Source organism: Streptomyces sp. MS19 (genome assembly GCF_047200595.1).
Taxonomy (GTDB): Bacteria; Actinomycetota; Actinomycetes; order Streptomycetales; family Streptomycetaceae; genus Streptomyces.
In genome coordinates this window covers 57,672-171,371 of sequence record NZ_JBJZOH010000002.1, presented here as the reverse complement: position 1 = coordinate 171,371, position 113,700 = coordinate 57,672, and the positions used below count along the sequence as shown (strand labels likewise).

Here is a 113,700-nt window from a genome sequence, read left to right as displayed (position 1 = left end):
TCCTCCGGCGGGTGCGGGGCCGAGTCGGGGAAGACGTTGACGGCCACGACGAAGGGGATGCCGTCCTCCTCCAGCCGGTCCATCGACGGGAAGCAGTCGGCCAGCCGACGGCTGTCCACGAGCACGACGGCGCCGAGCGCGCCCTCCAGGATGCCGTTCCACAGGAACCAGAACCGCTGCTGGCCCGGCGTCCCGAACAGGTAGAGCACCAGCCGCGCGTCGATCGTGATGCGGCCGAAGTCCATCGCGACGGTCGTCTCCGTCTTGTCCGCGACCCCGGCCAGGTCGTCCACGCCGACGCTGTCGCGGGTCATGGTCTCCTCGGTCGTCAGCGGCCTGATCTCGCTGACCGAGCCGACGAGCGTCGTCTTCCCCGCGCCGAAGCCGCCGACGACCGCGATCTTCACCGACCGCTCCGCCGACGCCGGGAGCAGGTCCTGGTCGCGGGGGCCCGGCTCCGCGCGGGGGCCGGGCGGCGCGGCGTGCTCAGAGCCGTTGGAGACCATCGATCAGCGCCTTCAGGGTGTCGGTGTCGGTGTCGGCGGTGTCCTGGCGGCCGTCGCGCGTCTGCCGCAGCTCGACGTGCCCGTCGGCCTCCAGCGCGGTGAGCAGGACCGTCAGCACGCCGAACGGCAGGCCCAGGTACGCGGAGATCTCGGCGGCGGACAGCGGGTACCGGCAGGCCCGCAGCAGCGCGCCGGCCTCCGGTGCCATGCCGGACGGGACGGGCGACGTCCTGGTGACGACGAGCGTCACCAGGTCGAGGGCGAGCGGGTCGCGCCCCCGGGGCGCCGTGCCGCATCCGCCGGTGACGACGTACAGGGGAACGGGCCGCCCGCCGCCCGGCCCGTCCTGCTGTGTCACCGGCCGGTCCGCTCGGGGGTCCTGGGACCGCTGGACAGGTGCTCGCCGATGCGCAGGACCAGGTCGCGCATGCCCCGGCTGACCATCCCCGGATCGACGGTGCGTTCGGCGGTGACGGCGAGGTAGGACCGCTCGCCCGCCGACATGAGGTAGAAGTAGCCGCCCGCGAGTTCGAGCAGGACCAGGCGCAGTTCCTCGTCGGCACCGGGCAGTTCGCGGGCGATGGAGCGGGCCAGGCTCTTGATGCCGGACGCGGCGGCGGCCAGCCGTTCGCCGCTGTCCCGTTCGTCGCCGTGCTGGGCCATGCAGAGCCCGTCCGCCGACAGGACCACGATGTGCTGGATGCCGGGGACCGTGGCGGCCAGGTCCCTGAGCATCCAGTCCATGTCCTTGAACCGTCGCTGTGTCACGTGCGTCTCACCCTCACCGATCCGACCTGCCTGGCTGCGCTGCGCTGCTTGCTGTCCTGGTCACGCCCCCGGCCCCGGGGCGCCCGGGTGCGCCTCGTCCTCCGGGGCGCGCAGTCCGGCGAAGAAGGCGTCCACCCACAGACCGGGGCCGCGGTCCGCCGCCGCGCGGGTGTCGTTGCCGCCGGGGGCCTGGGCGGGCCGGGACGGCGGCCTGCCGGGCGCCGTCCCGCCGGGGCGGTCCCGCTGCGGCGCGCCGCCCGCGTCCGCGGCGGGCCGGGACCAGCGGGACGGCACGATCTCGGTCTGCCGCTTGCGCTTCCCGCGCTGCGGCAGCCCGTTCGCGCCCAGCTCGTACTCCGGCGCGTCCTCGTCCGCCCCGGTGGCCGCGACGGTGACGACGGGAGGGAGGCGCGGTCCCGGCCAGGCGGGGGACGACTGCGGGGGACCGGGCGGCGAGTCGTACGGCGACGGCGGGACGGGGACGATCAGCTCGTCCGGCAGGAACACGACCGAGCGCACCCCGCCGCAGGTGGAGGGGCGCAGCGAGATCCGCACACCGTAGTGCCCGGCGAGGATGCCCGCGACGCGCAGGCCGATCCGGGCGGTCTCGCCGAGGTCGGTGAGGTCCACGCCGTCCACGCCCTGGTGGAGCAGGAACTCCGCGCGCCTGCGCGACTCGGCGGTGAGCCCGGTGCCCTTGTCCTCGATGGAGATCTCGATGCCGAGGGCGACCTCCTCGCTGTTCATGACGACGCTGCTGCCGGGCGGCGAGTAGCGCGTCGCGTTGTCCAGCAGTTCGGCGATGAGCATGATCAGCGACTCGGCGGCGTGCCCGGGGACGGCGACCTCGATGACGCGGTGCTGCTCCACGCGGCGGTACTCGACGATGGGGCCGCTGCCCGCGCGCATGATGTCGAACAGGGTGATCGGCTCCTCCCACCGCCTGATCGGGCGCCCGCCGCCGAGCACGGACAGGGAGGTGGCGAAGCGGCCCGCCACGTTGATGCCGTGTTCGAGGCGCATCAGGTCGCCGAGCATCTCCGGGGTGTCGTGGCGGAACTCCATGGTGCGGATCTCGCCCTGGAGGCGGTGGATCTCCGTCTGGATGCGGTGCGCGATGTTGACGATGGCGCGTTTGCCGGAGTCCCGCTGGTACTCCTTCTCGCGCAGCACGTCGAGCATGGCGCGGAACATCGCGCGGTGAGCGGCGGTCAGGCGCGGGTCGGAGACGCTGCCGGGGTCGGGCGGCGGCATCAGGTCGTCCTCCAGGCGCCCGGCCGTGAGCTTGCGCAGGGCGACGGGGAGGTCCTGGTACGCGAGCACGTCGGTGTCCGCGATCTGCCGCTCGACGCGCTCCTCCAGCAGCGCGACGCGCAGGCCGCGGCGGATCGTCTCGCCCGAGGTCAGGGCGGCCGCGAGCGTGGCGGCGGCGCCGCACCACAGCAGGGACGCGCGGGTGCCGTCCGGCACGAGGAACGCCGCCACGGCCACCCCGAGCGCGAGCACCGCGGGCGGCAGCAGCCACCGTCCCGTGGCGGGCGCGCGGCGACGGACGCGCTGTGACGAACCGGCGTGCAGCATGGACATCCCTCATACCTCGCGACTGACCGTAGTGAGGGCAACTCGCTACGTGGCAGGGACAGTAGAGGTATCGCGGCCCGTGCCGCAGGCAGTTGCGGAAAGGTCCCCCGAATGGGCCCATCGGCGTGTGCGAGGGGGACGCCGCGGCGACCGGCCGCGGCCGGTCATTCGATGGCCAAAGATTAATAATGGGAGCGGGTGCGAGGTCCGGCGGTCGCGCATGTGCAACGCCGCGGAAATCCTGTGATGGGATGCTCAGGAGCCCCGAGTGCCCCGCGACGGGGGGACAGAGCCGTCTTGACCAGCGAGGATGGGTGTGGAAATGGAGAAGCAGCAGGAGTTCGTGCTCCGAACGCTTGAGGAGCGGGACATCCGTTTCGTGCGCCTGTGGTTCACCGATGTGCTGGGCTTCCTGAAAAGCGTCGCGGTCGCCCCCGCCGAGCTGGAGCAGGCCTTCGACGAGGGGATCGGCTTCGACGGCTCGGCCATCGAGGGCTTCGCGCGCGTGCACGAGTCCGACATGATCGCCAAGCCCGCGCCCAGCACGTTCCAGATCCTGCCCTGGCGCGCCGAATCGCCGGGCACCGCGCGCATGTTCTGCGACATCCTGATGCCGGACGGCTCGCCCTCCTACGCCGACCCGCGCTACGTGCTCAAGCGCGCGCTGGCCAAGAGCTCCGACCTCGGCTTCACGTTCTACACCCACCCCGAGATCGAGTTCTTCCTGCTGAACGACCGGCCCGTGGACGGCACGCGCCCCACCCCCGCCGACACGTCCGGCTACTTCGACCACACCCCGCAGAACATCGGCATGGACTTCCGCCGCCAGGCGATCACCATGCTCGAATCCATGGGCATCTCGGTCGAGTTCTCCCACCACGAGGGCGCGCCAGGACAGCAGGAGATCGACCTGCGCTACGCCGACGCGCTCTCGACGGCGGACAACATCATGACGTTCCGCCTGGTCATGAAGCAGGTCGCGCTCGAACAGGGCGTGCAGGCCACGTTCATGCCGAAGCCGTTCTCCGAGTACCCGGGCTCCGGCATGCACACCCACCTGTCGCTCTTCGAGGGCGACCGGAACGCGTTCCACGAGACCGGCGCCGAGTACCAGCTGTCCAAGGTCGGCCGCTCGTTCATCGCCGGGCTGCTGCGGCACGCGGGCGAGATCTCCGCCGTCACCAACCAGTGGGTCAACTCCTACAAGCGCATCTGGGGCGGCACACAGCGCACGGCGGGCGCGGGCGGCGAGGCGCCGTCGTACATCTGCTGGGGGCACAACAACCGCTCGGCCCTGATCCGCGTCCCGATGTACAAGCCGGGCAAGACCGGCTCCACCCGCATCGAGGTCCGCTCGCTCGACTCGGGCGCCAACCCGTACCTGGCCTACGCCGTGCTGCTCGCCGCCGGGCTCAAGGGCGTCGAGGAGGGGTACGAGCTGCCGCCCGGCGCGGAGGACGACGTCTGGGCGCTCACCGACCACGAGCGGCGGGCGCTGGGCATCGAGCCCCTCCCGCAGAACCTCGGCGAGGCCATCAACCTCATGCAGCACAGCGAACTGGTCGCCGAGACGCTCGGCGAGCACGTCTTCGACTTCTTTCTGCGCAACAAGCGCCAGGAGTGGGAGGAGTACCGCTCCGAGGTGACCGCGTTCGAACTGCGCAAGAGCCTCCCGGTCCTGTAGCCGCGCGGCCGGGGGGCGTCCCGTCGCCCCCGGCCCGCCGGGGGCGACGGCGTACCCTCTAGGGCGGGCGCGGCGACGACGGGACCCGCGCAGGTCGGACCGGCCGTGACGGCCGTCGCCGTGGAAGGAGATGGTCCATCCGTGCCGGTCGAGGGACGGCGGGACAGCAGGTCGGGCCAGCTGCTGCGCCGGGGATTCACCGACGTGCGGACGGCCGCGCGGCTCCTGGACGACCCCGCCCTCGGGCCCGTCGGCGGGCAGGGCGTCCTCCTCGACGCCCTCGGCGCCACGGCCGACCCGGATCTCGCGCTGCGCGCCCTGCTCCGGCTCGTGGAGGCGCAGCCGGACGGCGACCGGGCCAGGCTCCTCGACACCCTCCTCGCCGCCAAACCGCTGCGCGACCGGCTGCTCGCCGTCCTCGGCGCGTCCGAGGGCCTGGGCGACCACCTCGCGCGCCATCCCGACCACTGGCAGGCCCTCGTCGCGTTCGAACGGGCCGACCTGCACCCCGGCACCGCCGAGTTCGAGGCCGCCCTCGCCCCGGCCGCCGACCCCGACGCGCTGCGCGTGCGCTACCACCGCGCCCTCCTCACCATCGCCGCCCGCGACCTCACCGGCACGAGCGGCTTCGCCGAGACCGCCGCCGAACTGGCCGACCTCGCCACCGCCACCCTGCGCACCGCCCTGCGCCTCGCCGCCGACGAGTCCCCGGAGGACGCCGCCGCCTGCCGCCTCGCCGTCATCGGCATGGGCAAGTGCGGCGGCCGCGAGCTGAACTACGTCTCGGACGTGGACGTCGTCTTCGTCGCGGAACCGCCCCGGCCCCTCGGCGGCGGCGAGCCCCCCGAGGGCACGGACGGCCCCGCCCTCCAGGCCGCGACCCGCCTCGCCGCCCGCATGATGCGGATCTGCTCCGACACCACCGCCGAGGGCACCATCTGGCCGGTGGACGCCAACCTCCGCCCCGAAGGGCGCAACGGCCCCCTCGTCCGCACCCTCTCCAGCCACCTCGCGTACTACCGCCGCTGGGCGAAGACCTGGGAGTTCCAGGCGCTCCTCAAAGCACGCCCGGTCGCGGGCGACACGGACCTCGGCGCCGACTACCTCGCCGCCGTCGCCCCCCTCGTCTGGCAGGCCGCCGAGCGCGAGAACTTCGTCCCCGACGTCCAGCGCATGCGTCGCCGCGTCGAGGACTCCCTGCCCAAGGCCCAGGCGGAACGCGAGCTGAAGCTCGGCCCCGGCGGCCTGCGCGACGTCGAGTTCGCCGTCCAGCTCCTCCAGCTCGTCCACGGCCGCACCGACCCCGAACTGCGCAGCCCCACCACGCTCGACGCCCTGGCCGCCCTCGACGCGGGCGGCTACGTCGGCCGCCAGGACGCCACGTCCCTCGAAGCCTCCTACCGCTTCCTGCGCACCGTCGAGCACCACATCCAGCTCCACCGCCTGCGCCGCACCCACCTGATGCCCACCGACGAGGCCGACCTGCGGCGCCTCGGCCGCTCCCTCGGCTTCCTCGGCGAGCCCGTGCAGGAGCTGACCACCGCCTGGCGCCGCCACACCTCCGCCGTCCGCCGGCTGCACGAGAAGCTGTTCTACCGGCCGCTGCTCGACGCCGTCGCCCGCCTCGACGCGGGCCAGGCGGTGCGCTTCGGCCAGTCCGCCGCCCGCGAGCGCCTCGAAGCGCTCGGGTACGCCGACCCCGCCGCCGCCATGCGGCACCTCGCGGCCCTCGCCTCCGGGGTCACCCGCAAGGCCGCGATCCAGCGCACCCTGCTGCCCGTACTCCTCGACCGCTTCGCCGACTCGGCCGACCCGGACGCCGGGCTCCTCGGCTTCCGCAAGGTCTCCGACGCCCTCGGCAGCAGCCCCTGGTACCTGCGCCTCCTGCGCGACGAGGGCGCCGCCGCCGAGAACCTCGCGCGCGTCCTGTCCGCCGGGCGCTTCGCCTCCGACCTGCTGCTGCGCGCCCCCGAGGCCGTCGCCCTGCTCGGCGACCCCGAGGGCCTGGCGCCGCGCGGGCGCGCCGCCCTCACGCAGGAGGTCCTGGCCGCCGTCCGCCGCGCGGGCGACGCCGGGCAGGCCGTCACCGCCGTGCGCGGCGTGCGGCGGCGCGAGCTGTTCCGTACGGCGGCGGGCGACCTCGTGGCCGACCGGGGCCCCGACGAGGTCGGCGCCGCCCTCACCGACATCAACGCCGCCACGATCACCGCCGCCCTCGAAGCCGCCACCAGCGCGGTCTGCCCCGAGGGGCCCGCCTGCCGCCTCGCCGTCATCGCCATGGGCCGCTTCGGCGGCCACGAGCTGGGCTACGGCTCGGACGCCGACGTGGTCTTCGTCCACGAGCCGCTGGGCACGGACGGCGACGGCGACGGCGACCAGCGCGCCGGGCGGGACGCGTTCGCCGTCGTCACCGAGATGACGCGCCTCCTGCGGCTGCCGAGCAGCGACCCACCCCTGCTCATCGACACCGACCTGCGGCCCGAGGGCAGGAGCGGCCCGCTCGTCCGCTCCCTCGCCAGCTACGCCGCGTACTACCGCCGCTGGTCGCTCGTCTGGGAGAGCCAGGCCCTGCTGCGCGCCGAGCCCGTCGCGGGCGACCCGGACCTGGGCGCGCGGTTCACCGCCCTCGTGGACCCGCTGCGCTACCCCGAGGACGGGGTGGGCGAGGACGCGGTGCGCGAGATCCGCCGCCTCAAGGCCCGCATGGAGGCCGAACGGCTCCCGCGCGGCGCCGACCCGACGCTGCACACCAAGCTGGGGCGCGGCGGCCTGTCCGACATCGAGTGGACCGTGCAGCTCCTCCAGATGCGGCACGGCGCCGCGTTGCCCGCCCTGCGCACCACTCGTACGCGCCCCGCGCTGGCCGCCGCCACGGAGGCGGGCCTGCTCGGCGCGGAGGACGCGGCGGTGCTGGACGAGGCGTGGCTGCTGGCCACGCGGGTGCGGAACGCGGTGATGCTGGTCAGGGGCCGCCCGCTCGACTCGTTCCCCAGCGACGGCAGGGAGACGGCGGCGGTGGCCCGTTACCTGGGGTACGAGCCGGGGGCCGCCGGGCGCATGCTGGACGACTACCGCCGCATCACCCGCAGGGCGCGGGGTGTGGTGGAGCGGCTGTTCTACGAGTACGAGGAGTAGGGACGGAGAGGGGCGTGCGGGGCGCGGCTCACGGGTCGGGTGTGCCGGGGCCGCCGCGCCGGGCGGACCGCCCGGCGTCGCCCGTCAGGCCCGTCCGGCGCGCCAGGCGCAGCAGCGCGGGCGGGTCGTCCGCCACGTCGCGCGGCAGGCGGTAGCACCAGCGCCCGAACCACAGGTACGACACCAGGTAGCCGAACGCCAGGCAGGCGAGGCCGCCCACGGCGTCCATCCAGAAGTGGTTGGCCGTGGCGACGATCACCAGCAGCGTGAGGACCGGGTAGAGCGCCCCCAGCACCTTCACCCACAGCGGCCTGGCCAGCACGGCGATGGTGATGCCGCACCAGGTGGACCAGCCGATGTGCATGGACGGCATGGCGGCGAACTGGTTGGACACCTCCGACATGGCGCTGCCCTCGGTGGAGAGCGAGCCCCATGTGTGGTGGACGCTGGAGGTGTCGATGAAGTCCATGCCGGACATCAGCCGGGGCGGGGCGAGCGGGTAGAAGTAGTAGCCGACGAGAGCCACGGCGGTGGTGGCGAACAGGACGAGCCGTGTCGCGCCGTACCGCCCGGGGTGGCGGCGGAAGAGCCACACCAGGACGCCGATGGTCACGACGAAGTGCAGCGTGGCGTAGTAGTAGTTCATCGGCACGATGAGCCATGTGACGCCGGCTATGGCGTGGTTCACGGCCAGCTCGAAGTCGAGGCCGATGCTGCCCTGGAAGTCCCAGATCCAGTGCGCGTGGTGCTGCGCCTGCTCGACGCGGGCGGGGGCGGCGTTGCGGACGGCCGAGTACACGGCGTAGCTGACGGCGATCAGCAGCAGTTCGAACCACAGTTTCGGCCGCCGGGGTACGCGCAGTCCCGCCAGCCGCCGGGGGCGTTCCCGGGGACGTGAGGTCCCCTCCTCCCGCCGTGGGGGCAGTTTCGGTGCGTTCACCCGGTCATCTTTCGGCCTGACACTGATCTCCCCCATGGGCACACAGTCTGCCAGAGGGGTTCATCGACCCGATCATCCTCCCGTCCGGTCTTCACCCCCACGCGGATGGGGGCCGAACGGGGGAGGGGCGCGGCGCGCCGGTCAGGCGCGCGCGGCGGGGGGCGCGGCGGCCGTGGAGCCGCGTACGACCAGCTCCGGCAGGAAGACGAACTCGCTCGGCGGCGCCGGGGTCCCGCCGATCTCCTCCAGGAGCGCGCGGACGGCGGCCTGGCCCATCGCGGGGACGGGCTGCCTGATGGTGGTGAGCGGCGGGTCGGTGAACGCGATCAGCGGCGAGTCGTCGAAGCCGATGACCGAGCACTCCTCGGGCACCGCGAGGCCGCGCTGCCGCGCCGCCCGGATGGCACCGAGTGCCATCATGTCGCTGGCGCAGACGACGGCCGTGCAGCCGCGCGCGAGCAGCTCCGCCGCCGCGGCCTGGCCGCCCTCCAGCGTGTACAGGGAGTGCGCGATCAGCCCGCGCGCCTCCTCCTCGCCGACGCCCAGTTCCGCCGCCATCCCGGCGAGGAAGCCCTCGATCTTGCGGAGCACCGGCACGAACCGCGCCGGGCCGAGCGCGAGGCCGATCCTGCGGTGGCCGAGCGAGACGAGATGGGTCAGCGCGAGCCGCACCGCCGCGCGGTCGTCGGGCGAGACGAACGGGGCGCGGACGTGCGGCGACCAGCCGTTGATCAGCACGAACGGCACTCCGTGCCCGCGGAGTCGCTCGTACCGCTCCATGTCGGCGCTGGTGTCGGCGTGCAGCCCGGAGATGAAGAGGATGCCGGAGACGCCCCGTTCGACCAGCATCTCGGTCAGCTCGTCCTCGGTCGAGCCGCCCGGGGTCTGGGTGGCGAGGACGGGGGTGTAACCCTGACGGGTGAGTGCCTGGCAGATGACCTGCGCGAAGGCCGGGAAGATCGGGTTCTCCAGCTCCGGGGTGATCAGCCCGACGAGGCCCGCGCTGCGCTCCCGCAGCCGGGCGGGCCGCTCGTAGCCGAGCAGGTCGAGGGCGGTCAGGACGGAGTCACGGGTGGCCGCGGCGACGCCGGGCCTGCCGTTGAGGACACGGCTGACGGTCGCTTCGCTGACCCCCGCCTGTGCTGCGATGTCAGCTAGCCGCGCGGTCACAGACCGGGACTGTACCGGGCAGGACCGGCGCTGCCCACCGTGGCCGGAGAAGTGTGCCGGAATGTGGGCGTTCACCCCTTGCAGCCGGTGTGCAAGTTCTTCCATGCCCTGTCCGGCTCTTCCGGTCTGTCCCCGCGCCGCCGGAACCCGTGCGGTGACCGGTTCCCGGGCCGGTTTCCGCACGTGGGGAGGTCACGGCGTGAGCGTGAACGGGACCTCGGGCGGGCGCCTTGCAGAAAGTTGCCGCAAGCTCTTTCCAAAAGATTGCCCCGCTGTTACGTTCCTCCTCGGCCCGGCGCCGCACCGGCGCGGCGCATAGGGTGGAAATGCCCCCGAAACGGGCGGAATGCTTGAGGGAGTTCACATGCGACGCAGCATAGGGACGACGGCCGTGGTGGCGGCCCTGGCGCTTGCCGCAACGGCTTGCGGCAGTGACGACGGGGACGGCGGCGGGGACGGCGGCGGCTCGGCCGGCGGCGAGCTGTCCGGCACGGTCACCTTCTGGGACACGTCCAACGAGACCGAGGCCGAAGTCTTCCAGGCCGTCGCGGAGGCCTTCGAGGACGAGCACCCGGGCGTCACCGTCGACTACGTGAACGTCGGCTTCGACGACGCGCAGAACCGCTTCAAGAACGCCGCCGCCGCCAACGAGGCGCCGGACGTCATGCGCACCGAGGTCGCCTGGGTCGCGGACTTCGCCAGCCTCGGCTACCTCTACCCGCTGGACGGCACCGCGGCCGTCGAGAACGAGGACGACTTCCTCCCCACCGCCTGGGCCAGCACCCAGTTCGACGGCCAGACGTACGCCGTCCCGCAGGTCACCGACACCCTCGCGCTCTTCTACAACCGGGCGCTGCTGGACGAGGCCGGCGTCGAGGTCCCCGAGTCCCTCGACGACGTCGAGGCCTCCACCGACGCCTTCGACGCGGTCGGCGCCACCCCGCTGTACGTGCGCGGCGACGACCCGTACTGGTTCCTGCCCTTCCTCTACGGCGAGGGCGGCGACATGGTGGACGCCGAGGCCCAGCGCGTCACCATCGACGACGAGGCCGGTGTCGCGGCCTTCGCGCGCATGCAGTCCCTGATCGACTCCGGCGCCGCCATCACCGACGTCAGCGACGGCTGGGAGAACATGATGTCCACCTTCGCCGACGGCGAGGTGGCCATGATGGTCAACGGCCCCTGGGCCATCGCGGACGCCACCGCCGCCCTCGGCGACGACCTCGGCGTCGCCCCCGTCCCGGCCGGCGGCCGGACCCAGGCCTCCCCGCTCGGCGGCTGGAACTACGGCGTGTACGCGGGCACCCCCGAGGCCGACGCGTCCTTCGAGTTCGTCCGCTACATGAGCTCGGCCGCCACGCAGCAGCGCGTCACCGAGGAGCTGAGCCTCCTGCCGACCCGCGCGTCCGTCTACGACGCGGAGTCCGTCCAGGCCAACGAGATGGTCCAGTTCTTCAAGCCCGCCGTGGACGTGGCGCACGAGCGCCCCTGGATTCCGCAGGCCCAGTCGCTGTTCGAGCCGCTGCGGATCTCCGTCCAGGCCATGCTGACCGGCTCCGCGTCCCCCGCCGAGGCCGCCGCCGACACCGGCGAGGCCTACCGCGACCTCCTCGAAGACTGGCAGTGAGGCGGAGCGGACCATGGCTGACGCCGTCACCCCGCCCAGCACGGTCCCGGCCCGAGCCGCGGAAGCGCACAGCGCCCGCGGCCCGCGCCGCCGTGCGGACGCGCCCCCCGGCCGCCTGCGCCGCAGGCTGAACACCTACTGGTACGCGTGGGCCATGGTCGCCCCGGTCGTCGCCGTCATCGGCGCGATCATCGGCTGGCCCCTCGTACGCGGCATCTGGCTGTCCCTCACCGACGCCGACGAGGCGAACGTCGAGCGGCAGATCGGGGTCAACCACATCGAGGCGACGTACGAGTTCGTCGGCCTCGACAACTACCGCGACATCCTCCAGGACGGCGCCTTCTGGGACCGCCTCGGCTGGACCGTGGTGTGGACGGTGTCCTGCGTCGGCATCACATTCACCCTCGGCCTGACGCTGGCCACCATGCTGAACCGCGCCTTCAAGGGCCGCACCTTCTACCGCATGGCGCTGATCCTGCCCTGGGCCATCCCCGCCTTCGTGTCGGTCTTCGCCTGGCGCATGCTCTTCAACGAGCGCAACGGCATCCTCAACGGCGTCCTGGACAACGCGGGCATCGACGGCGTCCCGTGGCTGTCCGACCCGACCTGGGCGAAGGTCGCCGTCATCGGCGTCAACGTCTGGCTCGGCGTCCCGTTCATGCTCGTCGCGATGCTCGGCGCCCTCCAGTCCATCCCCGCCGAGCAGTACGAGGCGGCCGAGATGGACGGCGCGAACGCCTGGCAGCGCTTCACCCACATCACGCTGCCCGGCGTCCGCCCGGTCGCCATGACGGTGGTCCTGCTCAGCACCGTCTGGACCTTCAACATGTTCCCGGTGATCTTCCTGCTGACCCGGGGCGGTCCGGCGGGCTCCACCGACATCCTGGTGACCGAGGCGTTCCGGCTCGCCTTCGTCTCCAGCCCCCGCGACTTCGCGAACTCCGCCGCCTGGGGCGTCCTCATCCTGCTGCTCCTGGTGCTGTTCGCGATCGCCTACCGCAAGGCGCTCCGCAAGCAGGGAGAGGTGTGGTGACGATGGCCACCGACACGGCACAGGCACGCCCCGCCGGGCCCCCGCCCACCGGGCCGGCCGTCACCGGCGGGCAGCGGGGCCGCCCGCCCCGCAGGCGCGGCGAACGCGGCCGCGCCGCCTCGATCGGCCTGCACGCCGGACTGCTGGCCGCCGCGTTCATCGCGGTGTTCCCGCCGTTCTGGCTGCTGGTCACCTCGTTCAAGCCGAAGAGCGAGACGTTCTCGCTGAGCATCGTCTCGGACTTCACGCTCGGCAACTACGACCACGTCATCAACGACACCGAGTTCCTCACCTGGTTCGGCAACTCCCTGCTGATCGTGGTCGTCACGACCGTCATCGGCGTGCTGATCTCCTCCACCACCGGCTACGCGCTCAGCCGCTTCCGCTTCCCCGGCATGCGCCCGCTGATGTGGACCCTGCTGATCACGCAGATGTTCCCGTTCGCCGTGCTGATCGTCCCCCTCTACAACCTGATGTCGCGCTACGGCCTGCTCAACCAGCCGGTCGCGCTCGTCGTCACCTACCTGACGATCGCCGTGCCCTTCTGCGCCTGGATGATGAAGGGCTTCTTCGACACCGTCCCCGTCTCCATCGACGAGTCGGGGCGCGTCGACGGCCTCGGCCCGTTCGGCACGTTCTGGCGGCTCATCATGCCGCTGGCCCGTCCTGGCCTCGCCGTCACCGGCTTCTACACCTTCGTGACCGCGTGGGCCGAGGTGGCCTACGCGACCGCCTTCATGACCGGCGAGGAGAACCTCACCCTCGCCGGCGGCCTCCAGACGTTCGTGAACCAGCACACCCAGGACTGGCACCTCATGACAGCCGCCGCCGTCCTCATCGCCGTACCCGCCACCCTCGTGTTCGGCTACGCGCAGCGCCACCTGCAAGCGGGACTGACCGCCGGCTCGACCAAGGCATGAGGCACCGCCGGGCCCGGAGCACCACCCGCGCTCCGGGCCCGGGACCGCCCCGCACCGACCGACGAACGACCAGCTAGCACCCACAGGGACGACATGACCCAGCACCTCGCCGACCGCACCCAGCCGACCAGCGGCTCCGGCCAGCCCCAGGCCCACGACTGGTGGCGCGACGCCGTCATCTACCAGGTCTACCCGCGCTCCTTCGCCGACGGCAACGGCGACGGCATGGGCGACCTCGCCGGAGTCCGCGCCCGCCTGCCCCACCTGGCGGACCTCGGCGTGGACGCCGTCTGGCTGAGCCCCTTCTACGCGTCCCCGCAGGCCGACGCCGGGTACGACGTCGCCGACTACCGCGCCATCGACCCCATGTTCGGCGACCTGCACGACGCCGACGCCCTCATCAGGGACGCCCACCACCTCGGCCTGCGCGTCATCGTGGACCTGGTGCCCAACCACTCGTCCGACCAGCACGAGTGGTTCCAGCGCGCCCTGCGCGAAGGCCCCGGCTCGCCCCTGCGCGACCGCTACCACTTCCGGCCGGGCACCGGCGAGAGGGGCGACGCCCCGCCCAACGACTGGGAGTCCATCTTCGGCGGCCCCGCCTGGACCCGCGTCGCCGACCCGGACGGCACCCCGGGCGAGTGGTACCTCCACCTCTTCGCGCCCGAGCAGCCCGACTTCAACTGGGACAACCAGGCGGTGCGCGACGAGTTCCGCTCCCTGCTGCGCTTCTGGCTCGACATGGGCGTGGACGGCTTCCGCATCGACGTCGCCCACGGCCTCGTCAAGGCCGCCGGGCTCCCCGACATGGGCCACCCAGGACAGCTCAAGCTGCTCGGCACCCAGGTCCTCCCGTTCTTCGACCAGGACGGCGTGCACGAGATCTACCGCTCCTGGCGCCAGATCCTCGACGAGTACCCCGGCCGGCGCATCGGCGTCGCCGAGGCGTGGACGCCCAACGCGGGCCGCACCGCCCTGTACGTCCGCCCCGACGAGCTGCACCAGGCGTTCAACTTCCACTACCTCAACACCCCGTGGGACGCCCTCGCCCTGCGCGAGGTCATCGACTCCTCCCTCGACTCCATGCGCCCGGTCGGCGCCCCCACCACCTGGGTGCTGTCCAACCACGACGTCGTACGCCACCGCACGCGCCTCGGCGGCAGCCTCGCCCGCGCCCGCGCCGCGACCCTGCTGATGCTCGCCCTGCCGGGCTCCGCGTACGTCTACCAGGGCGAGGAACTGGGCCTGCCCGAGGTCACCGACCTGCCCGACGACGCCAGGCAGGACCCCGCGTTCCTGCGGCGCGGCGCGCACGAGGACGGCTCGGGCGACGGGCAGGAAGGCCTGCGCGACGGCTGCCGCGTCCCCATCCCGTGGACGCCGGACGGCTCCTCGTACGGCTTCGGCGACGGCGGCAGCTGGCTGCCGCAGCCGGCCGGGTGGGGCGGCCTGTCCGTCGCGGAGCAGACCGGCGACCCGGCGTCCACGCTGGAGCTGTACCGCGCGGCCCTCGCCGTGCGGCACGCGCACCCGGCGCTGGGCGCGGGCGCCGACGTGGAGTGGCTGGAGGCGCCCGAGGGCGTGCTCGCGTTCCGCCGCCGGGCCGCCGACGGCACGGCGTTCGTCTGCGCCGTGAACACGGGCGGGGCCCCGGCCGACGTCTCCGCCCTGCTCGCCACCGGCAAGGCCCTCCTCGCCAGCGGCACCGGCCACGACACCGCGACCGACACCGTCACCGGCACGGACGCGCTCTCCGCCGGACTCCTGCCCGGGGACACCACCGTCTGGTGGCAGGAGTGAGCCAGGGCGGCGGGCCCGACGCCGCGCGCGTCCCCCACCAGCGGCACGCCGGGCCCGCCCGCCTCGCCGACATCGCCCAGCAGGCGGAGGTCAGCGAGGCGACGGTCAGCCGTGTCCTCAACGGCAGGACGGGCGTCGCCGCCGCCACCAGGCAGCGGGTCCTCGCCGCCCTCGACGTGCTGGGGTACGAACGGCCGGTCCGGCTGCGGCAGCGCAGCGCGGGCCTGGTCGGGCTCGTCATCCCCGAGCTGACCAACCCGATCTTCCCCGCGTTCGCGCAGGTCATCGAGCAGGTGCTCGCCGGGCACGGCTACACGCCCGTGCTGTGCACCCAGTCGCCCGGCGGCGCGACCGAGGACGAACTCGTGGACCAGCTGGTCGAACGCGGCGTCACCGGCATCCTCTTCCTCTCCGGGCTGCACGCGGACACCACCGCCGACCCGGCACGCTACGCGCGGCTGAGCGGCAGGGGCGTCCCGTTCGTCCTGATCAACGGCTTCAACCCGCGCGTCAGCGCGCCCTTCGTCTCGCCGGACGACGCGGCGGCCACCCGCATCGCCGTCCGGCACCTCCGCGCCCTCGGGCACGAGCGGATCGGGCTCGCCGTGGGCCCGCGCCGCTTCGTGCCCGTGCAGCGCAAGGTCGCGGGCTTCCTCGCCGAGACGGGCGACGCGGGCCTCGTGCGGCACACTCTGTTCAGCGTCGAGGGCGGCCAGGCGGCCACCGTGGCGCTGCTCGACGCGGGCTGTACCGGCGTCGTCTGCGGCAGCGACATGATGGCGCTCGGCGCGATCCGCGCGGTGCGGCAGCGCGGCCTCGACGTGCCGGCCGACGTGTCGGTGATCGGGTACGACGACTCGGACCTGTTCGCGTTCACCGACCCGCCGCTCACCACCCTGCGCCAGCCGGTGCGCGCCATGGCGAGCGCGGCCGTCAGCTCCCTGCTGGAGGAGGTCGGCGGCCTGGTGCAGCACACCGAATTCGTGTTCCAGCCGGAGCTGGTGGTGCGCGGTTCCACGGCCAAGGCGGCACGCCGAGCGTGACCCCCGGGCGGCCGTCGCGTCACCGCGCGCGCAGAACCTTCCGCAAGGCATTGCAGACCCTCTGACGCACCGCTTTCCCCGCCCCGCACGCGCCCTTGACCGCTCCGCCGGGCGGTCCTACGGTCCCCGATGCAAGCTCTTGCAGCAAGAACCGGTTCCCCCCTCTCCAGCCGAGCCGCCCCGGAGGAGCCCCCATGCGCGGAAGACCGCGATCCCCCCACCACCGCGGCGTCCTCGCACGGTTCAGCAGGACCGTCCTCGCCGGACTGCTGGCCGCCGCAGGGTCCGTCGTCTCCCTCACCGCCACCGCACCGGCGGCGCGGGCCGCGCCGCCGGGCGAACGGGATGTCACCGCCGTCCTGTGGAACTGGGACTTCCCCTCCATCGCCCGCGAGTGCGCCGACCGCCTCGGCCCGGCGGGCTACGGCTACGTGCAGGTCTCCCCGCCCCAGGAGCAGATCCAGGGCGACCAGTGGTGGACCGCGTACCAGCCCGTCAGCTACCGGATCGACAGCAGGCTCGGCGACCGCGACCAGTTCCGCGCCATGGTGGACACCTGCCGAGACGCGGGCGTCGGCGTCGTCGTGGACACGGTGGTCAACCACATGACGAACACCACCGGCGCGGGCACCGGCACCGGCGGCTCGCCGTACGACACGTACTCCTACCCGGGCGTTCCGTACGGCGACGGCGACTTCCACACCTGCCGCCGCGACATCGCCGACTACCAGGACCGCTACGACGTGCAGGTCTGCGAACTCAACGGCCTCGCCGACCTCGACACCGGCAAGCAGTACGTGCGCCAGCGCATCGCCGACTACATGAACGACCTGCTCAGCCTCGGCGTCGCCGGCTTCCGCGTGGACGCGGCCAAACACATCGCCGCCGACGACCTCGCCGCCATCCGCGCGCTGGTGGACGGCCCCGACCCGTACTGGAAGCAGGAGGCCATCTTCGGCGCGGGCGAGGCCGTCCAGCCCACCGAGTACACCGGCACCGGGGACGTGCAGGAGTTCCGCTACGGGCGCGACCTGAAGCGCGTCTTCGAGAACGAGAACCTCGCCTACCTGCGCAACTTCGGCGAGGGCTGGGGCTACCTCCCCGGCGATGGCGCCGCCGTCTTCGTCGACAACCACGACACCGAACGCAACGGCTCCACCCTCACCTACCGCAGCGGCGCGAACTACACCCTGGCCAGCGTCTTCATGCTCGCCTGGCCCTACGGCGCGCCCGACGTGCACTCCGGCTACGAGTTCAGCGACCACGACGCGGGCCCGCCCTCGGACGGGCAGGTGAACGCCTGCTGGCAGGACGGCTGGACGTGCCAGCACGCCTGGCCCGAGATCGAGAGCATGGTCGCCTTCCGCAACGCCACGGCGGGCCAGGCCGTCACCGACTGGTGGGACAACGGGAACGACGCCATCGCCTTCGGCCGCGGCGACCAGGGCTATGTGGCGATCAACCACGAGGGCTCGTCCCTCACCCGCACCTTCGACTCGTCCCTCGCGGCCGGCACGTACTGCGACGTCCAGAGCGACCGCACCGTGACGGTGGACGGCTCCGGGCGCTTCACCGCGACCCTCGGGCAGAACACGGCGCTCGCCCTCCACACCGCCGCCCGCGCCTGCGACGCCGAACCCACCGCGTCCGGCGCCTCCTTCGGCGTCACCGCCCAGACCTGATGCCACGTCAGCCGGGGCCACCCCGTCGCGACGCCCGGCACGGAACCTCGCTGCGTTGCCGCATCACCCGAGTGCGCCCAGCACGAGGGCGATCCGGCGCCTTGCGATGCACCGCACCGGACGCCGCTCCTTGACGGGCGAACCCTGGCTGACGTGGCATCGGTGGGGCGAGAACGTCTACGTCGTCGGCGGCGTCCCGCAGCTCGGCTCCTGGGACCCGGCCCGCGCCGTACGCCTCGGCTCCGGCAGCTACCCGGTGTGGCGCGCGGACATCGACCTCCCGGCCGGGACGGTCTTCCAGTACAAGTACATCCGCCGCCGGGACGGCGCGGCGGGCGTCACGTGGGAGACAGGCGCCAACCGTACGGCGACCGTCCCGGCGAGCGGCCGCGTGACGCTCACCGGCACCTGGCGCGGCTGACCCGCCGCCGTACGCACGCGGGGACCCGCTCCCCGCGTGCGTACGCGCTCCGCCGTCAGCCGCCCAGCATGGCGAGCGTCCCGTCCTCGCCGAGCGTGCCCGTCAGGTCCGCCTGCGCGCCCTCCTCGGCGGGCACGGTCAGCGTCCGGCCGTCCGCCTCGCCGGTCACCCCGCCCCCGGCCCTGAGGGACGTCACCTCGTCGCTCCCGGCCGCGACCAGGTACCACGCGTCGGCGGGCGAACGCCACAGCACGCCGCTGAGCACCGCAGGGCGCCGCTGCCCGCACGACGACGCGTCCTCCGCGCTCGCCGTCATCACCCCGGGCTCGCCAGGCCGCGCCGGGGGCGCCAGGAACTCCGTCAGCGTCTTCGCGCCGACCCCGCGCCACGTCTCGGCGCGCACGCACACCCACCGCGCCTCGCCGCCGCCGTCGGGCAGCGTCTGCCCGGCGAAGTCCCACAGGTTCACCGACCGCACGCCCGCGCCGCCGACCTGCGGCAGGTGGCACGCCGTACGGGCCCACCGGTCGCGCGCCTCGTCCGACGCGCCCGCCTGCGCGGGACCGCCCGGCTCGCCGTACGTCAGCTGCGCGGGGACCAGCTCGCCCAGGTCGGCGAAAAGGTACGGGTCCGGGCTGCCCTGGAGCGTCACCGACAGCGCCGGGTACTCGGCGCACAGCCCGTCCCGCGGCGCCGCGTCCGCCTCCTGCCCCTGCCCCGCCGTGGTGCGCACCGCGCCGGACACGCCCGCCTCGTCCACGTCGAGCGGCGCCGCGTCAGCCGACGGGTCCACCAGGTCGGCCGTCGCCGCGCCGGTGACCCAAGGAGCCATCAGGTAACGGGTGTTGCCGTCGCCCCTGGCGATGACGACGGCGGCAGAACCCGCCGGACCCGCCGCGTCCACCCGCGCGAAGTCCAGCAGCGCCGCGCCGCTCGACGCGCCCGCGGCCTCCGCGTACCTGACGAGCCGCAGCCCGTCGTACAGCAGCACGACGGACGTGCCCGATGTCTCGCCCGCGTACAGCAGTTGCGCCGGCCCCGGGGGCGGCCCCGTCTGCGTGCCCGGCGTCGCCGAGACGACCACCTCGTCGCCTGGGCGCGCCCAGACCGCGAGCGCGCGGCGCAGCAGACCGGTGTCGCCCGCCTTGTCGCCGCGCGTCGGCCACACGGAGAAGTCGGTGCGCGCCGACTGGCGCCACACCGTGTCGGGGATGCGGCGCAGACCCTGGGGGTCGAGGGCGGCCTCGGCGGCGGCGTTGCGCGCGTAGGGCGGGGCGGCGGCGCCGTCGTCGCCCCAGCCGCCGGGGAGGAACGCCAGGGTGGCCGCGACCACGGCCAGCGCCGCAGCGCCGATCAGCGCGTTCCGGGTGACGCGGCGGCGGCGCAGCAGGTCGGTCGGCCGCGCCTGGAGGGTGCAGGGGTCGGCCGGTTCGACGAGGCTGCCGTTCGGGGTGGCGGCCAGCGCGGCGGCGGCGGTGAGCGCCGGGCCGATGTCCCCCGGCTCCACGCCCGCCGCGCGCAGCAGCCCCCGTACCGCCGCCTCGTCCAGGCCGTCGAGCCGCCGCAGCGCGTACGCCGCGCGGGCCGCCGGGGCGAGACCGGCGAGCGCCTGGTCGAGCGCGACCTCGCGCTCGGGGTCCGCGCCGTCCTGGCGCGGGAAGAGCCGCAGCCCGGCGACCAGCGGCAGCGGGCGCGGCCTCGGCAGGCGTACGTCGCGGCCGGCGAGGCGGGTCGTGCGGCCCTCGGCGAGCGCGGCGCGCACGACGCGCAGCCGCAGCCACGCGTAGCCCGCGTCACGCCCGGCGGGCCCCGCCACCCGCTGCGCGGGCACCGGCGCGGGGTCGTCGGCGGCCGCCTTGCCGCGCGGCAGCGCGCGCTGCGCGAGCGCGTGCGCCGTCAGCACGCGCCGGTGCCGGGAGAGGGTGCGCGGCAGGATCAGGTGGGCGAGCCGCACGAGGCGCGGGTAGTGCTCGACGAGCGCGGCCTCGGCCTGGTCGAGGGCCAGGGCGTCGGGGGTGGCGTCGGGGGCGGCTTCGGGGGTGGTGACTTCGCTGGCAGACACAATGCCAGAACGACGGACCGCCGGTCAGGTTACGAGCGCGGCCCGGACTGCCGTACGGGTCACCGCTGTTCGAGGTACGCGAGGACCGCGAGGACGCGCCGGTTGTCGTCGTCGGACGGCGGCAGCCCGAGCTTGCTGAAGATGTTGGACGTGTGCTTGGCGACGGCGCGCTCGGTCACCACGAGCCGCTCGGCGATCGCCGCGTTCGAACGGCCCTGCGCCATCAGCTCGATGACCTCGATCTCGCGCGGCGTCAGCTTCTCCAGCGGCGAGTCCTGTGTGCGCTGCGCGAGCAGCTGCTGGATCACCTGCGGGTCCATCGCCGTGCCGCCGGACGCGACGCGGCGCACCGCGTCCACGAACTGGTCGGCGTCGAACACGCGGTCCTTCAGCAGGTAGCCCACGCCGCCGCGCCCGTCGGCGAGCAACTCCCGCGCGTACAGCTGCTCCACGTGCTGCGAGAGCACGAGCACCGGCAGGCCGTGCTGCTCGCGGCGCGCCTGGAGCGCGCACTGGAGTCCCTCGTCGGTGAACGACGGCGGGAGCCGGACGTCGACGACGGCGACGTCCGGCCTCAGCTCGGCCAGGGCACGGGTGAGCGCCGGGCCGTTGTCCACGGCGGCGGCGATCTGGAAGTCGTGGGCTTCGAGCAGCCGCACCAGCCCGTCCCGCAGCAGGAACAGGTCTTCGGCGAGGACGACGCGCATGGCGGTCAGCTTAGCCGTCCCGGGGGACCCCGCGGTCAGCCGTGCGACACGACGGCGGACAGCACGCCGGGCAGCGCGTGCCAGTCGGAACTGGCCACGGCCGCGCCGCCGTCCGCGAGCAGCCGTACGCGGGCGAGCGCCTCGGCCTCGGTCGGGGCGGTGGCCGGGATGACGGGCGGGACGTTGTGCGCGTCCGTCATGACGAGGAGGTGGTGGCGGTCGGTGTACCAGGCGGTGTCGATGCCGCCGCCGAAGTACGCGGACGCGTCGCCGTCGAAGACGACGAACCAGGGCCGCGGCGTCGCGTCCCCGTACCGCCCGGCTCCGCGCCGTGCACGGCGGGGAACGCGGTGGCCGACGCCGCCGCCCGTCAGCCGGCGGCGGGCGGCTCAGCGGCGGCCCGCGCCCGGTTCGACGCGGGCGGCCGGGATCTCGATGGTGACCAGGGTCGGCCCGCCCTCCGGGCTGCTCACCGCCAGCACGCCGTCGAACGCGCCGAGCCGCCGCTCCAGGCCGCGCAGCCCCGAGCCCGTGTCGAGGCTCGCCCCGCCGCGCCCGTTGTCGGTGATCGCGATGCGCAGCGCGCTCTCGGGCCCGCTGTAGTAGATGTCCAGCCACACCTGGGTCGCGCCCGAGTGCTTCGCCGCGTTGGTCAGCACCTCGCTGATCGCGAAGTACGCGGCCGACTCGACCGGCTCCTCCAGGCGCCCCGGCAGGTCCACGTCCACCTCCACCGGCATCTGCATGCGCAGCGCGAGGGCCCGCGCGGCGTCGCCGAGGCCGCGTTCCGCCAGCACCGGCGGGTGGATGCCGCGCACGAGGTCGCGCAGCTCCGACAGGGCCTCGGCCGAGTTCTCCCGCGCCTGGGCGAGCAGCTGCTTGGCCTTCGCCGGGTCCTTCTCGATCAGCGCCTCGACCGTGCCGAGGCTCATGCCCATGGCGACCAGCCGCGCCTGCGCGCCGTCGTGCAGGTCCCGTTCGATGCGGCGCAGTTCGGCGGCCGAGCTGTCCAGCGCGTCGTGCCGCGTCTCCTGGAGCCGCGCCACGCGCCGGGCGAGCTGCTGCTTCTCGGAGGCGCCGTTGAGCGCGCCCGTCATGAGGAAGTGGCCGCGCACCAGCAGCGGGTTGACCGCCAGGGCCACGCCGAGGAGGCAGACGCCGAGCAGCGCCGCGAGCACCGCCGTGAACCAGCTGCTGATCGGCACGAAGGCGTACCAGTACGTGCCGCCCGCGTTGTGGATGGGCACCCACACGCCGCACAGCAGCACGACGCCCCACAGGAAGTAGCCGATCAGCGCCCACGGCAGCAGCGCGACCACGAATCCGGCGACGGCGTCGACGAACAGCCAGCCCGCGTCCCGCCAGGTCGCCGGGTCCTTGAGCATCTCCACGCAGCGCGCCACCTGGTGCGCGACCCCGCCGGTGCGGGAGACGGGCTCGGGGCGGTACGCGGTGGGGATCGTCAGACCGCTCCAGCGCTGCGCCAGCTCGCGCCGCACGTTGGCGTGGGCGCGGACGGCGTCCACGACCATCGGCGTCGTGAACAGGCCGATGCCCGTCAGGATCAGCGCCACCGACACGACGAAGAAGACGAACAGCGCCAGTGAGACGACGATCGACAGCAGCGACAGGACGAATCCCCGCCAGGCCGCCTCCAGGGCATCGCGTACCCGGTGTCCGTTCATGTCCATCGTCCGTCCGTCTCCGTCGTGCCGTCGTTCGCCGTGTACCGGTATCCGACCACAAGTCTGCGGCGTGGCCGTGCCGTGGTCACGGGGGGCGACAGCCCGGCGGGGGTGTAGCCAGATACACCACAGGCGCCCGCCGGGTGGGGCGGGCGCCTGTGGTGTCCCCCCGGAACCGTGCCCGAGCTGCGGCCACGGGCCGGGGAGACGTGCGGGGATGTGCGTGCAGAGGGGTGCGGGCCGCGGGCTCAGACGAGGCCCGCGCCCTCCAGGTCGGCGCACACGGTGTCGGTGATCAGCCGCGTCACGACGTACGGGTCGCAGTTGGCGTTCGGCCGCCGGTCCTCGATGTAGCCCTTCTTGTCCCGCTCGACCTGCCACGGGATGCGCACCGAGGCGCCGCGGTTCGAGACGCCGTAGCTGTACTGGTCCCACGGCGCGGTCTCGTGCGCGCCGGTGAGACGGTCCTCGACGTCCGCGCCGTAGTTCTTGACGTGCTCCAGCGGCTTGCCGTCCTTGCCCATGGACTCGCAGGCGGCGACGATCGCGTCGTACCCCTCGCGCATGGCCTTGGTGGAGAAGTTGGTGTGGGCGCCCGCGCCGTTCCAGTCGCCCTTGACCGGCTTGGGGTCGAGGGTGGCGGAGACGCCGAAGTCCTCGGCGGTGCGGTAGAGCAGCCAGCGCGCGATCCACAGCTGGTCGGAGACCTCAAGCGGCGACAGCGGGCCGACCTGGAACTCCCACTGGCCCGGCATGACCTCGGCGTTGATGCCGGAGATGCCGAGACCGGCCTTGAGACAGTTCTCCAGGTGCGCCTCGACGACGTCGCGGCCGTAGATCTCGTCCGCGCCGACGCCGCAGTAGTAGCCGCCCTGCGGCGCGGGGAAGCCGCCGCTCTCCGGGAAGCCGAGGGGGCGCGTGCCCTTGAAGAACGTGTACTCCTGCTCGATGCCGAAGACCGGCTCCTGGGACGCGAACCGCTCGGCGACCGGACGCAGGGCGGCGCGGGTGTTCGACACGTGCGGGGTGTCGTCCACGTTCCAGACCTCGCACAGGACCAGCACGTCGTCGCCGCCGCGGATCGGGTCCGGGTAGGAGGCGACCGGCTTCAGCACGCAGTCCGACGCGTGGCCCTCGGCCTGGTTGGTGCTCGAACCGTCGAAGCCCCAGGTCGGGGGCTCGGCGCCGTCGGCGAGGATCTTGGTCTTGGACCGCAGCTTCGCGGTGGGCGACGTGCCGTCGATCCAGATGTACTCGGCCTTGTAGCTCACGGTTCGTGCTCCTCCATGAGGTCTTCGCGGGTGCTCCACAGCGCTGCGTCCACGCCGCGTCCACCCTCCCGACCAGCGGTTTCCCGGCAGTTGCCCGGTTGTTAAAGCGGCGTGAACGGCGTTTGCCCCCGGTACCGCTCCCGCGCGCCCGGCGTCTTAGGGTGTCAGCGACCGGCCCTCCGGCCGGTCGCCCCCGCGCGTTCCGTCCGCGTACGTCTGGAGAAGGGTCACCCATGAGATTCGGTCTGCTCGGCACCGGCCCCTGGGCGCGCAACACCCACGGCCCCGGCCTCGCGGAGCACCCCGGGGCCGAGCTGGCCGGCGTCTGGGGCCGCCGCCCCGAGGCCGCCGCCGAGCTGGCGGAGGAACTGGGCACCCGGCCGTACGAGGACGCCGACGCGCTGTTCGCCGACTGCGACGCCGTCGCCGTCGCGCTGCCGCCCGACGTGCAGGCGCCCCTCGCCGTACGGGCCGCCCGCGCCGGCTGTCACCTGCTGCTCGACAAGCCGACCGCCACCACCGTCGCGGGCGCCCGCGAGCTGGCCGACGCGGCGGGGGCCGCGGGCGTCGCCTCGGTCGTCTTCTTCACCCTGCGCTTCACGCCGGAGACGGCCGCCTGGCTGGCCGCGCAGAAGGGCACCGAGGGCTGGCTCACCGGCCGCGCCGACTGGTACTCGCCCATCTTCGGCGGCTCGGACTCGCCGTACGCGTTCTCCGAGTGGCGCAAGGAGCACGGCGCGCTGTGGGACGTCGGGCCGCACGCGCTGTCCGTCCTGCTGCCCACGCTCGGCGACGTCACGGGCGAGGATGCCCCCGAGGGCGTCGTGGCCGCGCACGGCCCGGGGGACACGACGCACGTGCTGCTGCGGCACGTCTCGGGCGCGTCCAGCTCGCTCACGCTCTCGCACACCGTCCCGCCGCAGGCGGCGGGTGTCGCGGTGGAGCTGCGCGGGGCCGCCGGGGTCTCGACGCTGCCGGAGCGGCCGCCGGGCGGGGTGAAGCGCGCGTTCTCCCGGGCGGTGGACGCGCTGCTGGAGTCGGCGGCCACCGGGGAACCGCACGCGTGCGACGTCCGGTTCGGCCTGCGGGTGACGGAGATCCTGGCGGCGGTGGAGTCGGCGCTCGGGATGCCGCCGCGCTGAGGTGCGGTGCGGTGCGGTGCGGCGCGTGGGCCGGGGCCCCCGGCGGCCCCGTATACGGTCCGGGCCCGCTGCTCCGAACGGGCGGGATGGCCCGGCCGAGCGGTGTGGACGCCCCGCGCGGCGCCAACCGCCGTGAGAACTGTGGGCTCATGGCGTATGACTCGTCCGACGATCCATCAGGCCCGCGCCCGCCACGGCGTCCCCCGCGCCGCCTGGTGGCGGGCGTCGCCGCCGGGCTCGGCCTGATCGCCCTGAACCGGCACCTCGTCGCGTCCGCCAGTGCCGGGGCCGACGACCCCGCCGCGGCGCCGGACGGCGCGGGGACCGGCACCGGCGCCCACGGCGTACCCGAGACGCTGCCCGGCACCGGCCGCCGCCTCGCCCTCACCTTCGACGACGGCCCCCACCCCGCGTACACCCGCGAGATCCTGGCCGTCCTGCGCGCCCACGGCGTCCGCGCCACGTTCTTCGTCGCGGGCGAGAACGCCGAATGGCAGCCCGCCCTGCTGCGCGCCATCGCCGACGAGGGGCACCTCATCGGCAACCACACCTGGAGCCACCCCCGCCTCGACCGGCTCCCGCCCGCCGACGCCCGCGACGAGCTGGCCCGCACCAGCGACGCCGTCGCCCGCGCCGTCGGCGCCGCCCCCGTACTCGCCCGCGCCCCCTACGGCGCCTGGAGCGCCGACACCCTCCGCGCCGCCCGCGAGCTGGGCATGGCGCCCCTCGGCTGGTCGCTCGACACGGACGACTGGGCCCGCCCCGGCACCACCGCGATCTCCCGGACCCTGCTGGACGGGGCGCGGCCGGGAGCGATCGTCCTCGCGCACGACGGGGGCGGCGACCGTACGCAGACGGTCGCCGCCCTCGGGTACTGCGTCCCCCGTCTCCTGGACAGCGGTTACGCGCTGGTGCTGCCGCCCACCGGCTGACGCGCCGCTCAGGCGGCGGGCCTGCGGCCCAGCGCCGCCGCGATCTCCTGGACGTTGGCGAACCGCCGGCCGTCCGGCAGCCGCCGCACGCTGTCCACCAGGTCGTCGGGGGCGCTCACCTCGTCCAGCGTGGCCAGCAGCGTGCCCCGCTCGGCGGGGAACTCGGACCGCCGCAGGTGCCGGGCCAGGTCGGAGCGGAACGCCTCGTCGGCCGCCTCCTCCTCCGCCGCCGAGCCGGGCGGCAGCACCGGGCCCGCGGTGAGGTCCAGGTCCTCCTCGGGCACGGGCTCCGGCTCGCGCCACTCCTCGGAGCGCGTCGGGCCGTCCCCGCGCAGCATGCCCTGGAGCTCGTGCTTCATCTCGTCGTCACGGCGCGGGCCGAGCCGGTCGTTGCCCCGCTGCTGCATGGCTTCCCTCCTCGCCTCTGGACCCTCCCCGGCGGACGCGGGGGAGGGACGGTGGCCCGCCGGGTACCCAGCGGCCGCGGGGCCCAACACGCGCGGGTGTTTCAGCTCGTGAGGCGGGGGCATCCGTAGGTCTCGGCTGGTGAGCGGTCAGCCGGGGAACACAGGGTTGCTGCCCTGGCCTCCTCCTGTTTTCAGGGAACGGGAGGGGGCCGGGGCGGCATGGGGCCTGGCGGCGTCCGGCTCAGCCCGGCAGCAGCGACTCGATGACCGACTCCAGGTAGCGCCGTTCCTCTTCCCCCCGCGGCACGACTTCCGGCACGGCGTACGCGAGCTGCACGCGCCCGAGGAAGCCGCAGTATGTGCGCAGCGCCCGGTGCCGCGCCTCCTCGGCGGGGACGCCCATCTCCACGAACAGCCCGGTCAGGTAGTCGAGCCGGTGTGTGGACACCCGGCGCAGCACGGGCGCGACCATCGGGTGCCCGGCGTGGGCGAGGAGCGCCGGCTCCGTGGGGTCGTCGCTCTCGACGAGCCGCATGAACAGCGCGCGTAGACGTTCCTCCGGGTCCGCCCCCGTCTCGTCCGCGCCGGACACCTCGGCGACGCGCTGCTCCTCCCAGCGGCGCAGCGCCGCCTCGATCAGCGCGTCGCGGTTGGCGAAATGCCAGTAGAAGCTGCCCTTGGTAGCCCGCAGGCGTGTCGCGAGGGGTTCGATGGCGATCGACGCCAGGCCCCCGCCGTCACGCATGGCGGCGAGTGCCGCCTCGGCCCAGTCCGCGGCGGTGAGACGGCTGCGCGGGCCCCGCTGTTGTGGCATGCCGTTACGGTAACGTACGGTTAAACCATACGGTAGCGTATGTGTGGTTCCACGGCCCGGACGGCCCGGATGTCGTACGCGAACTCCCCCGGATCACCTCTTCCTTCACAGCCGACGACGTAGCGCGCGTCCCTCAAAGGTCGCCCGCCTGCTCCTGCGGACGGATCATCACCATGGTGCTGCGGTCGGGATCGGGACCCTCCTCGCGCACTTTCTCCACATGTGCGAGGGACCCGCGCAGATCGCCGAGCCAGCCGTCCGCGTTCTGCTCCACGAGCCGGACGCACCACGAGAGCGCGTCGCTGCGGCTGCGCGCCACCCCGGCCGCGATGAGGGTGTCGAGCACCACGCGCTCCGACTGCCGCAGCCGTGTCATCACCGGCGCCGAGACATGGGTGAACAGCTCGCGCTCGTCGCCGCAGACCGCCCCCCAGGACACCTGCCGCCCGAAGCGCAGGCCCGCCTCCCTGGCCACCTCGACCCGCGCGCCCCTGGTGCGTTCGCGGAACTCGGTGATCCGCCCCTCGCAGGCCGCCCGCCGCTCGGCCTCGGACGCGTCGTGGCCGAGGTCCGGCTCGGCGACACGGCCGATGACCGTGATCTCCTCACGGTCGGTGGTCACCTCGACCAGCTCGGTGAACCACGACGCGGGCACGCGCCCCACGATCCAGCCGCGCACTTCCTCGCGGCTCCGCTTCGTAATCATGTAATCAAGATTACAGCTCGCTGACCAGGCACGCGGCCATCCTTTACCGCTGATTTAAGGACTGAGGTCCCGCCGGATTACCCAAATGGGGCATTCCGCGCATACTGGAAGAGTCCGTAGACAGATCGAAGGAGGCTTAGTCGCATGACCGACGTCTCACACCGCCAGCGGGGCGACCTTTCCGGACACCCCGACGAGAGGGAAATGCGGGAGCGCTACTCCCGCGTCATGGGCGGGCGCGATGTTGTGTTCGTCGATGGGCCGGTGTTCCTGGCCGGTCTGTACGCCGCGATCTCGCCGTGGATACTCCACTTCCACAACGCGCACCCGGACCTGACGGTCAACAACCTGGTCCTCGGCATCGCCGTCGCCGTACTGGCTCTCGGCCTCAGCCGCGCCCCGGACCGGATGTACGGGCTCAGCCACGCCCTCATCCTGATCGGCGCCTGGCTGATCGTGGCCCCCTGGGTCATGGGCAGCGATCTCGACGCCGGGATCATCGTCAGCAACATCATCGTGGGCGGTCTGATCGCCCTCCTCGGTCTGGCCAGTGCCGCCGCGGCCCTCAAGGCACGTGCCTCCGCCCACCGGGCGGCCAGGCACGACGGCGACCGGCACGACACCAGGCATGACACCCGGAACGACGCCCGGAACGACCTCAGGCGCTGACCCGGCGTGCCCACACAGCAGGGGCGGCCCCCCACCGGTTCCCACCGGCGGGGGGCCGCTTCCTTCCGTCCCCGGGGCGCGCCGGGGACGGGCGCTACACCTGCTCGCGCAGCGCCTGGCCGACCGTCAGCAGCAGCGACCGCACCGCGCGGTCACGCACTCCGGCCGCCCTGTCCTCGAACCGGTCGAGGGCGCGCAGCGCCTTCGCCTCCTTGCCGCGGTGGCTGTACATCTGCGCCTCCGCCAGCTCCTTGACGAGCTGCCGCTCGTTCGCCGCCGTGATCCGCTCCTCGGCCGCGAAGCGCTCCACGAGCGCGATCGCCGACTCGAAGTCCGCCACGACGCGGAACGTCCTGACGGCCTGCGCGCTGTTCCCGGCGACGTCCGTCACCGTCAGCGTCAGGCGGTGCAGGCCGAGGCCGAGGGCGGCCGGGTCCAGCTCGGCCGGCACGTCCACCTCCCGGCCGTCCACCAGCAGCCTGACCGCGCCGACGCCCGACGTCACGTCCTCCGTGACCGCCCTGACCTCGGGCGCGTCCACGAGGCCGATCTCCGTGCCGGCCGCGACGCCCCGCAGACGGGCCGTCGGCGCCGTCGCGTCGATCCGCACCGTGCGGGACACCGTCTCGGAGACGTTGCCCGCCGTGTCGGAGGCGCGCACCTCGACGGTGTGCTCGCCGTCGTCCGCCAGCTCGACGGGCGCGGTGTACTCCGCCCAGTCGCCGCCGCCCACGCGGTACTCCGTGTACACCTGGCCGTCCCCGGCGTCCTCCGCCGTCGCGGTCAGCGTCACGGGGCCGGTGAACCAGCCCTCCTCGCCGGACGGTTCGCCCGGCTCGGTGGCCAGCTCGACGGTCGGCGCCGCCGTGTCGGACAGCACGCGGAACCAGTCGAACAGCGCGGGCTCGGACTCCTGCTGGTCCGCGCCGTAGGCGTAGATCCCGAAGCGGGGCGACGTCCCGGCGAGCGCCTCGTTCGTCACCTCGCCGAGCTCGGTCCACTCCTCGCCGTCCGCGCTGTACGAGCCGGTGTACGTGTCGCCCGACCTGGCCAGCCGCAGGTGCCAGACGCCCTGGTCCGGCGGCGGGGACGCGTTCGGCTGCGGGCTGAGCACCGTGTCGTCGGCCTCCGCGCGCAGTTCGATGCCGCGCGTGACCGCCGAGCCGGGCGCGTTGGTCACCAGGTAGTCGAGCTTGACGTAGTGGGCGTCGTCGCCGTACACCATCAGGCCCGCCTGCTGGTACCGCTCGTCGAAGGCGGACGCGTCCACCTTCGTCTCGATGGTCCAGTCGCCCTCCGGCGCGGGCTGGAGGATCAGGTTGGCCGGGTCGGTCGCGGTGCCCTGGTAGATGTCGCCCGCGCTGGTGTCGATCCGCAGCTGCCCGTCCGCGACGGCGCGCGCCGACGTGTCGGGCCGCACGACCGCGGTCCAGCGGCAGGCGTCCAGCTCCGTGCCCTCGAACTCGTCCGACGCCTCGGGGGCCTCGGCCGTGTCGTCGGGCGTCAGCGTGAACCAGTCCACCTCGGCGGACACCGGCAGGGCCTCGGCCCGGTTGGTGAGGCCGAACAGCCCGATCCGCGGGTTGTCGATCCCCGCCAGGCTCTTCGTCTGCGGCATGTCGGTGAACGTGCCGCCGTCCGCGCTCCACGACGCGCGCAGGTCCTCGCCGTCACTGGTGAACCGCACCCAGTACGTGTCGGGGAAGTCCGCGCCGAGGTCGGACGTGTTGCTGTCGGCGACCTCGTTCGGGACGCCGTCCTCCTCCCTGATGAACTGGAAGATGCGCGCCGCCGCCGAGGGGCTGCCCGTCGAGCGGCCCTGGAGCACCATCTTCGCGTAGTTGTCGTCGTCGCCGTAGACGATCAGCCCGGCCTGCTGGTACGCCAGTCGCGCGGGCAGGGTGATCTTGGCGGTCGCCTCCCAGGCGCCGTCCGGCAGCGGCTGGAGCACGATGTTGGGCGTGTCCGAGTTGCCGGTGCCGTAGATGTCGGTGGCGGTCAGCGGCAGGACGAGGTTCCCGTCGCGCACGGCCAGGTCCTGGTTCAGCCGGACCGACTCCGACCAGCGGTCCGTGTCCAGCTCCGACCCGTCGAAGCCGTCCGAGCGGCCCGACAGGCAGGGGTTGGACTCGTCGGGGCCGTCCACCTGGATGGCCACGCTCTCCGAGGAACGCGCCCCGCGCTCGTCGGTCACCGTGACCTGCGCGCGGTGCTCGCCGGGGGTGGTGTAGGTGTGCTCGGCCGTGGCGCCGGTGGCGGTGCCGCCGTCGCCGAACGTCCAGGCGTACTCCAGCGCGTCGCCCTCGGGGTCGGTCGCCTCGGCCGTGAAGTCCACGTCCAGCGGAGCGGTGCCGCTGGTCGGGTCGGCCGTCACGGTGACCACGGGACGCTGGTTCTCGGTGACGCCGCGGCCCCCGAACTCGACCCAGTTGACGTTGAGTTCACCGGTCGTCTTGACGAAGTACAGCGGACCGCTGTCCGTCGCCGTGTCCCCCTCGACATCCGCCGAGAAGTCGCCGTACGTCTGCCAGGCGCCCGTCGCGTCCACGTCGATCGTCGCGACCGTCTCCCCGGTGTCCGGGTCGCCGGTGCGCACCTCGACGGTCGCCCCGAGGGCCGGGGAGGCCGCGCGCAGGCCGATCGTGTCGATGTTCGTCAGGTTGGCCGGGTCCCAGGACCACCAGTCGCCGTCCTCGATGTGGCCGATGTTCTGGCCGCCGCCCGCAGTGTCGCCGGTGGCCTCGGTCTGCACCCCGGCGCTGCCGCCCGCCGTGGAGCCCTCCAGACGCCCGGTGCCGTCGAAGTACTCCGCCTCGCGCAGCTTCGGCTGGAGGACGATGACCTCCTGCGTCGTCAGCGGCGGAGCGTCACCGTTGCCCCGGTCGGTGTAGGTGACGGTCACGGTGCCGAAGATGTTGGCGCCCGTGTGCCCCTCGTCGCCCGGCAGCGGGAAGACGCCGCTGCACCCGTGGTACTGCTCGTACCCGTGGGCGTGCTCGTCGTGGCCGAGCGCGGGCTGCACGACGACGTCGTCGCAGTCCACCTGGCCGTCCTCCGCGTCGGTCACCGACACGTCGTAGGCGATCGTGTCGCCGAACTCGAAGAACCCGCCGTCCACCGGCGCGGCCACCTCGATCTCCGGCGCCGTGTTGCCCGCCGTGATGTCGAGGTTCGACACCGCCGCGCGGCCGTCCGCGTCCGTCACGGTGAGCCGCGCCGTGTACCGGCCCGCCTCCGTGTAGGTGTGCGTCACGACAGGCTCGGTGCTGTCCTCGGTCCCGTCGCCGTCGAAGTCCCAGGAGACCGTGACGGGCGTGCCGTCCGGGTCGAAGGAATCCGTCGCGTCGAAGGCGACCTCAAGGGGCAGCGGGCCCGAGGTGCGGTCCGCCGTGAAGCGGGCGATCGGGCTGCGGTTGCCCTCCACGTAGTCCACGCGGTAGACGCCGGAGTCGGCGTTGTTGCCGCCGAAGCCGCTGCCCCAGTCGATGAGGTACAGCGCGCCGTCGGGGCCGAACTCCATGGCGTGCGGCCGGGTGAAGTCCATGCCCTCCAGGAAGCGCGACACGTCCGAGACACCGGTGCGGTCCTCGTCCGGCTGGACGGTGAACAGGCGCCCGTCGTTCCAGTCGCCGAAGATCGCCATCCCGTCGAAGTAGGCGGGCCACTTGCGCTCGGACACCAGCTCCGGGTCGTACACGTACGCGCCGCTGGTCATCGGCGCGCCGCTGCCGCCGATCTCGGGCACGCCCGAGGCCGACTTGCCCATCCACAGCTCCGCGGGGACCGCGGCGGGCAGCTCGGCGACGCCGGTGTTGTTCGGCGAGTCGTTCACCGGGGCCGCGCAGTCGAACGGCTGGCCCGAGGTGTTGGTCGCGAAGTCGAAGTCGAAGTACGGGGTGTTGGCGCCGACGCAGTACGGCCAGCCGTAGAAGCCTGGCTCCGACAGGATGTTCCACTCGACGCGTCCGTCAGGCCCCCGGCCGGGGTTGGCCGCGCCCGCGTCGGGGCCGTAGTCCGCGACGTACAGCCGGTTCGTCAGCGGGTCGAGGCCGATGCGGAACGGGTTGCGGAAGCCCATCGCGTAGATCTCGGGCCGCGTGTCCTCCGTCCCCGGCGCGAAGAGGTTGCCCTCGGGGACGGTGTAGGTTCCGTCCGGCTGGGGGGTGATGCGCAGGACCTTGCCGTTCAGCACGTTGCTGTTCGCCGAGGTGCGCTGCGCGTCGAACGGTGCGCGGCCCTGGCGCTCGTCGATCGGCGTGTAGCCGCCCGAGTCGAACGGGTTGGAGTTGTCGCCGGTGGCGATGTACAGGTTGCCCTCGGTGTCGAACTCCAGCGCGCCGCCCGCGTGGCAGCACTCCTGCCGCTGGGTCGCGATCTCCAGCACCACTTCCTCGCTGCCGGGCACGATCGCGTCACCCTCGACCGTGAACCGCGACACGCGGTCGATCGCGGCGGAGCCGGTCGGCGAGTAGTAGAGGTACAGCCAGCCGTTCTCCGCGAAGCCGGGGTCCAGCGCGATGCCGAGCAGGCCGAACTCCTGGCCCGTGTACACCGGCACCGTCCCGGCCGTCACCACCGACCCGTCGGTGCGGACGAGGCGGACGGACCCGTTGCGGTCGATGTAGAAGACACGGCCGTCGTCGGCGATGTCCAGCTCCATCGGGTTGCTCGTGTTGTCGTCGAGCGTGACCTTCTCGAAGCTGTCGGTCAGCGACGCCGAGCAGTCGGCCGGCAGCACACCGGCCGCCGTCCGTATGCCGTTCAGCAGGTGTGCGAGGAACTCGGGCTCCTGGAACGACTCCTGGGTGTGGCCCATGCCGGTGTACCAGGACCGGCCGCCCCCGATGTCCTGGCACCAGGCGATCGGGTGCTCGGCGCCCATGGTGCCGCCGTCGTAGGACGTCTCGTCCAGCGAGGCGAGGACGTGGACGTCGCCGCGCGGGTTGTCGCCGTAGCTGTACCACTCGTCGTACCGCTCCCAGCGCGTGGGCAGGTGCGCGGTGGAGGGGTGGGCGTGGTCCTCGACCTTGACCGAGGCGTCCTGCGGCTGCGGGTGGTTGTCGAAGTACGCGCCGACGAGTTCGCCGTACCAGGGCCAGTCGTACTCGGTGTCGGACGCGGCGTGGACGCCCGCGTAGCCGCCGCCGCCCTCGATGTACCGCTCGAACGCGGCCTGCTGGTCGTCGTTCAGGACGTCGCCGGTGGTGGACAGCCAGATGACGACCTCGTACTGCGCGAGGTCGGCGTCGTTGAAGACGGAGGCGTCCTCGGTGGCGGTGACCTCGAAACCGTTCTCCTCACCGAGGGATTCGATCGCGCTGATCCCCGCGGGGATCGAATCATGCCGGAAACCGGCGGTCTTGCTGAACACCAGCGCGTTGAACGTCTCCTCACCGTGGCCGGGATGGGCGGCCGCCGTGGTCGCGCCGGTCAGGACCGCGAGTGCCGTGGCCACGACACAGGCCGCGGTTCTTCGCAGGCGTCTTGGTGCTGCTCTCAACACGTGCTCCTCACTGGACGGATGGGCTGAGTGCGTTACCGCCCTCCCGGCGACGACGGGTCACCGGGAGGGCGGGATCGGGGCCGTGGGGCCGTGGACGGGTGACGACGGCACCGAGCGGGGCGGTGGCTGTCCGCCCGGTGCCGGACCGGGGTCATGGGCCGGATCTTCACGTGTCGAACAGGTGTGGATTCCCGATCGGGCGCCCAGAGCGTACGAGCGCCGACAGGAGCCGTCCATACTGACGGCAAGGAAATGACAGTGCGTCGGAAAAATAGCCGCGACAATGGAAAGAAAGTGACTTCCACACCGCAATTCCCCGCCCACCGCAAACGGTCCCCACCCGCCACGCCGGCCTCACACCATGACTCGAACTCCCGGTTCTCGCACAGGACATGCCTGGTCGCTCCCGCATCGGGGGCGACGGGACCTCAGCATGCCATCGATGTCCATGGAATCACCCTCCCGTGAACACACAATTTCTCCGCCTCGCCCACCCCTTCGGCACTGCAAATACCGGTGATCATTTGCAGGGGGTCTGCACTGGCCGACGACGAGCGGCGATCCCTTTCCGCCGATATGGACAAAGTGTTCGCGAAGAGTCGGCGCGCGCGGCTCTTTCCAGAGGGCCCGCCGGATCGCGCGCCCCGGTCCGCCCCCTTCCCGCCGGGGCCGCAACCGGAAGGCACGCCCGGCACGTCGTAACGGGTGAGGCGGAAGGCACGGAGGAAGGGACGTCAGTGGCGCGCGCATCCGATTGGACCCCGGTGGGGATGGATTCGGACCCCACGCCCGGGGACCCGGAGGAAGTCCGGGAGCTCGCGGATGAGTTGCAGATGTTCTCCGACGACGTGGCGGAAGGGCTGGGAAAGGTCCGCGGGCTGGCGTCGGATCGGGCGGTGCTCGACTGGGCGGGCCTGTCGGCGGAGGCGTTCCGGAACGAGTTCGACGGTGTGCCGGGGAACTTGGAGAAGTTGCGGGATTCCTACGATCTGTGCGCCCAGGCACTCCAGACGTACTGGCCGAAGCTTCAGACGGCGCAGGGCCAGGCGGATCGCGCGTTGGATCGTGCGATCGCGGCGCAGGCTGATCTGACGTCCGCGCAGGGTGCGTTGGGGGATGCGCAGGGGTGGGTGTCGCGTGCGGGTGAGGAGGCGGAGCGGCTTCAGCGGGAGGGCGAACGCGACAACGCCCCACCGCCGGACGAGGCGGAGGTCCGCGCCGCCACCCGCGATCGCCAAGCAGCGGACGAGGCCCGTGAGTCCGCGCAGGCCCGTGTCGATTCGGCGCAGGACTCCCTCGACGCGGCGCGTGAACTCGCCCGCCAGGCCAAAGAGATGCGTGAGGAAGCCGCACGGCAGGCCGCGCGTGACATCGACGAGGCGTCGGACGCCGGTATCCAGAACCGCAAGTGGTGGCAGAAGGCGGTTCACTGGGTCACGGAGAACTGGGACACGATCGTAGACATCTGCAAGATCGTCGTCGCGGTCCTCGGCATCGTGGTGATGATCATCGGCGGCCCCCTCGCCTGGGTCGTCCTGGCCGCGGCACTGGTCGTCCTCGCCGACACCCTGGTCAAATACGCCAACGGCGAGGCGTCCCTGTGGGACGTCGCGTTCGCCGCACTCGACTGCATCCCGGGGTTGAAGGGCCTCACCACCCTCGGCGGCCTCGCCCGCGGCCTCCGCGGCGGACTCGCCGCCGCCCGCACCGGACTGCGCGGCATCCGCCAGGGCGTCCGCGGCCTCGGCCAGGCACTCCGGCGCCTCGGGCGCGGCGGCGACGACCTCGTCTGCCGCACCGACCCCATCGACATGGCCACCGGCGAGATGGTCATGTACGCCACCGACGTCAGCCTCCCCGGCGTCCTCCCCCTCGTCCTGGAACGCCACCACCGCACGACCCTGCGGGAGGGCACCTGGTTCGGCCGCTCCTGGGCCTCCACACTCGACCAGCGCCTCGTCTTCTCGGACGGAGGCGTCCGGTTCGTCACGGCCGACGGCATGGTCCTCGACTACCCCAGGCCGCAGCCGGGCCACCCCGTCCTGCCCGTCGAGGGACCCCGTTGGGAACTGGACTGGGACGGCAGTCCCGGCACGCCCCTGACGGTCCGCCAGCCGGACAGACGCCTCGTCCTCAGCTTCCGGCCCGTCCAGGGGCGCACGGGCGGCGAACTGCCCCTCACCGCCCTCACCGACACCAACGGCAACCGGATGGAGATCGCGTACGACGCGTCCGGAGCCCCTGGCGACGTGACCCACACAGGCGGCCACCACATCGGCGTCACCTCGCGGGACGGCCGCATCACCGAGCTGCGCCTGCTCAGCCACCCCGACCGGCCCGTCCTGCGGAGCTTCGCCTACGACGAGCGCGGCAACCTCGCCGAGGTCCGCGACTCCTCCGGCGTACCCCAGCGCCTCGCCTACGACCGCCGCCGCCGGATCACCGGCTGGGATGACCGCAACGGCAGGTGGTACCGGTACACGTACGACGACAAGGGCCGCTGCGTCGCCACCGACGGCACCGACGGCTTCCTCAGCAGCACCATCGCCTACGACCCCGCGCACCACCGCACCACGTTCACCGACGCCCTGGGCCACACGACCGTCTACCAGTTCGACGACAGCTACCGCCTCGTCGCCGAGACCGACCCCCTCGGCCACACCACCCGCCGCGAACACGACCGCTACGACCGCCTCGTGTCCGTCACGGACCCGCTCGGCCGCACCACCCGCTACGCGCACGACGAGCACGGCCGCGTCGCCCGCGTCACCCGGCCCGACGGCCGTGAAGTCCACATGGAGAACAACGCGCTCGGCCTCCCCGAGCGCATCACCGAGGCCGACGGCGCCGTGTGGCAGCAGGAGTTCGACACCGCGGGCAACCGACTCTCCGTCACCGACCCGGCAGGCGCCGTCACCCGCTACACATGGGACCCCCAGGGCGGCCCGCGCACCGTCACCGACCCGCTGGGCAACGTCACCGCCTTCACCTGCGACGACGCGGGCCGCCCCGTCTCCGTCACCGACCCCACCGGCCGTGTGACGCGCTACCGCCGCGACCCGTTCGGCCGCCCCGTCCAGGTCACCGAGCCGGGCGGCGGCGTCCGCCTGCTGGAGTGGTCCGTCGAGGGCAGGCCACTGCGGCACACCGACCCGCTCGGCGGCACCCAGACCTGGCGCTGGGACGGCGAGGGCAACTGCCTCGCCCACACCGACGAGAACGGCGGCGAGACGACGTTCGCCTACGGGCCGTTCGACCAGCCCACCGTCCAGGTCCGCCCGGACGGCGCCAGGTACGTGTTCCACCGCGACGCCGAACTGCGCCTGCTGCGCGTCACCGACCCGCTCGCCCGCACCTGGGAGTACACCTACGACGCCGCGGGACGCCTCGCCGCCGAAACCGACTTCGACGGCCGCACGACCCACTGGACCCGCGACGCCGCCGGGCAGCCCACCTCCCGCACCGACCCCCTCGGCCGCACCATCGCGTTCACCCGCGACGCCATGGGCCGCGTCACCGCCAAGGACGCCGACGGCCGGGTCACGCGCTACGAGCACGACGCCGCCGACCGCCTCGTCCGCGCCGTCGGGCCCGACGCCGAGCTGCTCATCGAGCGCGACCCGGTCGGCCGCGTCGTGGCCGAGACGTGCGACGGACACACGGTCACCTACGCGTTCGACGCCCTGGCCCGGCCCGTCCGGCGCACCACGCCCGCCGGGGTGACGAGCCGCTGGACGTACGACCCGGCCGGCCGTCCGGTGTCCCTCGCCACGGCGGGCGGCGGCCTCGACTTCGCGTACGACGACCGCGGGCGCGAGTCGCGCCGCGCCCTCGGCGGCGACACCGCCCTGCACCGCGCCTGGGACCCGGCCGGGCATCTCGTCGGCCAGACCCTCGTCGCCGGGGGGCAGCCGCTGCGGGACCGCAGCTACACGTACCGCGCCGACCACTACCTCACCTCGGTCGGCGGCGACGAGGACATCCGCTTCGCCCTCGACCCGCTGGGCCGCGTCACCGAGGTCGCCACCCCGTCCGGCGCCGACGAGACCTACGCCTACGACGAGGCCGGCAACCAGGCGCTCGCCCGCTGGTCCGACGACGGCGGCGACACCGCGGCCGTCGGCGGCCGACGCTACGACGGCACGGCCCTCACAGGCGCCGGACAGGTGCGCTACGAGCACGACGGCGCCGGGCGCGTCGTCCTCAGGCAGCACAAGCGCCTGTCCAGGAAGCCCGCCACCTGGCACTACGAGTGGGACGTCGAAGGGCGCCTCACGGCCGTCCGCACCCCGGACGGCGACCGGTGGCGCTACCGCTACGACCCGCTCGGCCGCCGCATCGCCAAGGAGCGCCTGGCGGCGGACGGCGCACCGGCCGAGCGCGTCCGCTTCGTCTGGGACGGCGCCACCCTGATCGAGCAGCACGCCGACGCACCCGGCGCGCCGGGTGCGTCGCGCACGGTCACCTGGGACCACGTGGGCAACCATCCCGTCGCCCAGGTCGAGCGCACGCGCGCCGAGCCGGGGCAGGACGAGAGGGACGCGCGCTTCCTCGCCGTCGTCACCGACACCGTGGGCGCGCCCACCGAACTCGTGGACGGCGGCGGCCGGATCGCGTGGCGCGGCAAGGCCACCCTCTGGGGTGTCGGCGGCGGAACGTCGGCGGACGGCACGACGACCCCGCTGCGCTTCCCCGGCCAGTACGCCGACGAGGAGACCGGCTGGCACTACAACTTCCACCGGCACTACGACCCCGCGACCGCGCGCTACTCCTCGCCCGACCCGATGGGACTCACCGCGGCCCCCAACTCGGTCGCGTACGTGCACAACCCGCACATCTGGTCCGACCCGCTCGGCCTGGAGGGCTACCTCGACTTCTTCACCGTGCAGAGCCCGGAGGACGCCACCCGCCTGCGCGGCGACGGCACGCCCTGGCCGGGCGAGGCCACGCGCGGACAGTGGGGCGACGGCGTCTACTCCTGGGGCACGCGGCAGGACGCGGACGCCTACGCCGACCTCCTGCGCAACCGGCGCGGCGCCACCGTGGAGATCCTCCACTTCCGGGTCTCCGAGGCCGACTTCACCGCCATGAACCGCGCCGACATCACCGCCATGACACCCGACGACGCCGAGGCGTTCATGGACCGCCACAGCCGCCTCTACGGTGACGGAGTGCCCCACGGCCGGGACTACATCCGCGGTTTCACCAGCAATTTCGGCAACGAACACTTCTTCAGCACCGCGGTATTCTGTAGGCTCAAATTCAGTTGATACAGGGGGAAGACGCCTTGTCGCGCACCTACCGGTTCCGCTTCCGCCTGCCCGGCGGCCGGGGCGGGCTGGCGGCCGACCTGACCGCCGCCGCCCGCCCGGCGCCCTCGCCCGACGAGCCGGGTGCCCTGCGCCTGCACCGGGGGATCGTCCTCGGTGTGCCGGGCGGCACGTACTGGGAGGACGCCGCCTGGCTCGCGTTCGGGGCCTCGCTCTCGGCGCCCGCGCTGGCCGAGGCGCACCCGGACGGGCTGCTGATCGCCGTCCACGCGCTGGACCACCCCCTCGCCGACTACCGCCCCGAGGTGGCGGCGCTCGCCATCGACGCCTGGCTGCACGCGGAGTTCACCCTCCCCCCGACCGGCGCGGGCGTGACCGCGTCGGCCACCGGCCCGGTGTTCACCTGGGGCGCGGGCCGCCCGCCCTTCGCCTGACGGCGTCAGGGGCGGCGGGCGGCCCAGAGGGTGCGTTCCGTGCGTACGCCCAGGTCCGTGCGGCGCAGGATGCTCTGCGGGCTGCCGGTGTCCAGCAGGCGGTCCAGCGCGGCCAGGTCCGTGGGTGTCAGGGCGGACGCCGCGCCCTCGCGCAGGCGGCGCAGGCTGCCGAGCGCGTAACGGGCGACCGCGTCCGTGGGCGGCGGGCCGATGTCCACGGTGACGGTGTGCTCGGCCTCGACCGTGAAACCGGCCGCCGTCAGCGCCGCGCCCCAGTCGTCGCCCCGGTGGGGCACGTGCTCGGCGTGGTGCCGGTCGAGGGCGGCGTGGCAGCGCTCCTCCAGGCCGGGCGCCTCCGAAGGGGCGTCCGCCGGCAGGAAGCGGGGGAACCCGGCCAGCTCGACCACCGCGAGCAGCCCGCCCGGCGCCAGCAGGCCGTGGACCCGGCGCAGGGCGGCGGCGGGGTCGGCCATGTGGTGCAGGGACGCCGAGGCCCAGACCAGCTCGGGCGTCCCGAACTCCGGCCACCGGTCCGCGTCCAGGTCGGCCCGTACGACGCGCACGCGGCCGGCCGCCCCGGCCTCGGCGGCCTTCTCCCGCAGCCGGTGCAGGTGGGGGGCCGACACGTCCACGGCCGTCACCTCCGCGCCGGGGAAGCGGCGGAGCAGGGCGAGGGTCCCGGCGCCCGTCCCGGCGCCGAGGTCCACGATCCGGCGGGGCGCGGTGGTGACGGGCAGCCGGTCGGCGAGGGACGCGAGGTGGCCGGCGAGCACCTCGGCGTCCAGGTCCAGGATCTCCGCCTGGTCGCGGTCGTGCTCGTGGGCGGGGGCGTGCTCGTGGCCGTGGCTGTGGTGCGGGGAGTGGCTCATGCGGCCACGCTAGGCGGGCCGCCCCCGTACGGCCCGGCGGTTTTCCGGATGCGCAAGGCGATGCCCCGCCGGGCTGCCGGAGGCGCAAGCGGTCACGTTCACGTACGGTCCGGCCGCTGTCCCGTGTCGTCCCCGCCCTGGTGGCCGCGGCGGGCGTCGTGGTCGAAGATGCCGAGCGTCTCGCACGGCCCGCCCGCCGTGCCGATGGCGTGCGGCAGCATCGTGGGGAACTCCGCCGCCTGGTTCGCCTCGATCCTGAACCGCCGGTTGCCCAGCAGCAGGATCGCGGTCCCCGACAGGACGACGAGCCACTCGTGGCCCGCGTGGGCGCGCAGGCGCGCGGGGCTGTCGGGCGGCGGCTCGGTCATGCGCTGGCGCACGACCGTCATACCGGGGTACGCGCCGAGGGGCCAGCGCAGCTGGCCGCGGGCCCGGTCGACCACCGGGTTGGAGACGACGTCGTCCGAGCCGGTCTCGACCAGCTGGTCGAGCGAGGTGTCGAGGGCGCGGGCCAGGGTGACCAGCTGGTCGAGGGCCAGGCGGCGCCGCCCGTTCTCGATGCGGCTGAGCGTGGACTGGCTGATCCGCGCGCGGATCGCCAGCTCCTCCAGCGACAGCCCCTGGGCCACGCGCAGGGCGCGGATGCGCTTGCGCACCAGGCCGTCCAGCTCGCCATCCTCTTGCGTCATGGGCAACATGCTATGCGCCTCGGGCAAGACGCGCTTAGCGTCGGACCGCGTACGGCCCCCGACCGGCGGGGCCGGCGCAGGAGAGGAGACCCCCATGCCCGCGACCCCCACCGACGTGGACGCCGTCGTGATCGGCGGCGGCGCCGCAGGACTGAACGGCGCGCTCATGCTCGCCCGCTCCCGCCGCTCGGTCGTCGTGATCGACGGCGGCGACCCGCGCAACGCGCCCGCCGAGGGCGTCCACGGGCTGCTCGGCCTGGACGGCACCCCTCCGGCGGAGCTGTACGCGCGGGGCGGGGAGGAGGTCCGCCGGTACGGCGGCCGGGTCGTGACCGGCGAGGTGGTACGGGCCGCCCCGGCGGAACCGGCCCCCGGCGGCGACCCGCGCTTCGCCGTCGCCCTCGCCGACGGCACCACCCTGCACGCCCGCCGCCTCCTGGTCGCCACCGGCCTGCGCGACGTCCTGCCCGCCGTACCCGGCCTCGCCGCGCACTGGGGACACGGCGTCGTGCACTGCCCCTACTGCCACGGCTGGGAGGTGCGCGACGAGCCCATCGGCGTCCTTGCGGTCGGCCCGGCATCGGTCCACCACGCCCTGCTCTTCCGGCAGTTGACCGACGACCTCGTCTACTTCACCCGCGGCACCGATCTCGACGCGGACACCCGCGCCCGCTTCGCCGCCCGCGGCATCCGCGTCGTGGACACCGGCGTCACCGAGGTCGCCACGGCGGAGGACGGCGGTATCGCGGGTGTGCGGCTCGCGGACGGGCGGCTCGTGCCGCGCCGCGTCCTCGCCGTCGCCACCACCCTGTGGGCGCGTACCGAGGGCATCGGCGACCTGGGGCTGCCGACGCGCGACCTGCCCGGCGGCATGGGCCGCCACTTCGCCACCGGCATGGCGGGCACCACCGACGTCCCCGGCGTCTGGGTCGCGGGCAACGCCACCGACCCCATGGCCCAGGTCGGCGCCGCCGCGGCGGCGGGCGCCCTGGCCGGGGCCCACATCAACGCCGACCTGGCCGCCGCCGACACCGACGCGGCCCTCGCCCGCTCGCTGACCTGATCGGTCCGCCGCCGAGCCGGCCGGCCCCGTACACGGCACCGCACCCCGCCGCGGCCCGCGTACGCGCGGGTCGGACGGGGTGCGGTGAGGGGTACGGCTCAGATGTCGAAGTACAGCTCGAACTCGTGCGGGTGCGGGCGGAGCTGCATGGGGGCGATCTCCTTCTCCCGCTTGAAGTCGATCCACGTCTCGATCAGGTCGGCGGTGAAGACGCCGCCGGCCTGGAGGTACTCGTTGTCGGCCTCCAGGGCCTCCAGCACGGCGGGCAGCGAGGTCGGGACCTGCGGCAGCTCGGCGTGCTCCTCCGGGGCCAGCTCGTACAGGTCCTTGTCGATCGGCTCGGCCGGCTCGATCTTGTTCTTGATGCCGTCCAGGCCGGCGAGCAGCAGCGCCGAGAAGGCCAGGTACGGGTTGGACGACGGGTCGGGCGCGCGGAACTCGACGCGCTTCGCCTTCGGGTTCGAGCCGGTGATCGGGATGCGCATGGCCGCGGAGCGGTTGCGCTGCGAGTACACCAGGTTCACGGGGGCCTCGAAGCCGGGCACCAGGCGGTGGTACGAGTTGACCGTCGGGTTGGTGAACGCCAGCAGCGACGGCGCGTGCTTCAGAATGCCGCCGATGTAGTAGCGCGCCATGTCGGACAGGCCCGCGTAGCCCTGCTCGTCGTAGAACAGCGGGGTGCCGCCGGACCACAGGGACTGGTGGACGTGCATGCCCGAGCCGTTGTCGCCGAAGATCGGCTTCGGCATGAAGGTCGCCGTCTTGTTGTTGCGCCAGGCGACGTTCTTGACGATGTACTTGTACAGCATCAGGTCGTCGGCCGCGGCGAGCAGCGTGTTGAACTCGTAGTTGATCTCGGCCTGTCCGGCGGTGCCCACCTCGTGGTGCTGGCGCTCCACCTTCAGACCGGCCTTGATCAGCTCCAGGGTGATCTCGGCGCGCAGGTCGGCGAAGTGGTCCACCGGCGGGGCCGGGAAGTAGCCGCCCTTGTAACGGACCTTGTAGCCGCGGTTGCCGCCCTCCTCGATGGCGCCCGTGTTCCACGCGCCGGCGACGGAGTCGATGTGGTAGTAACCGGCGTTCGACTTCGTCTCGAAGCGCACGTCGTCGAAGACGTAGAACTCCGCCTCGGGGCCGAAGAACGCGGTGTCGGCGATGCCGGAGGACGCCAGGTAGGCCTCGGCCTTCTTCGCCACGTTGCGCGGGTCGCGGCTGTACGCCTCGCCCGTCACCGGGTCGTGGATGAAGAAGTTGACGTTGAGCGTCGAGTCCTTGCGGAACGGGTCGACACGGGCGGTGCTGAGGTCGGGGACCAGCGCCATGTCCGACTCGTGGATGGCCTGGAAGCCACGGATCGAGGACCCGTCGAACATCACGTTCGCGGTGGGGTCGAAGACCTCCGCCGGAATCGTGAGGTGCTGCATGATGCCCGGCAGGTCGCAGAAGCGGACGTCGACGAACTTCACGTCCTTGTCCTTGATGTACTTGTTGATCTCGTCGGCGTTCTGGAACATCCGGTGTCCTCCTAGCCCCGCCGTGGAGGGACGGGGATGTGCAGCTCGGGAACGGCCCGTGCGTGGGCCTGCCGGGGCGACCCTATGGACCGGCGATTTCTCGGGCGTGACTCAGTTGTTTCGCTGATGTTAACCGGACTTCTCGCCCGATACCGGTGACGGCCCGTCCGGGCGGCCGCGCTACCGTGGGGACGTGGACAATCGCCAGGCAATCGGCTCGTGGCTCTCGGGACCCCGCGCGGCGGCCGAGGAGATGGGCGTCGACTTCGGCTATCGGGGTGAGCGCCTCGGCCTGCCCGAGGAGGGCCCCGGCTCGGCGGCCCGCTTCGGCAGGCGCCTCGGCGCCCTCGCCGTCGACTGGGCGCTGTGCAACCTGATCGCATACGGTCTGCTCGCCGACGGCGGCGCGGCCTCCGTCAGCAACTGGGCGCTGGCCGTCTTCGTCGTGATGGCCCTGCTCACCGTCGGCACGCTGGGGTTCACACCCGGGAAGCGGCTGCTGGGGCTGCGGGTCGTCGCCGTCGGCGGGGGGCGCCTGACGTTCCCCCGCGCCGCGCTGCGGACGCTCCTGCTGGCGCTGGCCGTTCCGGCGCTCGTGTGGGACCGCGACCAGCGCGGGCTGCACGACCGGCTCGCCCGCGCCGTGCAAGTCAGGATGTGACACCGGCCGCACATGCCTCGGGGCCCCTGTCTTCCAGGGGCCCCGAGGCGTAGAGGTCGTCGTGTGTACGGGCGCGGGGACGGGATCAGCGCCCGCGGCGCGGGGAGTTCCCCTTCGGCATCCGCATGCCCTTGGGCAGCGGCCCCTTCGGCACCGGCATGTTGTTCATCAGGTCCCCCATCGCGCGCAGGCGGTCGTTGACCTCGGTCACCCGGGGACCGGCCAGCACACGCGGGTACTTCATGATCGTCGTGCGCAGCTTCTTCAGCTCCACCTGCCCCGGTCCGTCGCCGACGATCACGTCGTGCACCGGCACGTCCGAGACCACGCGGTTCATCCGGCGGCGCTCGGCGGCGATCAGGCCCTTGACCCGGTTCGGGTTGCCCTCACCGACCAGCACCACGCCGTACTTGCCGACCGCCCGGTGCACGACATCCTGCTGCCGGGTGATCGCGACGGCCGGGGTGAACACCACACCGCGCCGCATGTTCTCCAGCACCGCGGCCGCGGCCCCCGGCTGGCCCTCCATCTGCCCGAACGCCGCCCGCTCGGCCCGCCGCCCGAAGACGATGGCCGTCACCAGCAGGGCCACGAGGGCACCGAGGATGCCCAGGTAGACCGGGTGTCCGAGCAGGAAGCCGATGAGCAGGAACACCGCGAAGGTGCCGAGCCCGACCGCGGAGATGATCCAGCCGATCCACCGGTCCGACCGCCGGGTCATCTTGTACGTCAGAGCGATCTGCTTGAGCCGCCCCGCGCTCTCGGGGTCCTTGGGCTCCTTGTCCTTCCGCGCCATGCGCGCAAGCATACGGGGCGCCCGGGGCGGCCCCGCGCGCGGTGGTCCCCAGCCGGGCGGCGGGGGCCGTGCCGGGCGTGTGTCAGGCGCGCGGCGCGGGCAGTGCCGCCGGGCGCGCGTCCGCCGTGACGGCGCGCAGCGCGCGCTCCGCCTCGCTCCTGGCCGCCGCGCGCTCGCGGTCGGCCTGGACGGCCGTCCACGCGTTCTCCAGCGCCGTACGGCGCCCCGCGCGCAGCAGCATGCCCTCCAGGACGCGCAGCGTGCCGCTCACGGACGGCCGCGTCTGGACGCCACCCGCCGTGCCCACCGTCTTCCCCGTGCTCACAGGGTTTGCCATGTCTCTCGGACCCCTCCCAGGGCGGCCAGGGCCCCCGGCCCCGGCCATGCGTCCGCGGCTCGCGCCCGGACACCGGATCTTCCTCCCGCGCCGCGTCGTCCTCGCCGCGGCGCGGGTCCCGCCGTCCCATCGTCGCCGGACGGTGTTACGCCGCCATGACCCGCGGGTCAAGGCCGCCGAAAGCGCGCGCCACGGAACGGGTCACGCCGCCGGTACGCCCGCGCGCCGGTCGATCGCCTGCCGGTAGAGCCGCCCCGCGCGGTACGACGAGCGGACCAGCGGCCCGGACATCACACCCGCGTAGCCGATCGCCTCGGCCTCCTCGCGCAGCTCCACGAACTCCTCCGGCTTCACCCACCGCTCCACCGGGTGGTGCCGGGGCGTCGGCCGCAGGTACTGCGTGATCGTGATCAGTTCGCAGCCCGCCTCGTGCATGTCCCGCAGCGCCTGGCTGACTTCCTCGCGCGTCTCGCCGAGGCCGAGGATCAGGTTCGACTTGGTGACGAGCCCCGCCTCCCGCGCCAGCGTGAGGACGCGCAGCGAGCGGTCGTAGCGGAACGCCGGGCGGATGCGCTTGAAGATCCGTGGCACCGTCTCGACGTTGTGCGCCAGCACCTCGGGCCTGCTGCCGAACACCTCGGCCAGCTGCTCGGGCACCGCGTTGAAGTCCGGGATGAGCAGCTCGACGCCGGTGCCGGGGATCATGCCGTGGATCTGCCGGACGGTCTCCGCGTACAGCCAGGCACCGCCGTCCGCCAGGTCGTCGCGCGCGACGCCGGTGATCGTCGCGTACTTCAGCTCCATCTGCCGCACCGACTCGGCGACGCGCCGCGGCTCGTCGCGGTCCAGGTCCGCCGGGCGGCCGGTGTCGATCTGACAGAAGTCGCAGCGCCGCGTGCACTGCTCGCCGCCGATGAGGAAGGTCGCCTCGCGGTCCTCCCAGCACTCGAAGATGTTGGGGCAGCCGGCCTCCTGGCACACCGTGTGCAGACCCTCGCGCTTCACGAGACCGTGCAGCGCCTGGTACTCGGGACCGAGTTTCGCCCGGGTCTTGATCCACTCGGGCTTGCGCTCGATGGGGGTCTGGCTGTTCCGGACCTCTAGACGCAGCATCTTGCGACCGTCGGGTGCGACAGCGGACACGTCCGGCTCCCTACCACTTTCGATTCTTCGGCGAACACCAGCGTACGCCTGTGCATCGGGGGCCATCGGCCCCCGGCCGCCCGCAGACGGCGCGGGCGGGGTTCAGACGGCGCGCGGCAGGGGGACCGCCGTGTCCAGGACCTCGCGCAGATGCCGCTCCACCACGGGAAGCACCTCCAGGACGGAGACCTCACGCCCCAGTTCCTGCGTAAGCGACGTCACACCGGCGTCGCGGATGCCGCAGGGCACGATGCGGTCGAACGAGGTGTTGTCCGGGTCGCAGTTGAGCGCGAAGCCGTGCATCGTCACGCCCTTGGCGACGCGGATGCCGATCGCGCAGAGCTTGCGGTCCTCGCCGCGCTGCCCGGCGTTCGACGGCGCGTACTCGGGGCCGCTGAGCCGCGGGTCGAACTCCTCGTCGTGCAGCCGGGGGTCGAAGTCGAGCGACAGGCCGCCGAACCCGCCCGCGTGCCCGCCCGGCGCCCCGCTGTCCGGCTCGCCGAGCACCCACACGCCGCTGCGGCCCTCGACCCGCGTCGTCGCCAGGCCGAACTCGGCGCACGTCCGGATCACGGCCTCCTCGATGCGGCGCACGTGCGCGATCACGTCCACGGGCCGCGGCAGCTTGAGGATCGGGTAGCCGACGAGCTGCCCCGGGCCGTGCCAGGTGATCTTGCCGCCCCGGTCCACGTCCACCACCGGCGTGCCGTCGAGCGGGCGCTCGCTCTCCTCCGTGCGGCGGCCCGCCGTGTACACGCTCCGGTGTTCGAGCAGGAGACACGTGTCCGGGACCTCGTCCGCGAACCGGGCGGTGTGGACCCGCCGTTGCTCCTGCCACGCCGCGTGGTACTCCACGGCGTCCGCCCCGAGACCGAGATGGACAAAGCGCAGCTCGCTCACCGCGACCGCTCCCCTTTTTTCCGGTGCTTTCCGGTTCCCGCCGGTATCGGCCCGGCGCGTCCGGCGGGGTACGCCCCCGCCCGTCCGGCCGCACAGATGCCCTGTGTTCCGCCTCCACTGTAAGCCCGTGCACCAGCTAATCCCGGGGCGGGCTCCCCCTCACACCTTTGGATGAACTCTGCGCCCACGCCGCGAGGCGGCATGGCTGGACCGTTACATTCACGCCGTTCCAGCCGCACAGCCGTAAGGCAGGAGACCGCATCGCCGATGTCCACGGAACGACCCGGAGGCACCGCCTCCCCGCAGACCGCCTCCCCGCGTACGCCGAACCGCCAGCTGGCCGCCCTCATCGCAGAGGCGGGCTTCTCCCACGCCGGTCTCGCACGGCGGGTCGATCAGCTCGGCCTCGAACACGGCCTCGATCTCCGCTACGACAAGACGTCCGTCACACGCTGGCTGCGCGGCCAGCGTCCGCGCGGCACCACACCCGCCCTGATCGCCGAGGTGTTCACCCGGCGCCTCGGCCGCAGACTCTCCGCCCAGGACCTCGGGCTGGAAGCCTGCGCGCCGGTCTACGCGGGTCTTGAGTTCGCCACAGGACCGGCCGAGGCCGTCGACATCGTCGCCGGCCTGTGGCGCAAGGACTCGGGCAGCTACGCCGAGCTGCGCAAGATCGCGTTCACCCCCGCAGGACTCGTCGTCCCGAGCCGCGACTGGCTCATCGGGCGGCCGGACGAGCGCGTCGCGCGCGGCGAGCCGCCCGAGGCGCCGCCGGGCGCGCCCGCCGTCCGCGTCCCCGAGCAGGGCCGCGGGCCCGTGCGCCCGCTCCCGCCGGGGGCGGCGGTACGGCCCGGCCTGGTCCCGCCCGGCCGGGTGCCACGGCCCGCCCAGCCCGCCCGGCCCGACCGGCCCTCACCGGCCGACCGGGTCGAACGCGGCCCCGGCCAGCGCGTCACCAGCGGCGACATCGCCGCGCTCCGCTCGGTCGCCGAGCTGTTCCGCGGCCTCGACCAGGCGTACGGCGGCGGCCACGCGCGGCAGGCCCTCGTCCGCTACCTGGAGCACGAACTCGAACCGATGCTGCGCGGCACGTACGGCGAACAGGCCGGCCGCCGCCTCTTCGCCGCCGCCGCCGACCTCACCCGCCTCGCGGGCTGGACGGCGTACGACATCGCCGCGCACGGCCTCGCCCAGCGCTACTTCGTCCAGGCCCTGCGCCTGGCCCAGGCGGCGGGCGACCGCGGCTACGGCGGCTACGTCCTGGTCTCCATGAGCAGGCAGGCCGTCTACCTCGGGCACGGCCGGGAGGCCGTGCAGCTCGCCCGCGTCGCCCAGCAGGGCATGGGCGGCTCGGTGCCGCCCGTCGTACAGGCGCTCCTGCACGCCGTCGAGGCGCGCGGGCAGGGGCTGATGGGGGAGGTGCGGGCCTGCACCGCCGCGCTGGCCAGGGCGGAGCGCGCCCTGGAGTCGGCGCGGGCCGGGGACGACGTGCCGCCCTGGGGGCGGTTCTTCGACGAGGCGCAGCTCGCCGACGAGTTCGGCCACTGCCACCGCGACCTCCAGCAGTACCGCTCGGCCGCCCGGCACGCGGAGCGGTCGCTCCAGCTGCGGGCGCCCGCGTTCGCCCGCAGCCGGCTGTTCTGCCGGGTGGTGCTGGCGTCGGCGCGGCTCGGGCTCGGCGACGTCGAGCAGGCCTGCACCCTCGCCGCCGAGGCCGCGGCGCAGGCGGCGGAGATGCGGTCGGCGCGGGCGCACGAGTACGTCCAGGACTTCGAACGGAGACTGGAGCCCTTCCGCGACGCCGCGGCCGTCCGTATGTACCGGGAGAAGGTGGCCGCGCTGGTCTGAGGAGTCCCGGACGCCCCCGCGCCGTCGCGGGGGCGGGGCCCAGCGGGCGGGACTACCGGGACGGCGCGCAGACGGGCGGTTCCTCCGGGACGGGAGCAGGGTCCCGGGGGAGCCCGGCGTCGGCGAGCAGCGCCCGCGCCGCCCGCCGCGCCGACGCGAGGTCGCCCGCGGGCCCCGGCAGGTCGCGGTGGTCGCCGCAGACGTACAGCCCGTCGATCAGCCTGGCCGGCCGCCCGCCCGTCCACGGCGGCGGCACGACCGGCACGGCGTACGGGTCGTGGTGCGCGGCCAGCAGCCGCCAGTCGTCGGCCGGGGTGCCGTACAGCTCGGCGAGCTGCGGGCGCGCGGCCTTGTCCAGCAGCTCGGCGGGCTCGCCCGCCCGCGGCCCGGTGACCACGGAGGTCACGAGCGTCCGCCCGGCCGGTGCCCGCGACGGATCGGCCGCCGAGGCGGGCAGGGAGTACGCGAGCGGGCCGCGCGCGGCCGTGTCCACCAGCAGCGTGGCCCCCGCGGCGAGGCCGCCGGGCGCGGCGTGGTGGAGGACCGTCACCGCCCGGAAGTCCGGCACCCGCAGCCCCGGCAGCAGGCGCGCCGCCTCGTGCGCCCCCGTCGCGACGACGACGGCGCGGCAGCGGAACGTGCCGTGCCCCTCCGTCGCCACGGCCGAGGTCGTGACCGACACCGCCCGCGCCCCCGTGCGTACGGTGCCCTCCGGCAGCCCGGCGGCCAGCAGCCCCGGCAGCGCCGCCGCGCCGCCCGCCGGGAGGCCGACACCCTGCCGGGCCACGGCGCGCAGGGCCGCGCCGGGGTCCGCGTCGTACGGCAGCGCGTCGAGGAGGGGCCGCAACGCGTCCCCGGCGGGCGCCTGCCGGGGGTGCGGGACGCGTCCCGGCGCCGCCTGGCCGGGCGCGGCGCCGCCGATGCGGTGCCGCTGGGTGGCGCCGTGCAGGAGGACGCCACCGGTGAGGCGGCGCAGGAGGAGCGGGCGGGGCAGCAGGGCGAGGGCGGGCGAGCCGGGCAGGGTGAGCCGGCTCCCGCGGTCGAGGCGGTAGCCGTCGCGGTGGTCGGTGGCCATGCGGCCGCCGATGCGGTCGGTGGCTTCGAGTACGGTCACGGCGAGTCCGGCGGCGTGCAGGTGGCGGGCGGCGGCGAGTCCGGCCGTCCCACCTCCCACGACGACGACATCGGACTCCGCGCGGTGCGGTCGGCTGCTGAGCACGTGGCCTCCTGGTGAGGTGGTCGGTGCGTCCGAGCGGCGGCTCAGGGGCGGGGTGGGCCTGAGAGAGGTGATGCCCGCTCACGGCGCGGGCGACGCCCGAACCGGATGCGACCCTCTCACGCCGGGCGGATTCAGACAGAGCGCACGGACCGGGCACGGTCGCACGGCGGGTCGCACACGTACCGTGCCGCCCCGGTGCCCCAACGGCCCCCGGGGCAGGGGGGATCGGGCGCGTGGGGGCGGTGGCGGGCGGGCGCGGCCCGGGGCGCGAGGTCGCCCGGTTGCAGATCCCCCGTCGCCGGCTCAGCCCAGCGCGGCGCGGACCGCGTCCTCGACGGTGGGGTGTTCGAACGTGAAGCCCGCGTCGAGCAGCCGCCGGGGCAGGACGCGCTGGCTGCCGAGGACGTCCTCGGAGAACTCACCGAGCGCCACCCGCAGCACCGGCGCCGGGACCGCGAAGACCGCGGGGCGCCGCAGGACGCGGCCCATCACGCGTGTGACCTCGCGGTTGGTCACCGGCTCGGGGCCGGTGAGGTTGACCGGGCCCGACAGGCCGTGCGCCTCGTCCAGCAGGAACCGCAGCGCCGCCACCTCGTCGCGCAGCGAGATCGCCGACCAGTACTGCCGCCCGTCGCCGAGGCGCCCGCCGAGACCGGCGCGGAAGACCGGGAACAGGCGGCCCCACGCGCCGCCGCCGCGCGCGACGACAAGCCCCGTACGGGCGAACACCGTCCGCACCCCCGCCGCCTCCGCGGGCCGCGCCGACTCCTCCCACTCCACCGCCAGGTCGGCCAGGAAGCCGCTGCCGCGCGGCGCCGTCTCGTCCACGGCGCGGTCCCCGGTGTCGCCGTACCAGCCGATGGCGCTGCCGCACACCAGGGTGCGCGGCGGGGTGTCGAGCGACGCGATCGCGGCGGCGATCGCCGCCGTGCCCAGCACGCGGCTGTCGCGCAGCACCCGCTTGTAGTGCGCCGTCCAGCGGCGGTCGCCGACGCCCGCGCCCGCCAGGTGGACGACGGCGTCGCAGCCGTCGATCGCCGCGGCCGTCAGCTCCTGCGCCCGCCCCGACGGGTCCCAGCGCGCCTCGTCGGGCCGGGACGGCTCGTGCCGCACCAGCCGCACCACCCGGTGGCCCTCCGCCCTGAGGGCGAGGACGAGCGCGCTGCCGATGAGGCCGGACGAACCGGTGACCGCGATGCTTGGCATGCCGGCCATCCTTCCCGATCACGCCCCGCCGCTGCCAGTCGGCGGCGCGCCGCGGAAGCGTGCCCACAGCCGGGGGTAGGCGGCGGCCAGCACGGCGGGGTCGGCGAGGTCGGGCCGTACGCCCTCCGGCTCGGGCGGCGGTTCCGGCAGGCCGAGGTCGGGCAGCTCGTCGCCGGTCAGCCGCTCGTACGCGTCGTACGCCGCGAAGCCCACCTCCTCGGCCTCGCCCTCCACCACCGGGTCGAAGCCGGGCGGCAGCAGGGCGGCCAGGGCGTCCGGGTCCTGGAGCGTGCCCTCGAAGACGTCGCGGCCCTGGGCGATCAGGGCGCAACGGAAGTTCTCGAACGCCTCGTCGTCCACCTCCTCGTCGCGCCCGAGGAGGACCTGCGCGGCGCCCCACACGTCCCACCGGAAGGCCCGGTTGAAGCGGGACTCGAAGTGGCGCGCGTAGTCGGTGACGCTCTCCGGGTCCAGCTCCGCGAGCCGGCCCACGAGCAGGTCGGCGAGCGCGTCGGGGTCGCCGTCCGCTCCGGCGCGCGCGCCGTCGACCGTCTCCCAGAAGCCCGATTCGTACATCACGGCACCAGCATCCGCGCCGCGCCCCCGGCGCGCACGCCGAGCGCGCGCCGCCGGGTGGGCGCCGTACGGCCGAGCCGGGAGAACTCGTGCGGAAAGCCGGACAGGAGATGTCGGGTTTCGCTGCGAGTGTCGTCCCCGTACCGCAGAACCGAGGGAAAGGCACTCATGGAGCAGGGAAAGCAGTTGGCGGGACGGGTCGCGCTGGTCGCGGGGGCGACCCGGGGCGCGGGGCGCGGGATGGCGGTGGAGCTGGGCGCGGCGGGCGCGACGGTGTACGTCACCGGCCGCACCACCCGCACGTCCGTCAGCGAGGTGGGGCGGTCCACCGAGACCGTCGAGGAGACCGCCGAGCTGGTGACGGCGGCGGGCGGCGAGGGCATCGCCGTCCCCACCGACCATCTGGAACGCGACCAGGTGCGCGCGCTGGTCGAGCGGATCGACCGCGAGCGGGGGCGGCTCGACGTCCTGGTGAACGACATCTGGGGCGGCGACCACCTGTGGTGGCCCGCCGGGGCGCGGATGTGGGAGTTCGACCTCGACCGCGGCCTGCGGATGCTGCGCCTCGGCGTCGAGACGCACATCGTGACCAGCCACTACGCGCTGCCGCTGCTGACGCGGCGGCCGGGCGGCCTGCTGGTGGAGATCACGGACGGCACCGCCGAGTCGAACGCGTCCTACCGCGACCACTTCTTCTTCGACCTGGCCAAGTACGCGCCGATCCGCATGGCGCTCGGCCTCGCCGAGGAGCTGAAGAAGGAGGGCTGCACGGCCGTCGCGCTCACCCCGGGCTTCCTGCGCTCGGAGACGATGCTGGACACCCACTTCAAGGTGACGGAGGAGACCTGGCGGGAGGGCATCGCGAAGGACCCGGTGTTCGCCATCTCCGAGTCACCGGCGTTCATCGGCCGGGCGGTGGCCGCCCTGGCGGCCGACCCCGAGGTGGCGCGCTGGAACGGGCAGTCGCTCAACAGCGGGGACCTCGCCAAGGAGTACGGCTTCACCGACACGGACGGGTCGCGGCCCGACGCGTGGGGGTACATCCGCGACGTCGTCCTGGGGGACGGCACGGCCCCCGCCGACGACTACCGCTGACCGGCCCGGGGCACGGCGGCGCCGTACAGCGCCGCCGTGCGCCGCGCGGCCTCGGCCATCCGCGCGCGCAGTTCGGGCGGTCCCAGCACCTCGCACTCGGGGCCGAGGGCGCGCAGTTGCTCCTCGGCGACGTCGAGCGCCTCGACGGCGAGGGTGAGCGTGGTCCTGCCCTCGCCGTCCGGCGGGCCCGCCGCGGCCAGCGCCTCGCGGGCGGCGTCCCGGTCGGTGACGCGCGGCAGCGCCCGCGCGCCCGCCGGTGTCACCCGGATGTCCACCCGCTCCCGCAGCAGCGACCTGGCGAACTGCGCCGCGCGCTCCGCCCAGAAGCCGGGCAGGTCGAACGACTCGTCCCGCGCGAAGCGCTCGTCGCCCGCCTCGGCACGGGTGAAGCGGTCCACGCGGTAGACACGGTGGACACCGCGCCCGCCGTCCCCGCCGACCACGCGCGCCGCCAGGTACCAGACACCCGCCTTCAGCACGAGCCCGTACGGCTCCACCGCGCGCGTCACGCCCGCGCCGTCCCGCCGCGCGTAGTCCACGTTCAGCAGCAGGTCGTCCCACACCGCGTCGGCCACGGCGGGCAGCAGCGGGGGAGTGGTGTGCGGGCGCCACCAGCCGGGGGCGTCCAGGTGGAAGCGCTGCGCCGCGCTGAGCGGGGCGTCGCTGAGGTCGGGCCGCAGGGCCGCCGACACCTTCAGCCGCGCCGCCGACGCCGCGTCGGCCAGACCCATGTCCCGCAGCGCGGTGGGGACCCCGGAGAGGAACAGCGCCTCGGCCTCGTCGCGGCCGAGGCCGGTGAGCCCGGTGCGGTAGCCGCCGACGAGGCGGTAGCCGCCCGTACGGCCGCGGTCCGCGTAGACCGGCACGCCCGCCTCGGACAGCGCCTCGACGTCGCGGGCCACGGTGCGGGCGGAGACGCCGAGTTCGGCCGCGAGTGCGTCCGCCGTCATCGCGCGGCGGGACTGGAGCAGCAGGATCATCCTGATCAGACGGGCGGCGCGCATGCCCTCCATGATGGACGGCGGCCGGAGCCCGTGAGGGCCGGGTCCCGTCGTTGGCGCGACATTCGGGACCCGGGCCTCCAGTGGGAACCTCGCCGCGGGGCAGGACAGGAGCTACGCGGCGGGGCTCGCTTGCAGGGGACCGCAGCGGACTGCGGAGCCACGGGAAGACTGTAAGCCGATGATCGATGATCGATCAAAGGGTTCGGGACAAAAAAACATCGAATCGGAAAAATTGGCACTCCATGCCAGCGATTCAGGCACGCGGTGCACAGCCGAGGACGTGCTCCCTGACGATCCGCCCGATCTCCGGATCACGCCGCCGGAACGCGTCCACCAGCTCCTGGTGCTCCTCCGCGTACGACCGCTGCCGCGTCCCCAGCCAGCGGATCGCGAGCCCCGTCCAGATCTCGATCCCCAGCGACTCCCAGGTGTGCAGCAGCACGCTGTTCCCCGACGCCGCCACCAGCAGTCGGTGGAACGCGACGGTGTGCCCCACCTGCGCCTCCGCGTCCGCCAGCCGGTCCGCCTCGTACAGCGCCGCCACCTCGGGCTCCAGCGCCGACACGTCCTCGGCCAGCCGCCCGGCGGCCAGCTCCGCCGCGACCTGTTCGAGCCCGGCGCGCACCGGATAGATCTCCTCCAGGTCGGCGGCCGTCAGCGCGCGCACGCGGACGCCCTTGTTCGGCGCCGACTCGATGAGCCGCAGCGCCTCCAGCTCCCGCAGCGCCTCGCGCACCGGCGTCTGGCTGACCGCCAGCTCGACGGCGATGCGGCGTTCCACGATCCGCTCGCCCGGCTGCCAGCGCCCGCTGACGATGCCCTCCACGATGTGCTCGCGGATCTGCTTGCGCAGCGAACGCACGACGGGTGGACTCATCCCGCTCGCTCCTGTCGTTGGTGGTGCCGTTGATGGTGCCGTTGGTGGTGCCGTTCGCCGACGATAAGCGCTCACAACAGCCCGCGCCCCGCCCGGAGGCTCCGGGCGGGGCGCGGGGTGGAACAGCCGGCGGGCGGCGTGGGTCAGAGACCCAGCTCACCCTCGAACTGGCCCGCCTCCAGGCGTGCCTTCACGTCCCCCAGGTAGCGGGCGGCGTCCGCGCCGTCCACCAGCTGGTGGTCGTAGGAGAGAGTCAGGTACACCATGTCCCGGACGGCGATGGTCTCGCCGAGGTCGGGGTGGTTCACCACGACGGGACGGCGCACGGTCGCGCCGATCCCCAGCTCCGCGACCTGCGGGTAGTTCACGATGATCGTGTCGAACAGCGCGCCGCGCGACCCGGTGTTGCTGATCGTGAACGTGCCGCCGGACATGTCGTCCGGGGTCAGGCCCTTGCCGCGGACCTTGCCCGCCAGCTCCGCCGTCTTCTTGGCGATGCCGGCCAGGGACAGGTCGCCCGCGCCCTTGATGACCGGGACCATCAGGCCCTTCTCGGAGTCCACGGCGATGCCGACGTTCTCCACGTCGTGGTACGTGACGGTGCCGTCGTCGTTGATCTTCGCGTTGACCGCCGGGTGCGCCTTCAGCGCCTCGGCGGCGGCCTTCACGAAGAACGGCATCGGCGACAGCTTCACGCCCTCGCGCGCCAGGAACGCGTCCTTGGCCTTCGCCCGCAGCCGCATCACCCGGGTCACGTCCACCTCGACGACCGTCGAGAGCTGCGCCTGGTTGTGCAGGGCCTTCAGCATGTTCTCGCCGATGACCTTGCGGATGCGGCTCATCTTCACCGTCTGGCCGCGCAGCGGCGACGGCTGGACCGGGGCGGGGCCCGCGGCCTTCGGGGCGGCGGCGGCCTGGGCGGGCTGCGCCGCGGCGGCCTTCGCCGCCTCGGCCGCGTCCAGGACGTCCTGCTTGCGGATGCGGCCGCCCACGCCGGAGCCCTTGACCGACGTGAGGTCCACGCCGTTCTCGGACGCCAGCTTGCGCACCAGCGGCGTGACGTACGCGCCGTCGGCCGCCGGGGCGGCCTCCTGCGTACGGCGCGCGGCCGGGGCCTGGGCCTGCGGCTGCGCCGGGGCCCGGCTGGGCTCCGGGGCGGGCGCGGCCTTCTGCGCGGGCTCGGGCTTCGGCTCCGGCTCGGGCTGCGCCGGGGCCTGGGCACGGGTCTGGGTCTCGGGCGCCTTCGCCGGCTCGGGGGCGGCGGGGGCGGCGGGGGCCTGCTCCTGCTGCCGCGCCGGGGCCGCGCCCGCGGCACCGATGACGCCCAGCTTCGCGCCGACCTCGGCCGTCTCGTCCTCGCCGACCGTGATCTCCAGCAGGGTGCCGGAGGCCGGGGCGGGGATCTCGGTGTCGACCTTGTCGGTGGACACCTCCAGCAGCGGCTCGTCGGCCTCGACCGAGTCGCCGACCTGCTTCAGCCAGCGGGTGACGGTGCCCTCGGTGACCGACTCGCCCAGCGCGGGCAGGGTGACGTCGGTGCCCTCGGCGGCGCCGCCGCCGGAGGACTGCGCCGGGGCGGCGGGGGCCTGCTCCTGCTGCTGCGCGGGCTCGGGCTGCGCGGGGGCGGCCTGCGGGGCCGCCTCCTGCCGCTGCTCCTGCTGCGCCGGGGCGGGCGCGGCGGCCGGCGCGCCGGAACCGTCGTCGATGACCGCCAGCTCGGCGCCCACCTCGACCGTCTCGTCCTCGGCCACCTTGATGGACGACAGCACACCCGCGGCGGGCGCGGGGATCTCGGTGTCCACCTTGTCGGTGGACACTTCGAGCAGCGGCTCGTCGGCCTCGACGTGTTCGCCCTCGGCCTTGAGCCAGCGGGTGACGGTGCCCTCGGTCACGCTCTCGCCGAGCGCCGGAAGGGTTACGGAAACCGCCATGGTTTCTGTTGCTCCTTACGAAAAGTGGCGGATGGAGACGCGCTCCGGTGGTGACGCGCCAGGGTCGGTCGTACTGCGGTCGGTCATGCCACGGCCAGTCTCGCCACGGTCAGTCATGCCGGACTCAGTCATGCGAGTGCAGCGGCTTGCCCGCGAGGGCGAGATGGGCCTCGCCCAGCGCCTCGTTCTGCGTGGGGTGGGCGTGGATGAGCTGCGCCACCTCGGCGGGCAGCGCCTCCCAGTTGTAGATCAGCTGGGCCTCGCCCACCTGCTCACCGAGCCGGTCACCGACCATGTGGACGCCGACGACGGCGCCGTCCCTGACGCGTACGAGCTTGATCTCGCCCGCCGTCTTCAGGATCTTGCTCCTGCCGTTCCCGGCCAGGTTGTACCTCAGCGTCACCACCTGGTCCGCGCCGTACCGCTCCTTGGCACGGGCCTCGGTGATGCCGACCGAGGCGACCTCCGGGTGACAGTAGGTGACGCGCGGCACGCCGTCGTAGTCGATCGGCACCGGCGACAGACCGGCGAGCCGCTCGGCCACCAGGATGCCCTCGGCGAAGCCGACGTGTGCCAGCTGGAGGGTGGGGATCAGGTCGCCCACGGCCGAGATCGTCGGCACGGAGGTGCGGCAGTACTCGTCCACCACCACGAAGCCGCGGTCGAGGGCGACGCCGTTCTCCTCGTAGCCGAGGCCCTGCGACACGGGGCCGCGGCCGATGGCGACGAGCAGCAGCTCCGCCTCGAAGGTCTTGCCGTTCGCCAGCGTGACGCGCACACCGTCCGCGGTGTACTCGGCCGACTGGAAGAAGGCGCCGAGGGAGAAGTTGATCCCCCGCTTGCGGAAGGCGCGCTCCAGGAGCTTGGAGCTGTCCTCGTCCTCCGCAGGCACCAGGTGCGGCAGCCCCTCGACGATGGTCACGTCGGTGCCGAACGACTTCCACGCCGAGGCGAACTCGACGCCGATCACGCCGCCGCCCAGCACGATCGCCGACTTCGGCACCCGGTCGAGGACCAGCGCGTGGTCCGAGGAGATGATCCGGTCGCCGTCGATCGTCAGCCCCGGCAGGGACCGGGGGACGGAACCGGTGGCCAGCACGACGTGCCGGCCGGTGTAGCGCGTGCCGTTCACGTCCACGGAGGTCGGGGACGACAGGCGGCCCTCGCCCTCCACGTACGTGATCTTGCGGGAGGCGACCAGGCCCTGGAGGCCCTTGTACAGGCCGGCGACCACGCCGTCCTTGTACTTGTGCACCCCCGCGATGTCGATGCCCTCGAAGGTGGTCCTGACCCCGAACTCGCCGCCGTCCCGCGCGGCGTCGGCGATCTCGCCGGCGTGCAGGAGGGCCTTGGTCGGGATGCAGCCGTTGTGCAGACAGGTGCCGCCGAGCTTGTTCTTCTCGATGAGGGCGACGTCCAGGCCGAGCTGGGACGCCCGCAGGGCCGCGGCGTATCCACCGCTGCCCCCACCGAGGATCACCAGGTCGTAAACGGTGCCGGCGTCGTTCGCCACGTCACGTTCCTCCAAGATGGGGTTGTCGGCCGCCGGGGGGATACGGCGGAGTGCGGCTCGCCTGCATGGGCCAGCCGGGCCCTGTCCTGCCGGACCCCATCTTCGCACGCTGCGCCGAAAGGGCGGACGCCGCCCGGTACCGGGGTACCGGGGGCGGCGTCCCGCGGCGGTCAGCCGCTCAGCTCGCCGTTCGCCGCGCGCTCGGCCAGCCGGACGAGGGTGCGCACCGACACGCCCGTGCCGCCCTTCGGGGTGTAGCCGAACGGGCCGCCGTCGTTGAAGGCGGGCCCCGCGATGTCCAGGTGCGCCCAGCGGACGCCGTCCGCCACGAACTCGTTCAGGAACACCCCGGCCGTCAGCCCGCCGCCCATCCGCTCGCCCACGTTCTTCAGGTCGGCGAGCGGCGACTTCAGGCTCTCGCCCAGCTCGGCGGGCAGCGGCATCGGCCAGGACTGCTCACCGGCCTGCTCCGCCGTCTCGTGCAGCAGCGTGCGGAACGCGTCGTCGTTCGCCATCACGCCGAAGATCCGCTTGCCGAGCGCCAGCACCATCGCGCCGGTCAGCGTCGCCACGTCCACCACGGCGTCGGGGGACTCCTCGCAGGCCCGCGCCAGGGCGTCGGCCAGGACGAGGCGGCCCTCCGCGTCGGTGTTGAGGACCTCGACGGTGGTGCCGTCGTACGTGGTCAGGACGTCGCCGGGGCGCAGCGAGGAGCCCGAGGGCATGTTCTCGGCGAGCGCGAGCCAGCCCGTCACGTTCACCGGCAGGCCGAGGCGGGCGGCGGCGAGCACGGCGGAGAAGACGGCGGCGGCGCCGCTCATGTCGCACTTCATCGTCTCGTTCGCGCCGACCGGCTTCAGGGACAGGCCGCCCGAGTCGTAGGTGATGCCCTTGCCGACCAGGGCGAGCGTCGCGGAGGCCGCCGGGCTCGTCCAGGCGACGCGCACCAGCCGGGGCGGCGCCGCCGAGCCCATGCCGACGCCGAGGATGCCGCCGTAGCCCCCGGCGGTCAGCTCCTCCTCGTCCAGCACCTCCACCTCGACGCCGTACTCGGGCGCGGCGGTGGCGACGAGGTCGGCGAAGTCGGCGGGGGTCAGCGCGTTGGCGGGGGTGTTGATGAGGTCGCGCGTGCGGGCGACCTCCTCGGCGACGACGAGGGCGCGTTCGGCCGCCGCCGCGTGGGCCGCGTCCGCCGCGCCCGGGTCGAGGACGGTGATCCGGGCGAGCGGCGGGGTGCCCTCGTGGCCGCGGCCGCGGAAGGCGGTGAAGGTGTACGTGCCGAGCAGCGCGCCCTCGGTGACGGCCGCCACCGCCGCGTCGTCGGTCAGGGGCAGTGCCAGGACGGCGTGCTCCGAGCCCGCCAGGGCGCGGGTGGCGGCACCGGCGGCGCGGCGCAGGGTCTCGGGCGCGTACCCGGTCCCGTCCGCCGGGGCCTCGCCGAGGCCGACGGCGACCACGAGCGGGGCGGGCACCCCCTCGGGGGTGGGCAGCTTGGTGATCTCCTCCGTGTCGCCCTTGGCGCCCACGGTGGCGAGCGCCGCCGCCAGGCCGCCGCCGAACGCCTCGTCCACGGCCGCGGCCGCCGCGGGCCCCGGCGCGGGGACCGGGCCGGACTCACCCCGGGCGATGCCGACGACCACCGCGTCCGCGGGGACGGAGGTGGCGGAGAGGTTGCTGAGGGTCAGTTCAGTCACGTGAGGTGGTTCCGTTTCCTTCGGGGCGTCGTCGTCGGCGCGGTCACCGCCCGGCCGCCGGGCGGGCGCGTCGGGCAGAAGACTACGCCGGACGGGCCAGGACCCGGTTCAGGGCGCGGTCACGGTCCAGACCAGCAGCGCGGCCGTTCCCGCCGTCTCGGCGCACGCCCCGAGCACGTCGCCCGTCAACCCGCCGAAGCGGCGCGCGCAGTGACGGAGCAGCAGTTCCGCCGCCGCCAGCGCGACCAGGACGGACAGCAGCCCGCCCAGGGCGCCCACCGCAGGGCGGTCCCAGGCGAGGGCACCGGCGACGGCCGACGCGAACGCCACCGCGCCCGCGACGGCGAGTGCCGCGCCGGTCGGCACGGTCCGCGTGACCGTCGCGCCCATCCCGTCAGGGCGCGCGGCGGGCGGCGCGTCCGCCCGGCAGGCCCAGGTCAGCGCGGCGCGCGAGACGACCGCCGCGCACACGACGGCGGTGAGCGCGCGCGGCCGCCCGTGCCCGTACAGCTCGGCGACCGCGGCCACTTGCGCGAGCACCGTCAGCAGGAGGACCAGCACGCCGAACGGGCCGATGTCGGAACGTTTCATCACCCGCAGCGCCTCGGCGGCGGGGCGGCGGCTGCCGAGCCCGTCCGCCGTGTCGGCCAGCCCGTCGAGGTGCAGGCCGCGGCTGAGCGCCGCCCCGAGCGCCACGGCGAGGACGGCCGTCAGCAGCGCACCGGCCTCCAGTTCGAGGAGCAGCCAGGACAGCAGGCAGACGACGAGGCCGGTGGCGAGACCGGCGAGCGGCGCGCACAGCATGCCGCCGCGCGCGGTCGGCCGGTCCCAGCGCTCCGGCGGTCGTACGGGCAGCACGGTGAGCGTCCCGAAGGCGAAGCGGAGGGCGCTGCGTGCGTCCGTCCTGGTGGCGGGGGGAGGCCCGGCGGGGGGCGGGGGCGGCGTGGCGTTCATCGCACCGGAGGGTAGCGGCACAGGCTGAAGGCCATGGACGGGGTAGTGGACTGGTGGCAGCGCAACATCGTGGACGCGGGGAAGCTCCCGCTGCTCCTCGCCCTGGTCGCGTTCGTCGTGACCTTCCTGGTGACGCGCTGTGTGACGCGTCTGATCCGCGCGGGCAAGGGGCCGTTCCACGACCTGTCGGCGGGCGGGAAGCACCTGCACCACGTGGTGCCGGGCGTGATCCTCATGTGCGTCGGCGGCTTCGGGGGCGTCGCGGCGCCCGGCCGGGGGTGGGTCGCGGCGGTGACGGCGATCGTCTTCGGCATCGGGGCTGGCCTGGTGATGGACGAGTTCGCGCTGATCCTCTACATGCAGGATGTGTACTGGACCGAGCAGGGCCAGAAGAGCGTCGAGGCGTTCGTGCTGACGGGGGCGCTGTGCACGGTCCTGCTGTGCGGCTTCCTGCCGTTCGGCGTGGCCGGGGCGGGCCCTGAGACGTGGCTCGACCGGCGGAACCTGATCGTGACACTGCTGGTCAACTTCCTGCTGGCGCTGATCGCGCTGCTGAAGGGGAAGTACAGGACCACCGTCTTCGGCATCCTCGTCCCGCTGGTGGCGCTGGTCGGCGCGGTGCGGCTCGCGCGGCCCGACTCGTTCTGGGCGCGGCGCGTCTACCCGCACTTCCCGCGTACGGCGGAGCGGGCCCGCCGCCGGGCGGAGAAGCACTCGCGCCGCTGGGGCCGCCTCGAACAGCGCGTGGACGACCTGCTCGCCGGGACCCCGACCCCGCAGGGCGGCGACGGCAAGGGGCACGGGGACGGGTAGCGCGGCGCCTTCCGGGGGCGGTGGCGCCCGTTGTCAGTGGCGCACGGCATGATGCGGAGCGCGTGACGGCTCGTCCAGCAGGGGGTTCGTGGCCGTCCCCGACCTGGAGAAGGTGAGTGCTGTGCGCAGGCCCGTCGCAGGCGAGGTGCAGGTCCACGACCGCCGGATCTACGTCGTGAGCGGTCCGGACGCCGCGAGACCGGACCTGCGCGAGGCGTTCGCGGGCCAGGACGCGGGCCTGTGCGGGGCCGCGGTCCCCGGCGCCGTCCTCCTGTACACCGGGCTGTACTCGGGCGATGTCCCCCTCGTCGTGGAGGTCCACGACGGGGCCCCCGCTCTCGACGAGGACTGGGAGGACGTGGTGGAGGCGTCCTTCCGCCCCGCGTCGGACCGCACGCGCCTGGTGCGGTGGGACGGCGGGGCGTCGTGGGACCTGGGGCTGATACGGACCGACTACCGCGTCAGGTGGTGCGCCCGGGGGATGGACGACGCGGTGGAACTGCCCGCCGGAACCACCGGGAAGCTCCCGGTGGACGGCTACCTCCTCCAGTTCTGGCCCGCCCCGCCCGCCCCGGCCCGCGTGGTCCGCCAGACGTCGGACACCGCCGAGGACATGCACGGTTACGCGCGCGCGACGCCGCGTACGCCCGCGCAGCAGGCGGAGGCCGCGCGCCGGACCCGCGAGCTGTTCGCGCGGGCCGCCGAGGAGCGTGCCGAACGGGCGGCCGAGGCGCGGCGGTTGCACTACGAGGAGTGGGAGTGGGGCGGACGGCTGCCGAGCGAGAGGCTGCGCGACGCCTCCGGGAGCAACGTCCTCGGTCTGCTCCGCTTCGACAGCGAGCTGGTGCACGCCCTCGACGTCGCGGGGCCCGGGGTCCAGCGCGCCGTGGCACTGCTGGCCGCGCGGCGGGCCTGCGAGACAGCGGGCCTGACCGGCCTGCCCTGGGTCGCCCACGCGCTCGCCGAACTGGCGGAGGGACGCCCGCTGCCGCCGCCGTTCGACGACGGCACCCGGATGCGGGAGGCCCTGCGTGCCGACCCCCGTGTGCCGGACACGTCGGTGCGCGGGGCGACACCCCCGGAACGGCCGCCGTACGTCCCGCTTCCATCCAAGGACACCGGACACACGCACGTCGAGGTCGTCCACATGGCCGTCCCGGCGCACACCCCGGGACTGATCTCACAGCCGCACTTCGCCCTTCCCGCCGTCCTCGCCGCCGCCGACCCCGCCCCGCTCGTCGCGGCGATCGACGCGGTGTGGCACGCCCTGAACACCTTCGGCGAGCACTGTCCGCGGTTCCTCGGCGAGATCAGGTCGGCGTGCGCCGAACGGGCGGGGAAGAGCTTCGCTGCCCTGCTCCGCGTCCGCACCACACCGCCACGCCCGGCCGACGTGACCGCGATCGTCCCGCAGCTGGCACCGCTGGCACGCACGGCGACCCGGCTCCACCCCCGCCCCGGCTCCCCGTCGCCCCGCGACAGCTCCGTCGGCGGGCCGCTGCTGTGGCCCGCCGACGAGCCGTGGCCGCACTGCGACGGCCCGCACGAGTGGGACGGGGTGAACGTCCCCGTCACACCGGAGGGCGAACGGCGGCGGCGCCTCCGCCGGGCGGCGGAGGCGAACGGGACGCCCCCCGACGCGCCGGACGGGAAGGCGGCGGGGCGGACAGGAGCCGACCCCCGATGGCCCGACGGCCCGGTCCAGCGGGGCGGACAGGAGCCGACCCCCGATGGCCCGACGGCCCGGTCCCCATGCTGCCCATGGCCCAGCTGTACGTGAGCGACATCCCCCTGCTGCGCCCGCCGGGGGAAGCCGGGGCCGATGTCCTCCAGGTGCTGTGGTGCCCCTTCGACCACCCGGCGGAGCCCAGGACGGCGCTGTTCTGGCGGTCCGCCGCCGGGGTCACCGACATCCTCGACGCACCGCCGGAACCGCCGGTGGTCCAGTTCTCCGGCTACCTGCCCGAGCCGTGCCTGCTGGCGCCGGAGGAGGTCACCGAGTACCCCAGCGCCATGGAACTGGACCGGGAGTCGCAGAGGCAGTTGGAGGACCGCAGGAGGTGGCAGGCGGCCGGTGCCGTACCGGACGGCTCCGACGCGCCCTACGAGAAGGACTTCTACCGCGAGTCCTACCGCGGCGGGCTGTCCCTCGCCCCCGGCTGGAAGGCCGGTGGGTGGACCCGCTGGGGCCTCACCGATCCCATGCCCCGCCTCTGCGCCACGTGCGGCACCGGGATGGACCCGCTGCTGACCATCGCCTCGTCGGAATGGGACTCCGAGGGAGAGAGCTGGATTCCCGTCGAGGACCGCGCGCACGCCCTGACCGCCGCCGGCCCCGAAGCCGCGAACCCCACCATGCTCAGCGTGGCCAGTGGCTACGACCTACAGCTGTACGTCTGCCCGGTGTCCCCGTGCCATCCGCACCTCCAGCTGGTCCAGTGAGCGGCCCCGCCGCAACCGGCGGCCGGCGGCGACGGGGGAGCGGGCGGCGCACCGCGAACCGGTCCGGCGGCTCCGCGCGGCGTCCCGAGCCGGTGTGGCGGAACCGGCGGGGCCGTCGAGGCCGGCCTCCGCCCGGTGGACAGCGGCCTGGTTCCGGGGACGGCGCCTGCCGGAAGTCGCGACCTGCCGTGGCGGGCCGGGACGCAGGTCCGCCGCGCGGCGCCGGGCGCTCGCCGCCGGGTCGCCGGTGGCCGTGGGCCATGCGCCCGATGAGTCGGCCCACGAGGGTGGTCGCTCCGGCGGACCCCGGGTCGGGCCGGACGGCCGACCGGGGCCGGTCACTCTCTACTGGGGCTGCGGCTGTGATGCGCCGGGCCGTGACCCGCGTGGGGGCGTGGCTCGCGGCAACCGCGCTCGTGCCACCCGGAGTGGTGCTGCGGCGTGCGGGTTCCAGCGGGCCGTGCGGTGGGAACGGCGCCGTGGGCAGGCGCGGGGGAGCGGGGTCAGGTCGCGTCGGAGATGACGGCCGGTTCCGGTTCGTCGCCGGGGCCGGACGCCACCGTGTCCGGCGCGGGCTCGGGCAGTTCGGGCAGTTCGGCGGCCAGCGCCGCCGCGGCCCGCACGAGCGGCAGCGCCAGCAGCGCCCCGGTCGCCTCGCCGACCGTCACGCCGTGGTCGAGCAGCGGGTCCATGGCCATCCGGTCGAGCGCCTTCGCCTGCCCCGGCTCGCCGCTCGCCTGGCCGGACAGCCACCAGTCCGGCGCGCGGAACGCGACCCGCTGCCCGACCAGCGCGCAGGCGGTCGCCACCACGCCGTCCAGCAGCACCGGCGTGCGCCTTACCGCGCACTGGAGAAGGAAGCCCGTCATCGCCGTCAGGTCGGCGCCGCCGACCGCCGCGAGCAGCTGGAGCTGGTCGCCGAGCACCGGCCTGGCCCGCCGCAGCCCGTCCCTGATCGCCGCGCACTTGCGCATCCACGCCAGGTCGTCGATCGGCACGCCGCCCCTGCCGGTCACCACCGACGCGTCGGTGCCGCACAGCGCGCCGATCAGCACGGCGGCCGCCGTCGTCCCGCCGACCGACAGGTCCCCGAGGACCAGCAGGTCCGTGCCCGCGTCCGCCTCCTCGTCGGCGATCGCCATCCCGGCGCGGAAGGCCCGTTCCGCCTCCTCGGCGGTGAGGGCGTCCTCGACGTCGAGGCGGCCGGAACCGCGCCGCACGCGGTGGGCGGTCACGTCCGCCGGCAGCTCGTCCGGCGGGCAGTCGAGCGCCATGTCGACGACGCGCACCGGCACCTCGGCCTGCCGCGCGAGGACGGCCCCGGGGCTCGTGCCGTCGAGCAGCGCCCGCACCAGCGCCGGCGCGTCGCCCGGCCGCCTGGCGGAGACGCCGAGCGAGGCGACGCCGTGGTCCCCGGCGAAGACGACGGCCTTCGGCCGCTCCACCGGCGTCACGGGCACCCGCCCCTGCGCGGCGGCCAGCCAGGCGCCGACCTGGTCGAGCCGCCCGAGGGTCCCCGGCGCGAGGCCGGTACGGGCCCGCCGCTCCTCGGCCGACCTGCGGAGGCGTGCGCTCGGCCGCTCGATGAGGTCGCCGAAGTCGTCCAGATTGAGACCGCCGTCACTCATGCGCACGAGACTACCGCCCGCGCACAGGCCGGAACGCGCTGCCCGCCGCCCGCCGCCCGGTCAGCCGCGCAGCGGCAGGACGGTGCCCGCGACGGCCAGCAGGACGTGCTCGCACTCGGCGGCCACCGCCGCGTTCAGCCTGCCGAGCTCGTCCCGGAACAGGCGCCCGGCGCGCGTCGCCGGGACGACGCCCGAGCCCACCTCGTTGCTGACCATGACGACCGTCCTGCGCGTCGCGCGCACGGCGGCCGCGAGGGCGGACGTCCGCTCCGCCAGGCCGCGCGGCGGCCCGTCCCAGGCGCCCGCCGCGTCCATGGCGTCCGTCAGCCACAGCGCCAGGCAGTCGATCAGCAGCGGCGGCCCGTCGCCGTCCGCGAGCAGCGGCACGAGGTCGCAGGTCTCGGCGGTCGTCCAGGACGCCGGGCGGCGTTCCCGGTGGGCGGCGACCCGGGCCGTCCACTCCGGGTCGTCCGCGCGCCGCCCGCCCGTCGCCACATAGGTCACGCCGGGGAACGCGGCCAGCCGCCGCTCCGCCTCCGCCGACTTCCCCGACCGCGCGCCGCCCAGCACGAGCGTGCGGCGCGGCAGGTCCGGCACGTGGCGGAAGTCGCCGGCCGTCACCGTCGTGCCGTCGGGGACGGCGCGCGTGCCCGCCGCCGCCAGCCGCCGGTGCAGCTCGGCGCCCGGCGGCACGTCGTGGCCGATGTGCACGGCGACCAGGTCCGTCGTCAGCGCGGTGGCACCGGCGGCCCGCAGGCCGGCCAGCGCGTCGGGGCGGCCCGTCACGTCGAGGAGGCACAGGTCGTACGGCGGCCCGTCGCCGTTCCCCGCGGGCGCCGCGCCCGGCGGCAGGTACAGCAGCCGTCCGCCGTCCGGGCCGGTCACGGCGTACCCGGTGCCCGGCACGTCCACCGCCACCGCGCGCACCCGGTGGCCGGTCAGCAGCGCCAGCTCCCGCCCGTCCGGCAGCCGCACCGGCGGTGGCAGTCCCGGCGGCGGCTCGGGGAGCGGGCCGCTGTGCGGGTGGGACAACAGGACCTGCTGTACGCCGCCGAGCGACGTCCCGGCGCGCGCGGCGGACAGGGCGGTGCCCGGTGTCAGGTCGAGCAGCAGCACGCCGTCGATCAGCAGCGCGGTCGCGGTGCGCGCCTCGGGACCGAGGGCGCGGGCGCAGGCGGCGCAGGGGCAGCCGGGGGACGGCAGGCCGGCGGGCGCGCCGGTGCCGAGCAGGGTGACCTCCATGGCGTCGATCCTCTCCGGCCGCCCCGGGGGGCTCGCGCGGGGCGTGCCTCCTGGCCGGGGGCGCGGGCGCGCGCGGTGGTGCGCCACGGGGCGTGCCGTGATTTAGTCTGCGGGCAGGTAGTCGCGGCAGGGGAGCAGGAGGCGGACATGGCGTGGGAGTGGCGCTTCGAGCGGGCGGACGGCACCGCGGTCGAACCTCCGCAGGACCCCGGCGACTTCGGTACCCAGGGCGACGCCGAGTCGTGGATCGGCGAGAGCTGGCCCGAGCTGATCGAGGCCGGCGTGGACCAGGTGACGCTCCTCGACGACGGGAACAGGATCTACGGTCCGATGGACCTGCACGGCGCCGCCGACGAGTGAGCCCGCCCCGGGCGGCCGGGGCGCCACGTCAGGCCTCGCCGAGGGTGGCCCGGCCGTCGCGCCGCTCGCCGTCCCGCACGTAGGCCAGCTTCACCCGGTCGTCCGGCCGCTGGGCGGCGAGCGCCTCGGCGAGCGACACGACGTCGCTGACGTCCTCCCCGCCCAGCCGGACGATCACGTCGCCGGGCCGCAGCCCGGCCCGGTCGGCGGGGCCGTCGTCCGTCACGTCCACGATGGCGGCGCCCGCGGGCTCGAAGCCGTCGCCCAGAACCGTGCGGACGGTCACGCCGAGCGCGGCGCGGCCCGAGTCCACCACCCGCCCGTGCTCGATCATCTGGTCGGCGAGGAACGTGACGGTGGACGCCGGGATGGCGAAGCCGATGCCGGGCGCCTGCCCGCCGCCGAGCCCCGGGTCGCGGGCGGCGAGGGTCGGGATGCCGATGACCTGCCCGGAGAGGTTGACGAGCGCGCCGCCGCTGTTCCCCGGGTTGATGGCCGCCGAGGTCTGCACCATGTTGCCCAGCGTCGCCTGGCCCTCGCCCTCGCTGACGGAGCGGCCGACCGCCGAGACGATGCCCTGTGTCACGCTGGACGACAGCCCCAGCGGATTGCCCATCGCCAGCACGACCTGGCCCACCCGCACCTTGCGCGAGTCGCCGAACGTCGCGGGGCGCAGCCGGTCCGGCTTCTCGGTCAGCTCGATGACGGCGAGGTCCTGCTGCGGGTAGGCCGTGACCAGCCGGGCGGGCACCGGCTGCTGCCGGGTCGCGAGCAGGACCTCGAACTCCTGGCCTTCGCCGACGACATGCGCGTTCGTCACGATGTGGCCGTCGTCGTCGTACACCACCCCGGAGCCGAGGCCGTCCTCGGTGGTGATCTGCACGACCGACGGCAGCACCTCGCCGACCACGTCCTCGTACGCGTTCTGCAACTCGCCCGAACGGGTCGGCTCGGGCGGTTCCGCCGCGGCCTGCCCCGCGCCGGTCCCCTCGGGGGCGGCGGTGCCGGCGATGCAGCCGGACGCCCCGGCGAGCAGCGCCGCCGTGCACAGGACGGCGGCTCCGAGCCGGGCCGGGGACGCCGAAGACAACGAGGTCTGCCAAGTCTGCGACTGCGACATAAGCCGCATTCTGTCCGCTGGGGCGCCGCGTGCCGGGTAGTGGCGCGCCGGGCCCCGCCGACCGCCGGGACGGCCCTGACGGGTGACGCCGTACGCCGCCCCGCCCGCCGTGGTGGACGGCGCCGGGGCGTGGCGCGTCAGCGGCGCGGCGCCTCGCCGCGCTTGATCTGCGGGCGCGGCAGCCGCATACGCCGCATCTGCATCGAGCGCATCAGCGCGTACGGCCGGGCGCCGCGGATGCTCTCGTCCGGGAACCGGGCCCGCAGCTCCTTCTTCAGCCTGCGCGCCAGGAGGATCGAGTCCAGGACGATCGCCACGATCACGACGAGCCACAGCAGCAGCGCGATGTTCCTGGCCTGGAGCGACGGCGTCATGCTCAGCACGAGGATCAGCACCGCGATCGGCAGGAAGTACTCGGCGATGTGCCACTTCGTGTCCACGAAGTCGCGGGTGAAGCGCCGCACCGGGCCCCGGTCGCGGACCGGGAGGTGCCGCTCGTCGCCCGAGAGCAGCGCCTCGCGCTGCTTCGTCATCGCGACGCGCCGCTGCTCCCGCGCGCGCTTGGCGGCCTCCTTGCGGTTCGCCGGCGTCTTGGCGGTGGCGCGGCGCAGCGCCTCGGCCTCGCTGCGCTTGGGCGTGGGCCGCCCTTTGGGCGCCTGCGGGTTGCGCACCTGCTCGTCCTCGGCGGAAGCGGGGACGCTGGTGGAATCTTCTTTCGAACGGCTTCGGAACACACCCCCAGCCTACGGGCTGCCGCCGGACTCCCTCGCGGCGTACGGGCACGAATCCGCAACACCCGCCCCCGCGACCCCGTCCCCCCGTGCGGCCGGGGTCCCGGGTACTCCCCAGGCGGGAGACGCCGGCGCCCCTGATCGTCCTGTGGGAGGAAGCGGTCCGGCGCCAGGCGGTGCGCTAATGGACAGGTGCCCCGTAGGGTAGTAGGGGATCACAGGATGGGTCACAGGTTCGAGCCCGGTATGAAGGGGGCGCGCGCAGTCCATGAGCGGTGTCATGAAGCGGATGGGAATGATCTTCCGCGCGAAGGCCAACAAAGCCCTGGACCGGGCCGAGGACCCGCGCGAGACCCTCGACTACTCGTACCAGAAGCAGCTGGAACTGCTCCAGAAGGTGCGCCGCGGGGTCGCCGACGTGGCCACGTCGCGCAAGCGTCTGGAACTCCAGATCAACCAGCTGAACAACCAGTCGGCCAAGCTCGGCGAGCAGGGCAAGAAGGCGCTCGCCCTCGGCCGTGAGGACCTGGCCCGCGAGGCGCTGACCCGGCGTTCCGGGCTCCAGCAGCAGATCTCCGACCTGGAGCAGCAGCACGAGACGCTCCAGACGGAGGAGAACAAGCTCACCCTCGCGGCCCAGCGGCTCCAGGCGAAGGTGGACGCGTTCCGCACCCGCAAGGAGACGATCAAGGCCACGTACACCGCCGCGCAGGCCCAGACCCGCATCGGCGAGGCGTTCTCCGGCATCTCCGAGGAGATGGGCGACGTCGGCATGGCCATCCAGCGGGCCGAGGACAAGACGGCCGAGCTCCAGGCGCGCTCCGGCGCCATCGACGAGCTGCTGGCCTCCGGCGCGCTGGACGACCCGACCGGCACCACCAAGGACGACCTGACCGCGGAGCTGGACCGGATCGCGGGGAACTCGGACGTAGAGTTCGAGCTGGAGCGCATGAAGGCCGAACTGGCCGGCGGCAGCTCGTCCGGGCGGCAGGCCATCGAGGGCGGCGGCGCGGCGGGCACGCAGCAGCAGGGCCAGGGCGCCCAGCAGGAGTCCCCGAAGTTCGACAAGCAGTGACGTCCCGCACGCGGTGACGCCGGGCGCCCCGTCCGGCGGACTGCGGACGGCGGCGCCAGGCGATGACGGAACCAACGACGCCCGGGAGTGGTGCAGCGACATGATCGTACGGATCATGGGGGAGGGGCAGGTGCGGCTCGACGACAGCCACCTGCCCGTACTGAACAAGCTCGACGACGAGCTGCTCGCCGAGGTGGAGAACGGCGACGCCGAGGCCTTCAGGGGCACGCTCGACGCGCTCCTCGCGGCCGTCCGCGAGCTGGGCACCCCGCTCCCCGACGACTCGCTGGAGCCGTCCGAGCTGATCCTGCCCGCCGCCGAGGCGTCGATCGACGAGGTGCGCGCCATGCTCACCGACGACGGACTCATCCCGGACTGACCCGGCCGCCGTGAATCCCGAGCAAGGCATCCGCGTCGGCCAGTGGGTACGCCGTCACCCGCTGGCGACCGACGCGATCTTCGCGGCCTTCGTGCTCGTCGGGATTCTGTGCGCCGCCGTGACGGTCTACGGGCATCCGGCGGGCACCGGTTTCGGCAAGCGGCACCTGGCCGGGCACACCGTCCTCATCTCGGTCGCCGCCTGCGCCGTGCTGGTGGCGCGCCGCCGCTACCCGATCTGCGTCCTGGCCACGGTCAGCGGCCTCGTCATCACGGAGCTGGTCCTCGGCAGCGTCACCTACGAGCCCGAACGGCGCAGCTCCTCGCTGGTGATCGCCGTCGTCATCGCGCTGTTCACCGTCGCCCTGCGCACGGACCGCAACACCACGCGCCGCGCCGCCGTCACCACCGTCGCCGTCCTGACGCCGGTCGCCATGGTCTTCGGCACGCGGCCCTGGTACTCGTCCGACAACCTCGGCGTCTTCGCCTGGACCGCGCTCGCCGCCGTCACCGGCGAGGCCGCCCGCAGCCGCCGCGCCATGTTCGAGGCGATCAGGGAACGGGCCGAGCGCGCCGAGCGCACCCGCGAGGAGGAGGCGCGCCGCCGCGTCGCCGAGGAGCGCATGCGGATCGCCCGCGAGCTGCACGACGTCGTCGCGCACCACATCGCGCTCGTCAACGTCCAGGCCGGCGTCGCGTCGCACGTGATGGACTCACGCCCCGACCAGGCCAAGGAGGCGCTCGGCCACATCAGGGACGCCAGCCGCCGCGCCCTGGGCGAGCTCCAGAGCACCGTCGGCCTGCTGCGGCAGCAGGACGACCCGATCGCCCCGACCGAGCCCGCGCGCGGCCTCGCGGGCCTCGACGACCTGGTGGACGGCTTCCGCAAGGCGGGCATGACCGTGTCGGTGCACGCACCCGCCGCCGCCGGGCCGCTCCCCTCGGCCGTGGACCTGACGGCCTACCGCGTCGTCCAGGAGGCGCTGACCAACGTGCACAAGCACGCCGGCCCGGCGGCCAGCGCGTGGGTGCGCATCGTCCGCACCGGCGTCCCGGCCGGCCCCGAGCTGACCGTCACCGTGGACGACGACGGGCCGCGCCCGGCCGCCGCCCCGCAGCGGGGCGCCGCCCGCGCGTACGGCAGCGGGCACGGCCTCACCGGCATGCGCGAGCGGGCCGCCGCCCTGAGCGGCACCTGCGAGGCCGCGCCGCGCGACGACCACGGCTTCCGCGTCCGCGTGACGCTGCCCCTGGTCGCCCCGCGCCCGGCCGGGGCGGACGCGGCCACCGCCGAGGACGCCCGCCCCGAGGCGCGGCCGGGCAGGACGGCGAAGCCGTGCGGGTCCGTGGCGGCGCACGCCGGTTCGCACCGCTCGCGGCGGCCCGCGTGATCCGTGTCGTGCTCGCGGACGACCAGGCGCTGCTGCGCAGCGCGTTCCGCGTGCTGGTGGACTCCGACCCGGGGATGACCGTCACGGGCGAGGCGGCCGAGGGCGCCGAGGCGCTGCGGGTCATCCGCGAGGCGGGCGCCGATGTCGTCCTGATGGACATCCGCATGCCCGGCATGGACGGTCTCGCCGCCACCCGCGCCATCGGCGAGGACCCGGCGCTCGCGGGGGTGAAGGTCGTCATCCTCACCACCTTCGAGTCGGACGACTACGTGCTGGAGGCCCTGCGCGCGGGCGCCTCCGGCTTCCTCGGCAAGGGCGCCGAGCCCGCCGACCTGCTGCACGCCATCCGGCTGGCGGCGGCGGGCGAGTCGCTGCTCTCCCCGGCCGCCACGCGCGGCCTGATCGCCCGCTTCCTCTCCTCGGACGGGACGGCCGAGGACGCGCTCGACCCCTCGGTCCTCGACGTCCTCACGGCGCGGGAGCGCGAGGTCCTCGTGGAGGTGGCCGGGGGGCTGTCGAACGACGAGATAGCCCAGCGGTTCCACGTCAGCCCGCTCACCGTCAAGACGCACATCAACCGGCTGCTGACCAAGCTGTCCGCGCGCGACCGCGCCCAGCTCGTCGTGACGGCGTACGAGACCGGCCTCGTCCGCCCGCGCGGCGGCTGACCCCGCCCGTTCCCGTTCAGGCGGCGGGCAGGGCGGCCAGCCAGGCCGTCAGCAGGCGGCCGACCTCGCCGGGGCGCTCCTGCTGGACCCAGTGGCCGCAGCCCTCCAGCAGGTGCGAGGACACGAGGCCGGGCAGTGTCGTGGGGAAGGCGTCGATCGCGTCCGCGAGCCATGTCGTCGAGGCGTCGCGGGTGCCGCCGATGAACAGGGACGGCTGTGTGACGGGTGCGCCGTCCCAGGGGGCGAGGTCCTCCCAGTCGCGGTCCATGTTCCGGTAGCGCGCCAGCGCCCCGCGCAGGCCGGTCCGCTCGAACTCCCCGGCGTAGACGTCGAGATCGTCCTCGTCCAGCCACGCGGGCAGCCGCCCGGCCGGGAACCGGTCGCGCAGCGTGCCGCCCGGGGACACGAAGTGCGGGTCGGGGGCGTCGGCGGCGGGCATGGTGTCGGCGGAGAGCGCCGCGTAGAAGCCGGCGAGCCAGCCGCGCACGTCCGGCTCGATCTCGGCCTCGGCGCGGCCCGGCTCCTGGAAGTACGACACGTAGAACTCGTCGCCGCCGCCCCCGCGCATCGCGGCGAACGCCTCGCTCGGGCGCGGCCCGCCGCGCGGCGCGTACGGCACGCTCAGCATGCCGACCGCCCGGAACACGTCGGGCCGCAGGAGGGCGGCGTGGGCGGCGATGCCCGCGCCCCAGTCGTGGCCGACCGCCACGGCGGTCCGCTCGCCCAAAGCGTGGACGACGGCGGCGGCGTCCTCCACCAGCTCGGCCATGCGGTACGCGGCGTCGCCGGCCGGACGGGAGGAACGCCCGTACCCCCGCACGTCCACCGCCACGGCGCGGTACCCGGCGGCGGCCAGGACGGGCAGCTGGTGCCGCCAGGAGTACCAGGACTCCGGGAAGCCGTGCAGCAGCAGCACCAGCGGCCCGCTTCCCTGCTCGGCCAGATGGACACGGCCCGCCGGGGACGGGACCAGGCGGTGGATCGGCTGCGCGTACTGCGGCATCGGCGCTCCCAGGGGGTGTCGGACGGCTCGGCACGATCCTGCGCGACCCCGCCGCGCCCGCCCAGGAACCTTGCCGTTCCGGCAAGCCGCCCCTCAGAGGAAGGCCGCCGAGGGGATGTACGGGCGGGGCGGGCGCATGCCGCGCAGGCACAGGAAGCCGCCGGTGTGCAGGGAGAGCCCGGCCGCCAGGCCCACGTCCACGGCCCACTCCTGCTCGGCCGTCAGCCGGGGGATGCTCGCGGTGGCGCCCGGCGGGAGGCTGTGCAGCGCGGACGCCAGCAGCCGTACGGCGATGCGCCGCGACGTCGCCGCCAGCAGTTCGACGCCGCCCTCGCCGTCCAGGTAGCAGTAGCCGCTGCCCGCCAGGTCGTCCGCGACCACGACGCGGCAGTGCCGCAGCAGCTCCTCGTGGTCGGGGCCGTGGGCGCTGCCGCGCAGCCGCCGGTCCACCGAGTCCATCAGGTCGCGGTGCACCGCGCCGCCCTCGATCGCGGGGCCGTCGGGGACGGTCAGCCGCGACGCGTCCACCGGCCCGGTCATCCGCATCAGCGGGTGCAGCGCGAACCCGGCGCGGCGGAAGACCCGTACGGCGATGGGGTGCGTCCCGGCGCAGACCATGCCGCGCAGGGCGCCCCGGGCGTACGCCATGCTGCGGCGCAGCAGTTCGGTGCCGACGCCCTTCTCGCGCGCCTCGGGGACGACGGCGAGCAGCGTCAGGCCCCAGAGCGTGTCGCGGCGCCCGGCGAGCGCGGCGCCCACCGGGCGGCCCGCCGCGTCCTCGGCGAGCCAGCAGCCCTCCGGGTCGGCGGCGGCGAAGTGCCGGGTCACGCGCTGGTGCCACGCCGTCCTGGCGGCGGACCAGGCCCCGCCGCCGTCCTCCTCGGCCGCCGCCGCCACCGCGCGTACGGCATCGGCGTCCTCGCGGGTGTCCCGGACACGGCGCAGCAGCATGGGCCGATCCTGCCCGCCGGACGGCGTGTCCGCCACACCGTCCGGCGGCCCGCGTGTCACGGCAGGGCGAGCATGCGCTCCAGGGCGAGCTTGGCGAAGTGCTCGGTCTCGGCGTCCACCTGGATGCGGCCCACGACCTTGCCGTCCGCGAGGGATTCCAGGGCCCAGACGAGGTGGGGGAGGTCGATGCGGTTCATGGTGGAGCAGAAGCAGACGGTGCGGTCGAGGAAGACGACTTCCTTGCCCTCGGGGGCGAAACGATTCGCCAGACGGCGGACGAGGTTCAGTTCCGTCCCGATGGCCCAGCGGCTCCCGGCGGGCGCCGCCTCCAGCGCGGCGATGATGTGCTCGGTCGAGCCCACCCGGTCGGCGGCGGCCACGACCTCGTGCCGGCACTCCGGGTGCACCATCACCGTGACGCCCGGGACGCGCTCGCGCACCTCGTTCACCGATTCGAGGGAGAAGCGGCCGTGCACCGAGCAGTGGCCGCGCCACAGGATCATGCGGGCGCGGCGCAGCGCGTCGGGGGTGAGGCCGCCGTTCGGCTTGTGCGGGTTCCACACGACGCAGTCGTCGAGCGACATGCCCAGGTCGCGGACGGCGGTGTTGCGGCCGAGGTGCTGGTCGGGGAGGAAGAGGACCTTGCCCTCGCCGTCGGCGCGCTGCGCGAAGGCCCACTCCAGGGCGCGCTGCGCGTTGGACGAGGTGCACACCGTCCCGCCGTGGCGGCCGGTGAACGCCTTGATGTCGGCCGAGGAGTTCATGTACGTGACGGGCACGGTCGCGTCCGCGACGCCCGCCTCGGTCAGCGCGTCCCACGCGTCGGCGACCTGTTCGGCGCTCGCCATGTCGGCCATCGAGCAGCCGGCCGCGAGGTCGGGGAGGACGACCTGCTGCGCGTCCGAGGTGAGGATGTCGGCGGACTCGGCCATGAAGTGCACGCCGCAGAAGACGATGTACTCGGCCTGCGGGCGGGCCGCCGCGTCACGGGCCAGCTTGAACGAGTCGCCCGTCACGTCGGCGAACTGGATCACCTCGTCGCGCTGGTAGTGGTGGCCGAGGACGAACACGCGCTCGCCGAGCCGTTCCTTCGCGGCGCGGGCGCGTTCCACCAGATCGGGGTCGGAGGCCGCCGGGAGGTCGCCCGGACAGTCCACGCCGCGCTCGCTCGCCGGGTCGGCCCCCCGGCCGAGCAGCAGCAGCGCCAGGGGAGAGGGCTTGACGTCCAGGCTCTGGGCGGTGGTCACGGCACCCACCCTTCTTTCTCGTGGTCGTGGGCGGTTGTGGTGGTCCGGAATGCCAGCCGCCCTTTTCGTCGTACTGACACAATGGATGATAACCCTCTTCGCGTCAGTCTGACGATGCCGATTGCGTCACTCGCCTCCCGCCGCCCTGCCCGCCCGCCGCCCGGTGTGCGAGCATGAAGGGAGAAGAGACGTCCGCAAGCCCAGCAACGGGCGGTGGGAATAAATCCGGAAGGACCGCTGTTCCGGTCCGCTGCCAGTGCATTCCGAACGAGTACCCGGGAGAGACGCAGATGTCCGTTACGGAAAAGGCCGCCGTGAGCGACGGCATCATCCTTTCCGACGCGGCCGTGGACAAGGTCAGGGGCCTCCTTGACCAGGAGGGGCGCGACGACCTCGCGCTCCGTGTCGCGGTCCAGCCCGGAGGGTGCTCCGGCCTGCGCTACCAGCTGTTCTTCGACGAGCGGTCCCTCGACGGCGACGTCGTGAAGGACTACGACGGCGTCAAGGTCGTCACCGACCGCATGAGCGCCCCCTACCTCGGCGGCGCGTCCATCGACTTCGTGGACACCATCGAGAAGCAGGGCTTCACCATCGACAACCCCAACGCCACCGGCTCCTGCGCCTGCGGCGACTCCTTCAGCTGAGCACGTCCGGCTGGACGACCGAGGCGGCGGCCCCCCAGGGACCGCCGCCTCCGTCATGCCAGGACCGCCGTGCGGTGACCATCCCACGGGATCACCGCACGGGCAGCTCCGAGCCGTCCTCGGCCAGCACGGAACGGTCGCCCACCGGCGCGTCCAGCGCGACCTCGACCGTCTGCTCCTCGGCGACCAGGATGCAGTTCTCCCCGCTGGGCCGCCCCGCCGCCTCGACGCCGAGCGTCACGCCGTCCGCCGACTCCTCGGCCACGCCCGCGTACTCGTCGCACACCCCGCCCCAGAAGCGCAGGGTCAGCGTGCGGTCGCCCTCGTCGTAGGGCGCCACGGACATGCCCGTCTCGGGCGCCTCCTCACCGCTCCCCGGGCCGGCCGGGGCCTCGCCGGGGCTGCTGCCGGAGCTGTCCGAGCTGTCCGAGCTGTCCGAGCTGTCCGAGCTGTCTGAGCTGCCGGCCTCGTCACCCGCGTCATTCCCGTCCACCGGCGCGTACTCGTACGCCACCGCCGGCTGCTGCGCGGGATACGGATCGCCCGCCGCCACGTCCGCCGGACGGAACAGCCACGACGGCACGAGCACCGGCTCCTCGTCCGAGTAGCGCAGCGCGAGACCGAACTCAGCCGTCACCGGCAGCGGTTCAGCCGGCACTCCCGGCCCCTCGGGCGCGCACGGCAGCACGGCGATCTCACCGCCGCCCCCGCCCGTCTCCGCGCCGGGCACCGCCTCCGGGTCCGGCAGCGCCGTCTCCACCGGCGCGCAGGGCTCGATCCCCCAGGCGGCACCGTCCCCGGGCAGCGCCGCGTTCCACTCGTCCAGCGCCTCCTCGGCGCCGACCGCCGCACGCTCCTCGGCCGCGACCGGCGTGGCCAGCGAGCCGTACGCCGCCACGACCGCGCCGCCCGCCGCGACGTGCGCCGTTGTCTCCATGCCGCTCACCGGCAGGCCGTCCACCAGCGGGACCACCTGGACGAGCCGCACGTCACCGGCCGTCCGCGACGCGTCCACCCGCGCGTCCGCCGCGTCCGCGAGCCCCAGCGCCGCCAGCAGCGGGGCGACCGCCTCCCTGGCCTCGTTCTCGTCCGGCACGCCGCCCGACGGGAGCTGCTCGGTCAGGTCACGCTCGACGGGCGTGTCAGGGGCCGCCGCGCTCACGCCGCCGCCGTAGCTCCAGACACCCGGCGCCGCCTGCTGCACGGTCAGCGCCCCGCCGTCCGCGTCCGGGCCGCTCGCCGTCCACGCCCCGGCGCTCTCCCGCAGCGGGCCCTCGACGCCCAGCGAGGCGGCGAGCCCGGCGGCGGTCTCCTCGGGGACGTCCGCCTCGAAGCGGTGCACGGTCGCCAGGTCGGGGCCGTCCGGCAGCGGGCCGTCCGCCGTCAGCTCCCGCGGCATGAGCGCGATGTCCGGCGCGGGCGCCGACTCCGACAAGCCGGCGGCCCAGCCGCCCGTCCCGTCGAGGAGCAGCACCGGGGTCCCGTCGTCGGCCGGCGCACCGCCGTCGGGCTCGGCATCGCCCACGGCGCCCACGGCGAGACAGGCCCCGCCCGCGATCGCCGCGGTGGCCACGGCCACCCCGGCCGCCACGATCCACCGGCGGCGCCCGGCGTGCCCGCCCGCCTCGGGCATGGCCTCCTTCTGGGGCACAGGGGCCTCCTGGGACCCGGGTGTCTCGTCCTCAGCCACGACCATCGCTCCTCGTGCTCTCGGAAGTGCCGCTTCACGTACGCCGGTTGGACGGCACGCGACCGTGATTGGTTCCCTGCCGGTAGCCTGGGGGCTTTCCGCCGCCGTCTCCCAGGGAGCCAAGCCGCCGTGCGAATCGCCGTTTCGGGCTCGATCGCCCACGACCATCTGATGACGTTCCCCGGCCGGTTCGTCGATCAGCTCGTCGGGGACCAGCTGCACACCGTCTCCCTCTCCTTCCTCGTCGACTCCCTCGACGTGCGGCGCGGCGGCGTCGGCGCCAACATCTGCTACGGGATGGGCCAGCTCGGCGCCGCGCCCATCCTGGTCGGCGCGGCGGGCCAGGACTTCGACGAGTACCGCGCCTGGCTCGACCGGCACGGCGTGGACACCGGCTCCGTCCGCATCTCCGAACTCCTGCACACCGCCAGGTTCGTCTGCACCACCGACGCCGACCACAACCAGATCGGCTCCTTCTACACCGGCGCCATGAGCGAGGCCCGGCTCATCGAGCTCCAGACCGTCGCCGACCGCACCGGCCCCCTCGACCTCGTCCACATCGGCGCGGACGACCCCGAGGCGATGCTGCGCCACTCCGAGGAGTGCCGTACGCGCGGCATCCCGTTCGCCGCCGACTTCTCCCAGCAGCTCGCCCGCATGGAGGGCGACGAGATCCGGAGCCTCACCGAGGGCGCCGCGTACCTCTTCCACAACGAGTACGAGAAGGCGCTCATCGAGACCAAGACCGGCTGGAGCGCCGAGGACGTCCTCGCCCGCGTCGGCACCCGCGTCACCACCCTGGGCGCGCGCGGCGTCCGCATCGAGCGCGCCGGGCAGCCGCCCATCGAGGTCGGCTGCGCCGAGGAGCGGGTGAAGGCCGACCCGACCGGTGTCGGCGACGGCTTCCGCGCGGGCTTCCTCGCGGGGCTGGTCTGGGGCGTCTCGCTCGAACGCGCCGCGCAGGTCGGCTGCATGGTCGCCACGCTGGTCATCGAGACCGTCGGCACGCAGGAGTACACGCTGGCGCGCGACGCCTTCATGGAGCGGTTCACCAAGGCGTACGGCGACGACGCCGCCGCCGAGGTGCGCGCCCACCTGGCCGTCTGAGCCGCGCGGCGGCGCCCCGGCTCAGCCGTCGCGCCGCACCCGGTAGGCCGTCCCCGGCCCGTCGGGGTTGGGCCGCTCGTCCACGAAGGTGTGACCCCGCATGGCGCACCACGCGGGGATGTCGAGGCGCGCCGCCGGGTCGTCGGCCAGGACGGTGACGGTGCCGCCCACCGGGACGCGGCCGATCTCGCGCGCCAGGTCGATCACGGGCAGGGGGCAGAGCTTCCCGAGGGCGTCCAGCGTGCGCGACCCCGGCCCGTCCCCGTCCCCGTCCCCGTCCCCGTTCCCGTCCCCGTCACCGTCCGGCACCGTGTCCGGCGGCGCCAGCGCGGCCCGTACCCCGGCCACCGCGTCCGGCAGCACGGCGAGGAAGCGCGCCACCTCCTCCTCCGCCGTCCCCGGCGGCAGCGACACCCGCACGTTGCCCTCCGACAGCACGCCCATCGCCACCAGGACATGGCTGGGCGTCAGCGTGCTCGACGTGCACGAGGAGCCGGACGACACGGAGAAGCCCGCGCGGTCCAGCGCGTGCAGCAGGGCCTCGCCGTCCGCGTAGAGACAGGAGAACGTGACGATGTGCGGCAGCCGGTGCACCGGGTCGCCCACCACCGCCACGTCGGGGACCAGGCGCGGCACCTCGCCCCTGATCCGGTCCACGAGCGCCGCGAGCCGCGCGCCCTCGGCCACCGCCGCCGCCCGCACCGCGCGCAGCGACGCCGCCGCCGCGACGATCGCCGGGATGTTCTCGAAGCCGGGCGCACGCCCCGACTCCCGCTCGTCCACCGGCGCGCGCGGCGCGAAACGCGCCCCCTTACGCACCACGAGCAACCCGACGCCGCCCGGCCCGCCCCACTTGTGCGCGCTCGCCGCGAGCAGCGACCAGTCCCCGGCCGGCTTCTCCCAGCCCAGCGACTGCGCCGCGTCCACCAGCAGCGGCACGCCGCGCGCCCGGCACACGTCCGCCACCTCCGCCACCGGCTGCCGCGTCCCCACCTCGTGGTTGGCGCTCTGCACGCACACCAGCGCCGCCTCAGGGCCCTCGTCCAGCGCCTCGGCGACCACGTCCGGCGCGACCCGCCCGCCGCGGTCCACCCCGATCTCCCGTACGACACCGCCCGCGTCCGCATGGGCCTGCGCCGCATGCAGTACGGCCGAATGTTCGACCGCGGAGACGAGCAGACGCCGGCCCACCCGCGCGCGGCCCGCCAGCGCGCCCGCGACACCGGTGTGCAGGGCGCGCGTTCCCGAGGGGGTGAACACCAGCTCGTCCGGGCGGCACCCGACCTCCTCCGCCGCAGTCTCCCGCGCGGCGTCGAGCAGCAGCCGCGCCCTGCGGCCCTCACGGTGCAGACGGCCGGGATCGGCCCAGCCGTCGTCCAGCGCGGCGAGGTACGCCTCCCGCGCGATCGGGTGCGGCGGCAGCGAGGAGGCGGCGTCGAAATAGGGCACGCCCGGAACGCTAACCCCTGACGCGCCGCCCCCCGCCGCCGCCCGCCGCCGCCCGCCGCCACGCGCGGCCCCTTCCGGCGCGTTAGACGCACCCTCCCCGCGTGGCGCCAGGGAGCGTCCAGTAGGGTTTGCTCCGCATAAACATCCAAACCCCTGCCCGTGTCAGGGCCGGCCCCCGCTCCGTGCGAAGGCAGCCCGGACCATGGGCGAGACTCCCGGGAAGGCGCTACGTGAGTCCCAACGGCTCCGACCGCTCGTCGCGGCGCCCGATGCGGCGGAGGATTCTGCCGCAGGCGCTCCTTGCGGGCCTGGTCCTGGCAACCGCCACAGGTTGCACATCCGAGGACTTCCCCCGCCTCGGCATGCCCACCCCCGTGACGGAGGAGGCGCCGCGCATCCTGTCCCTCTGGCAGGGTTCATGGGCCGCCGCGCTCGCCACGGGCGTGCTGGTCTGGGGCCTGATCCTGTGGAGCGTGTTCTTCCACCGCCGGTCGCGGACCAAGGTCGAAGTCCCTCCGCAGAACCGGTACAACCTCCCCATCGAGGCGCTGTACACGCTCGTCCCGCTGATCATCGTCTCGGTGCTGTTCTACTTCACCGCGCGCGACCAGACCGAACTGCTGAAGACCTCCGACCGGCCGCCGAACGTGGTGAACGTCGTCGGTTTCCAGTGGAGCTGGGCGTTCAACTACATCCAGCCGGTCGGTGTCGGCGACGAGTACGCCGAGGACGCCCCCGAGCTGGAGTCCATCCCGGACCGGTACAAGGAGAGCTTCCCGGAGAACGCGGACGGCGTGTACGAGGTCGGCACCCCGGCCGACCACGACCCGGAGACCGGCGACCCGGGCCCGACCCTGGTCCTCCCGGTGGACGAGCCGACCCAGTTCATCATCACCTCACGGGACGTCAACCACTCCTTCTGGGTGCTGCCGTTCCTGATGAAGATGGACGCCATCCCGGGCCACACCAACAGGTTCGAGGTCACGCCGACCCGTGAGGGCACGTTCCGGGGCAAGTGCGCCGAACTGTGCGGTGTCGACCATTCCAGCATGCTCTTCAACGTCAGGGTCGTCTCCCGCGAGGAGTACGACGACTACCTCCAGAGCCTGGCGGACGAGGGACAGACCGGCTACCTGCCGGCCGGTATCGAGCAGACCGATGCGGCCCGCAACGCCGAGACCAACGAGGGGCGATCGTGAGTATCCTCGAAGAACGGCAGGCGGCCGACACCGTGGCGGCGCCGCCACCGGCCGCGCGGCCGAAGAAGCCCGGCGCCACCGTGATCAAGTGGCTGACGACCACCGACCACAAGACGATCGGGTCGCTGTACCTGATCACCTCGTTCGCCTTCTTCATCTTCGGCGGCATCATGGCGCTCGTCATGCGCGCCGAGCTGGCCAGGCCGGGCATGCAGCTGGTCTCGAAGGAGCAGTTCAACCAGCTCTTCACCATGCACGGCACGGTCATGCTGCTGATGTTCGCGACCCCGCTGTTCTCCGGCTTCGCGAACTGGATCATGCCGCTCCAGATCGGTGCGCCCGACGTGGCGTTCCCGCGGCTGAACATGTTCGCGTACTGGCTGTACCTCTTCGGCAGCCTGCTCGCCGTCGGCGGCTTCCTGACCCCCCAGGGCGCGGCCGGGTTCGGCTGGTTCGCCTACTCGCCGCTGTCCGACGCGATCAGATCGCCAGGACTCGGCTCCGACATGTGGATCATGGGCCTGGCGTTCTCCGGCTTCGGCACCATCCTGGGCTCGGTCAACTTCATCACCACCATCATCTGCATGCGCGCCCCCGGCATGACGATGTTCCGGATGCCGATCTTCACCTGGAACGTCCTGCTGACCGGTGTGCTCGTCCTGCTCGCCTTCCCGGTGCTGGCCGCCGCGCTCTTCGCCCTGGAGGCCGACAGGACCTTCGGGGCCCATATCTTCGACGCGGCAAACGGCGGCGCGATCCTGTGGCAACACCTCTTCTGGTTCTTCGGCCATCCAGAGGTGTACATCATCGCCCTGCCGTTCTTCGGCATCATCTCCGAAGTCATCCCGGTGTTCAGCCGCAAGCCGATCTTCGGCTACATCGGCCTGGTCGCCGCGACCATCACCATCGCCGGCCTCTCGGTGACGGTGTGGGCCCACCACATGTACGTGACGGGCGCGGTGCTGCTGCCGTTCTTCTCCTTCATGACATTCCTCATCGCGGTACCGACCGGTGTGAAGTTCTTCAACTGGATCGGCACGATGTGGAAGGGATCACTGAGTTTCGAGACACCGATGCTCTGGTCCATCGGATTCCTGATCACCTTCCTCTTCGGTGGTCTGACCGGTGTCATCCTGGCCTCCCCGCCGCTCGACTTCGCCGTCTCCGACAGCTATTTCGTGGTGGCCCACTTCCATTACGTGGTGTTCGGCACGGTCGTGTTCGCGATGTTCGCCGGATTCCACTTCTGGTGGCCCAAGTGGACCGGCAAGATGCTGGACGAACGGCTCGGCAAGATCACGTTCTGGACGCTGTTCATCGGCTTCCACGGCACGTTCCTCGTCCAGCACTGGCTGGGCGCCGAGGGCATGCCCCGCCGCTACGCGGACTACCTCGCGGCGGACGGCTTCACCGCGCTGAACACCATCTCCACCATCAGCTCGTTCCTGCTCGGCCTGTCGATGCTGCCGTTCTTCTACAACATCTGGAAGACCTGGAAGTACGGCGAGCCGGTCAACGCCGACGACCCGTGGGGCTACGGCCGTTCGCTGGAGTGGGCGACCTCGTCGCCCCCGCCGCGGCACAACTTCATCACCCTGCCCAAGATCCGCTCCGAGTCGCCCGCCTTCGACCTGCACCACCCCGAGGTCTCGGCGCTCGACTCGCTGGAGAACGACGCCAGGCACGAGCTGGAGGCCATCACCGGCAAGGAGGCCGGCCAGTGAGAATCCAGGGACACCTCTTCAGCTGGCTCGCGGTCTTCATGCTGGCCGTGGCGGTCGTCTACGGCGTGTGGTCCAAGGAGCCGGTGGGCACCACCGGTCTCTTCCTGGCCTTCGCGCTGAGCGCCATGATCGGCTTCTACCTGGTCTTCACCGCCCGCCGGGTGGACGCCGGAGCCCAGGACAACAAGGAGGCCGACGTCGCGGACGACGCCGGCGAGGTCGGCTTCTTCAGCCCGCACAGCTGGGCGCCGCTGGCCCTGGCCGGTGGCGGTCTGTTCGCCTTCATGTCCCCGGTCTTCGGCTGGTGGCTGCTCTACTTCACCGCCCCGCTGCTCCTCGTGGGCCTGTGGCTGTGGGTCTACGAGTACTACCGGGGCGAGAACCAGAACCAGTGACGGCGGCCTGACGGCCCCACGACACCCGGACGGGTGGTCCGCGCGCACACCGCGCGGACCACCCGTTCCGCGTTCCGCCACCCCGCCGCGCACCCGCCCCACCCGTATGCAGTCACTCAGCGTGCCCCCTCGGGTGAGCGTCCTTACGGTGTGGTCATGAGTCAGAAAACTCGGATACAGCTCGGCTGCGCCCTCATACTGGCCCCGCTGATGGCCGGGCTCACCGCGTGCGGTGGCGGCGCGAAGCCCCTGGCCGGCGAGGCGTACGACGCCGCCGGACAGCTCTCCTTCGGCACCGCCGGGAAACGCGACGGTGCCGAGGTCGATCCCGACGCCCCCCTGGACATCACCGCCAAGGGCTCGGGCTCGCGGATCACCGACGTGGTCGCCACCGACGGCGACGGCCGCACGCTCACCGGCGAACTCACCGCCGACGGCCGGGGCTGGCGCAGCACCACGCCCCTGGCCGCCGGTGCCGAGTACACCGTCAAGGTGAGCACGGAGAACGGCAGCGGCTCACCCGGCCGCGGCGTCCACACGTTCCGCACCCGCGAGTCGGACGCGCAGCGCCTCGACGTCACGTTCGGCCCCGACGCGGGCACCTACGGCGTCGGGCAGCCGCTCACCGCCACGCTCACCGAGGCCGTCAGCGACCCGGCCGAGCGCGCCGTCGTGGAGGCCGCCCTGACCGTCACCTCCGAGCCCGCCGTCGAGGGCTCCTGGCACTGGGTGGACGACAAGGAACTGCACTACAGGCCCCAGGAGTACTGGCCGTCCAACGCCACCGTCACCGTCACCTCGCGGCTCGACGGCCTGCCGATACGGAAGGACCTGCGCGGCGGCGAGGGCAAGAAGCTCAAGCTGACGACGGGCGACCGCGTGGAGGCCGTCGCCGACATCAGCTCGCACCACATGACGGTCTCCGTCAACGGCGAGGAGGTGAAGACCCTGCCCATCACCACGGGCAAGGAGGGCTTCGCCACCCGCAACGGCAAGAAGGTCGTCCTCGGCCGCGAGCAGTACGTGCGGATGACCGGTACCAGCATCGGCATCCCGGCGGGCTCGGCCGACTCGTACGACCTGCCGGTCTACTGGGCCGCACGGCTGACGTGGAGCGGCGAGTACGTCCACGGCGCGCCCTGGTCGGTCGGCTCGCAGGGCTCGGCCAACGTCAGCCACGGCTGCACCGGCCTGAGCACCGAGAACGCCCAGTGGTTCTACGAACTCGTCAAGCCGGGCGACATCGTGGAGCACGTCAACGGCTTCGGCGAGGACATGGCGCCGTTCGGCAACGGCTTCGGCGACTGGAACCTCAGCTGGGACGAGTGGCTGGCCGGCAGCGCCCTCCAGGACGCCGCGGACGGCGGCGAGAAGCGTGAGAAGGCGGCCGAGGACACGAAGACCGAGCGGCGCGACGGGGAGAGCGGCAACGGCAAGCCCGCCGAGAGCCGCCTGAGCCCCGCCGTCTGAGCCCGTTCCCGTACCCTTTCCTGACTCCAGCACCCGCACCCGTCAGCGGCGCCCGAGGGCGCCGCTGAGTGCTGTGCCGGCGCCCGTCAGACGCGGGCGGGCAGGGCCGTACGGAGCAGCGACGTCAGCCCGGCGGCGAGATCCACGGGGTCGATCGGGTGAGGCACGGCCGCCTCCGCGCGGCTCCAGGTGGCCAGCCAGGCGTCCTGCGGGCGCCCGATCAGCAGCAGCACCGGCGGGCACGCGAAGATCTCGTCCTTGATCTGCCGGCACACGCCCATGCCCCCGGCGGGCACCGCCTCGCCGTCCAGGACGCACAGGTCGATGCCGCCCTTCTCCAGCTCCGTCAGCACGGTCGGGAGCGTGGCGCACTCGACGTACTCGATCTCCGGAAGGTCGGCGGCCGGACGGCGGCCCGCCGCGAGCCGCACCTGCTCGCGGGTGTTCACGTCGTCGCTGTACACCAGCACCGTGGCGGTGCGTCCCATCGTTCCTCCGCGGGTCGCGTGGGTTCCGTTGCGCGGATGCTACTCCGTGGACACACCGAACCCCACCCCCGAGACAGACGCCGGAACGGCGACCGACATAATGACGGGCGTGGCGACAGCAACAGCAGTAGAAACAGGGCACGCGACCCCCTCGGTCAACCGACCGAACGTCACCAGCGTCGGAACGGTCATCTGGCTGAGTTCCGAGCTGATGTTCTTCGCGGCCCTCTTCGCGATGTACTTCACCCTGCGGTCGGTGATGGGGGCTGACTTCTGGAGCGAGAAGGCGGATGCGCTGAACGTCCCCTTCTCGCTGGGGAACACCACGATTCTGGTGCTCTCCTCCCTGACCTGCCAGCTGGGCGTGTTCGCGGCGGAGCGCGGCGACGTCAAGAAGCTCCGCGGCTGGTTCGTGATCACTTTCGTCATGGGCGCGATCTTCATCGGCGGCCAGGTGACGGAGTACACCGAGCTGGTGAAGCACGAGGGCATCTCGATCTCCTCCGACCCCTACGGCTCGGCGTTCTACCTCACCACCGGGTTCCACGGCCTGCACGTCCTCGGCGGCCTGATCGCGTTCCTCCTCGTCCTCGGCAGGACCTACGCGGCCCGGCGGTTCACGCACGAACAGGCCACCACGGCGATCGTCGTGTCGTACTACTGGCACTTCGTGGACGTCGTGTGGATCGGCCTCTTCGCCACCATCTACCTGATCCAGTAGGCGTCGGTCGCCGTTGCCTCACCGCACATCCGCATGCCCGACCCATCAGCACCGACGCAGAAGATCCTGATACCGGGGTAATCCGTGAAAAAGCTCTCCGCACGACGGCGCCATCCGCTGGCGGCGCTCGTCGTCCTCCTCCTCGCGCTGGCGGCCACAGGGGGGCTGTACGCCGCGTTCGCTCCCGCGGGTGAGGCGCAGGCCGACAACTCGGCCCAGTCCCTTGCCATCGAGGAGGGCAAGCAGCTGTACGACGTCGGCTGCTCCAGCTGCCACGGCAGCAACGGGCAGGGCGGCAGCGACGGCCCGTCCCTGGTGGGCGTCGGCGCGGCGGCCGTCGACTTCCAGGTCGCCACCGGCCGCATGCCGCTCCAGCAGCCGGGCCCGCAGGCGCCGGTCAAGCCGGGCGTGTACACGCAGGCCGAGATCGACCAGCTCGCCGCCTACATCGCCTCCCTCGGTCCGGGCCCCGCCGTCCCCGAGGCATCCGCGTACGACCCGGCCGACGGTGACGTGGCACGCGGTGGCGAGCTGTTCCGCTCGAACTGCTCGCAGTGCCACAACTTCACCGGCGAGGGCGGCGCGCTGACGCACGGCAAGGAAGCACCCAACCTCCACAACGTGGAACCCCGCCACATCTACGAGGCCATGCTCACCGGCCCGCAGAACATGCCCTCCTTCCCGAACACCACGCTCACCGAGCAGGACAAGCGGGACATCATCGCCTGGCTCGACGAGGTCAACACCTCGGACTCCCCGCAGCCCGGCGGCTTCTCGCTCGGTGGCTACGGCCCGGTCGGTGAGGGTCTGTTCGCCTGGACGATCGGCATCGGCGCCCTCATCGCCGTGGCCGTCTGGATCGGCGCCCGGAGCACGAAGGCCAGGAAGTCATGAGTAGCCACGACGAACCCGAATCGCAGCACGGCGCCGAGGACGAGAACCTCCCGGAGCACCGGCAGGACGGCGCGCTGACCCCGGCGGACGACCCGTTCGCCGACCCAGGACTGCCGGCGCACGAGTACCGCAGGCAGGACATCGACGAGCGGGCCGCCAAGCGGTCCGAGCGCACGGTCGCCCTCCTGTTCACGGTCTCGATCCTGGCGACGATCGGCTTCATCGCCGCGTACGTCGCCATCCCGATCGACCGGATCGTGTACATCTGGCCGGTCGGCCACGTCAGCGGGCTGAACTTCGCCCTCGGACTGACCCTCGGCCTCGCCCTCTTCTGCATCGGCGCGGGCGCCGTCCACTGGGCGCGCACCCTGATGGGCGACGAGGAACTGGTCGACGAGCGCCACCCGATCGAGGCAACGCCCGAGGTCCGCGAGGAGGTCTTCGCCGACTTCCGCAAGGGCGCCGCCGAGTCGCAGTTCGGCCGCCGCAAGCTGGTGCGCAACACGATGCTCGGCGCGGTCGCGGTCGTCCCGCTGGCCGGCGTGGTCCTGCTGCGCGACCTCGGCCCGCTGCCGCACGACAAGCTGCGGCACACCAAGTGGAAGAAGGGCTCGCTGATCATCAACGAGTCCACGATGCAGCCGCTGCGTCCCGAGGACATCACCGTCGGCTCGCTCACCCAGGCGATGCCCGAGGGGATGAGCCCGCACGACGAGGACTTCCACGCGGAGATCGCGAAGGCCGCGGTCATGCTGGTCCGCCTCCAGCCCGACGACATCAAGGACAAGAAGTCGGCGGACTGGGGTCACGAGGGCATCCTGTGCTACTCGAAGATCTGCACGCACATCGGCTGCCCGGCGACGCTGTACGAGCAGCAGACCCACCACGCGCTGTGCCCCTGTCACCAGTCCACGTTCGACCTCTCGGACGGCGCCCGGGTCCTCTTCGGCCCGGCCGGCCACCCGCTGCCGCAGCTGCGTATCACTGTGAACGACGACGGGTACCTCGAAGCGCTCGGCGACTTCGAAGAGCCCCCCGGCCCGAGCTTCTGGGAGCGCGGATGAGTACGGCGACGGACGCCCCGAAGACCGCGGACGCGCCGCGGCGGGGGACCAAGGCACCCGCGGGCGAACGCGTCGCGGACTGGGCCGACGGCAGGCTGGGCATCTACAGCCTCGCCAAGGCCAACATGCGGAAGATCTTCCCGGACCACTGGTCGTTCCTGCTGGGCGAGATCTGCCTCTACAGCTTCATCATCATCATCCTGACCGGCGTGTACCTGACGCTCTTCTTCGTGCCGAGCATGGCCGAGGTCGAGTACCACGGCCCGTTCAAGCCGATGCAGGGCATCATGATGACGGAGGCGTACGCCTCCGCCCTGGACATCAACTTCGAGGTCCGCGGCGGCCTGCTGGTCCGGCAGATCCACCACTGGGCCGCGCTGATCTTCGTGGTGGGCATCTTCTGCCACATGTTCCGCGTGTTCTTCACCGGCGCGTTCCGCAAGCCGCGTGAGATCAACTGGCTGTTCGGCTTCCTGCTGCTGGTCCTGGCGGTCTTCACCGGTCTGACCGGCTACTCGCTGCCCGACGACGCGCTGTCCGGCATCGGCATCAGGTTCATGGAGGGCGCCATCCTGGCGGTGCCGATCGTGGGCACCTACCTCCAGATGTTCATCTTCGGCGGGGAGTTCCCGGGGCACGACATCATCCCGCGGTTCTTCGTCGCGCACGTCCTGCTGCTGCCCGGCATCATGCTGGGCCTCGTGGTCGCGCACCTGATCCTGATCGTGTACCACAAGCACACGCACTACGCCGGGCCCGGCAGGACCAACGAGAACGTGGTCGGCCCGCCGCTGCTGCCCGTGTACATCGCCAAGGCCGGCGGCTTCTTCTTCCTGGTCTTCGGCGTCATCGCGGCCATCGCGGCGACCGTCACGATCAACCCGATCTGGGTGATGGGCCCCTACCGGCCGGACCAGGTGTCCACGGACGCCCAGCCGGACTGGTACCTCGGCTTCTCCGAGGGACTGGTGCGCATGATGCCGGGACTTGAGTGGGTGCTGCCCGGCGGCTACACGCTGAACTTCGGCCTGCTCGTGCCGCTCGCGGTCTTCCCCGGCCTGCTGGTCGCGATCGGCGCCTACCCGTTCTTCGAGGCCTGGGTCAACCGCGACCCGCGCGAGCACCACATCGCGCAGCGGCCGCGCAACGCCCCGACCCGCACCGCCTTCGGCATGGCCTGGCTCACCGCCTTCGGCGTGACCATGCTGGCCGGTGGCAACGACGTGTGGGCCGTGAACTTCAACCTGTCGATCAACGCGATCACGTGGTTCTGCCGCATCGGTTTCTTCGTGCTGCCGCCGATCGCGTTCGTCCTCACGCGCCGGATCTGCCTCGGCCTCCAGCGCCGCGACCGCGACAAGGTGCTGCACGGCCGCGAGTCCGGCATCATCAAGCGGCTGCCGCACGGCGAGTTCATCGAGGTGCACGAGCCGCTGCCGCAGGACAAGCTGTACACGCTCACCGCGCACGACCAGCTCAAGCCGTACGAGATCGGTCCCGAGACCGACGAGAACGGCGTGCGGCGCAAGGTCGGTCCGCTGGAGCGGGCGCGTGCCCGCGTCAGCCGCGGCTACTACGGGGACCACGGGCAGATCCCCAAGCCGACGCGCGAGGAGTACAAGGAGATCACGAGCGGTCACGAGCACCACTGACCGCCCGCTCCACCCCGTTCGCCGCCGCGGCCCCCACCTCTCCGGGTGGGGGCCGCGGCGCTCGGCTAGGCTCGGCACGGCCCCGGGCCGCGCACGCCCGGCGAGCCGCAGAAGCAGTCCGGCCGAAGAAGCCGGCCCACCCGAGCCAGGAGTGATTCCCATGAGCGCTGTGATCCCCGCCGGAGGCGACCACGCGGCGGCGCGCACCTGGCCGGACGTGCTGAGCACCCTCGTCGCCGGGCGTGACCTGACCACCGCCGAGGCCGCCTGGGCGATGAACGGCATCATGGCGGGCGAGGCGACCGACGCGCAGATCGCCGGGTTCGCCGTCGCCCTGCGCGCCAAGGGCGAGACGGTGGACGAGATCGCCGGTCTCGTCCGCGCCATGTACGAGCACGCCAACCTGATCGAGGTGCCCGGCCCGACCGTGGACATCGTGGGCACCGGCGGCGACCGGGCCCGTACGGTCAACATCTCCACCATGGCGTCGGTCGTCGTGGCCGGTACGGGCGCCCGCGTCGTGAAGCACGGCAACCGGGCGGCGTCCAGCGCCAGCGGCGCGTCCGACGTGCTGGGGCGGCTCGGCGTGAACCTGGACCTCACCCCGGCGCGGGTCGCCGAGGTGGCGGTCGAGGCGGGCATCACGTTCTGCTTCGCCGTCAAGTTCCACCCGGCGCTGCGGCACGTGGCGGTGGCGCGGGGCGAGCTGGGTATCGCCACCCCGTTCAACTTCCTCGGCCCGCTGACCAATCCGGCCCGGGTCACCGCGCAGGCGACGGGCGTCGCGGACGCGCGGATGGCGCCGATCCTGGCGGGCGTGCTCGCCGAGCGCGGCAGTTCGGCGCTGGTCTTCCGGGGCGACGACGGGCTGGACGAACTGACGGTGACGGCCACGTCCACCGTCTGGGTCGTCCGGGACGGAAAGGTGCGGGAGCAGTCGTTCGACCCGCGCAGCGTGGGTATCGACCTGGTGCCGGTGGAGGCGCTGCGGGGCGGGGACGCGGCGTTCAACGCGGACGTCGCGCGCCGCGTGCTCGGCGGCGAGACGGGCCCGGTACGGGACGCCGTCCTGCTGAACGCCGCCGCCGCCCTGACCGCCCTGCACCCGCGGGACGTCCCGCTGGAGGAGCAGCTCGTCGAGGGCATCGCGCGCGCGGCGGAGTCGGTCGACAGCGGCGCGGCCATGGCGACGCTGGAGCGCTGGGTCGCGGCCACCACCGCCTGACGCGGCGGCATACGGAAAACCGCGGTGCCCCTCGAAGCGGAACCTACGCGTCGAGGCCGATCGCGAAGGCGGCCTCCAGGTCATGCTGCGAATAGGTGCGGAAGGCGATGTGCGTCTCGGTGGCGACGACCCCGGGGATCTTGCTGATGCGCCCCGGGATGACCTCGGCCAGCTCCTCGTGACTGCGCACGCGCACCATGGCGATCAGGTCGTGCGGCCCCGTCACGGAGTAGACCTCGCTGACGCCCTCCAGCGACGCGATCCGCTCCGCGACCTCGGGGACGCGGTCCACACTGGTCTTGATCAGCACGATCGAAGTGATCACGGATGGGTCCCTTCCGGCGGTGGTCCTGCTCTGCGGGTGCGGCGCGCGGGAGCGCGGGTCCCGGCGGTGCGGCGGGTGGCCGGACGGCGCGCCGGGCGCGGTGACGCAGGCTTCACCTTAGCCCGCCGCGGCAGACGTGGCCGCTACCAGGCCGTAGGGTGAACGGGGACGACAGACAGGCTGACGGACGGTGTGCGCGGTGACGGAACCGACAGAGGGGGCGCGGGGTGGGGAGGGTGACGAACGGCCCGAGGCGGCAGGCGTGTCCGCGGGTCCGGCCGGACCGGCCGAGCCGGCCGAGACTCTGGACCGCCCGCTGCCCGAACGTGTCAGGCACCGTGTCGTCGCGCTCGCTGCCGAGGCGTTCGGCGGGCTGACACCGGCCGAGCTGCCGGCCACCCTGCGGCAGTACGCGCGGTTCACGCCGTCGCGGCGCGTGCGGTTCGGCGGGAACGCGATGGCCGCCGCCCTGGAGAGCGACGCCGTCTTCCGCGCGCGGGTCGGGGCGCGGCTGTCCCAGACCGCCCCCGAGCTGGCCGAGGCCGTCGAGCACGGCACCCCGCCGCCCGCGGCCGACCCGGTCGAGGTGGCCGCCGTCGCGTTCGTCCTGCGGCCCGCCGGGTGGGCGAAGCTGGTCGCCGCCGCGGGCGAGGAGGCGCAGCGCGCGCAGGAGGAACGCGTCGGGCAGGAGCGCGAACGCGAACTGGCGCGCCTGCGCGAGGAGCTGGCCCAGGCGCGCGCCGCCGCCCGTACGGACGGGGAGCGGCTGCGGACCGAACTGGAGGCCGCGCGCAAGGAGGCGGACGCCGTGCACCGCAAGCTGCGCAGCGCGCAGAGCGACGTACGGCGCGGCGAGGCGGCGCTGCGGAAACTGCGGGCCGAGCTGGAGGACGTCAGGGCGGAGGCGGCGACGGCCCGCGCCGCGTCCGACGGCGAGGCGCGGCGGCTGCGGGCGCGGCTGGCCGAGGCGGAGTCGGCGCTGGAGTCGAGCCGCAAGGCGGTCCGCGAGGGGCGCGGCATCGAGGACATGCGGCTGCGGCTGCTCCTCGACACGGTTCTGGACGCCACGCAGGGGCTGCGGCGCGAACTGGCGCTGCCGCCCACCCGGCTGAAACCGGCGCAGACGGTGGAGGCCGTCGAGCCAGGCGACCCGAATCCGCAGGACATCGCCCACCGGGCGCTGGCCGCCGACGACCCGGCGCTGCTCGACCAGCTCCTCGCGCTGCCGCAGGCGCACCTGGTCGTGGACGGCTACAACGTCACCAAGTCCGGCTATCCCACGATGCCGTTGGAGAAGCAGCGGCTGCGGCTGATGGGCGGCCTCGCGGTGCTCGCCGCGCAGACGGGCGCCGAGATGACCTGCGTCTTCGACGGTGCCGAGCTGGCCGCGCCGGTGCTGCTGACGCCGCCGCGCGGGGTGCGGGTGCTGTTCAGCAAACCGGGGGAGACGGCGGACGAGCTGATCAGGCGGCTGGTGCGCGCCGAGCCGCCGGGCAGGCCGGTGGTGGTCGTCTCGTCCGACCGCGAGGTGGCGGACGGGGTGGCCAGGTCGGGGGCGCGGCCGGTCGCCTCGGTGCTGCTGCTGAAGCGGCTCGCCAGGACCTGACGGCGGCCCTTCCCCTTCTTCTGTCCGGGGCGGGCGCCCGTCCGCCGGGCGGAGCGCGCACGGGCGGCCACGCGCCCGCGGACGCTGCCGGACGCCGGGACGCCGCCCGGCCGTGACGGTGTCAACTGGGCGGTGCCGCCGGGCGGGTCCCGCCGCGCGCCGCCGATTCCCGTCACTGTACGGGGGGTTCGTGTGCCCGCGCGCACGCGCGTGGGCGATCCGTCCCGTTCGACCGGTTCGGGCTGTTCGAACGATTGGCGCCGGAGAGGGGCGGTTTCCGGCCCCGGATCACCCACGCAGCGTGGGGAATTGGACGCGGGCCGTGCTCGTCGGGTAAAAACTGGCCACGGGGATTTGAACCTGGTAAACCCCTGTCGCTAGGGTCAGGCGTCGAACCTTCGCGCGGTAGATCGTCCATCCGGGGCGGCTGCGAAGGAACCGCCGAATCCGCGGCTCGCCGCGGGCCGGGGTGTTCTCGTCCCCCACACCCGGCAGGCGGCTGAGGAAGAAGGAGCTCGCCCCAGTGGCGTCCCACCGTCGTCCCAAGCAGCCGAGCCGCGCCCGCGTCACCTTCTTCGGCGCCGCCGCCACCGCTGCCGCCACCGTCGGCATCACCGCGACCTCCGCCCAGGCCGCCCCGCAGCCCACCATCGACGAGGTCCAGGCCGAGGTTGACAGCCTCTACGAGGAGGCCGAGGCCGTCACCGAGGAGTACAACGGCGCCAAGGAGCGCGAGGAGGAGCTGGAGGCGGCCGTCGAGGACCTCCAGGACTCCGCCGCCCGCGGCCAGGACGAGCTGAACGAGCTGCGCGGCAGCCTCGGTTCCATCGCCGCCGCGCAGTACCGCAACGGCGGGCTCGACCCGTCCGTGCAGCTGTTCCTCTCCTCCGACCCGGACGCGTACCTCAGCCGGGCGTCCACGCTCGACCAGGTCAGCGGCCGCCAGGCCGAGACGCTCCAGCTCATCGAGGGCAAGCAGCGCATCCTGGACCAGCAGCGCGCCGAGGCCGCCGACGCGCTGGCCGAACTGGAGTCCCTGCGCTCCGACCTCGGCGACCAGAAGGAGACCATCCAGGGCAAGCTCAGCGAGGCCCAGGCGCTCCTCAACCAGCTCAGCGAGGAGCAGCGCGCCCAGATCGCCGCCCAGGAGGCCGCCGACCGCGAGGCCGCCGAACGGGCCTCCCGCGCCGAGCCCCGCGGCGACATCACGCCCGTCGAGGGCTCGGGCTACGCGGTGGCCGCGCTCAACTACGCGATCGGCAAGCTCGGCTCCCCCTACGTCTTCGGCGCCTCCGGCCCCGGCTCGTTCGACTGCTCGGGCCTCACCAGCTGGGCCTACGCGCAGGCCGGTGTCGCGCTGCCGCGCACGTCGCAGTCCCAGGCCGGGGTGGGCACCCGCCTCGGGGCCAGCGAACTCGCCCCCGGCGACCTGGTGTTCTTCTACGGCGACCTCCACCACGTCGGCCTGTACGCGGGCAACGGGCAGGTCGTCCACGCGCCGCGGCCCGGACAGAGCGTCGAGTACATCGGCCTCAACGTGATGCCGTTCCAGTTCGGCGTGCGCGTCGCCTGACCCGCCGCGGCGGTCCGGCCCGCGCCGGGTTACCCCGCCGGGCGTTCTCCCACACCTCCCGAGCCGGGCGCGTGACGCGGCCCGGCTCGGCCATGCGGGTGGTGGGGGCGTGGAACGGTGTCCCAGGCGCCCCCCGCGTGACCTGCGGGAGCGCCGTCCGGGGCGGACGCGCGCTGTGTCGCGTGGACGCCGGGTCGCGTGTCCGCAGGGCTACATTCTGCTCCGCTTTGGTCCCCACCGAAGGGAGCGCGGCCCGCAGTGGTCTCCCACCGACGTCACCCGCACGCCCGCACCATGCTCGCAGCACGGGTCACCGCGCTGTCCGCCGCCGCGACCGCGGCGGCCGCCATCACGGCGGGGCCCGTCCTCGCCGTCCCGGCCAGGCCGCCGTCCGACAGCGCGTCGGCCGCCCGTGCCGTGGACCGCCTGTTCGCCGAGGCCGAGCGCGCCGTCGACGCGTACAACGGCGCGGCCGAGCGGGTCGACGACCTCGAAACCGAGCTGGAGCGCAGCCGCGACCGCGTCGCGCGCGGACAGCAGGAGGTCAACGACCTGCGCCGCGTCCTCGGCACCGCCGCGGCGGCGCACTACCGCGTCGGCGGCCTCGACCCGACGCTCACCCTGATGCTCTCCGACGACCCCGAGTCGTACCTGGAGCGCGCCGGCGCCTTCCAGCGCGCCAGCGACCGGCGCACGGGCGAGCTGCGCGACCTGTTCGCCGCGCTGCGCACGCTGGACCGGGAACGCGCCGAGGCGGACGACCGGCTCACCGAACTCAGCGCCCAGAAAGAGGCGTTGGAGGAGCGCAAGGAAACGGTCCAGCGCCGCCTCGACAAGGCGCGCGCCGAGTACGAGCGGCTGACCGCCCGCGAGCGCGCCGAGCGCGAGGAGCGCGCGCAGCGGGAGGAACGCGCCGACCGCGCCTCCCGTACGGCGCGCGACCGCCGCGGCGCCCCCGCCCCCGTGCCAGCCGCCACGCCGGGGGCGGCCGCAGCACCCGCCGCGTCCGGCCGCGCGGCGACGGCGGTGGCGGCCGCCGTCGGCGCCGTGGGCCTGCCGTACGGGTGGGGGCAGGCGGGCCCCTCCGCCTTCGACTGCTCCGGACTCGTCCAGTGGGCCTGGGCGCGCGCCGGTGTCGCCCTGCCGCGGACGTCCCAGGCCCAGGCGGGCGCCGGGCGGCGCGTGTCCCTCGCCGCGGCGCAGCCGGGCGACATCGTGGTCTACCGCTCGGACGCCAGCCATGTCGCCCTGTACGTCGGCGGCGGCCAGGTCGTCCACGCGCCCTACCCCGGCGCGAACGTGCGCTACGACCCGGTGGGCATGATGCCGGTCAGCGGCGTGGTGCGGCCCTGACACGGCCCATGGCCGGCCGGTGTCACCGCCTGGGGCGGTTGCGTGGACGGGCGGCGGGCCTGTGCCGCCGCTCGGGGGCGGCGCTGTGCTGGTGGGCATTCGCCAGGGGCGGGCGTCGAGGAGTGGGGCCGGCACCGGTGCGGCGCTGGGTGACGAACCGCTCCTGGCGGCCGTCGGCGCGGACGCGGGGAGCGTTCCACGACACGCGGGCGCCGTGTGCGGTGGCGAGGCGTTCGAGTGCCGCCCGGTCGTGGCGCGGCGGGAGCAGCAGCTTCACGTGGTGCTCGACGTAGCGGGCCGGGTCGCCCGCGCCCGCCGCCTCGTCGTCCTGCGGCACCCCGTCGGCCCAGGGGGCCGTCCCGGCCTTCGTCCTGACGACGGGACACCCGGCCGCCGCCGGCCCGGCGGCCGTCCGGTCCGTCTCCGGTATGCGGGCACCGGCCGCGCTCGCCCCCGTGAGGGTGATCATCGGCTGCGGCCTGCTCACGCCACGGGCCGGCTCGATGTGGACGGAACCGAGACCGCGCCGCGCAGGCCGCCGGTTCCCCGACGCCGGACGCCGGGCAAGCCGCCGTCGGACGGGCCTCCCACGCACCCCGTACCGGTGGGGCCCCGATACGCCGCTTACGAACGGCTGTTCGCGCATGGCGGCACTCTCCCAGCGCCCGCGTGCCCGCGGCCACCGGGGTACGGGGGAGCCCGCCGCCCGCGGCTCGGTATCGTCTCGTCCGATGCGTAAGACGCTGATCGTCACGAACGACTTCCCGCCACGGCCCGGAGGCATCCAGGCCTTCCTGCACAGCATGGCCACCCGGCTCGACCCCGACCGCGTCGTGGTCTACGCCTCGACCTGGAAGCGGGACGCGGAAGGCCGCGCGGCCACTGCCGCGTTCGACGCCGAGCAGCCGTTCACGGTCGTCCGCGACCGCACCACCATGCTGCTGCCCACCCCCGCCGCCACCCGGCGCGCCACCGCGCTGCTGCGCGAACACGGCTGCACCGCCGTCTGGTTCGGCGCCGCCGCGCCGCTCGGCCTGATGGCGCCCGCGCTGCGCGCCGCGGGCGCCCGCCGCATCGTCGCCACCACCCACGGCCACGAGGCGGGCTGGGCCCAGCTGCCCGGCGCCCGGCGGCTCCTGCGCCGCGTCGGCGACGCCACCGACACGATCACGTACCTCGGCGACTACACCCGCTCCCGCATCGCGCCCGCGCTCAGCGCGCAGGCCGCCGCCCGCATGGTCCAACTGCCGCCCGGCGTGGACGAGAAGACCTTCCACCCGGACGCGGGCGGCGCCGCCGTACGGGCCGCGCTCGGCCTCACCGGCCGGCCCGTCGTCGTCTGCGTCTCCCGGCTGGTGCCGCGCAAGGGCCAGGACACCCTGATCCGCGCCCTGCCCCGCGTGCTCGCCGCCGAGCCCGCCACGGCGCTGCTGATCGTCGGCGGCGGCCCCTACCGCGCGGACCTGGAGAAGCTGGCGGAACGGCTCGGCGTCGCCGCGTCCGTCGTCTTCACCGGCGAGGTCCCCTGGTCCGAGCTGCCCGCCCACTTCGGCGCGGGCGACATCTTCGCCATGCCCTGCCGCACGCGGCGCGGCGGCCTCGACGTCGAGGGCCTCGGCATCGTCTACCTGGAGGCGTCCGCCAGCGGCCTGCCGGTCGTCGCGGGCGACTCGGGCGGCGCGCCCGACGCCGTGCTGGACGGCGAGACCGGCTGGGTCGTGCGCGGCGGTGAGCGCACCGCGCCCGACGAGACCGCCGACCGGCTGCTCGCCCTCCTCGGCGACCCGGAGCTGCGCGCCGGGATGGCCGCCCGCGGCCGGGCCTGGATCGAGGAGCGGTGGCGCTGGGACCTCCTCGTGGAACGGCTGCGCGCCCTGCTCGACGGGCCGTCCTGACGGGCGGGCCCCGCGGGCGCGGTAGCCTTCGCCGTAACGGCACGGGAGTAACCCCAAGGAGCGAGGGCGATGGCCGAACACACCAGGTCGAGCACCACCGTCGAGGCCACCCCGGCCGAAGTGATGGCGGTGATCGCCGACTTCGGCCGCTACCCGGACTGGACGGGTGAGGTGAAGGAGGCCGAGGTCCTGGCCACCGACGCCGGGGGCCGCGCCGAGGAGGTGCGCCTGCTCCTCGACGCCGGGGCGATCAAGGACGAGCACACCCTCCGCTACACGTGGCACGGCGAGCAGGAGGTGAGCTGGTCGCTGGTGAAGTCGAAGATGCTGCGCGCGCTGGACGGCTCCTACCGCCTCGCGCCCGTCGCCGGCGGCAAGCACACCGAGGTCACGTACCAGCTGACCGTGGACGTCAAGATCCCCATGCTCGGCAGCATCAAGCGCAAGGCCGAGAAGGTCATCATCGACCGGGCGCTCGAAGGGCTGAAGAAGCGCGTGGAGAGCCTGCCCGGGTCATGACGCCGGGGCCCCGCGTCCTGTTCGTCACCGGGCCCGGCGGCGACGGGACCAGCACCGTCGCCGCCGCGACCGCCCACGCCGCCGCCCGCGCGGGCACGGCCACGCTGCTGCTGTCCGCCGAGGCGCCCGCCCGGCTCGCGGCGCTGCTGGGCGCGGCGCCGCCCGTCTGGCCCGCCGTCGCGTGGGACGGCGCCCGGCCCGCCGCGGCGCGGATCGACCCGGCCGCCGACTTCCGCGCCGCCGTTCTCGCGGGGCAGCGGCGTGCCCGCCCGTTCCTCGACGCCCTCGGCGCGGGCGACCTGGACGACGACGAGCTGACGGAACTGCCGGGCGCCCGCGACCTGGCGCTCCTGCACGCCGTCCGCACGGCCCGCGAGGGCGGCGCCGAGTACGGACTGCTCGTCGTGGACCTGCCGCCCTACGCCGACGCCATCCGCCTCCTCGCCCTGCCCGAGCAGCTGCGCCGCTACCTCCGCCGCCTCCTGCCCCGCGAACGGCGGACCGCCCGCGCGCTGCGGCCGTTCCTCGCCCAGCTCGTCGGGCTGCCGATGCCCGCCGACGGCATCTACGACACCGCCGACCGCTGGGACGCGGCGCTCGCCGCCCTCGAACGCGTCGTCACCGGCCCAGGGGCCGCCGTACGGCTCGTCCTCGACCCGTCGCCCCGCTCACGCGCGGCCCTGCACGCGGCCCGCGCCGGTCTCGGGCTGCACGGCCTGGCGCTCGACGCCGTCGTCGCCAACCGCATGCTGCCCGCCGGGTCGCCCGACCCGCGCTGGGCGGAGCGCGCCGCGCGGCAGCGCGCCCTGACCGACGGGCTCGGCCTGCCCGTGCCCCTCGTGGAACTGCCGCTGCTCGACGGCGAGCCCGGCCCGGCCGACCTCGCCGACCTCGCCGCCGGCCCCGTGCCGCCGCCGTACGCCGGGCCCGCGCGCCCCGCGCCCGTGCTGGAGGACCGGCTCGCGGACGACGGGCTGCTGGTCTGGCGGCTGCCGCTGCCGGGCGCGCGACGCGAGGACGTCGGCCTCGTGCGGCGCGGGGACGAACTCCTCGTCACCACCGGCCCGTTCCGCCGCGCCCTGCCCCTGCCGTCCGCGCTGCGCCGCTGCACCGTCGCGGGCGCCGCGCTCGACCCGCCGGGCGAGCTGGCCGTGCGCTTCGCCCCCGACCCCGCCCGCTGGCCCGCGCCACGGCCCGCCGCGCGGAGTACCGTCGAAGGGGAACGTGACGCGCCAGGAGGCCCCCATGAGTGACAGCACGCCCGGCCGGGAGCACGAGACGCCCCGCGGTCCCGGGGACCCGGACGCCGACGCGTGGGCCACCGCCGCCGAGGAGGACCTCGCGGAGGAACGGGCCCGCCGCCGCGCGCGGTACGGCGCCCCGCCGCCCGGCAGCGCGGCCGACGAACTGCGCCGTCTCGCGGACGCCGTGACCGACCGCCTCGCCGGGCTCGGCCTCGGCGTCGCGACCGGACCGCTGGCCGCGCAGGCGCGCGCCGCCGTGGAGCCGCTGATCGAGCGCAACGCCGAGGCGTTCCAGCACCTGGCCAACGCCGGGCAGGAGTTGCTCGCCGCCTACCGGGCCGCCGCGCTCTCCCAGGAGCAGCGCTGGACACGCGCGGGCGACCGGCCCCACGAGCGGCCACGCGAGCAGGCGGACGACCGGCCCGGGGACGGCGGGGACGGTGGGGACGGCGAGCGCGGTGAGAGCGGCGGAAGGGGCGAAAGCCGTGAAAGCCGTGAAAGCCGTGAAGAGGGTGAGAACGGCGATCCGGGCGGCCCCCAGCGCATCGACCTCGACTGACGCCGCCCCGGCAAGCCCCCGTTGAGGGGGGTGCGGCCGACCCCGCTCCGGTACCGTGGTCGAAGCTGGCATTCTCTGACATCACTTGAGGGACATATGGGACTGACCATCGGTGTCGACATCGGCGGCACGAAGATCGCGGCCGGCGTCGTGGACGAAGACGGCACGATCCTCGACACCAGCAAGGTGGCCACTCCGCCGACTCCCGAAGGCGTCGTGGATGCCATCGCCGACGTGGTCAAGGCGGTCGGCAAGGGCACCTCGGTGGACGCCGTGGGCATCGGCGCGGCCGGTTACGTGGACGACAAGCGCGCCACCGTCCTGTTCGCCCCGAACATCTACTGGCGGCACGAGGCGCTCAAGGACAAGGTCGAGCAGCGCGTCAGCCTCCCGGTCGTGGTGGAGAACGACGCGAACGCCGCCGCCTGGGGCGAGTACCGCTTCGGCGCCGGGGCCGACCACGAGGACGTCATCTGCGTGACCCTCGGCACCGGCATCGGCGGCGGGATCATCATCGGCGGGCGCCTCTACCGGGGCCGCTTCGGCGTGGCGGGCGAGTTCGGCCACGTCCGCGTCGTGCCCGACGGCCTGCTGTGCGGCTGCGGCAGCCAGGGCTGCTGGGAGCAGTACGCGTCCGGGCGCGCCCTCGTCCGGTACGCGCAGCAGCGCGCCACCGCCACGCCCGAGACCGCCGAGATCCTCCTCGCCCAGGGCGACGGCACCCCGGAGGGCATCGAGGGCCGCCATGTCAGCGCCGCCGCGCGCCAGGGCGACCCGGTGGCCGTCGATTCGTTCCGCGAGCTGGCGCGCTGGGCCGGCGCCGGACTCGCCGACCTGGCCTCCCTGTTCGACCCCGCCGCGTTCATCGTGGGCGGCGGCGTCTCGGACGAGGGGGACCTGGTGCTCGACCCGATCCGCAAGTCGTTCCGCCGCTGGCTGGTCGGCGGCCGGTTCAGGCCGCACGCGCAGGTGCTCGCCGCGCAGCTCGGCGGCCGGGCCGGACTCGTGGGCGCCGCCGACCTCGCCCGCCAGGGCTGACCGGCACCGCCGCCGCATGCCCGCGGACGTCACGCTGCTCAGCTACAACGTCCGCTCCCTCCGCGACGACACGGGGGCGCTGGCCCGGGTGATCCGCGCCTGCGCCCCCGACGTCGTCTGCGTCCAGGAGGCCCCGCGCTTCGCGGGCTGGCGCGCCCGCGCGGCGCGGCTGGCACGGGCGGCGGGGCTCTTCCACGTCACGGGCGGCGCGCCCTCGTGCGGGACGATGCTGCTGTGCGCGCCCGGCATGGCCGTCGAGTGGGCGGGGGACAGCACCCTGCCGCGCACTCCGGGACTGCACCGGCGCGGCCTCGCGGCGGCGGTCCTGCGCACGGCGGACGGCACCCGGCTCGGCGTGGTCTCCTGCCACCTCGGCCTGCGCGCGGCCGAACGGCGCGCCCATGTCCCCCTGGTCCTCGGCCGGCTCGCGGCGCTCGGCACCCCGTACGCGGTGCTCGCGGGGGATCTCAACGAACGGCCGGACGGCCCGGCGTCCCGGCTGCTGCGCGGCGGCGGGCTGCGGGACGCGTGGTCCGCGGCGCCCGAGGGCGGGGCGGCGACGTTCCCGGCACGCGCTCCCGACCGCCGTATCGACGCGGTGCTGACGACGCCCGCCGTACTGGTCTCCGGCTGCGGGGTCCCGGCCGGCCTCGACCCCGGCGACCTGCGGCGGGCGACCGACCACCTGCCCGTACGGGCGCGGCTGCGGCTGCCCTGACGGCTGCGCGGCGGGGTGCTCAGACGACGGCGCCGTTGCCCGGCTCGGTCCAGTCGTCGTCGTGCCCGTCGCGCAGACGGGTCACGAGCGTGGCGAAGCCCCCCAGGAAACCGCCGACCCCCAGCGTGACGATCCACCACGTCATCTGCTGCTGGAGCAGCACGGTGGCCAGCAGCAGCAGTGGCCCGCCGATCACCGCGATCCACGCCAGCTTCGTGGACAGCGCCGCCTCCGGCAGCGGCGGTGGCTCTGGCGGGACGAAGTGGTCGTCCTCCTCGTCGTCCGCCGCCTCCCAGTCGCGCGGCCCCCCGGGAGCGGGCGCCGACTCGCCGCTCGACAGCACGCGGTCGACGGTGTCGGTCAGGTCGGTCTCGGCCGCCTTCGGCCACACGCCCGGCGGGTCCGCCGGTTCCTCGCCGTACCCGGCGACGATCTGCGCCCAGGCGGCTTCCTCGTCGATCGGGTCACGGCCGTCGCCGCGCTCCTGGTCACGTTCCGTCACGGGCTGTCTTCCTTGTCGCGAGCCGGGTGATGAAGGCGTCCGTCACCTGAAAGATACGCTCCGCATCGTGGTCCAGGGTCGCCACGTGATGGCTGTCCGTCAGCACGTGCTCGGCCATGTCCACCGACGACACCGACTCCCGTACGCGGGCCGCGTCCGACGCCGGTACCACATGGTCCACCCGGCTGCGCAGGAGGCACAACGGCTGTGTCACCTGCGGCAGTTCGGCGCGGACCAGCGACATCAGGGCACGCAGGGAGTGCGCCGCGTGCAGCGGCACCCGGTCGTAACCCGACTCCGCGACCCCCGGCCGCGCGATGTCCGAGACGACCCCCCGCGTGCTCGGCACGAGATGCCGCAGCACGGGCAGCGCGAGGCCCTGGGCGCGCGGAAATGTGATCGCGGGGTTCACCAGGACGAGTCCGCTGACGGCGTTCCCGTGCCGCGCGGCCAGGCGCAGCGCCAGCGCGCCGCCCATCGAGAGACCCCCGACGAACACGTGCTCGCACCGGGCGCGCAGGCGCGCCAGTTCGCGGTCCACGGTCGCGTACCAGTCCTGCCATCCGGTGACCTGCATGTCCTGCCAGCGGGTACCGTGTCCCGGCAGCAGCGGCAGCGACACGGTCACGCCCCGCGCGGCCAGGTGCTCCGCCCAGGGGCGCAGGGACTGCGGGGTACCGGTGAAGCCGTGGCAGAGCAGCATGCCGCTCGCCTCCGGCCCGTCGAAGTCCCCTGCCGGTGAGAAGAAGAAGGGCTCAGCCCCGGGAAGAAGCCGCACGCGTTCCACCCTACGCGGGCTCTTCGCGGGGGCGCCACGGGCGTGTACGACCGCTAGGGTCGGGCACCGGTTAACCACAGGAGGTCACACGGTGCTGTACGGGGCGATGAAGCACTCTCTCGGGGCGAGTCTCAAGCTCGTCTTCCGGCCATGGGTCGAGGGCGCCGAGCATGTGCCCGCCGAGGGCCCGGCGATCCTGGCGAGCAACCACCTGTCGTTCTCCGACTCCTTCTTCCTCCCCGCGATGCTCGACCGCAAGGTCACCTTCATCGCGAAGGCCGAGTACTTCACCTCGCCCGGGGTGAAGGGACGGCTGACGGCGGCGTTCTTCAAGGGCGTCGGCCAGCTGCCGGTGGACCGCGAGGGCGGCCGGAGCGCCTCCGAGGCGGCCATACGCAGCGGCATCGCCGTCATCGAGCGCGGCGAGTTGTTCGGCATCTACCCCGAGGGGACCCGTTCGCCCGACGGGCGGCTCTACCGGGGCAAGCCGGGCGGCCTGGCCCGGGTGGCGCTGGCCACCGGGGCGCCGGTGATCCCCGTCGCGATGATCGACACGGAGAAGATCCAGCCGCCGGGGAAGGTCGTCCCCAAGCTGATGCGCCCCGGCATCAGGATCGGCGCGCCGCTGGATTTCAGCCGCTACCAGGGCATGGAGAACGACCGCTTCATCCTGCGCTCGGTGACCGACGAGGTCATGTACGCGATCATGAAGCTGTCCGGGCAGGAGTACGTCGACGTCTACGCCAACGCGGCCAAGCGCGCCATCGCCGAGGAGGAGGCGGCGGCGCGGGCGAGCGCGCAGGAGCGCATCAAGGAGCGGCTGGCCGGGATGACGCGCGCCAAGGGCGGCGGCGGCACGGACGGCGCCCCGGAGGCCACCGGCGGCGAGACCTCTGGCACCCCCGACACTCCCGATACCCCCGACAGCCCCGGCCCGCCGGACCGCCCCGGAACCTGAGCGCGCGTCGCCCCAGGGGGCAGGGGCACGGGAGGGGCGCGGCGGGTCCGTCATCGGGCGGTCCCCTCCGACCTCAGGCGGCTCGGCTTCCCGTACGACTGGTCGCGGTCCTGCGCAGGGGGGCACCGCGTGGACGCGCCAGCCCGGTGCGGGCGAGCGGGATTCCGCGCCGCGCCGCCCGGGGCGCACGCCGGGCTCGGCTTCTCGCGCAACTGTTCGCGCATGTCACCCCGGACGCCGTTGGTGCAGGTTCCGGGGCAGTCCACCCGGGCCCCGCGTCGCGTTCGGGCGGCGCGCAGGCCGGGTGACTGCCGGGGGCTCCGCAGGTGAAGGCCGGAGGGGACGGTCCCGCGTCGGCCGGCAGAGGTGTGGACGCGGTGGGGGCTGTCCTCGGGCGGCCCGCTCGGGTCCCGCGCCGCGAAGCTTGTCCCCGGCCCCTGCCGCCCTTCCGAGTCGCCCGGCAGATCTCTCGGGTGACCCTCCGGGCGCGGGCGGGCCGTTGACGAGTCCGGCCCGTACCCCGCCCCGGCATCGGGCCTCTCCGGTCGCCGCCCCGGTGAGGGCGGCCCGGCGCGGCGCCACGGTGCCGCGCCGGGGAGTACTTCTCTTCCGCCATCGCCCGGTGCGCTGCGGCCGGGCCGCTGCCGGACGCGGTTGTCCGCGTGCGGGCCGCCCCGGCCGGGCGCGCCGGGTCGTGTCAGCCCGCCACCGCGCCGCCCGGTGCGGGGGCGGTGGTGGGGGACAGGAGGTCCGCGACGACGGTGGGGCCGTCGAGTGTCAGCACCGACTCGGGGTGGAACTGGACGCTCCGGAAGCCGGGCCCCCGCAGCGCGTGCACCTCGCCCGTCGCCGCGTCGCGGCTCACCGCCACGCCGCGCCCGGCCAGCTCCGCCGCCGCCGCGTCGTCGCAGCGCGCGGAGTAGGAGTTGTAGAAGCCGACCGTCTCGCGGCGCCCGAACAGGTCGATGCTCTCCTGCGCCCCCTGGAACGGCCGGTCCTTCCGCACCAGCGGCAGCCCCAGGTGCGCGGCGATCAGCTCGTGCCCGAGGCAGACGCCGACGACCGGGTGCCGGTGGCCGGACAGCAGGTCGCCGGTGAGCGCGCGCAGCGCCCGCATGCGCGGATCGGCGAGGTCCTCGGGGTCGCCCGGCCCCGGGCCGAGGACGACGGGCCCCTGATGGGTGAGGGCGCGTTCCCGCAGCCCGGGGGAGTCGTGCCGGACGACCGTGACCCGCGGCCCGGCCGAGCGCAGCAGGTGGGCGAGCATCGACGTGAACGTGTCCTCCGCGTCGATCACCAGCACCCGGCCGCGCGGCGTGACGTCCCCCTGCGGCGTCCGCATCCGCAGCCAGAACGGCGCTAGGTCCGCCCGCCGCGCCGCCAGCGCCGCGCGTACCCGCTCGTCGTCGGCCAGCGCCGGACGCGGGCCCGGCGCGTCCGGCTCGGGCGCGGGCGGGACGACGCCGAGGGCGGACAGCACGGCCGCCGCCTTCGCGTGCGTCTCGGCGACCTCGCCCGCCGGGTCCGAGTCGCGCACCAGCGTGGCGCCGACCGGGACACGCAGCCGTCCGTCGGCCGCCCTGATGTCGGCCGTCCTGATGAGGATGGGGGAGTCGAGGGTCCGGGCGCCGCCCGCGTCGGTGCCGAGCAGCGCCAGGGCCCCGGCGTAGTAGCCGCGGCCGCCGCGCTCGTGCCGGGCGATGACGCGGCACGCGTTCTCCACCGGGCTGCCGGTCACCGTGGCGGCGAACATCGTCTCGCGCAGCACGTCCCGCACGTCCAGCGTGCTGCGCCCGCGCAGCTCGTACTCGGTGTGCGCCAGGTGCGCCATCTCGCGCAGCCGCGGGCCGACGACGACGCCGCCCTGGTCGCCCACGGCGCACATCATCTTCAGCTCCTCGTCCACCACCATGGACAGCTCCTCGCGCTCCTTCGGGTCGGCGAGGAAGTCCAGCAGCCCTTCGACGCTCGGCCCGCCGGCCGGGTAGCGGTAGGTGCCGCTGATGGGGTTCATGACGACGGTGCCGCCGTTCATCCGGACGTGCACCTCGGGGCTGGCGCCCACCAGGACGCGCTGCCCGGTGTGGACGACGTACGTCCAGTACGCGCCGCGTTCGGCGGCCAGCATGCGGCGGAAGAGGGCCAGCGCGTCGGCGCGGCCGAAGCCGGGGATGTGGCCGGTGAAGGTGCGGCGGATGACGAAGTTCGCGCCCTGCCCGGCGCCGATCTCGTCGCGCACGACATCGGCGACGGTCCGCGCGTACGCGTCGTCCGGCACGTCGAACGCGCCGCCGCGCACCGTCACCTCGTGCACGGGCAGCGCGGCGGTCAGCTCGCCGAGCGGCAGGAGGCGCACCCGGTCGGCCAGCAGGACGGACAGGGGAGTGGCGTCGTCGGTCGCGCGGAAGCCGCGTTCGGCGATCTGCCGGAACGGCACGAGCGCGAGCGCCGTCCCGTGCTCCGGAAGCCCGGCGAGGCGCGCGATCTCGGTCACGCGCCCGGTCAGCACCTCCACGACGTCCGTGTCGTGTCCTGGCGTGCGGCGGCGCAGGAGGGCGAACGGGGCGTGTCCTGCGAGGAGTTCGGCGACCACGTCGGCCGCGCTGCCCGGGTACGAGGTGACGGTGTGCGGGGCGGGCTGCGTACCGGGTTCTTCACGAGGGGGCGTGCCGGGGGTCATGGGGGTCCCTTCCTGGATGCGGGGGAGAGGGACCGGCCCCGGAAACGACGGAGGCCGCCCCTCGGGCGGCCTGCGCGTCGTGTGGTTCAGGATCGCGCGAACGGAGTGGCCGCCTCGGGGAGGCGCCACCACCAGTCCTGGAGTCGCTGCGCGAACATGCCCGGGAGCGTACACCACAAGTGGCTCTCGTCTCACTACCCGAGAACACCGGAAACCGCGCGGACGACACCCCGTAATCTTGGAGCCGTGACCGTGAACGCCGACACCAGCACCAGCAGCTCCGCTCCCGCCGGCTGGCGGGACCTGCCCGCGGCGCAGCAGCCCGACTACCCCGACGCCGAGGCGCTGCGCGCCGTGACCGCCGACCTCCAGGGGTATCCGCCGCTCGTCTTCGCGGGCGAGTGCGACCAGCTGCGGGAGCGCATGGCGTCGGTGGCGCGCGGCGAGGCGTTCCTGCTCCAGGGCGGCGACTGCGCCGAGGCGTTCGACCAGGTGAGCGCGGACCAGATCCGGGCCAAGCTGAAGACGCTGCTCCAGATGAGCGCGGTCCTCACGTACGCGGCGGCCGTGCCGGTCGTGAAGGTCGGCCGCATCGCGGGGCAGTACTCCAAGCCCCGCTCGAAGCCGACCGAGACCCGTGACGGCGTGACCCTGCCGACGTACCGGGGCGACTCGGTGAACGGCGCCGAGTTCACGGAAGAGGCCCGCGTCCCCGACCCGGAGCGGCTGCGCCGGATGTACCACGCGTCCGCCTCGACGCTGAACCTCGTGCGCGGCTTCACCACCGGCGGCTACGCGGACCTGCGGCAGGTCCACGCGTGGAACCAGGACTTCGTCCGCAACTCGGCCTCCGGGCAGCGCTACGAGGCGCTCGCCCGCGAGATCGACAACGCGCTGAACTTCATGAAGGCGTGCGGCGCGGACCCGGCCGAGTTCCACTCCGTGGAGTTCTACGCCTCGCACGAGGCGCTGCTGCTCGACTACGAGGCGGCGCTGACCCGCGTGGACTCGCGCAGCGGCAAGCTGTACGACGTCTCGGGCCACATGGTCTGGATCGGCGAGCGCACCCGGCAGCTCGACGGCGCGCACATCGCGTACGCGGCGACCATCCGCAACCCCATCGGCGTCAAGCTCGGCCCGGCCACCACGGCGGACGAGGCGCTGGCTCTGATCGACCGCCTCGACCCGGACCGCGAGCCCGGCAGGCTGACGTTCATCACGCGCATGGGCGCCGACCGCGTCCGGGACGCGCTCCCGGCGCTGATCGAGGGCGTCACGGCGGCCGGGGCGCAGCCCGCGTGGGTCTGCGACCCGATGCACGGCAACACGTTCGAGGCCGCCTCCGGGCACAAGACGCGGCGCTTCGACGACGTGCTGGACGAGGTCAAGGGCTTCTTCGAGGTCCACAAGGCGCTGGGCACGCACCCGGGCGGCATCCACGTCGAGCTGACCGGCGACGACGTCACCGAGTGCGTCGGCGGCGGCGACGAGATCTTCGTGGACGACCTGCACCAGCGGTACGAGACGGCCTGCGACCCGCGGCTGAACCGCAGCCAGTCGCTGGACCTGGCGTTCCTCGTCGCCGAGATGTACCGCGCGTAGGCGTCGCGCGGAGCCGTACGGCGGGGCCCCGGGGCGTGGCGGGTGCCACACCCCGGGGCTCTGTCGTGCCCGGCCAGCGGAAAGTAAGGTAAGGCTTACCTGATTCTTCGGCGGTTCGGAAAGGAGGCGGCGCGCGTGTACGTCTGCTCGTGCTTCGGGGTCACCGAGGCGGATGTGCGGGAGCACGCCGCCGCCGGCGCCTGCACGCCCCGCCAGATCGCCACCCGCTGCGGCGCCGGGACGGACTGCGGCTCCTGCGTGCGCCGCATCCAGGGCCTGCTGGGCCGCGGCGCCTGCCCGCGCCGCGAGGCGGCGGCGGACGCCCGGACCACAGCCGCCACAGCCGCGCCCGCGCCCGCGCTCGCCGAGGCGCCCGCGTAACGCGTCAGCCCCTGCCGTACCCGCCGTGGTGGCCGTCGCCGCCCCCGTGGTGCTCCCCGTGCCCGTCGTGTCCGTCGCCGTCCTGGCCCGGCTGGCGGATCTGCTGCGCCAGGTACAGCTGCTCGCCGAGCTGCTCCAGCAGTTCGAGCTGCGTGTCCAGGTAGTCGATGTGGTGTTCCTCGTCCCGCAGGATGTCCTCGAAGATCTTGCACGACGTGATGTCGTGCTTCGCGCGCATGACCTCGGCGCCCCGGCGCAGGCGGTCGATCGCCTCCACCTCGACCTGCCGGTCGGCGCGGAACATCTCGGTCACCGTCTGGCCCACCCGCACGTGGAAGAGCCGCTGGTAGTTGGGCAGCCCCTCCAGGAAGATGATGCGGTCGGTGAGGATCTCGGCGTGCCGCATCTCGTCGAACGACTCGGCGCGCGTGTAGGCGGCCAGCCTGGTCCAGCCGAAGTTCTCCTGCATCTTGGCGTGCAGGAAGTACTGGTTGATCGCGGTCAGCTCGGCGGTGAGCTGTTCGTTCAGGAACTCGATGACCTCGGGGTCGCCCTGCATGCGGCGTGCTCCTTCCGGGGCGTGGGCGGGGTTCGTGCGCGCATCGTGGCATCACCGGGACGTTCCGTCCAGTAAGTGAACCCTTACCGTAAACGTCCCTTTTGTCGCCCCGCGGCGGGGGTGGCGGTACGGCGGGCTGTCCGAGGTCTGTCACCATGGAGGCATGGGTCAGCCGGACAGCCGTGTGGGGGAGGTGCCCGAGCGGCCCGAGGAAGGGCTCCCACCCGGGCAGCGGGTCCAGCGCGGATGGCCGGTGACGCACTACGGGCCCGTCCCGCGCTTCCGTCCCGAGCGCTGGGAGTTCCGCGTCTTCGGCGCGACGGCCGACGGCGACAAGCACTGCTGGTCGCACGACGAGTTCTCCACCCTCCCGTACGAGACGGTGGTCGGCGATCTGCACTGCGTCACCAAGTTCAGCATGCTCGGCTCCGAATGGGGCGGGGTCACGGCCGCGACCGTGCTCGGTCTGGCGCCGCCCGCCCCCGGCGTCACCCATGTCATGGTGTGGGCCGAGTACGGCTACAGCGCCAACCTCCGCCTGTCCGACTTCACCGCCCCGCACACCCTCTTCGCCACCCACCGCGACGGGGAACTGCTCACGGCCGAGCACGGCTTCCCGCTGCGGCTCGTCGTGCCGCACCTCTACGCGTGGAAGGGCCCCAAGTGGGTCCGCGGCGTCGAGTACATGACCGCCGACCGGCGCGGCTTCTGGGAGGAGCGCGGCTACCACAACGTCGGCGACCCCTGGAAGGAGCAGCGCTACTCCTACCAGGAGGAACCGGGCGACGGCCCCGAGCCCTGAGCGTCCTCTCAGCAGGCGGGCGACCGCCCGCGGCCCAGCTCCTTCAGCAGCGCCACGTCCGCCGCGTGGCCCTCCTCGCCGCCCGGTGTCTCCACGACGAACGGGACGCCCTCCGTCGCCGGGTGCCGCAGCAGCTCCGCGAACGGCTCGGGCCCGATGCGGCCGGCCCCCACGTTCCTGTGCCGGTCCTTGCGCGCGCCGCTCACGTCCAGCGAGTCGTTGGCGTGCACCAGGCGCAGCCGTCCCGGGCCCGCCGCGCGCACCAGCTCGTCCAGCATCGCCGCCACGCCGCCCGGCGCCGTCAGGTCGTGGCCCGCCGCGAAGGCGTGGCAGGTGTCGAGGCACACCCCGAGCCTGGGGTGGCGGTCCAGCGCCTCGGCGTACGGGCCGAGGCCGGCCATCAGGGAGCAGACGGACGCGCCCTGCCCGGCGGTCGGCTCCAGCAGCAGCCAGGGGTCGTCGTCGTGGGTCAGCTCCTCCAGCAGCGGCAGCAGGAGGCGGCGCACCTGCGCCAGCGCGACGTCACGGGCGCGCCCGCCGGTGGCCGAGCCGGTGTGGACCACGACGCCCTCCGCGCCGATCGCGCGCGCCCGGCGCAGCGAGTGCCGCAGGGAGACGACGGAGCGCTCGGCGGTCAGCGGGTCGTGCGACGCCGGGTTGATGAGGTACGGCGCGTGGACGTACGCCCGGAGCCCCTGCGCCGCGCAGCCTGCGCGGAACGCCTCGTCCTCGGCGGGCCTGCCGGGCGGCGTCGCCCAGCCGCGCGGATTGGCGACGAAGACCTGCACCGCCTCCGCGCCGATCGCGCGGGCATACGGCAGGCCCGTCCTCGCGAGGCCGCCCGCGACCGGGATGTGACCGCCCGTCGGATTGCGGACGGGGACGCCCGCCGCCCCGGCGCGCGTCGGGGATATCGGCGGCGGGGCGGCGGGCGAGGGGCGTGCGGGACGGTTCACGGGGTCCAGCATGCCAGTGGGCGGTGCGGGCCTTCTCGTGGGGGAGCAAAAGGCCGTGGGGGAGCGGGAGGCCGCGGGGGAAAGGCCGTGACAGGCGCGGAAATCAGTACGGGCCGTTGACGTTGTCGATCGAACCGTAGCGGTGGTACGCGTAGTTGGCCGCCGCGGTGATGTTCGCGACCGGGTCGTAGATGTCCAGCGGGGTGCCGGACACGTGGTAGGTGTCGAACGTCGGCTGGATCACCTGGAGCAGGCCGATGGACGGCGTGCCGTTGATGGCGTTGATGTCCCAGAGATTTATGGCGTTCGGATTGCCGCTGGACTCGCGCATGATGTTCCGGTAGAGCCCGTCGTAGGAGCCGGGGATTCCCTCGCGCGCCATGATGGCGAGGGATTCGCGGATCCAGCCGTCGAGGGTGTCCGGGTAGACCTCGGCGGCCGGGGCGGCGGCGGGGGCCGGGGCCGCGGGGGCTGCGGCCGGGGCCGGTTCTGCCGCGGGCTTGGCGGGCTTCGCGTCGGTGGTCTCCGCCGGGGGCTCGGCGGGCTCGGGCTCCTCGGCGGCGGGCCGCTCCGCGGCGCGCTCGCGCACCGGCGCGCGCTCGTCCGTCCGGTCGGCGCGTTCGCGCCGCTCGGCGCGGTCCGCGCGCTCCTGTTCCGCCTGGCGGGCGGCCTCCTCGGACGCCTTCTTCTCCGCGTGCTGGCGGCGACCGGCGGCCTCGGCGCTGAGCAGCAGGTCGTTGCGGTCGCCCGCGCTGCGCTGCACGGGGGTGCCCTCGGCGGTGTCCGGCACGGCGCCGAGCCCGGCCACCTCGTCCGCCTTCACGGCCCAGTGGACGGGACGGCCGTCCTGCGCGCGTACCGCCGCCGTCTCCGCGTCGGCGGACGTGGGGACGGCGATCAGTGCCATGGCGGCCACGCCCGCCGTGGTGAGGGCGGCGGTCGCGGTTCTCTGCATACGGGTCATGCGGGGACGGGGGCGGATGTGAGCGGGCATTCGGGGTCCTCTGTTCCTCGCGTGGATGGCGATGGACCTTGTTAACAGCCCTTAAAAACCAAATGCAATGACCCTATGTACTAGAA

The 113,700-nt window shown here is 74.0% G+C and carries 98 protein-coding genes and 2 pseudogenes (1 of these 100 cut by a window edge); 50 read left to right on the top strand and 50 right to left on the bottom strand.

Translation table 11 applies throughout. From position 1 onward, the window contains the following. The 4 genes in view from ACL02R_RS03295 to ACL02R_RS03280 are tightly spaced (at most 60 nt apart) and all read right to left on the bottom strand, a layout consistent with a single transcriptional unit that may run on beyond the window. Positions 1-506: the 5' portion of a GTP-binding protein gene (locus ACL02R_RS03295; RefSeq protein WP_412795303.1), read on the bottom strand. It extends 175 nt beyond the left edge of the window; 506 of the gene's 681 nt are visible here — the first part of the coding sequence; its start codon is at positions 504-506; the stop codon falls past the left edge of the window. Then, the gene (locus ACL02R_RS03290; protein ID WP_412795302.1) at positions 487-864 is read right to left on the bottom strand and encodes a DUF742 domain-containing protein; all 378 of its coding nucleotides are present in this window, start codon (positions 862-864) and stop codon (positions 487-489) included. Before ACL02R_RS03290 ends, ACL02R_RS03295 begins: the two co-directional genes overlap by 20 nt. Beyond that, a complete protein-coding gene (locus ACL02R_RS03285; protein ID WP_362963510.1) occupies positions 861-1,274 on the bottom strand; it encodes a roadblock/LC7 domain-containing protein in 414 nt (137 codons plus the stop codon). Before ACL02R_RS03285 ends, ACL02R_RS03290 begins: the two co-directional genes overlap by 4 nt. Positions 1,275-1,334: 60 nt before the next feature. Then, positions 1,335-2,861 (bottom strand): ATP-binding protein, encoded by a 1,527-nt coding sequence (locus tag ACL02R_RS03280; RefSeq protein ID WP_412795301.1) that lies wholly within the window; start codon positions 2,859-2,861, stop codon positions 1,335-1,337. A gap of 316 nt (positions 2,862-3,177) precedes the next feature. On the opposite strand from ACL02R_RS03280, the gene glnA (ACL02R_RS03275) reads away from it, so the two are divergent. Together glnA (ACL02R_RS03275) and ACL02R_RS03270 are read left to right on the top strand one after the other, a co-directional pair. After that, entirely contained in the window at positions 3,178-4,539 is a 1,362-nt protein-coding gene (glnA, locus tag ACL02R_RS03275) for a type I glutamate--ammonia ligase (protein WP_412795300.1), read from the top strand. A gap of 141 nt (positions 4,540-4,680) precedes the next feature. Continuing rightward, positions 4,681-7,674: a bifunctional [glutamine synthetase] adenylyltransferase/[glutamine synthetase]-adenylyl-L-tyrosine phosphorylase gene (locus tag ACL02R_RS03270; protein ID WP_412795299.1), complete on the top strand. Its 2,994-nt coding sequence runs from the start codon at positions 4,681-4,683 to the stop codon at positions 7,672-7,674. A gap of 28 nt (positions 7,675-7,702) precedes the next feature. Here ACL02R_RS03270 and ACL02R_RS03265 read toward each other — a convergent pair whose 3' ends face one another. Together ACL02R_RS03265 and ACL02R_RS03260 are read right to left on the bottom strand one after the other, a co-directional pair. Beyond that, entirely contained in the window at positions 7,703-8,650 is a 948-nt protein-coding gene (locus tag ACL02R_RS03265; RefSeq protein WP_412795298.1) for a phosphatase PAP2 family protein, read from the bottom strand. A gap of 105 nt (positions 8,651-8,755) precedes the next feature. Further along, on the bottom strand, positions 8,756-9,784 hold the full coding sequence (locus ACL02R_RS03260; RefSeq protein WP_412795297.1) for a LacI family DNA-binding transcriptional regulator: 1,029 nt from the start codon (positions 9,782-9,784) through the stop codon (positions 8,756-8,758). 364 nt (positions 9,785-10,148) lie between these two features. Between ACL02R_RS03260 and ACL02R_RS03255 the strand changes: the two genes are divergently transcribed. The 7 genes from ACL02R_RS03255 (at position 10,149) to ACL02R_RS03225 (ending at position 18,310) form a co-directional block, all read left to right on the top strand. Continuing rightward, the gene (locus ACL02R_RS03255) at positions 10,149-11,411 is read left to right on the top strand and encodes an extracellular solute-binding protein (RefSeq protein WP_412795296.1); all 1,263 of its coding nucleotides are present in this window, start codon (positions 10,149-10,151) and stop codon (positions 11,409-11,411) included. Positions 11,412-11,424: 13 nt separating this feature from the next. Then, positions 11,425-12,444, top strand: coding sequence for a carbohydrate ABC transporter permease (locus ACL02R_RS03250; protein WP_412795295.1), 1,020 nt, complete (start codon positions 11,425-11,427; stop codon positions 12,442-12,444). 2 nt (positions 12,445-12,446) lie between these two features. Continuing rightward, positions 12,447-13,364 carry a sugar ABC transporter permease gene (locus ACL02R_RS03245; RefSeq protein WP_412795294.1) on the top strand — a complete coding sequence of 306 codons (918 nt, stop codon included), beginning with the start codon at positions 12,447-12,449 and terminating at the stop codon, positions 13,362-13,364. A gap of 93 nt (positions 13,365-13,457) precedes the next feature. Then, positions 13,458-15,164, top strand: coding sequence for a glycoside hydrolase family 13 protein (locus tag ACL02R_RS03240; RefSeq protein WP_412795293.1), 1,707 nt, complete (start codon positions 13,458-13,460; stop codon positions 15,162-15,164). Then, positions 15,161-16,207 (top strand): LacI family DNA-binding transcriptional regulator, encoded by a 1,047-nt coding sequence (locus ACL02R_RS03235; protein ID WP_412795429.1) that lies wholly within the window; start codon positions 15,161-15,163, stop codon positions 16,205-16,207. Before ACL02R_RS03240 ends, ACL02R_RS03235 begins: the two co-directional genes overlap by 4 nt. Before the next feature lie 194 nt (positions 16,208-16,401). Further along, complete coding sequence (locus ACL02R_RS03230; RefSeq protein ID WP_412795292.1) at positions 16,402-17,889, top strand: alpha-amylase; 1,488 nt, start codon at positions 16,402-16,404, stop codon at positions 17,887-17,889. A gap of 130 nt (positions 17,890-18,019) precedes the next feature. Next, positions 18,020-18,310, top strand: coding sequence for a carbohydrate-binding module family 20 domain-containing protein (locus ACL02R_RS03225; RefSeq protein ID WP_412795291.1), 291 nt, complete (start codon positions 18,020-18,022; stop codon positions 18,308-18,310). A gap of 55 nt (positions 18,311-18,365) precedes the next feature. Here ACL02R_RS03225 and ACL02R_RS03220 read toward each other — a convergent pair whose 3' ends face one another. The 5 genes and pseudogenes from ACL02R_RS03220 to glnII form a co-directional block, all read right to left on the bottom strand. Beyond that, complete coding sequence (locus ACL02R_RS03220) at positions 18,366-20,372, bottom strand: hypothetical protein (RefSeq protein ID WP_412795290.1); 2,007 nt, start codon at positions 20,370-20,372, stop codon at positions 18,366-18,368. A 59-nt stretch (positions 20,373-20,431) separates the two neighbouring features. Continuing rightward, complete coding sequence (locus tag ACL02R_RS03215; protein ID WP_412795289.1) at positions 20,432-21,079, bottom strand: LuxR C-terminal-related transcriptional regulator; 648 nt, start codon at positions 21,077-21,079, stop codon at positions 20,432-20,434. A gap of 35 nt (positions 21,080-21,114) precedes the next feature. Further along, positions 21,115-21,434: pseudogene (locus tag ACL02R_RS03210) on the bottom strand (hypothetical protein); the annotation flags it as partial. A 34-nt stretch (positions 21,435-21,468) separates the two neighbouring features. Then, positions 21,469-22,764 carry a sensor histidine kinase gene (locus tag ACL02R_RS03205; RefSeq protein WP_412795288.1) on the bottom strand — a complete coding sequence of 432 codons (1,296 nt, stop codon included), beginning with the start codon at positions 22,762-22,764 and terminating at the stop codon, positions 21,469-21,471. Between the two features lie 248 nt (positions 22,765-23,012). Then, positions 23,013-24,035 carry a glutamine synthetase gene (glnII, locus tag ACL02R_RS03200; RefSeq protein ID WP_412795287.1) on the bottom strand — a complete coding sequence of 341 codons (1,023 nt, stop codon included), beginning with the start codon at positions 24,033-24,035 and terminating at the stop codon, positions 23,013-23,015. 233 nt (positions 24,036-24,268) lie between these two features. Between glnII and ACL02R_RS03195 the strand changes: the two genes are divergently transcribed. Both ACL02R_RS03195 and ACL02R_RS03190 read left to right on the top strand, forming a co-directional pair. After that, a complete protein-coding gene (locus ACL02R_RS03195) occupies positions 24,269-25,177 on the top strand; it encodes a Gfo/Idh/MocA family protein (protein WP_412795286.1) in 909 nt (302 codons plus the stop codon). A gap of 149 nt (positions 25,178-25,326) precedes the next feature. Then, complete coding sequence (locus ACL02R_RS03190; RefSeq protein ID WP_412795285.1) at positions 25,327-26,109, top strand: polysaccharide deacetylase family protein; 783 nt, start codon at positions 25,327-25,329, stop codon at positions 26,107-26,109. Between the two features lie 8 nt (positions 26,110-26,117). Here the strand turns inward: ACL02R_RS03190 and ACL02R_RS03185 are convergent, their stop codons facing one another. The 3 genes from ACL02R_RS03185 to ACL02R_RS03175 form a co-directional block, all read right to left on the bottom strand. Further along, complete coding sequence (locus ACL02R_RS03185; RefSeq protein WP_412795284.1) at positions 26,118-26,516, bottom strand: DUF2795 domain-containing protein; 399 nt, start codon at positions 26,514-26,516, stop codon at positions 26,118-26,120. A 241-nt stretch (positions 26,517-26,757) separates the two neighbouring features. Next, on the bottom strand, positions 26,758-27,330 hold the full coding sequence (locus ACL02R_RS03180; RefSeq protein WP_412795283.1) for a TetR/AcrR family transcriptional regulator: 573 nt from the start codon (positions 27,328-27,330) through the stop codon (positions 26,758-26,760). Positions 27,331-27,463: 133 nt separating this feature from the next. Further along, positions 27,464-28,036: a hypothetical protein gene (locus tag ACL02R_RS03175; protein WP_412795282.1), complete on the bottom strand. Its 573-nt coding sequence runs from the start codon at positions 28,034-28,036 to the stop codon at positions 27,464-27,466. Between the two features lie 144 nt (positions 28,037-28,180). Here ACL02R_RS03175 and ACL02R_RS03170 point away from each other — a divergent pair, with 144 nt between their 5' ends. Next, a complete protein-coding gene (locus ACL02R_RS03170; RefSeq protein ID WP_412795281.1) occupies positions 28,181-28,705 on the top strand; it encodes an SPW repeat protein in 525 nt (174 codons plus the stop codon). A 94-nt stretch (positions 28,706-28,799) separates the two neighbouring features. Here the strand turns inward: ACL02R_RS03170 and ACL02R_RS03165 are convergent, their stop codons facing one another. After that, positions 28,800-34,160, bottom strand: coding sequence for a ThuA domain-containing protein (locus tag ACL02R_RS03165; RefSeq protein WP_412795280.1), 5,361 nt, complete (start codon positions 34,158-34,160; stop codon positions 28,800-28,802). Positions 34,161-34,978: 818 nt separating this feature from the next. Between ACL02R_RS03165 and ACL02R_RS03160 the strand changes: the two genes are divergently transcribed. Then, positions 34,979-39,478 (top strand): DUF6531 domain-containing protein, encoded by a 4,500-nt coding sequence (locus tag ACL02R_RS03160; protein WP_412795279.1) that lies wholly within the window; start codon positions 34,979-34,981, stop codon positions 39,476-39,478. A 17-nt stretch (positions 39,479-39,495) separates the two neighbouring features. After that, positions 39,496-39,912, top strand: coding sequence for a hypothetical protein (locus ACL02R_RS03155; protein ID WP_412795278.1), 417 nt, complete (start codon positions 39,496-39,498; stop codon positions 39,910-39,912). 5 nt (positions 39,913-39,917) lie between these two features. Here ACL02R_RS03155 and ACL02R_RS03150 read toward each other — a convergent pair whose 3' ends face one another. Further along, entirely contained in the window at positions 39,918-40,781 is an 864-nt protein-coding gene (locus tag ACL02R_RS03150) for a class I SAM-dependent methyltransferase (protein ID WP_412795277.1), read from the bottom strand. Positions 40,782-40,879: 98 nt separating this feature from the next. After that, the gene (locus ACL02R_RS03145) at positions 40,880-41,470 is read right to left on the bottom strand and encodes a helix-turn-helix domain-containing protein (RefSeq protein ID WP_412795276.1); all 591 of its coding nucleotides are present in this window, start codon (positions 41,468-41,470) and stop codon (positions 40,880-40,882) included. Between the two features lie 94 nt (positions 41,471-41,564). On the opposite strand from ACL02R_RS03145, the gene ACL02R_RS03140 reads away from it, so the two are divergent. Beyond that, the gene (locus ACL02R_RS03140; protein ID WP_412795275.1) at positions 41,565-42,533 is read left to right on the top strand and encodes an NAD(P)/FAD-dependent oxidoreductase; all 969 of its coding nucleotides are present in this window, start codon (positions 41,565-41,567) and stop codon (positions 42,531-42,533) included. 98 nt (positions 42,534-42,631) lie between these two features. Here ACL02R_RS03140 and glnA (ACL02R_RS03135) read toward each other — a convergent pair whose 3' ends face one another. After that, positions 42,632-44,047, bottom strand: coding sequence for a type I glutamate--ammonia ligase (gene glnA / locus ACL02R_RS03135; protein WP_412795274.1), 1,416 nt, complete (start codon positions 44,045-44,047; stop codon positions 42,632-42,634). Positions 44,048-44,240: 193 nt separating this feature from the next. Here glnA (ACL02R_RS03135) and ACL02R_RS03130 point away from each other — a divergent pair, with 193 nt between their 5' ends. After that, positions 44,241-44,708, top strand: a complete 468-nt coding sequence (locus tag ACL02R_RS03130; RefSeq protein ID WP_412795273.1) for an RDD family protein — start codon at positions 44,241-44,243, stop codon at positions 44,706-44,708. Positions 44,709-44,793: 85 nt separating this feature from the next. Here ACL02R_RS03130 and ACL02R_RS03125 read toward each other — a convergent pair whose 3' ends face one another. The 4 genes from ACL02R_RS03125 to lipB all read right to left on the bottom strand — a co-directional run bounded on the left by ACL02R_RS03125 (position 44,794) and on the right by lipB (position 47,884). Then, the gene (locus ACL02R_RS03125; protein WP_362963450.1) at positions 44,794-45,504 is read right to left on the bottom strand and encodes a DUF4191 domain-containing protein; all 711 of its coding nucleotides are present in this window, start codon (positions 45,502-45,504) and stop codon (positions 44,794-44,796) included. Between the two features lie 82 nt (positions 45,505-45,586). Continuing rightward, the gene (locus ACL02R_RS03120; RefSeq protein ID WP_412795272.1) at positions 45,587-45,841 is read right to left on the bottom strand and encodes a hypothetical protein; all 255 of its coding nucleotides are present in this window, start codon (positions 45,839-45,841) and stop codon (positions 45,587-45,589) included. 201 nt (positions 45,842-46,042) lie between these two features. Then, on the bottom strand, positions 46,043-46,984 hold the full coding sequence (gene lipA / locus ACL02R_RS03115) for a lipoyl synthase (protein ID WP_412795271.1): 942 nt from the start codon (positions 46,982-46,984) through the stop codon (positions 46,043-46,045). Between the two features lie 102 nt (positions 46,985-47,086). Beyond that, positions 47,087-47,884 (bottom strand): lipoyl(octanoyl) transferase LipB, encoded by a 798-nt coding sequence (lipB, locus tag ACL02R_RS03110; protein WP_412795270.1) that lies wholly within the window; start codon positions 47,882-47,884, stop codon positions 47,087-47,089. Between the two features lie 267 nt (positions 47,885-48,151). Here lipB and ACL02R_RS03105 point away from each other — a divergent pair, with 267 nt between their 5' ends. Beyond that, complete coding sequence (locus ACL02R_RS03105; protein ID WP_412795269.1) at positions 48,152-49,732, top strand: regulator; 1,581 nt, start codon at positions 48,152-48,154, stop codon at positions 49,730-49,732. A 52-nt stretch (positions 49,733-49,784) separates the two neighbouring features. Here ACL02R_RS03105 and ACL02R_RS03100 read toward each other — a convergent pair whose 3' ends face one another. The 4 genes from ACL02R_RS03100 to ACL02R_RS03085 all read right to left on the bottom strand — a co-directional run bounded on the left by ACL02R_RS03100 (position 49,785) and on the right by ACL02R_RS03085 (position 52,903). Then, positions 49,785-50,951, bottom strand: a complete 1,167-nt coding sequence (locus ACL02R_RS03100; RefSeq protein ID WP_412795268.1) for an FAD-dependent oxidoreductase — start codon at positions 50,949-50,951, stop codon at positions 49,785-49,787. A 303-nt stretch (positions 50,952-51,254) separates the two neighbouring features. Continuing rightward, the gene (locus tag ACL02R_RS03095) at positions 51,255-52,166 is read right to left on the bottom strand and encodes a TIGR01777 family oxidoreductase (RefSeq protein WP_412795267.1); all 912 of its coding nucleotides are present in this window, start codon (positions 52,164-52,166) and stop codon (positions 51,255-51,257) included. 9 nt (positions 52,167-52,175) lie between these two features. Further along, the gene (locus ACL02R_RS03090) at positions 52,176-52,733 is read right to left on the bottom strand and encodes a DUF4240 domain-containing protein (protein WP_412795428.1); all 558 of its coding nucleotides are present in this window, start codon (positions 52,731-52,733) and stop codon (positions 52,176-52,178) included. Continuing rightward, positions 52,733-52,903, bottom strand: a complete 171-nt coding sequence (locus ACL02R_RS03085) for a hypothetical protein (RefSeq protein WP_412795266.1) — start codon at positions 52,901-52,903, stop codon at positions 52,733-52,735. Before ACL02R_RS03085 ends, ACL02R_RS03090 begins: the two co-directional genes overlap by 1 nt. Between ACL02R_RS03085 and ACL02R_RS03080 the strand changes: the two genes are divergently transcribed. Continuing rightward, entirely contained in the window at positions 52,902-53,828 is a 927-nt protein-coding gene (locus ACL02R_RS03080; RefSeq protein WP_412795265.1) for an SDR family oxidoreductase, read from the top strand. The genes ACL02R_RS03085 and ACL02R_RS03080 overlap by 2 nt on opposite strands. Here ACL02R_RS03080 and ACL02R_RS03075 read toward each other — a convergent pair. The 6 genes from ACL02R_RS03075 to ACL02R_RS03050 all read right to left on the bottom strand — a co-directional run bounded on the left by ACL02R_RS03075 (position 53,819) and on the right by ACL02R_RS03050 (position 61,801). Further along, positions 53,819-54,832, bottom strand: a complete 1,014-nt coding sequence (locus tag ACL02R_RS03075) for a helix-turn-helix transcriptional regulator (RefSeq protein WP_412795264.1) — start codon at positions 54,830-54,832, stop codon at positions 53,819-53,821. The genes ACL02R_RS03080 and ACL02R_RS03075 overlap by 10 nt on opposite strands. Before the next feature lie 253 nt (positions 54,833-55,085). Next, positions 55,086-55,709, bottom strand: a complete 624-nt coding sequence (locus ACL02R_RS03070; protein ID WP_412795263.1) for a GntR family transcriptional regulator — start codon at positions 55,707-55,709, stop codon at positions 55,086-55,088. A gap of 143 nt (positions 55,710-55,852) precedes the next feature. Further along, on the bottom strand, positions 55,853-57,640 hold the full coding sequence (gene sucB / locus ACL02R_RS03065; RefSeq protein WP_412795262.1) for a 2-oxoglutarate dehydrogenase, E2 component, dihydrolipoamide succinyltransferase: 1,788 nt from the start codon (positions 57,638-57,640) through the stop codon (positions 55,853-55,855). Between the two features lie 124 nt (positions 57,641-57,764). Continuing rightward, on the bottom strand, positions 57,765-59,153 hold the full coding sequence (lpdA, locus tag ACL02R_RS03060) for a dihydrolipoyl dehydrogenase (protein ID WP_362963430.1): 1,389 nt from the start codon (positions 59,151-59,153) through the stop codon (positions 57,765-57,767). 170 nt (positions 59,154-59,323) lie between these two features. Further along, positions 59,324-60,847: a leucyl aminopeptidase gene (locus tag ACL02R_RS03055; RefSeq protein ID WP_412795261.1), complete on the bottom strand. Its 1,524-nt coding sequence runs from the start codon at positions 60,845-60,847 to the stop codon at positions 59,324-59,326. Positions 60,848-60,955: 108 nt separating this feature from the next. Beyond that, positions 60,956-61,801 (bottom strand): adenosylcobinamide-GDP ribazoletransferase, encoded by an 846-nt coding sequence (locus ACL02R_RS03050; RefSeq protein ID WP_412795260.1) that lies wholly within the window; start codon positions 61,799-61,801, stop codon positions 60,956-60,958. Positions 61,802-61,834: 33 nt separating this feature from the next. Here ACL02R_RS03050 and ACL02R_RS03045 point away from each other — a divergent pair, with 33 nt between their 5' ends. The 3 genes from ACL02R_RS03045 to ACL02R_RS03035 all read left to right on the top strand — a co-directional run bounded on the left by ACL02R_RS03045 (position 61,835) and on the right by ACL02R_RS03035 (position 65,056). Continuing rightward, positions 61,835-62,614, top strand: a complete 780-nt coding sequence (locus ACL02R_RS03045; protein WP_412795259.1) for a hypothetical protein — start codon at positions 61,835-61,837, stop codon at positions 62,612-62,614. Between the two features lie 88 nt (positions 62,615-62,702). Continuing rightward, a complete protein-coding gene (locus ACL02R_RS03040) occupies positions 62,703-64,394 on the top strand; it encodes a hypothetical protein (RefSeq protein WP_412795258.1) in 1,692 nt (563 codons plus the stop codon). Continuing rightward, positions 64,376-65,056, top strand: a complete 681-nt coding sequence (locus tag ACL02R_RS03035; protein ID WP_412795257.1) for a non-ribosomal peptide synthetase — start codon at positions 64,376-64,378, stop codon at positions 65,054-65,056. The genes ACL02R_RS03040 and ACL02R_RS03035 overlap by 19 nt, the downstream gene beginning before the upstream one ends. A 503-nt stretch (positions 65,057-65,559) precedes the next feature. Here the strand turns inward: ACL02R_RS03035 and ACL02R_RS03030 are convergent. Both ACL02R_RS03030 and ACL02R_RS03025 read right to left on the bottom strand, forming a co-directional pair. Beyond that, positions 65,560-66,684 carry a nicotinate-nucleotide--dimethylbenzimidazole phosphoribosyltransferase gene (locus ACL02R_RS03030; protein ID WP_412795256.1) on the bottom strand — a complete coding sequence of 375 codons (1,125 nt, stop codon included), beginning with the start codon at positions 66,682-66,684 and terminating at the stop codon, positions 65,560-65,562. Positions 66,685-66,744: 60 nt separating this feature from the next. Continuing rightward, positions 66,745-67,926, bottom strand: coding sequence for a bifunctional adenosylcobinamide kinase/adenosylcobinamide-phosphate guanylyltransferase (locus ACL02R_RS03025; protein ID WP_412795255.1), 1,182 nt, complete (start codon positions 67,924-67,926; stop codon positions 66,745-66,747). Positions 67,927-68,073: 147 nt separating this feature from the next. Here ACL02R_RS03025 and ACL02R_RS03020 point away from each other — a divergent pair, with 147 nt between their 5' ends. Beyond that, positions 68,074-68,286, top strand: a complete 213-nt coding sequence (locus ACL02R_RS03020; RefSeq protein WP_412795254.1) for a hypothetical protein — start codon at positions 68,074-68,076, stop codon at positions 68,284-68,286. Between the two features lie 28 nt (positions 68,287-68,314). Here ACL02R_RS03020 and ACL02R_RS03015 read toward each other — a convergent pair whose 3' ends face one another. Together ACL02R_RS03015 and ACL02R_RS03010 are read right to left on the bottom strand one after the other, a co-directional pair. Then, positions 68,315-69,406 (bottom strand): S1C family serine protease, encoded by a 1,092-nt coding sequence (locus ACL02R_RS03015; RefSeq protein ID WP_412795253.1) that lies wholly within the window; start codon positions 69,404-69,406, stop codon positions 68,315-68,317. 137 nt (positions 69,407-69,543) lie between these two features. Further along, positions 69,544-70,140 (bottom strand): DUF3043 domain-containing protein, encoded by a 597-nt coding sequence (locus ACL02R_RS03010; protein ID WP_412795252.1) that lies wholly within the window; start codon positions 70,138-70,140, stop codon positions 69,544-69,546. 265 nt (positions 70,141-70,405) lie between these two features. On the opposite strand from ACL02R_RS03010, the gene ACL02R_RS03005 reads away from it, so the two are divergent. From ACL02R_RS03005 to ACL02R_RS02990, 4 genes are all read left to right on the top strand, one after another. Beyond that, entirely contained in the window at positions 70,406-71,212 is an 807-nt protein-coding gene (locus ACL02R_RS03005; RefSeq protein ID WP_412795251.1) for a PspA/IM30 family protein, read from the top strand. A gap of 100 nt (positions 71,213-71,312) precedes the next feature. Then, positions 71,313-71,591: a PspA-associated protein PspAA gene (gene pspAA, locus ACL02R_RS03000; RefSeq protein ID WP_412795250.1), complete on the top strand. Its 279-nt coding sequence runs from the start codon at positions 71,313-71,315 to the stop codon at positions 71,589-71,591. A 10-nt stretch (positions 71,592-71,601) separates the two neighbouring features. Further along, complete coding sequence (locus ACL02R_RS02995) at positions 71,602-72,981, top strand: sensor histidine kinase (protein ID WP_412795249.1); 1,380 nt, start codon at positions 71,602-71,604, stop codon at positions 72,979-72,981. Then, positions 72,978-73,649, top strand: coding sequence for a response regulator (locus ACL02R_RS02990; protein ID WP_412795248.1), 672 nt, complete (start codon positions 72,978-72,980; stop codon positions 73,647-73,649). The genes ACL02R_RS02995 and ACL02R_RS02990 overlap by 4 nt, the downstream gene beginning before the upstream one ends. 16 nt (positions 73,650-73,665) lie before the next feature. On the opposite strand, the gene ACL02R_RS02985 is transcribed toward ACL02R_RS02990, so the two are convergent. The 3 genes from ACL02R_RS02985 to nadA form a co-directional block, all read right to left on the bottom strand. Continuing rightward, positions 73,666-74,652, bottom strand: coding sequence for an alpha/beta fold hydrolase (locus ACL02R_RS02985; protein ID WP_412795247.1), 987 nt, complete (start codon positions 74,650-74,652; stop codon positions 73,666-73,668). A gap of 93 nt (positions 74,653-74,745) precedes the next feature. Continuing rightward, positions 74,746-75,603 (bottom strand): GNAT family N-acetyltransferase, encoded by an 858-nt coding sequence (locus tag ACL02R_RS02980; protein WP_412795246.1) that lies wholly within the window; start codon positions 75,601-75,603, stop codon positions 74,746-74,748. A gap of 56 nt (positions 75,604-75,659) precedes the next feature. Beyond that, a complete protein-coding gene (gene nadA / locus ACL02R_RS02975; RefSeq protein WP_412795245.1) occupies positions 75,660-76,850 on the bottom strand; it encodes a quinolinate synthase NadA in 1,191 nt (396 codons plus the stop codon). A gap of 290 nt (positions 76,851-77,140) precedes the next feature. Between nadA and ACL02R_RS02970 the strand changes: the two genes are divergently transcribed. After that, the gene (locus ACL02R_RS02970; RefSeq protein ID WP_362963398.1) at positions 77,141-77,494 is read left to right on the top strand and encodes a HesB/IscA family protein; all 354 of its coding nucleotides are present in this window, start codon (positions 77,141-77,143) and stop codon (positions 77,492-77,494) included. Positions 77,495-77,585: 91 nt separating this feature from the next. Here the strand turns inward: ACL02R_RS02970 and ACL02R_RS02965 are convergent, their stop codons facing one another. Further along, positions 77,586-79,145 carry a hypothetical protein gene (locus ACL02R_RS02965; protein WP_412795244.1) on the bottom strand — a complete coding sequence of 520 codons (1,560 nt, stop codon included), beginning with the start codon at positions 79,143-79,145 and terminating at the stop codon, positions 77,586-77,588. A 168-nt stretch (positions 79,146-79,313) separates the two neighbouring features. Here ACL02R_RS02965 and ACL02R_RS02960 point away from each other — a divergent pair, with 168 nt between their 5' ends. Next, on the top strand, positions 79,314-80,291 hold the full coding sequence (locus tag ACL02R_RS02960; RefSeq protein ID WP_412795243.1) for a carbohydrate kinase family protein: 978 nt from the start codon (positions 79,314-79,316) through the stop codon (positions 80,289-80,291). Between the two features lie 21 nt (positions 80,292-80,312). On the opposite strand, the gene ACL02R_RS02955 is transcribed toward ACL02R_RS02960, so the two are convergent. Continuing rightward, the gene (locus ACL02R_RS02955) at positions 80,313-81,740 is read right to left on the bottom strand and encodes a cysteine desulfurase/sulfurtransferase TusA family protein (protein ID WP_412795242.1); all 1,428 of its coding nucleotides are present in this window, start codon (positions 81,738-81,740) and stop codon (positions 80,313-80,315) included. Positions 81,741-81,970: 230 nt separating this feature from the next. Here ACL02R_RS02955 and coxB point away from each other — a divergent pair, with 230 nt between their 5' ends. From coxB to ACL02R_RS02935, 4 genes are all read left to right on the top strand, one after another. Further along, positions 81,971-82,939, top strand: coding sequence for a cytochrome c oxidase subunit II (gene coxB, locus ACL02R_RS02950; protein ID WP_412795241.1), 969 nt, complete (start codon positions 81,971-81,973; stop codon positions 82,937-82,939). Further along, positions 82,936-84,663, top strand: a complete 1,728-nt coding sequence (ctaD, locus tag ACL02R_RS02945) for a cytochrome c oxidase subunit I (protein WP_412795240.1) — start codon at positions 82,936-82,938, stop codon at positions 84,661-84,663. The genes coxB and ctaD overlap by 4 nt, the downstream gene beginning before the upstream one ends. Continuing rightward, positions 84,660-85,058, top strand: coding sequence for a cytochrome c oxidase subunit 4 (locus ACL02R_RS02940; protein WP_362963386.1), 399 nt, complete (start codon positions 84,660-84,662; stop codon positions 85,056-85,058). The genes ctaD and ACL02R_RS02940 overlap by 4 nt, the downstream gene beginning before the upstream one ends. A gap of 156 nt (positions 85,059-85,214) precedes the next feature. Continuing rightward, entirely contained in the window at positions 85,215-86,528 is a 1,314-nt protein-coding gene (locus ACL02R_RS02935) for an Ig-like domain-containing protein (protein WP_412795239.1), read from the top strand. Between the two features lie 86 nt (positions 86,529-86,614). On the opposite strand, the gene ACL02R_RS02930 is transcribed toward ACL02R_RS02935, so the two are convergent. Further along, positions 86,615-87,016: a hypothetical protein gene (locus tag ACL02R_RS02930; protein ID WP_412795238.1), complete on the bottom strand. Its 402-nt coding sequence runs from the start codon at positions 87,014-87,016 to the stop codon at positions 86,615-86,617. 100 nt (positions 87,017-87,116) lie between these two features. Between ACL02R_RS02930 and ACL02R_RS02925 the strand changes: the two genes are divergently transcribed. The 5 genes from ACL02R_RS02925 to trpD all read left to right on the top strand — a co-directional run bounded on the left by ACL02R_RS02925 (position 87,117) and on the right by trpD (position 92,572). Continuing rightward, the gene (locus tag ACL02R_RS02925; protein WP_412795427.1) at positions 87,117-87,737 is read left to right on the top strand and encodes a heme-copper oxidase subunit III; all 621 of its coding nucleotides are present in this window, start codon (positions 87,117-87,119) and stop codon (positions 87,735-87,737) included. An 84-nt stretch (positions 87,738-87,821) separates the two neighbouring features. Next, positions 87,822-88,631 carry a c-type cytochrome gene (locus tag ACL02R_RS02920; RefSeq protein ID WP_412795237.1) on the top strand — a complete coding sequence of 270 codons (810 nt, stop codon included), beginning with the start codon at positions 87,822-87,824 and terminating at the stop codon, positions 88,629-88,631. Then, positions 88,628-89,695, top strand: coding sequence for a Rieske 2Fe-2S domain-containing protein (locus tag ACL02R_RS02915; RefSeq protein ID WP_412795236.1), 1,068 nt, complete (start codon positions 88,628-88,630; stop codon positions 89,693-89,695). Before ACL02R_RS02920 ends, ACL02R_RS02915 begins: the two co-directional genes overlap by 4 nt. Beyond that, positions 89,692-91,347, top strand: coding sequence for a cytochrome b (locus ACL02R_RS02910; RefSeq protein ID WP_412795235.1), 1,656 nt, complete (start codon positions 89,692-89,694; stop codon positions 91,345-91,347). Before ACL02R_RS02915 ends, ACL02R_RS02910 begins: the two co-directional genes overlap by 4 nt. A gap of 160 nt (positions 91,348-91,507) precedes the next feature. Continuing rightward, positions 91,508-92,572, top strand: coding sequence for an anthranilate phosphoribosyltransferase (gene trpD / locus ACL02R_RS02905; RefSeq protein WP_412795234.1), 1,065 nt, complete (start codon positions 91,508-91,510; stop codon positions 92,570-92,572). Positions 92,573-92,615: 43 nt separating this feature from the next. On the opposite strand, the gene ACL02R_RS02900 is transcribed toward trpD, so the two are convergent. Continuing rightward, on the bottom strand, positions 92,616-92,897 hold the full coding sequence (locus ACL02R_RS02900) for an Lrp/AsnC family transcriptional regulator (protein WP_412795233.1): 282 nt from the start codon (positions 92,895-92,897) through the stop codon (positions 92,616-92,618). Between the two features lie 262 nt (positions 92,898-93,159). Between ACL02R_RS02900 and ACL02R_RS02895 the strand changes: the two genes are divergently transcribed. The 3 genes from ACL02R_RS02895 (at position 93,160) to ACL02R_RS02885 (ending at position 97,429) form a co-directional block, all read left to right on the top strand. Further along, positions 93,160-94,503 (top strand): NYN domain-containing protein, encoded by a 1,344-nt coding sequence (locus tag ACL02R_RS02895; RefSeq protein ID WP_412795426.1) that lies wholly within the window; start codon positions 93,160-93,162, stop codon positions 94,501-94,503. A gap of 523 nt (positions 94,504-95,026) precedes the next feature. After that, a complete protein-coding gene (locus ACL02R_RS02890) occupies positions 95,027-96,076 on the top strand; it encodes an NlpC/P60 family protein (protein WP_412795232.1) in 1,050 nt (349 codons plus the stop codon). A gap of 294 nt (positions 96,077-96,370) precedes the next feature. Further along, positions 96,371-97,429 (top strand): NlpC/P60 family protein, encoded by a 1,059-nt coding sequence (locus ACL02R_RS02885; RefSeq protein WP_412795231.1) that lies wholly within the window; start codon positions 96,371-96,373, stop codon positions 97,427-97,429. 22 nt (positions 97,430-97,451) lie between these two features. Here ACL02R_RS02885 and ACL02R_RS02880 read toward each other — a convergent pair whose 3' ends face one another. Further along, positions 97,452-97,898 carry a hypothetical protein gene (locus tag ACL02R_RS02880; protein ID WP_412795230.1) on the bottom strand — a complete coding sequence of 149 codons (447 nt, stop codon included), beginning with the start codon at positions 97,896-97,898 and terminating at the stop codon, positions 97,452-97,454. A gap of 262 nt (positions 97,899-98,160) precedes the next feature. Between ACL02R_RS02880 and ACL02R_RS02875 the strand changes: the two genes are divergently transcribed. The 6 genes from ACL02R_RS02875 to ACL02R_RS02850 all read left to right on the top strand — a co-directional run bounded on the left by ACL02R_RS02875 (position 98,161) and on the right by ACL02R_RS02850 (position 103,402). Beyond that, complete coding sequence (locus tag ACL02R_RS02875) at positions 98,161-99,324, top strand: glycosyltransferase family 4 protein (protein ID WP_412795229.1); 1,164 nt, start codon at positions 98,161-98,163, stop codon at positions 99,322-99,324. A 69-nt stretch (positions 99,325-99,393) separates the two neighbouring features. Then, a complete protein-coding gene (locus tag ACL02R_RS02870) occupies positions 99,394-99,843 on the top strand; it encodes an SRPBCC family protein (protein WP_412795228.1) in 450 nt (149 codons plus the stop codon). Continuing rightward, the gene (locus tag ACL02R_RS02865) at positions 99,840-101,096 is read left to right on the top strand and encodes an ArsA-related P-loop ATPase (protein ID WP_412795227.1); all 1,257 of its coding nucleotides are present in this window, start codon (positions 99,840-99,842) and stop codon (positions 101,094-101,096) included. The genes ACL02R_RS02870 and ACL02R_RS02865 overlap by 4 nt, the downstream gene beginning before the upstream one ends. Further along, positions 101,089-101,646 carry a DUF5304 family protein gene (locus ACL02R_RS02860; RefSeq protein WP_412795226.1) on the top strand — a complete coding sequence of 186 codons (558 nt, stop codon included), beginning with the start codon at positions 101,089-101,091 and terminating at the stop codon, positions 101,644-101,646. Before ACL02R_RS02865 ends, ACL02R_RS02860 begins: the two co-directional genes overlap by 8 nt. Positions 101,647-101,742: 96 nt before the next feature. Then, on the top strand, positions 101,743-102,684 hold the full coding sequence (locus tag ACL02R_RS02855; RefSeq protein WP_412795225.1) for an ROK family glucokinase: 942 nt from the start codon (positions 101,743-101,745) through the stop codon (positions 102,682-102,684). Positions 102,685-102,700: 16 nt separating this feature from the next. Continuing rightward, positions 102,701-103,402, top strand: a complete 702-nt coding sequence (locus tag ACL02R_RS02850; protein WP_412795224.1) for an endonuclease/exonuclease/phosphatase family protein — start codon at positions 102,701-102,703, stop codon at positions 103,400-103,402. Positions 103,403-103,421: 19 nt separating this feature from the next. Here the strand turns inward: ACL02R_RS02850 and ACL02R_RS02845 are convergent, their stop codons facing one another. After that, complete coding sequence (locus ACL02R_RS02845) at positions 103,422-103,904, bottom strand: hypothetical protein (protein ID WP_412795223.1); 483 nt, start codon at positions 103,902-103,904, stop codon at positions 103,422-103,424. Then, on the bottom strand, positions 103,891-104,682 hold the full coding sequence (locus ACL02R_RS02840) for an alpha/beta hydrolase (protein WP_412795222.1): 792 nt from the start codon (positions 104,680-104,682) through the stop codon (positions 103,891-103,893). Before ACL02R_RS02840 ends, ACL02R_RS02845 begins: the two co-directional genes overlap by 14 nt. 106 nt (positions 104,683-104,788) lie before the next feature. Here ACL02R_RS02840 and ACL02R_RS02835 point away from each other — a divergent pair, with 106 nt between their 5' ends. Next, positions 104,789-105,640, top strand: coding sequence for a lysophospholipid acyltransferase family protein (locus ACL02R_RS02835; protein WP_412795221.1), 852 nt, complete (start codon positions 104,789-104,791; stop codon positions 105,638-105,640). Positions 105,641-106,337: 697 nt separating this feature from the next. Here the strand turns inward: ACL02R_RS02835 and ACL02R_RS02830 are convergent. Then, positions 106,338-108,320, bottom strand: coding sequence for an anthranilate synthase family protein (locus ACL02R_RS02830; RefSeq protein ID WP_412795220.1), 1,983 nt, complete (start codon positions 108,318-108,320; stop codon positions 106,338-106,340). 246 nt (positions 108,321-108,566) lie between these two features. Here ACL02R_RS02830 and ACL02R_RS02825 point away from each other — a divergent pair, with 246 nt between their 5' ends. Both ACL02R_RS02825 and ACL02R_RS02820 read left to right on the top strand, forming a co-directional pair. Beyond that, positions 108,567-109,922, top strand: coding sequence for a class II 3-deoxy-7-phosphoheptulonate synthase (locus tag ACL02R_RS02825; protein WP_412795219.1), 1,356 nt, complete (start codon positions 108,567-108,569; stop codon positions 109,920-109,922). A gap of 135 nt (positions 109,923-110,057) precedes the next feature. After that, positions 110,058-110,303 (top strand): bacterioferritin-associated ferredoxin, encoded by a 246-nt coding sequence (locus tag ACL02R_RS02820; protein WP_412795218.1) that lies wholly within the window; start codon positions 110,058-110,060, stop codon positions 110,301-110,303. Positions 110,304-110,391: 88 nt separating this feature from the next. Here the strand turns inward: ACL02R_RS02820 and bfr are convergent. After that, positions 110,392-110,862, bottom strand: a pseudogene (gene bfr / locus ACL02R_RS02815) (bacterioferritin); the annotation flags it as partial. Between the two features lie 163 nt (positions 110,863-111,025). Here bfr and ACL02R_RS02810 point away from each other — a divergent pair. Then, on the top strand, positions 111,026-111,664 hold the full coding sequence (locus ACL02R_RS02810; RefSeq protein ID WP_412795217.1) for a sulfite oxidase-like oxidoreductase: 639 nt from the start codon (positions 111,026-111,028) through the stop codon (positions 111,662-111,664). A gap of 8 nt (positions 111,665-111,672) precedes the next feature. Here ACL02R_RS02810 and ACL02R_RS02805 read toward each other — a convergent pair whose 3' ends face one another. After that, positions 111,673-112,632: a deoxyribonuclease IV gene (locus tag ACL02R_RS02805; RefSeq protein ID WP_412795216.1), complete on the bottom strand. Its 960-nt coding sequence runs from the start codon at positions 112,630-112,632 to the stop codon at positions 111,673-111,675. A 91-nt stretch (positions 112,633-112,723) separates the two neighbouring features. Beyond that, on the bottom strand, positions 112,724-113,575 hold the full coding sequence (locus ACL02R_RS02800; RefSeq protein WP_412795215.1) for a transglycosylase SLT domain-containing protein: 852 nt from the start codon (positions 113,573-113,575) through the stop codon (positions 112,724-112,726). Between the last annotated feature and the right edge of the window lie 125 nt (positions 113,576-113,700).

Bases quoted from the DNA above. Each gene is read 5' to 3' on its own strand.
- ACL02R_RS02925 (WP_412795427.1), top strand. From the start codon at position 87,117: ATGACGGGCGTGGCGACAGCAACAGCAGTAGAAACAGGGCACGCGACC.
- ACL02R_RS02880 (WP_412795230.1), bottom strand. From the start codon at position 97,898: ATGATCACCCTCACGGGGGCGAGCGCGGCCGGTGCCCGCATACCGGAG.
- ACL02R_RS02855 (WP_412795225.1), top strand. From the start codon at position 101,743: ATGGGACTGACCATCGGTGTCGACATCGGCGGCACGAAGATCGCGGCC.
- ACL02R_RS03120 (WP_412795272.1), bottom strand. From the start codon at position 45,841: ATGGCAAACCCTGTGAGCACGGGGAAGACGGTGGGCACGGCGGGTGGC.
- ACL02R_RS02850 (WP_412795224.1), top strand. From the start codon at position 102,701: ATGCCCGCGGACGTCACGCTGCTCAGCTACAACGTCCGCTCCCTCCGC.
- ACL02R_RS03230 (WP_412795292.1), top strand. From the start codon at position 16,402: ATGCGCGGAAGACCGCGATCCCCCCACCACCGCGGCGTCCTCGCACGG.
- ACL02R_RS03205 (WP_412795288.1), bottom strand. From the start codon at position 22,764: ATGAACGGACACCGGGTACGCGATGCCCTGGAGGCGGCCTGGCGGGGA.
- sucB (WP_412795262.1), bottom strand. From the start codon at position 57,640: ATGGCGGTTTCCGTAACCCTTCCGGCGCTCGGCGAGAGCGTGACCGAG.
- ACL02R_RS03050 (WP_412795260.1), bottom strand. From the start codon at position 61,801: ATGAACGCCACGCCGCCCCCGCCCCCCGCCGGGCCTCCCCCCGCCACC.
- ACL02R_RS02800 (WP_412795215.1), bottom strand. From the start codon at position 113,575: ATGCAGAGAACCGCGACCGCCGCCCTCACCACGGCGGGCGTGGCCGCC.
- ACL02R_RS03030 (WP_412795256.1), bottom strand. From the start codon at position 66,684: ATGAGTGACGGCGGTCTCAATCTGGACGACTTCGGCGACCTCATCGAG.
- ACL02R_RS03125 (WP_362963450.1), bottom strand. From the start codon at position 45,504: ATGGCGCGGAAGGACAAGGAGCCCAAGGACCCCGAGAGCGCGGGGCGG.
- ACL02R_RS02930 (WP_412795238.1), bottom strand. From the start codon at position 87,016: ATGGGACGCACCGCCACGGTGCTGGTGTACAGCGACGACGTGAACACC.
- ACL02R_RS03095 (WP_412795267.1), bottom strand. From the start codon at position 52,166: ATGGCCGGCATGCCAAGCATCGCGGTCACCGGTTCGTCCGGCCTCATC.
- ACL02R_RS02885 (WP_412795231.1), top strand. From the start codon at position 96,371: ATGCTCGCAGCACGGGTCACCGCGCTGTCCGCCGCCGCGACCGCGGCG.
- ACL02R_RS02860 (WP_412795226.1), top strand. From the start codon at position 101,089: ATGAGTGACAGCACGCCCGGCCGGGAGCACGAGACGCCCCGCGGTCCC.
- ACL02R_RS03245 (WP_412795294.1), top strand. From the start codon at position 12,447: ATGGCCACCGACACGGCACAGGCACGCCCCGCCGGGCCCCCGCCCACC.
- ACL02R_RS03180 (WP_412795283.1), bottom strand. From the start codon at position 27,330: ATGCCACAACAGCGGGGCCCGCGCAGCCGTCTCACCGCCGCGGACTGG.
- ACL02R_RS03035 (WP_412795257.1), top strand. From the start codon at position 64,376: ATGGCCCAGCTGTACGTGAGCGACATCCCCCTGCTGCGCCCGCCGGGG.
- ACL02R_RS02805 (WP_412795216.1), bottom strand. From the start codon at position 112,632: ATGCTGGACCCCGTGAACCGTCCCGCACGCCCCTCGCCCGCCGCCCCG.
- ACL02R_RS03150 (WP_412795277.1), bottom strand. From the start codon at position 40,781: ATGAGCCACTCCCCGCACCACAGCCACGGCCACGAGCACGCCCCCGCC.
- ACL02R_RS03265 (WP_412795298.1), bottom strand. From the start codon at position 8,650: ATGGGGGAGATCAGTGTCAGGCCGAAAGATGACCGGGTGAACGCACCG.
- ACL02R_RS02870 (WP_412795228.1), top strand. From the start codon at position 99,394: ATGGCCGAACACACCAGGTCGAGCACCACCGTCGAGGCCACCCCGGCC.
- trpD (WP_412795234.1), top strand. From the start codon at position 91,508: ATGAGCGCTGTGATCCCCGCCGGAGGCGACCACGCGGCGGCGCGCACC.
- ACL02R_RS03145 (WP_412795276.1), bottom strand. From the start codon at position 41,470: ATGACGCAAGAGGATGGCGAGCTGGACGGCCTGGTGCGCAAGCGCATC.
- ACL02R_RS03215 (WP_412795289.1), bottom strand. From the start codon at position 21,079: ATGCGCGTCGTCCTCGCCGAAGACCTGTTCCTGCTGCGGGACGGGCTG.
- ACL02R_RS03140 (WP_412795275.1), top strand. From the start codon at position 41,565: ATGCCCGCGACCCCCACCGACGTGGACGCCGTCGTGATCGGCGGCGGC.
- ACL02R_RS03175 (WP_412795282.1), bottom strand. From the start codon at position 28,036: ATGATTACGAAGCGGAGCCGCGAGGAAGTGCGCGGCTGGATCGTGGGG.
- glnA (WP_412795274.1), bottom strand. From the start codon at position 44,047: ATGTTCCAGAACGCCGACGAGATCAACAAGTACATCAAGGACAAGGAC.
- ACL02R_RS03170 (WP_412795281.1), top strand. From the start codon at position 28,181: ATGACCGACGTCTCACACCGCCAGCGGGGCGACCTTTCCGGACACCCC.
- ACL02R_RS03045 (WP_412795259.1), top strand. From the start codon at position 61,835: ATGGACGGGGTAGTGGACTGGTGGCAGCGCAACATCGTGGACGCGGGG.
- ACL02R_RS03250 (WP_412795295.1), top strand. From the start codon at position 11,425: ATGGCTGACGCCGTCACCCCGCCCAGCACGGTCCCGGCCCGAGCCGCG.
- ACL02R_RS02970 (WP_362963398.1), top strand. From the start codon at position 77,141: ATGTCCGTTACGGAAAAGGCCGCCGTGAGCGACGGCATCATCCTTTCC.
- ACL02R_RS02910 (WP_412795235.1), top strand. From the start codon at position 89,692: ATGAGTACGGCGACGGACGCCCCGAAGACCGCGGACGCGCCGCGGCGG.
- ACL02R_RS02985 (WP_412795247.1), bottom strand. From the start codon at position 74,652: ATGCCGCAGTACGCGCAGCCGATCCACCGCCTGGTCCCGTCCCCGGCG.
- ACL02R_RS03085 (WP_412795266.1), bottom strand. From the start codon at position 52,903: ATGAGTGCCTTTCCCTCGGTTCTGCGGTACGGGGACGACACTCGCAGC.
- ACL02R_RS02935 (WP_412795239.1), top strand. From the start codon at position 85,215: ATGAGTCAGAAAACTCGGATACAGCTCGGCTGCGCCCTCATACTGGCC.
- ACL02R_RS03015 (WP_412795253.1), bottom strand. From the start codon at position 69,406: ATGTCGCAGTCGCAGACTTGGCAGACCTCGTTGTCTTCGGCGTCCCCG.
- ACL02R_RS03070 (WP_412795263.1), bottom strand. From the start codon at position 55,709: ATGAGTCCACCCGTCGTGCGTTCGCTGCGCAAGCAGATCCGCGAGCAC.
- ACL02R_RS02835 (WP_412795221.1), top strand. From the start codon at position 104,789: ATGAAGCACTCTCTCGGGGCGAGTCTCAAGCTCGTCTTCCGGCCATGG.
- pspAA (WP_412795250.1), top strand. From the start codon at position 71,313: ATGATCGTACGGATCATGGGGGAGGGGCAGGTGCGGCTCGACGACAGC.
- ACL02R_RS03240 (WP_412795293.1), top strand. From the start codon at position 13,458: ATGACCCAGCACCTCGCCGACCGCACCCAGCCGACCAGCGGCTCCGGC.
- ACL02R_RS03160 (WP_412795279.1), top strand. From the start codon at position 34,979: ATGGATTCGGACCCCACGCCCGGGGACCCGGAGGAAGTCCGGGAGCTC.
- ACL02R_RS03190 (WP_412795285.1), top strand. From the start codon at position 25,327: ATGGCGTATGACTCGTCCGACGATCCATCAGGCCCGCGCCCGCCACGG.
- ACL02R_RS02810 (WP_412795217.1), top strand. From the start codon at position 111,026: ATGGGTCAGCCGGACAGCCGTGTGGGGGAGGTGCCCGAGCGGCCCGAG.
- ACL02R_RS03105 (WP_412795269.1), top strand. From the start codon at position 48,152: ATGTCCACGGAACGACCCGGAGGCACCGCCTCCCCGCAGACCGCCTCC.
- ACL02R_RS02915 (WP_412795236.1), top strand. From the start codon at position 88,628: ATGAGTAGCCACGACGAACCCGAATCGCAGCACGGCGCCGAGGACGAG.
- ACL02R_RS03080 (WP_412795265.1), top strand. From the start codon at position 52,902: ATGGAGCAGGGAAAGCAGTTGGCGGGACGGGTCGCGCTGGTCGCGGGG.
- ACL02R_RS02875 (WP_412795229.1), top strand. From the start codon at position 98,161: ATGCGTAAGACGCTGATCGTCACGAACGACTTCCCGCCACGGCCCGGA.
- ACL02R_RS02830 (WP_412795220.1), bottom strand. From the start codon at position 108,320: ATGACCCCCGGCACGCCCCCTCGTGAAGAACCCGGTACGCAGCCCGCC.
- ACL02R_RS03090 (WP_412795428.1), bottom strand. From the start codon at position 52,733: ATGTACGAATCGGGCTTCTGGGAGACGGTCGACGGCGCGCGCGCCGGA.
- ACL02R_RS03255 (WP_412795296.1), top strand. From the start codon at position 10,149: ATGCGACGCAGCATAGGGACGACGGCCGTGGTGGCGGCCCTGGCGCTT.
- ACL02R_RS03195 (WP_412795286.1), top strand. From the start codon at position 24,269: ATGAGATTCGGTCTGCTCGGCACCGGCCCCTGGGCGCGCAACACCCAC.
- ACL02R_RS03280 (WP_412795301.1), bottom strand. From the start codon at position 2,861: ATGTCCATGCTGCACGCCGGTTCGTCACAGCGCGTCCGTCGCCGCGCG.
- ACL02R_RS03185 (WP_412795284.1), bottom strand. From the start codon at position 26,516: ATGCAGCAGCGGGGCAACGACCGGCTCGGCCCGCGCCGTGACGACGAG.
- ACL02R_RS03020 (WP_412795254.1), top strand. From the start codon at position 68,074: ATGGCGTGGGAGTGGCGCTTCGAGCGGGCGGACGGCACCGCGGTCGAA.
- ACL02R_RS03025 (WP_412795255.1), bottom strand. From the start codon at position 67,926: ATGGAGGTCACCCTGCTCGGCACCGGCGCGCCCGCCGGCCTGCCGTCC.
- ACL02R_RS03005 (WP_412795251.1), top strand. From the start codon at position 70,406: ATGAGCGGTGTCATGAAGCGGATGGGAATGATCTTCCGCGCGAAGGCC.
- ACL02R_RS02980 (WP_412795246.1), bottom strand. From the start codon at position 75,603: ATGCTGCTGCGCCGTGTCCGGGACACCCGCGAGGACGCCGATGCCGTA.
- ACL02R_RS03075 (WP_412795264.1), bottom strand. From the start codon at position 54,832: ATGCGCGCCGCCCGTCTGATCAGGATGATCCTGCTGCTCCAGTCCCGC.
- ACL02R_RS02865 (WP_412795227.1), top strand. From the start codon at position 99,840: ATGACGCCGGGGCCCCGCGTCCTGTTCGTCACCGGGCCCGGCGGCGAC.
- glnA (WP_412795300.1), top strand. From the start codon at position 3,178: ATGGAGAAGCAGCAGGAGTTCGTGCTCCGAACGCTTGAGGAGCGGGAC.